This is a genomic window from Vibrio toranzoniae (assembly GCF_024347655.1).
In the GTDB taxonomy this organism is placed as follows: Bacteria; Pseudomonadota; Gammaproteobacteria; order Enterobacterales; family Vibrionaceae; genus Vibrio; species Vibrio toranzoniae.
The window spans coordinates 3,056,033-3,169,590 of the sequence record NZ_AP025514.1; the positions used below are offsets into that span (position 1 = coordinate 3,056,033).

At 45.9% G+C, this 113,558-nt stretch carries 94 protein-coding genes, 8 tRNA genes, 9 rRNA genes, 1 pseudogene and 1 riboswitch (1 of these 113 cut by a window edge); of the genes and pseudogenes, 38 read left to right on the forward strand and 74 right to left on the reverse strand.

Annotated elements, in window-relative coordinates:
• The 4 genes in view from hemC to OCU50_RS13940 are tightly spaced (at most 19 nt apart) and all read left to right on the forward strand, a layout consistent with a single transcriptional unit that may run on beyond the window.
• Positions 1 to 80, forward strand: partial view of a hydroxymethylbilane synthase gene (gene hemC, locus OCU50_RS13925; RefSeq protein WP_060468854.1) — the final stretch only. It extends 859 nt beyond the left edge of the window; only the last 80 of its 939 coding nucleotides appear in the window; the start codon falls outside the window, past its left edge; its stop codon occupies positions 78 to 80.
• A 2-nt stretch (positions 81 to 82) separates the two neighbouring features.
• Positions 83 to 811 carry a uroporphyrinogen-III synthase gene (locus tag OCU50_RS13930; protein WP_060468855.1) on the forward strand — a complete coding sequence of 243 codons (729 nt, stop codon included), beginning with the start codon at positions 83 to 85 and terminating at the stop codon, positions 809 to 811.
• Positions 812 to 830: 19 nt separating this feature from the next.
• A complete protein-coding gene (locus tag OCU50_RS13935) occupies positions 831 to 2,057 on the forward strand; it encodes a uroporphyrinogen-III C-methyltransferase (RefSeq protein WP_060468856.1) in 1,227 nt (408 codons plus the stop codon).
• Entirely contained in the window at positions 2,057 to 3,238 is a 1,182-nt protein-coding gene (locus OCU50_RS13940; RefSeq protein ID WP_060468857.1) for a heme biosynthesis protein HemY, read from the forward strand. Before OCU50_RS13935 ends, OCU50_RS13940 begins: the two co-directional genes overlap by 1 nt.
• An 813-nt stretch (positions 3,239 to 4,051) precedes the next feature.
• Here OCU50_RS13940 and OCU50_RS13945 read toward each other — a convergent pair.
• The 15 genes from OCU50_RS13945 to trxA form a co-directional block, all read right to left on the reverse strand.
• Positions 4,052 to 4,128: transfer RNA gene (locus OCU50_RS13945), tRNA-Asp, on the reverse strand.
• A gap of 67 nt (positions 4,129 to 4,195) precedes the next feature.
• Positions 4,196 to 4,311: ribosomal RNA gene (rrf, locus tag OCU50_RS13950) — 5S ribosomal RNA — on the reverse strand.
• A 126-nt stretch (positions 4,312 to 4,437) separates the two neighbouring features.
• Positions 4,438 to 7,330, reverse strand: a 23S ribosomal RNA gene (locus OCU50_RS13955).
• Positions 7,331 to 7,645: 315 nt separating this feature from the next.
• A tRNA-Ala gene (locus tag OCU50_RS13960) sits at positions 7,646 to 7,721 on the reverse strand.
• A gap of 14 nt (positions 7,722 to 7,735) precedes the next feature.
• Positions 7,736 to 7,812 (reverse strand) — tRNA-Ile (locus tag OCU50_RS13965).
• 67 nt (positions 7,813 to 7,879) lie between these two features.
• Positions 7,880 to 9,432: ribosomal RNA gene (locus OCU50_RS13970) — 16S ribosomal RNA — on the reverse strand.
• A 479-nt stretch (positions 9,433 to 9,911) separates the two neighbouring features.
• Positions 9,912 to 10,027, reverse strand: a 5S ribosomal RNA gene (gene rrf / locus OCU50_RS13975).
• Positions 10,028 to 10,154: 127 nt separating this feature from the next.
• Positions 10,155 to 13,047: ribosomal RNA gene (locus OCU50_RS13980) — 23S ribosomal RNA — on the reverse strand.
• A gap of 453 nt (positions 13,048 to 13,500) precedes the next feature.
• Positions 13,501 to 15,053, reverse strand: a 16S ribosomal RNA gene (locus tag OCU50_RS13985).
• Together the 16S, 23S and 5S rRNA genes with 3 tRNA genes alongside form the textbook arrangement of a ribosomal RNA operon.
• A gap of 578 nt (positions 15,054 to 15,631) precedes the next feature.
• On the reverse strand, positions 15,632 to 16,345 hold the full coding sequence (gene fre, locus OCU50_RS13990; protein WP_060468859.1) for an NAD(P)H-flavin reductase: 714 nt from the start codon (positions 16,343 to 16,345) through the stop codon (positions 15,632 to 15,634).
• A 20-nt stretch (positions 16,346 to 16,365) separates the two neighbouring features.
• Entirely contained in the window at positions 16,366 to 16,635 is a 270-nt protein-coding gene (locus tag OCU50_RS13995) for a 2Fe-2S iron-sulfur cluster-binding protein (RefSeq protein ID WP_060468860.1), read from the reverse strand.
• A complete protein-coding gene (gene ubiD, locus OCU50_RS14000) occupies positions 16,632 to 18,473 on the reverse strand; it encodes a 4-hydroxy-3-polyprenylbenzoate decarboxylase (protein ID WP_060468861.1) in 1,842 nt (613 codons plus the stop codon). Before ubiD ends, OCU50_RS13995 begins: the two co-directional genes overlap by 4 nt.
• 98 nt (positions 18,474 to 18,571) lie before the next feature.
• Entirely contained in the window at positions 18,572 to 19,567 is a 996-nt protein-coding gene (locus OCU50_RS14005) for a hypothetical protein (protein ID WP_060468862.1), read from the reverse strand.
• 110 nt (positions 19,568 to 19,677) lie between these two features.
• Positions 19,678 to 20,937 (reverse strand): transcription termination factor Rho, encoded by a 1,260-nt coding sequence (gene rho, locus OCU50_RS14010; protein ID WP_010440702.1) that lies wholly within the window; start codon positions 20,935 to 20,937, stop codon positions 19,678 to 19,680.
• Between the two features lie 202 nt (positions 20,938 to 21,139).
• Entirely contained in the window at positions 21,140 to 21,466 is a 327-nt protein-coding gene (gene trxA / locus OCU50_RS14015; RefSeq protein WP_010440700.1) for a thioredoxin TrxA, read from the reverse strand.
• Positions 21,467 to 21,577: 111 nt separating this feature from the next.
• On the opposite strand from trxA, the gene rhlB reads away from it, so the two are divergent.
• The gene (rhlB, locus tag OCU50_RS14020; protein ID WP_017055268.1) at positions 21,578 to 22,888 is read left to right on the forward strand and encodes an ATP-dependent RNA helicase RhlB; all 1,311 of its coding nucleotides are present in this window, start codon (positions 21,578 to 21,580) and stop codon (positions 22,886 to 22,888) included.
• A 6-nt stretch (positions 22,889 to 22,894) separates the two neighbouring features.
• A complete protein-coding gene (gene gppA / locus OCU50_RS14025; RefSeq protein ID WP_060468863.1) occupies positions 22,895 to 24,388 on the forward strand; it encodes a guanosine-5'-triphosphate,3'-diphosphate diphosphatase in 1,494 nt (497 codons plus the stop codon).
• A gap of 104 nt (positions 24,389 to 24,492) precedes the next feature.
• Here the strand turns inward: gppA and OCU50_RS14030 are convergent, their stop codons facing one another.
• The 3 genes from OCU50_RS14030 to recQ form a co-directional block, all read right to left on the reverse strand.
• Positions 24,493 to 25,164: a 7-cyano-7-deazaguanine/7-aminomethyl-7-deazaguanine transporter gene (locus tag OCU50_RS14030; RefSeq protein ID WP_046225126.1), complete on the reverse strand. Its 672-nt coding sequence runs from the start codon at positions 25,162 to 25,164 to the stop codon at positions 24,493 to 24,495.
• A 271-nt stretch (positions 25,165 to 25,435) separates the two neighbouring features.
• On the reverse strand, positions 25,436 to 25,747 hold the full coding sequence (locus tag OCU50_RS14035) for a DUF3630 family protein (RefSeq protein ID WP_060468864.1): 312 nt from the start codon (positions 25,745 to 25,747) through the stop codon (positions 25,436 to 25,438).
• A 64-nt stretch (positions 25,748 to 25,811) separates the two neighbouring features.
• A complete protein-coding gene (gene recQ, locus OCU50_RS14040) occupies positions 25,812 to 27,650 on the reverse strand; it encodes an ATP-dependent DNA helicase RecQ (protein WP_060468865.1) in 1,839 nt (612 codons plus the stop codon).
• Positions 27,651 to 27,829: 179 nt separating this feature from the next.
• On the opposite strand from recQ, the gene rarD reads away from it, so the two are divergent.
• From rarD to tpx, 5 genes are all read left to right on the forward strand, one after another.
• Positions 27,830 to 28,738: an EamA family transporter RarD gene (gene rarD, locus OCU50_RS14045; RefSeq protein WP_060468866.1), complete on the forward strand. Its 909-nt coding sequence runs from the start codon at positions 27,830 to 27,832 to the stop codon at positions 28,736 to 28,738.
• 86 nt (positions 28,739 to 28,824) lie between these two features.
• Positions 28,825 to 29,619, forward strand: a complete 795-nt coding sequence (locus OCU50_RS14050; RefSeq protein WP_060468867.1) for a helix-turn-helix transcriptional regulator — start codon at positions 28,825 to 28,827, stop codon at positions 29,617 to 29,619.
• Between the two features lie 89 nt (positions 29,620 to 29,708).
• Complete coding sequence (locus OCU50_RS14055) at positions 29,709 to 30,371, forward strand: LysE family translocator (RefSeq protein WP_060468868.1); 663 nt, start codon at positions 29,709 to 29,711, stop codon at positions 30,369 to 30,371.
• Between the two features lie 91 nt (positions 30,372 to 30,462).
• Entirely contained in the window at positions 30,463 to 32,220 is a 1,758-nt protein-coding gene (ggt, locus tag OCU50_RS14060; protein WP_060468869.1) for a gamma-glutamyltransferase, read from the forward strand.
• A gap of 804 nt (positions 32,221 to 33,024) precedes the next feature.
• Positions 33,025 to 33,522, forward strand: coding sequence for a thiol peroxidase (gene tpx, locus OCU50_RS14065; RefSeq protein WP_060468870.1), 498 nt, complete (start codon positions 33,025 to 33,027; stop codon positions 33,520 to 33,522).
• A 135-nt stretch (positions 33,523 to 33,657) separates the two neighbouring features.
• Here tpx and uvrD read toward each other — a convergent pair whose 3' ends face one another.
• Positions 33,658 to 35,832: a DNA helicase II gene (uvrD, locus tag OCU50_RS14070; protein ID WP_060468871.1), complete on the reverse strand. Its 2,175-nt coding sequence runs from the start codon at positions 35,830 to 35,832 to the stop codon at positions 33,658 to 33,660.
• Positions 35,833 to 36,095: 263 nt separating this feature from the next.
• Between uvrD and OCU50_RS14075 the strand changes: the two genes are divergently transcribed.
• From OCU50_RS14075 to OCU50_RS14090, 4 genes are all read left to right on the forward strand, one after another.
• Positions 36,096 to 36,356: a BufA1 family periplasmic bufferin-type metallophore gene (locus OCU50_RS14075; RefSeq protein WP_060468872.1), complete on the forward strand. Its 261-nt coding sequence runs from the start codon at positions 36,096 to 36,098 to the stop codon at positions 36,354 to 36,356.
• 64 nt (positions 36,357 to 36,420) lie between these two features.
• Positions 36,421 to 37,281, forward strand: coding sequence for an MNIO family bufferin maturase (gene bufB, locus OCU50_RS14080; protein ID WP_060468873.1), 861 nt, complete (start codon positions 36,421 to 36,423; stop codon positions 37,279 to 37,281).
• Positions 37,278 to 38,045, forward strand: coding sequence for an HvfC/BufC N-terminal domain-containing protein (locus OCU50_RS14085; RefSeq protein ID WP_060468874.1), 768 nt, complete (start codon positions 37,278 to 37,280; stop codon positions 38,043 to 38,045). The genes bufB and OCU50_RS14085 overlap by 4 nt, the downstream gene beginning before the upstream one ends.
• A 1-nt stretch (position 38,046) precedes the next feature.
• Complete coding sequence (locus OCU50_RS14090) at positions 38,047 to 38,505, forward strand: DoxX family protein (protein WP_060468875.1); 459 nt, start codon at positions 38,047 to 38,049, stop codon at positions 38,503 to 38,505.
• A gap of 87 nt (positions 38,506 to 38,592) precedes the next feature.
• Here the strand turns inward: OCU50_RS14090 and tsrA are convergent, their stop codons facing one another.
• On the reverse strand, positions 38,593 to 38,874 hold the full coding sequence (gene tsrA / locus OCU50_RS14095) for an H-NS-like global regulator TsrA (RefSeq protein ID WP_017055283.1): 282 nt from the start codon (positions 38,872 to 38,874) through the stop codon (positions 38,593 to 38,595).
• 102 nt (positions 38,875 to 38,976) lie between these two features.
• Positions 38,977 to 40,176 carry a multidrug effflux MFS transporter gene (locus OCU50_RS14100; RefSeq protein ID WP_060468885.1) on the reverse strand — a complete coding sequence of 400 codons (1,200 nt, stop codon included), beginning with the start codon at positions 40,174 to 40,176 and terminating at the stop codon, positions 38,977 to 38,979.
• Positions 40,177 to 40,277: 101 nt separating this feature from the next.
• Here OCU50_RS14100 and OCU50_RS14105 point away from each other — a divergent pair, with 101 nt between their 5' ends.
• Positions 40,278 to 41,219: a LysR family transcriptional regulator gene (locus OCU50_RS14105; protein WP_060468876.1), complete on the forward strand. Its 942-nt coding sequence runs from the start codon at positions 40,278 to 40,280 to the stop codon at positions 41,217 to 41,219.
• 118 nt (positions 41,220 to 41,337) lie between these two features.
• The gene (locus tag OCU50_RS14110; protein WP_060468877.1) at positions 41,338 to 43,128 is read left to right on the forward strand and encodes an aminopeptidase P family protein; all 1,791 of its coding nucleotides are present in this window, start codon (positions 41,338 to 41,340) and stop codon (positions 43,126 to 43,128) included.
• A gap of 155 nt (positions 43,129 to 43,283) precedes the next feature.
• On the opposite strand, the gene thiH is transcribed toward OCU50_RS14110, so the two are convergent.
• The 16 genes from thiH to OCU50_RS14190 form a co-directional block, all read right to left on the reverse strand.
• Complete coding sequence (gene thiH, locus OCU50_RS14115; protein ID WP_060468878.1) at positions 43,284 to 44,411, reverse strand: 2-iminoacetate synthase ThiH; 1,128 nt, start codon at positions 44,409 to 44,411, stop codon at positions 43,284 to 43,286.
• Positions 44,412 to 44,418: 7 nt separating this feature from the next.
• Positions 44,419 to 45,183 (reverse strand): thiazole synthase, encoded by a 765-nt coding sequence (locus tag OCU50_RS14120; protein ID WP_060468879.1) that lies wholly within the window; start codon positions 45,181 to 45,183, stop codon positions 44,419 to 44,421.
• A gap of 2 nt (positions 45,184 to 45,185) precedes the next feature.
• On the reverse strand, positions 45,186 to 45,395 hold the full coding sequence (gene thiS, locus OCU50_RS14125; RefSeq protein ID WP_019820040.1) for a sulfur carrier protein ThiS: 210 nt from the start codon (positions 45,393 to 45,395) through the stop codon (positions 45,186 to 45,188).
• On the reverse strand, positions 45,392 to 46,174 hold the full coding sequence (locus OCU50_RS14130; protein WP_060468880.1) for a HesA/MoeB/ThiF family protein: 783 nt from the start codon (positions 46,172 to 46,174) through the stop codon (positions 45,392 to 45,394). The genes thiS and OCU50_RS14130 overlap by 4 nt, the downstream gene beginning before the upstream one ends.
• Positions 46,164 to 47,456, reverse strand: coding sequence for a thiamine phosphate synthase (locus tag OCU50_RS14135; protein ID WP_060468881.1), 1,293 nt, complete (start codon positions 47,454 to 47,456; stop codon positions 46,164 to 46,166). The genes OCU50_RS14130 and OCU50_RS14135 overlap by 11 nt, the downstream gene beginning before the upstream one ends.
• Positions 47,456 to 49,405 carry a phosphomethylpyrimidine synthase ThiC gene (gene thiC / locus OCU50_RS14140; protein ID WP_060468882.1) on the reverse strand — a complete coding sequence of 650 codons (1,950 nt, stop codon included), beginning with the start codon at positions 49,403 to 49,405 and terminating at the stop codon, positions 47,456 to 47,458. Before thiC ends, OCU50_RS14135 begins: the two co-directional genes overlap by 1 nt.
• Positions 49,406 to 49,535: 130 nt before the next feature.
• Positions 49,536 to 49,634, reverse strand: a riboswitch (TPP riboswitch).
• Positions 49,635 to 49,696: 62 nt separating this feature from the next.
• On the reverse strand, positions 49,697 to 50,080 hold the full coding sequence (crcB, locus tag OCU50_RS14145; RefSeq protein ID WP_060468883.1) for a fluoride efflux transporter CrcB: 384 nt from the start codon (positions 50,078 to 50,080) through the stop codon (positions 49,697 to 49,699).
• Between the two features lie 99 nt (positions 50,081 to 50,179).
• Positions 50,180 to 51,562: a multicopper oxidase family protein gene (locus tag OCU50_RS14150; RefSeq protein WP_060468884.1), complete on the reverse strand. Its 1,383-nt coding sequence runs from the start codon at positions 51,560 to 51,562 to the stop codon at positions 50,180 to 50,182.
• A gap of 212 nt (positions 51,563 to 51,774) precedes the next feature.
• A tRNA-Trp gene (locus OCU50_RS14155) sits at positions 51,775 to 51,851 on the reverse strand.
• Positions 51,852 to 51,911: 60 nt separating this feature from the next.
• A tRNA-Asp gene (locus OCU50_RS14160) sits at positions 51,912 to 51,988 on the reverse strand.
• Positions 51,989 to 52,055: 67 nt separating this feature from the next.
• Positions 52,056 to 52,171, reverse strand: a 5S ribosomal RNA gene (rrf, locus tag OCU50_RS14165).
• A 140-nt stretch (positions 52,172 to 52,311) separates the two neighbouring features.
• Positions 52,312 to 55,205: ribosomal RNA gene (locus OCU50_RS14170) — 23S ribosomal RNA — on the reverse strand.
• 465 nt (positions 55,206 to 55,670) lie between these two features.
• A tRNA-Val gene (locus OCU50_RS14175) sits at positions 55,671 to 55,746 on the reverse strand.
• Positions 55,747 to 55,779: 33 nt separating this feature from the next.
• Positions 55,780 to 55,855 (reverse strand) — tRNA-Lys (locus OCU50_RS14180).
• A gap of 2 nt (positions 55,856 to 55,857) precedes the next feature.
• Positions 55,858 to 55,933: transfer RNA gene (locus tag OCU50_RS14185), tRNA-Glu, on the reverse strand.
• 123 nt (positions 55,934 to 56,056) lie between these two features.
• Positions 56,057 to 57,609, reverse strand: a 16S ribosomal RNA gene (locus OCU50_RS14190).
• Between the two features lie 616 nt (positions 57,610 to 58,225).
• On the opposite strand from OCU50_RS14190, the gene OCU50_RS14195 reads away from it, so the two are divergent.
• Entirely contained in the window at positions 58,226 to 58,771 is a 546-nt protein-coding gene (locus OCU50_RS14195) for a gamma carbonic anhydrase family protein (protein ID WP_060468886.1), read from the forward strand.
• Here OCU50_RS14195 and OCU50_RS14200 read toward each other — a convergent pair.
• The 4 genes from OCU50_RS14200 to tsaC form a co-directional block, all read right to left on the reverse strand.
• The gene (locus OCU50_RS14200; protein WP_060468887.1) at positions 58,768 to 59,037 is read right to left on the reverse strand and encodes a DUF1488 family protein; all 270 of its coding nucleotides are present in this window, start codon (positions 59,035 to 59,037) and stop codon (positions 58,768 to 58,770) included. The two genes, OCU50_RS14195 and OCU50_RS14200, sit on opposite strands and share 4 nt — an antisense overlap.
• Before the next feature lie 17 nt (positions 59,038 to 59,054).
• The gene (gene aroE / locus OCU50_RS14205) at positions 59,055 to 59,885 is read right to left on the reverse strand and encodes a shikimate dehydrogenase (protein ID WP_060468888.1); all 831 of its coding nucleotides are present in this window, start codon (positions 59,883 to 59,885) and stop codon (positions 59,055 to 59,057) included.
• 74 nt (positions 59,886 to 59,959) lie between these two features.
• The gene (hemF, locus tag OCU50_RS14210; protein ID WP_060468889.1) at positions 59,960 to 60,877 is read right to left on the reverse strand and encodes an oxygen-dependent coproporphyrinogen oxidase; all 918 of its coding nucleotides are present in this window, start codon (positions 60,875 to 60,877) and stop codon (positions 59,960 to 59,962) included.
• A 19-nt stretch (positions 60,878 to 60,896) separates the two neighbouring features.
• Positions 60,897 to 61,454, reverse strand: coding sequence for an L-threonylcarbamoyladenylate synthase type 1 TsaC (gene tsaC, locus OCU50_RS14215; protein ID WP_004735778.1), 558 nt, complete (start codon positions 61,452 to 61,454; stop codon positions 60,897 to 60,899).
• Positions 61,455 to 61,649: 195 nt separating this feature from the next.
• Between tsaC and purE the strand changes: the two genes are divergently transcribed.
• Positions 61,650 to 62,135, forward strand: a complete 486-nt coding sequence (purE, locus tag OCU50_RS14220) for a 5-(carboxyamino)imidazole ribonucleotide mutase (protein ID WP_017073863.1) — start codon at positions 61,650 to 61,652, stop codon at positions 62,133 to 62,135.
• A 5-nt stretch (positions 62,136 to 62,140) separates the two neighbouring features.
• Positions 62,141 to 63,271 (forward strand): 5-(carboxyamino)imidazole ribonucleotide synthase, encoded by a 1,131-nt coding sequence (locus OCU50_RS14225; protein WP_060468890.1) that lies wholly within the window; start codon positions 62,141 to 62,143, stop codon positions 63,269 to 63,271.
• Positions 63,272 to 63,359: 88 nt separating this feature from the next.
• On the opposite strand, the gene OCU50_RS14230 is transcribed toward OCU50_RS14225, so the two are convergent.
• From OCU50_RS14230 to OCU50_RS14245, 4 genes are read right to left on the reverse strand one after another with little or no spacing between them, the layout of a single operon-like run.
• Positions 63,360 to 63,929 (reverse strand): DNA topoisomerase family protein, encoded by a 570-nt coding sequence (locus OCU50_RS14230; protein WP_060468891.1) that lies wholly within the window; start codon positions 63,927 to 63,929, stop codon positions 63,360 to 63,362.
• A gap of 12 nt (positions 63,930 to 63,941) precedes the next feature.
• Positions 63,942 to 64,418: a DUF494 family protein gene (locus OCU50_RS14235; protein WP_060468892.1), complete on the reverse strand. Its 477-nt coding sequence runs from the start codon at positions 64,416 to 64,418 to the stop codon at positions 63,942 to 63,944.
• A gap of 2 nt (positions 64,419 to 64,420) precedes the next feature.
• Positions 64,421 to 65,533 (reverse strand): DNA-processing protein DprA, encoded by a 1,113-nt coding sequence (gene dprA / locus OCU50_RS14240; protein WP_060468893.1) that lies wholly within the window; start codon positions 65,531 to 65,533, stop codon positions 64,421 to 64,423.
• Positions 65,530 to 66,636, reverse strand: coding sequence for a LysM peptidoglycan-binding domain-containing protein (locus OCU50_RS14245; RefSeq protein WP_060468894.1), 1,107 nt, complete (start codon positions 66,634 to 66,636; stop codon positions 65,530 to 65,532). Before OCU50_RS14245 ends, dprA begins: the two co-directional genes overlap by 4 nt.
• Before the next feature lie 140 nt (positions 66,637 to 66,776).
• Here OCU50_RS14245 and def point away from each other — a divergent pair, with 140 nt between their 5' ends.
• The 6 genes from def to OCU50_RS14275 all read left to right on the forward strand — a co-directional run bounded on the left by def (position 66,777) and on the right by OCU50_RS14275 (position 73,336).
• The gene (gene def, locus OCU50_RS14250; RefSeq protein ID WP_004735769.1) at positions 66,777 to 67,289 is read left to right on the forward strand and encodes a peptide deformylase; all 513 of its coding nucleotides are present in this window, start codon (positions 66,777 to 66,779) and stop codon (positions 67,287 to 67,289) included.
• A gap of 38 nt (positions 67,290 to 67,327) precedes the next feature.
• Positions 67,328 to 68,293: a methionyl-tRNA formyltransferase gene (gene fmt, locus OCU50_RS14255; protein WP_060468895.1), complete on the forward strand. Its 966-nt coding sequence runs from the start codon at positions 67,328 to 67,330 to the stop codon at positions 68,291 to 68,293.
• A gap of 120 nt (positions 68,294 to 68,413) precedes the next feature.
• A complete protein-coding gene (gene rsmB, locus OCU50_RS14260) occupies positions 68,414 to 69,694 on the forward strand; it encodes a 16S rRNA (cytosine(967)-C(5))-methyltransferase RsmB (RefSeq protein WP_060468896.1) in 1,281 nt (426 codons plus the stop codon).
• 108 nt (positions 69,695 to 69,802) lie between these two features.
• On the forward strand, positions 69,803 to 71,179 hold the full coding sequence (gene trkA / locus OCU50_RS14265; RefSeq protein ID WP_017055428.1) for a Trk system potassium transporter TrkA: 1,377 nt from the start codon (positions 69,803 to 69,805) through the stop codon (positions 71,177 to 71,179).
• Between the two features lie 94 nt (positions 71,180 to 71,273).
• Positions 71,274 to 72,719: a TrkH family potassium uptake protein gene (locus OCU50_RS14270; RefSeq protein ID WP_060468897.1), complete on the forward strand. Its 1,446-nt coding sequence runs from the start codon at positions 71,274 to 71,276 to the stop codon at positions 72,717 to 72,719.
• 26 nt (positions 72,720 to 72,745) lie between these two features.
• Positions 72,746 to 73,336, forward strand: a complete 591-nt coding sequence (locus OCU50_RS14275; protein WP_060468898.1) for a DUF3157 family protein — start codon at positions 72,746 to 72,748, stop codon at positions 73,334 to 73,336.
• Here OCU50_RS14275 and trhA read toward each other — a convergent pair.
• Together trhA and OCU50_RS14285 are read right to left on the reverse strand one after the other, a co-directional pair.
• Complete coding sequence (gene trhA / locus OCU50_RS14280) at positions 73,333 to 73,986, reverse strand: PAQR family membrane homeostasis protein TrhA (protein ID WP_060468899.1); 654 nt, start codon at positions 73,984 to 73,986, stop codon at positions 73,333 to 73,335. The two genes, OCU50_RS14275 and trhA, sit on opposite strands and share 4 nt — an antisense overlap.
• A 132-nt stretch (positions 73,987 to 74,118) precedes the next feature.
• Complete coding sequence (locus tag OCU50_RS14285; RefSeq protein ID WP_060468900.1) at positions 74,119 to 74,910, reverse strand: sporulation protein; 792 nt, start codon at positions 74,908 to 74,910, stop codon at positions 74,119 to 74,121.
• A 283-nt stretch (positions 74,911 to 75,193) separates the two neighbouring features.
• Here OCU50_RS14285 and OCU50_RS14290 point away from each other — a divergent pair, with 283 nt between their 5' ends.
• Together OCU50_RS14290 and OCU50_RS14295 are read left to right on the forward strand one after the other, a co-directional pair.
• On the forward strand, positions 75,194 to 75,361 hold the full coding sequence (locus OCU50_RS14290; RefSeq protein ID WP_099049823.1) for a hypothetical protein: 168 nt from the start codon (positions 75,194 to 75,196) through the stop codon (positions 75,359 to 75,361).
• A 131-nt stretch (positions 75,362 to 75,492) separates the two neighbouring features.
• A complete protein-coding gene (locus OCU50_RS14295) occupies positions 75,493 to 75,756 on the forward strand; it encodes a YihD family protein (protein ID WP_009848104.1) in 264 nt (87 codons plus the stop codon).
• A 6-nt stretch (positions 75,757 to 75,762) separates the two neighbouring features.
• Here OCU50_RS14295 and OCU50_RS20765 read toward each other — a convergent pair.
• Positions 75,763 to 75,956: pseudogene (locus OCU50_RS20765) on the reverse strand (hypothetical protein).
• A gap of 128 nt (positions 75,957 to 76,084) precedes the next feature.
• On the opposite strand from OCU50_RS20765, the gene ccoG reads away from it, so the two are divergent.
• The 4 genes from ccoG (at position 76,085) to OCU50_RS14315 (ending at position 80,314) form a co-directional block, all read left to right on the forward strand.
• Positions 76,085 to 77,503, forward strand: coding sequence for a cytochrome c oxidase accessory protein CcoG (ccoG, locus tag OCU50_RS14300; protein WP_060468901.1), 1,419 nt, complete (start codon positions 76,085 to 76,087; stop codon positions 77,501 to 77,503).
• Positions 77,504 to 77,576: 73 nt separating this feature from the next.
• Positions 77,577 to 78,563, forward strand: a complete 987-nt coding sequence (locus OCU50_RS14305) for a serine/threonine protein kinase (protein ID WP_060468902.1) — start codon at positions 77,577 to 77,579, stop codon at positions 78,561 to 78,563.
• Positions 78,564 to 78,618: 55 nt separating this feature from the next.
• On the forward strand, positions 78,619 to 79,218 hold the full coding sequence (locus tag OCU50_RS14310) for a thiol:disulfide interchange protein DsbA/DsbL (RefSeq protein WP_060468903.1): 600 nt from the start codon (positions 78,619 to 78,621) through the stop codon (positions 79,216 to 79,218).
• Between the two features lie 139 nt (positions 79,219 to 79,357).
• Positions 79,358 to 80,314: a DUF2860 domain-containing protein gene (locus OCU50_RS14315; protein ID WP_060468904.1), complete on the forward strand. Its 957-nt coding sequence runs from the start codon at positions 79,358 to 79,360 to the stop codon at positions 80,312 to 80,314.
• A gap of 64 nt (positions 80,315 to 80,378) precedes the next feature.
• Here OCU50_RS14315 and OCU50_RS14320 read toward each other — a convergent pair whose 3' ends face one another.
• Positions 80,379 to 81,902, reverse strand: a complete 1,524-nt coding sequence (locus OCU50_RS14320; RefSeq protein WP_060468905.1) for a YifB family Mg chelatase-like AAA ATPase — start codon at positions 81,900 to 81,902, stop codon at positions 80,379 to 80,381.
• 471 nt (positions 81,903 to 82,373) lie between these two features.
• On the opposite strand from OCU50_RS14320, the gene ilvG reads away from it, so the two are divergent.
• The 5 genes from ilvG to ilvA are packed head-to-tail and all read left to right on the forward strand — an operon-like array spanning position 82,374 to position 88,709.
• Complete coding sequence (gene ilvG, locus OCU50_RS14325; RefSeq protein ID WP_060468906.1) at positions 82,374 to 84,020, forward strand: acetolactate synthase 2 catalytic subunit; 1,647 nt, start codon at positions 82,374 to 82,376, stop codon at positions 84,018 to 84,020.
• A 1-nt stretch (position 84,021) separates the two neighbouring features.
• Positions 84,022 to 84,306 (forward strand): acetolactate synthase 2 small subunit, encoded by a 285-nt coding sequence (ilvM, locus tag OCU50_RS14330; RefSeq protein WP_017055442.1) that lies wholly within the window; start codon positions 84,022 to 84,024, stop codon positions 84,304 to 84,306.
• Positions 84,307 to 84,318: 12 nt separating this feature from the next.
• Positions 84,319 to 85,287, forward strand: a complete 969-nt coding sequence (locus tag OCU50_RS14335; protein ID WP_060468907.1) for a branched-chain amino acid transaminase — start codon at positions 84,319 to 84,321, stop codon at positions 85,285 to 85,287.
• Between the two features lie 32 nt (positions 85,288 to 85,319).
• On the forward strand, positions 85,320 to 87,161 hold the full coding sequence (ilvD, locus tag OCU50_RS14340; RefSeq protein ID WP_060468908.1) for a dihydroxy-acid dehydratase: 1,842 nt from the start codon (positions 85,320 to 85,322) through the stop codon (positions 87,159 to 87,161).
• A gap of 3 nt (positions 87,162 to 87,164) precedes the next feature.
• The gene (ilvA, locus tag OCU50_RS14345; RefSeq protein WP_060468909.1) at positions 87,165 to 88,709 is read left to right on the forward strand and encodes a threonine ammonia-lyase, biosynthetic; all 1,545 of its coding nucleotides are present in this window, start codon (positions 87,165 to 87,167) and stop codon (positions 88,707 to 88,709) included.
• 99 nt (positions 88,710 to 88,808) lie between these two features.
• On the opposite strand, the gene punR is transcribed toward ilvA, so the two are convergent.
• The gene (punR, locus tag OCU50_RS14350; RefSeq protein ID WP_017055446.1) at positions 88,809 to 89,723 is read right to left on the reverse strand and encodes a DNA-binding transcriptional activator PunR; all 915 of its coding nucleotides are present in this window, start codon (positions 89,721 to 89,723) and stop codon (positions 88,809 to 88,811) included.
• Between the two features lie 163 nt (positions 89,724 to 89,886).
• Between punR and punC the strand changes: the two genes are divergently transcribed.
• Positions 89,887 to 91,098, forward strand: a complete 1,212-nt coding sequence (gene punC / locus OCU50_RS14355) for a purine nucleoside transporter PunC (RefSeq protein WP_046224850.1) — start codon at positions 89,887 to 89,889, stop codon at positions 91,096 to 91,098.
• 83 nt (positions 91,099 to 91,181) lie between these two features.
• On the opposite strand, the gene OCU50_RS14360 is transcribed toward punC, so the two are convergent.
• From OCU50_RS14360 to OCU50_RS14475, 24 genes are all read right to left on the reverse strand, one after another.
• The gene (locus OCU50_RS14360; RefSeq protein ID WP_060468910.1) at positions 91,182 to 92,816 is read right to left on the reverse strand and encodes a sensor domain-containing diguanylate cyclase; all 1,635 of its coding nucleotides are present in this window, start codon (positions 92,814 to 92,816) and stop codon (positions 91,182 to 91,184) included.
• Between the two features lie 222 nt (positions 92,817 to 93,038).
• Positions 93,039 to 94,400 (reverse strand): bifunctional UDP-N-acetylglucosamine diphosphorylase/glucosamine-1-phosphate N-acetyltransferase GlmU, encoded by a 1,362-nt coding sequence (gene glmU / locus OCU50_RS14365; protein WP_060468911.1) that lies wholly within the window; start codon positions 94,398 to 94,400, stop codon positions 93,039 to 93,041.
• Between the two features lie 183 nt (positions 94,401 to 94,583).
• A complete protein-coding gene (locus OCU50_RS14370) occupies positions 94,584 to 95,006 on the reverse strand; it encodes a F0F1 ATP synthase subunit epsilon (RefSeq protein ID WP_017055450.1) in 423 nt (140 codons plus the stop codon).
• 18 nt (positions 95,007 to 95,024) lie between these two features.
• The gene (gene atpD / locus OCU50_RS14375) at positions 95,025 to 96,428 is read right to left on the reverse strand and encodes a F0F1 ATP synthase subunit beta (RefSeq protein WP_060468912.1); all 1,404 of its coding nucleotides are present in this window, start codon (positions 96,426 to 96,428) and stop codon (positions 95,025 to 95,027) included.
• 51 nt (positions 96,429 to 96,479) lie between these two features.
• The gene (gene atpG, locus OCU50_RS14380) at positions 96,480 to 97,346 is read right to left on the reverse strand and encodes a F0F1 ATP synthase subunit gamma (protein WP_046224853.1); all 867 of its coding nucleotides are present in this window, start codon (positions 97,344 to 97,346) and stop codon (positions 96,480 to 96,482) included.
• Between the two features lie 48 nt (positions 97,347 to 97,394).
• On the reverse strand, positions 97,395 to 98,936 hold the full coding sequence (atpA, locus tag OCU50_RS14385) for a F0F1 ATP synthase subunit alpha (protein WP_046224854.1): 1,542 nt from the start codon (positions 98,934 to 98,936) through the stop codon (positions 97,395 to 97,397).
• A gap of 13 nt (positions 98,937 to 98,949) precedes the next feature.
• Positions 98,950 to 99,483: a F0F1 ATP synthase subunit delta gene (gene atpH / locus OCU50_RS14390; RefSeq protein ID WP_060468913.1), complete on the reverse strand. Its 534-nt coding sequence runs from the start codon at positions 99,481 to 99,483 to the stop codon at positions 98,950 to 98,952.
• 15 nt (positions 99,484 to 99,498) lie between these two features.
• Positions 99,499 to 99,969 (reverse strand): F0F1 ATP synthase subunit B, encoded by a 471-nt coding sequence (gene atpF / locus OCU50_RS14395; RefSeq protein ID WP_060468914.1) that lies wholly within the window; start codon positions 99,967 to 99,969, stop codon positions 99,499 to 99,501.
• Positions 99,970 to 100,027: 58 nt separating this feature from the next.
• On the reverse strand, positions 100,028 to 100,285 hold the full coding sequence (atpE, locus tag OCU50_RS14400; protein ID WP_004411110.1) for a F0F1 ATP synthase subunit C: 258 nt from the start codon (positions 100,283 to 100,285) through the stop codon (positions 100,028 to 100,030).
• A gap of 49 nt (positions 100,286 to 100,334) precedes the next feature.
• Positions 100,335 to 101,132, reverse strand: coding sequence for a F0F1 ATP synthase subunit A (atpB, locus tag OCU50_RS14405; protein ID WP_009848124.1), 798 nt, complete (start codon positions 101,130 to 101,132; stop codon positions 100,335 to 100,337).
• An 8-nt stretch (positions 101,133 to 101,140) separates the two neighbouring features.
• Positions 101,141 to 101,530 (reverse strand): F0F1 ATP synthase subunit I, encoded by a 390-nt coding sequence (locus OCU50_RS14410; protein WP_010433210.1) that lies wholly within the window; start codon positions 101,528 to 101,530, stop codon positions 101,141 to 101,143.
• Between the two features lie 192 nt (positions 101,531 to 101,722).
• On the reverse strand, positions 101,723 to 102,604 hold the full coding sequence (locus OCU50_RS14415) for a ParB/RepB/Spo0J family partition protein (RefSeq protein ID WP_060468915.1): 882 nt from the start codon (positions 102,602 to 102,604) through the stop codon (positions 101,723 to 101,725).
• Between the two features lie 23 nt (positions 102,605 to 102,627).
• Positions 102,628 to 103,401 carry a ParA family protein gene (locus OCU50_RS14420; protein ID WP_029626854.1) on the reverse strand — a complete coding sequence of 258 codons (774 nt, stop codon included), beginning with the start codon at positions 103,399 to 103,401 and terminating at the stop codon, positions 102,628 to 102,630.
• A gap of 14 nt (positions 103,402 to 103,415) precedes the next feature.
• A complete protein-coding gene (gene rsmG, locus OCU50_RS14425; protein ID WP_060468916.1) occupies positions 103,416 to 104,048 on the reverse strand; it encodes a 16S rRNA (guanine(527)-N(7))-methyltransferase RsmG in 633 nt (210 codons plus the stop codon).
• Positions 104,048 to 105,943 carry a tRNA uridine-5-carboxymethylaminomethyl(34) synthesis enzyme MnmG gene (gene mnmG, locus OCU50_RS14430; protein ID WP_060468917.1) on the reverse strand — a complete coding sequence of 632 codons (1,896 nt, stop codon included), beginning with the start codon at positions 105,941 to 105,943 and terminating at the stop codon, positions 104,048 to 104,050. The genes rsmG and mnmG overlap by 1 nt, the downstream gene beginning before the upstream one ends.
• Positions 105,944 to 106,425: 482 nt before the next feature.
• Entirely contained in the window at positions 106,426 to 106,860 is a 435-nt protein-coding gene (gene mioC / locus OCU50_RS14435) for an FMN-binding protein MioC (RefSeq protein ID WP_060468918.1), read from the reverse strand.
• Positions 106,861 to 106,911: 51 nt separating this feature from the next.
• On the reverse strand, positions 106,912 to 108,273 hold the full coding sequence (gene mnmE, locus OCU50_RS14440; protein ID WP_060468919.1) for a tRNA uridine-5-carboxymethylaminomethyl(34) synthesis GTPase MnmE: 1,362 nt from the start codon (positions 108,271 to 108,273) through the stop codon (positions 106,912 to 106,914).
• A gap of 130 nt (positions 108,274 to 108,403) precedes the next feature.
• The gene (gene yidC, locus OCU50_RS14445; protein WP_060468920.1) at positions 108,404 to 110,023 is read right to left on the reverse strand and encodes a membrane protein insertase YidC; all 1,620 of its coding nucleotides are present in this window, start codon (positions 110,021 to 110,023) and stop codon (positions 108,404 to 108,406) included.
• A gap of 2 nt (positions 110,024 to 110,025) precedes the next feature.
• A complete protein-coding gene (gene yidD, locus OCU50_RS14450; protein WP_077681038.1) occupies positions 110,026 to 110,283 on the reverse strand; it encodes a membrane protein insertion efficiency factor YidD in 258 nt (85 codons plus the stop codon).
• A complete protein-coding gene (gene rnpA, locus OCU50_RS14455) occupies positions 110,250 to 110,573 on the reverse strand; it encodes a ribonuclease P protein component (protein WP_017055478.1) in 324 nt (107 codons plus the stop codon). Before rnpA ends, yidD begins: the two co-directional genes overlap by 34 nt.
• A gap of 45 nt (positions 110,574 to 110,618) precedes the next feature.
• Positions 110,619 to 110,753, reverse strand: a complete 135-nt coding sequence (gene rpmH / locus OCU50_RS14460) for a 50S ribosomal protein L34 (RefSeq protein WP_004735800.1) — start codon at positions 110,751 to 110,753, stop codon at positions 110,619 to 110,621.
• A gap of 206 nt (positions 110,754 to 110,959) precedes the next feature.
• The gene (locus OCU50_RS14465) at positions 110,960 to 111,697 is read right to left on the reverse strand and encodes an amino acid ABC transporter ATP-binding protein (RefSeq protein ID WP_017055479.1); all 738 of its coding nucleotides are present in this window, start codon (positions 111,695 to 111,697) and stop codon (positions 110,960 to 110,962) included.
• Complete coding sequence (locus tag OCU50_RS14470) at positions 111,694 to 112,365, reverse strand: amino acid ABC transporter permease (RefSeq protein ID WP_017055480.1); 672 nt, start codon at positions 112,363 to 112,365, stop codon at positions 111,694 to 111,696. Before OCU50_RS14470 ends, OCU50_RS14465 begins: the two co-directional genes overlap by 4 nt.
• A 135-nt stretch (positions 112,366 to 112,500) precedes the next feature.
• Positions 112,501 to 113,250 (reverse strand): amino acid ABC transporter substrate-binding protein, encoded by a 750-nt coding sequence (locus OCU50_RS14475; protein ID WP_017055481.1) that lies wholly within the window; start codon positions 113,248 to 113,250, stop codon positions 112,501 to 112,503.
• Positions 113,251 to 113,558 lie beyond the last annotated feature (308 nt).

The following is a 113,558-nucleotide window of genomic DNA, read 5'->3' on the forward strand; positions in this document are numbered from 1 at the left end:
TTGGCATTACTCTAGCAAATCAACTGCTAGATGACGGTGCGAGAGAAATCTTAACCAAGCTCTACGCAGACCAAGAATAATCATGACCGTGTTGGTAACTCGCCCCGGCTCTGAGGGGCAATCGCTTTGCCAACAACTCGCGGATGAAGGGATTCAAGCAATCCATCATCCGCTTATTCGAATCGTTGATAGCACCCTAGCCGAGAACTTAGGTTCTCAGCTCAAAAACAGCGATATCGTAATAGCAGTCAGTCACCATGCAGTGACTGCTGCCCAGAGCATCCTTTCGAAAACCTCTTCTATTTGGCCAACTTCGCCGCTTTATCTTGGCGTCGGTCAAAAAACCGCGCATATTTTAAGCAAATCTTGCAAACAAAAAGTAAACTACCCTCAGGTGAGTGATAGTGAACACCTTCTTAAACTGGCTGAACTTAATAGCGTAAATAATAAATCCATTTTGATACTGCGTGGCAATGGTGGGCGGGAGCTTATTAGGGATTCTTTAATCAAAAGAGGTGCACAAGTCTCTTATTGTGAGACCTACCGTAGAGAATATATTCCTATTAACGACCACAATACCTATCAAACATGGGTAAACAAAAAAACATCTAAAGTTGTCATCACTAGTCAGGAACAATTGGAGTATCTCTGCTCAATAACCCCTGACGAGTATTTGGCTTGGCTTTCAACAAGACAACTATTTGTCCCAAGCCAGCGCATAGCAGCACGAGCACAACAGCTCGGCTTCTCGAACGTGACCAATACTCAAAGTGCTACGAACCAAATATTACTGGCTGCTCTCCGGCCTTAGCTAGAAACAGGAAATAAGCATGACAAGCAAAAAAAATAATGAGCATATTGAACCTGAAAAGAAACAAGATACTCAGCCAGTCGTTGTTGAAGACGAAAAAGCTGAATCTACAGAGACAAAACAGCCCGAACAAAAACTTGATGCCTCTGCGTCAAACACCACTCAAAATGAGCAGTCTCAAGCTGAACATAAAGACCAAATAGAGAAAGCGGAAAAGCAAGGTAAGCGCGGTGTCAAACTAGGCGCTATTGCGATCGCTATTTCTATTCTTTTCAGCGGTGGCATTGCCTTTCAAATGCAACAAAAGAGCGCCGATTATTCAGCTCAAATCGCAGCGCTTCAAGCGCAACTACAAAATACCCAATCTGCAGTAAATAAAGACCTACAAACCATCAAGCAAGAGACCATCCAAGAAGCATCGCAAGCAGTAGAGAAAACTCAGGTTGTACAAACCCAACAACAACAGAGTATTCAAAGCTTACAACTAGCGGTTGCAGATGTGAAAGGACGTCGCCCGAACGACTGGTTACTTGCCGAAGCCGATTACCTCGTAAAACTTGCCGGCCGTAAACTCTTCCTAGAACATGATGTTGTTAGTGCAACCAAACTAATGGAAAGCGCCGATCAACGTATCGCCGCACTGAATGACCCTAGCTTAGTGTCTCTGCGTCAATCCATGACCAATGACATTACTAAGCTTCGTACTATTCCTCTCATCGACCGTGACGGCTTAGTTCTGCATATCACAAGCCTACAGCAACAAGTTGATATTCTACCGCTTGCTAATGCGATTCTCCCTGAAGCGACATTTGTTGAGAAAAAGGCGGTGTCGCAAGATATTAATGATTGGCAGAATAACCTGATGACATCGATGAAAGACTTCTCAGAAAACTTCATCACTTTCCGTAGCCGTGATGGAGAAGCCGTTCCTCTACTATCACCAGAGCAGCACTTCTACCTACGTGAAAATATCAAAGGTAAACTAGAGACAGCCATTCGCGCAGTCTATAAAGAACAAGGCGATATCTACAGTGCTGCACTGCAAACAGCTAACGAGTGGTCGAAATCATACCTAAACCAAGATAACAACTCAGTAATCGAGTTCGAAAAGGCGATTAAACAGTTAAGTGAGCAGAATATTTCTGTGAAATACCCTGTAAAACTTGAGTCTCAAAATGAACTTTCTGATGTGATTCGCGAACGTCTACGCCGTGAGGTAACGGTAATGACCTCGGAGGAGAAATAATGATTCGTTTGATTTTTCTTTTCCTTGTACTCGGTGCGGGTCTGTTTGTCGGCACTCAGTTCTCAGGTCAACAAGGTTATGTGCTGATCTCAATTGCGAATAAGACGATTGAAATGAGTGTGACAACAATGGCTATCTTTGTGATTGCCCTTTTGGCTGCACTGTTTGCCTTAGAGTACCTATTTAAGAAGCTTATTTACGCAAGCTCAACCACTTGGAACTGGTTCAGCGTTCGTAAACTGAAACGCTCGCGTCGTTATACCAATGAAGGCATCATCAAACTTCTTGAAGGAGATTGGAAAGGCGCAGAGAAGAAGGTAACTCGTTGGGCTAACCACCACGACATGCCTCTGCTTTGTTACCTAGTGGCTTCTCAAGCCGCGCATGAACAAGGCAATACGGCTGAGCGAGATAAGTACATCGAGCTTGCTAGTCAACAAGACGACTCTCTACTGGCTGTTGAACTAACCAAAGCGAAACAGCAAATCAGTGAATCAAACTACGAAGCAGCATTCGATACTCTCTCAAACCTAAAAGGCTCGCACCCTAACAACACAGCAGTACTTGGCCTACTAAAAGCCACCTACATACAGCTTAAGTTATGGCAGCCACTGTTAGAATTAACGCCTAAGCTCGTTAAAAACAAACTTATGACTGCTGATGATCAACGAGATCTAGAACAAAAAGCACAATGCGGTTTGCTTCACGACGTCGCACAACAACAAGGTAGCGAAGGCTTAATAAGCCACTGGAATAAGCTTTCAAGAAAGCAAAAACAAAGCTCTCACCTTGTTTCCTGCTTTGTGAAGCAACTGATCGCTCGTAGAGCTGATTCTGAAGCCTTCACTGTGATAAAAGAGAACATTGCAAAGAATGGTTCAAATGAACTCTACATGTTGCTTCCTGAACTTAATCTAGCCGATCACCACCCAGTGGTTGTGATGCTAGAGCGCGCAATCAGTAAAGATAGCAACAATGCAGAAGCACACAGTGCATTGGCTCAGTTCTACCTAAGAGAGCAAAAATGGGCAGAAGCGCAAAGTCACTTCGAAAAAGCACTCGCACTTCGCTCTAATGTATCAGATTACGGATACCTGTCAGATGCACTAGAGAAGCAAAACTTAACCAAAGCAGCTCACGAGGTATCTCGTAAGGCACTCACTCTAGTTCAACCAGCTTAATCTAGTACACCTAAAATGAAGCCGATGCTAAGCATCGGCTTTTTTGTATCTGCACCTTGCCCTAGATAACTTCCAACTATACGACCTTTCATCAGCTTCAGTTTAAGCTTAAATATCCCACTAGGAACTAGACCAACCCCAACAACCTCTAGACACCACACGGAGGAACGAATCCAATCGATTAAGCAGCTTTAAGTGCGAATTTAGAGCTAGAAGAGTTGAGCTGTATAAGATGATTCAATTAGGGTCTCTCCAATGAAACTTAGAGAGACTTTAGCTCTAATTCTAGCGATAGTGTTTAAATAGAAAACAAACTATTTAGAAGCGATAAGAGCTGACAAATATTCGCTATACGAACATCTAGCCTGACTAGGGCTATACCGGAGAAAGATCAAATACCTAAGAAGATTTTAGATTAGGTGTGAACTCAGAATTCGACGATCCATTTCCAACTATAGAGTCAGTAATCCAAGTAACTCTTGCTTCATAAAAGTGAACATATATATTACTTAAATACCATCGCTAGAATTTGTCGCGATCAACTCATTAAATAAAGCTCACTTGTTATCAGCCCCTGCAGACATAAACATCACAATGAGTAATCGAGCTTTCTGATTTCAATAGGTTCAAGGGGAATGGAAGGCAAGCAACCTCATACAAATCATTGCCAGAACGATGAAAGCCTAGTCGTAAGACTAGGTTTTCTGATAAATAATTGAGGGTTTACCTCGGGACTCTTTCCGTCTAAGGACGAGACACTAAGGTTTAAACGCAAAAAAGCCCCGCTATTTCTAGCGGGGCTTTTCTAATAAGTGGCGGAGTGGACGGGACTCGAACCCGCGACCCCCGGCGTGACAGGCCGGTATTCTAACCAACTGAACTACCACTCCGCAGTGGTCAACTCACTAAGTGAGCGTCCATATCTCCAGGTCGGTCAACCTAAAGATTTAATTTAAAGCCTGGCGATGTCCTACTCTCACATGGGGAAGCCCCACACTACCATCGGCGCTATTGTGTTTCACTACTGAGTTCGGCATGGAATCAGGTGGGTCCACAATGCTATGGTCGCCAAGCAAATTCTGTTTAATTGACGCCTCAGCGACAATTAATAATTCGGAAAACTGATTTAAAAGTCTATCTCTTCAAACTCATTCAAGGTCTGGTCTTTCTTTGAGTCCACAAAACCCCTTGGGTGTTGTATGGTTAAGCCTCACGGGCAATTAGTACAGGTTAGCTCAATGCCTCGCAGCACTTACACACCCTGCCTATCAACGTCGTAGTCTACGACAACCCTTTAGGACACTTATAGTGCCAGGGAAAACTCATCTCAAGGCTCGCTTCGCGCTTAGATGCTTTCAGCGCTTATCGATTCCGAACGTAGCTACCGGGCAATGCCATTGGCATGACAACCCGAACACCAGAGGTTCGTCCACTCCGGTCCTCTCGTACTAGGAGCAGCCCCTTTCAATTTTCCAACGCCCACGGCAGATAGGGACCGAACTGTCTCACGACGTTCTAAACCCAGCTCGCGTACCACTTTAAATGGCGAACAGCCATACCCTTGGGACCGACTTCAGCCCCAGGATGTGATGAGCCGACATCGAGGTGCCAAACACCGCCGTCGATATGAACTCTTGGGCGGTATCAGCCTGTTATCCCCGGAGTACCTTTTATCCGTTGAGCGATGGCCCTTCCATTCAGAACCACCGGATCACTATGACCTGCTTTCGCACCTGCTCGAATTGTCATTCTCGCAGTCAAGCGGGCTTATGCCATTGCACTAACCACACGATGTCCAACCGTGTTTAGCCCACCTTCGTGCTCCTCCGTTACTCTTTGGGAGGAGACCGCCCCAGTCAAACTACCCACCAGGCACTGTCCGTAACCCCGATTCAGGGGCCAACGTTAGAACATCAAAACTACAAGGGTGGTATTTCAAGGACGACTCCATCACATCTAGCGACGCAATTTCATAGTCTCCCACCTATCCTACACATGTAGGTTCAATGTTCAGTGCCAAGCTGTAGTAAAGGTTCACGGGGTCTTTCCGTCTAGCCGCGGGTACACTGCATCTTCACAGCGATTTCAATTTCACTGAGTCTCGGGTGGAGACAGCGTGGCCATCATTACGCCATTCGTGCAGGTCGGAACTTACCCGACAAGGAATTTCGCTACCTTAGGACCGTTATAGTTACGGCCGCCGTTTACCGGGGCTTCGATCAAGAGCTTCGACCGAAGTCTAACCCCATCAATTAACCTTCCGGCACCGGGCAGGCGTCACACCGTATACGTCATCTTACGATTTTGCACAGTGCTGTGTTTTTAATAAACAGTTGCAGCCACCTGGTATCTGCGACTCTCGTCTGCTCCATCCGCAAGGGACTTCACTGATAAGAGCGTACCTTCTCCCGAAGTTACGGTACCATTTTGCCTAGTTCCTTCACCCGAGTTCTCTCAAGCGCCTTGGTATTCTCTACCCGACCACCTGTGTCGGTTTGGGGTACGATTCCTTACAATCTGAAGCTTAGAGGCTTTTCCTGGAAGCATGGCATCAATGACTTCACACCCGTAGGTGCTCGACATCGTATCTCAGCGTTAAGAAAGTCCGGATTTACCTAAACCTTCCGCCTACGTACTTGAACCTGGACAACCGTCGCCAGGCCCACCTAGCCTTCTCCGTCCCCCCATCGCAATTGTAAGAAGTACGGGAATATTAACCCGTTTCCCATCGACTACGCCTTTCGGCCTCGCCTTAGGAGTCGACTTACCCTGCCCCGATTAACGTTGGACAGGAACCCTTGGTCTTCCGGCGAGGGAGTTTTTCACTCCCTTTATCGTTACTCATGTCAGCATTCGCACTTCTGATACCTCCAGCAGCCCTTACAGACCACCTTCAACGGCTTACAGAACGCTCCCCTACCCCACGCACCCTAAGGTACGTAGCCGCAGCTTCGGTGTATAGCTTAGCCCCGTTACATCTTCCGCGCAGGCCGACTCGACCAGTGAGCTATTACGCTTTCTTTAAATGATGGCTGCTTCTAAGCCAACATCCTGGCTGTCTGAGCCTTCCCACATCGTTTCCCACTTAGCTATACTTTGGGACCTTAGCTGGCGGTCTGGGTTGTTTCCCTCTCCACGACGGACGTTAGCACCCGCCGTGTGTCTCCCGGATAGTACTTACTGGTATTCGGAGTTTGCAAAGGGTTGGTAAGTCGGGATGACCCCCTAGCCTTAACAGTGCTCTACCCCCAGTAGTATTCGTCCGAGGCGCTACCTAAATAGCTTTCGGGGAGAACCAGCTATCTCCAGGTTTGATTGGCCTTTCACCCCTAGCCACAAGTCATCCGCTAATTTTTCAACATTAGTCGGTTCGGTCCTCCAGTTGATGTTACTCAACCTTCAACCTGCCCATGGCTAGATCACCTGGTTTCGGGTCTAATCCTAGCAACTGTACGCCCAGTTAAGACTCGGTTTCCCTACGGCTCCCCTAAACGGTTAACCTTGCTACTAAAATTAAGTCGCTGACCCATTATACAAAAGGTACGCAGTCACACCACGAAGGTGCTCCTACTGCTTGTACGTACACGGTTTCAGGTTCTATTTCACTCCCCTCACAGGGGTTCTTTTCGCCTTTCCCTCACGGTACTGGTTCACTATCGGTCAGTCAGTAGTATTTAGCCTTGGAGGATGGTCCCCCCATATTCAGACAGGATATCACGTGTCCCGCCTTACTCGATTTCACTGATGATGATGTGTCGGTTACGGGGCTATCACCCTTTACTGCGCCACTTTCCAGAGGCTTCACCTGCATCATTAAAAGCTTAAGGGCTAATCCAATTTCGCTCGCCGCTACTTTCGGAATCTCGGTTGATTTCTCTTCCTCGGGGTACTTAGATGTTTCAGTTCCCCCGGTTTGCCTCCTGTTGCTATGTATTCACAACAAGATACGTGCTTATGCACGTGGGTTTCCCCATTCAGAAATCCCAGACTCAAAAGGTTATTACTACCTAATCTGGGCTTATCGCAAGTTATTACGTCTTTCATCGCCTCTGACTGCCAAGGCATCCACCGTGTACGCTTAGTCACTTAACCATACAACCCGAAGAAGTTTCGTGTTGATGTCAAATCACCAAGGTTTTTGGTTGTCATCAAAAAGGGTTAATTCTTGATGACTGTTTGCCGGACTCAATGTGATTCAAACAAGTTTGAATCGAATACAAGACACTTGAATGTGTTTGTTGTGTTTATGCTGTTCTTATTAAATAAGAGCAGATAAACATTGAGAACTTTTAAATTTGATTGAATTACTCGTAAGTAAATCAATCAGTCAGCTTTCCAAATTGTTAAAGAGCTTGATTCAAACTAATGAACCATTTTTAAATATTTTCAGATAAAAACACTTAAAGATGGTGGAGCTATGCGGGATCGAACCGCAGACCTCCTGCGTGCAAGGCAGGCGCTCTCCCAGCTGAGCTATAGCCCCATCTCGGTCGATATTGGTGGGTCTGAGTGGACTTGAACCACCGACCTCCCGCTTATCAGGCGAGCGCTCTAACCAGCTGAGCTACAGACCCAATATCGTCTCTTAACTTTTCTAAACCTAATCAATCTGTGTGGACACTCATCGTGACTATCTTCGTATAAGGAGGTGATCCAGCCCCAGGTTCCCCTAGGGCTACCTTGTTACGACTTCACCCCAGTCATGAACCACAAAGTGGTAAGCGTCCTCCCGAAGGTTAGACTACCTACTTCTTTTGCAGCCCACTCCCATGGTGTGACGGGCGGTGTGTACAAGGCCCGGGAACGTATTCACCGTGACATTCTGATTCACGATTACTAGCGATTCCGACTTCATGGAGTCGAGTTGCAGACTCCAATCCGGACTACGACGCACTTTTTGGGATTCGCTCACTATCGCTAGCTTGCTGCCCTCTGTATGCGCCATTGTAGCACGTGTGTAGCCCTACTCGTAAGGGCCATGATGACTTGACGTCGTCCCCACCTTCCTCCGGTTTATCACCGGCAGTCTCCCTGGAGTTCCCGACATTACTCGCTGGCAAACAAGGATAAGGGTTGCGCTCGTTGCGGGACTTAACCCAACATTTCACAACACGAGCTGACGACAGCCATGCAGCACCTGTCTCAGAGCTCCCGAAGGCACTCCTGCGTCTCCGCTGGATTCTCTGGATGTCAAGAGTAGGTAAGGTTCTTCGCGTTGCATCGAATTAAACCACATGCTCCACCGCTTGTGCGGGCCCCCGTCAATTCATTTGAGTTTTAATCTTGCGACCGTACTCCCCAGGCGGTCTACTTAACGCGTTAGCTCCGAAAGCCACGGCTCAAGGCCACAACCTCCAAGTAGACATCGTTTACGGCGTGGACTACCAGGGTATCTAATCCTGTTTGCTCCCCACGCTTTCGCATCTGAGTGTCAGTATCTGTCCAGGGGGCCGCCTTCGCCACTGGTATTCCTTCAGATCTCTACGCATTTCACCGCTACACCTGAAATTCTACCCCCCTCTACAGTACTCTAGTTCACCAGTTTCAAATGCAGTTCCGAGGTTGAGCCCCGGGCTTTCACATCTGACTTAATGAACCACCTGCATGCGCTTTACGCCCAGTAATTCCGATTAACGCTCGCACCCTCCGTATTACCGCGGCTGCTGGCACGGAGTTAGCCGGTGCTTCTTCTGTTGCTAACGTCAAGAGATAGCGCTATTAACGTTACCCCCTTCCTCACAACTGAAAGTACTTTACAACCCGAAGGCCTTCTTCATACACGCGGCATGGCTGCATCAGGCTTGCGCCCATTGTGCAATATTCCCCACTGCTGCCTCCCGTAGGAGTCTGGACCGTGTCTCAGTTCCAGTGTGGCTGATCATCCTCTCAGACCAGCTAGGGATCGTCGCCTTGGTGAGCCATTACCTCACCAACTAGCTAATCCCACCTAGGCATATCTTGACGCGAGAGGCCCGAAGGTCCCCCTCTTTGGCCCGTAGGCATCATGCGGTATTAGCCATCGTTTCCAATGGTTATCCCCCACATCAAGGCAATTTCCTAGGCATTACTCACCCGTCCGCCGCTCGACGCCCATTAACGCACCCGAAGGATTGTTAGTGTCGTTTCCGCTCGACTTGCATGTGTTAGGCCTGCCGCCAGCGTTCAATCTGAGCCATGATCAAACTCTTCAATTTAAGATTTTGTGACTCAACGAATACTGACTTCAAAACTAATATTTACCGAGGTAAACATGTAATTCTAAAGCTATTACCATTCCAACAGAATGATAATGAATTGACTGTGCTCTTTTTGGTTTTCACTTTAAAAAGTGAAATCAAACAGCTCAAGGCTGTACCAAATTGAATTGGTCACTCAGTTCATTGAAATCAATTTGTTACCGAAGTAACTGTTACTACTTAAAGTAATAACGTTTTGATATTCATCAACGAGTGCCCACACAGATTGATAGGTTTAAATTGTTAAAGAGCGTGTTCTCTAAAAAGAGAACGCTTTCAGTGCCTTAGCACGTAAGCAGGACGCGTATAATACGCTTTCCACTTTGAAAGTCAACATAAAACACTAAGAAAACTTAGAACTCTATGGTGACTTGTCTACTTAGTAGACAAAGTCGAACTTTTTGTCTTCACTTTTAAAACGTGAAAATAAATTTGGAGCCTGGCGATGTCCTACTCTCACATGGGGAAGCCCCACACTACCATCGGCGCTATTGTGTTTCACTACTGAGTTCGGCATGGAATCAGGTGGGTCCACAATGCTATGGTCGCCAAGCAAATTCTGTTTAATTGACGCCTCAGCGACAATTAATAATTCGGAAAACTGATTTAAAAGTCTATCTCTTCAAACTCATTCAAGCGTTTGGTATTGCTTTGAGTCCACAAAACCCCTTGGGTGTTGTATGGTTAAGCCTCACGGGCAATTAGTACAGGTTAGCTCAATGCCTCGCAGCACTTACACACCCTGCCTATCAACGTCGTAGTCTACGACAACCCTTTAGGACACTTATAGTGCCAGGGAAAACTCATCTCAAGGCTCGCTTCGCGCTTAGATGCTTTCAGCGCTTATCGATTCCGAACGTAGCTACCGGGCAATGCCATTGGCATGACAACCCGAACACCAGAGGTTCGTCCACTCCGGTCCTCTCGTACTAGGAGCAGCCCCTTTCAATTTTCCAACGCCCACGGCAGATAGGGACCGAACTGTCTCACGACGTTCTAAACCCAGCTCGCGTACCACTTTAAATGGCGAACAGCCATACCCTTGGGACCGACTTCAGCCCCAGGATGTGATGAGCCGACATCGAGGTGCCAAACACCGCCGTCGATATGAACTCTTGGGCGGTATCAGCCTGTTATCCCCGGAGTACCTTTTATCCGTTGAGCGATGGCCCTTCCATTCAGAACCACCGGATCACTATGACCTGCTTTCGCACCTGCTCGAATTGTCATTCTCGCAGTCAAGCGGGCTTATGCCATTGCACTAACCACACGATGTCCAACCGTGTTTAGCCCACCTTCGTGCTCCTCCGTTACTCTTTGGGAGGAGACCGCCCCAGTCAAACTACCCACCAGGCACTGTCCGTAACCCCGATTCAGGGGCCAACGTTAGAACATCAAAACTACAAGGGTGGTATTTCAAGGACGACTCCATCACATCTAGCGACGCAATTTCATAGTCTCCCACCTATCCTACACATGTAGGTTCAATGTTCAGTGCCAAGCTGTAGTAAAGGTTCACGGGGTCTTTCCGTCTAGCCGCGGGTACACTGCATCTTCACAGCGATTTCAATTTCACTGAGTCTCGGGTGGAGACAGCGTGGCCATCATTACGCCATTCGTGCAGGTCGGAACTTACCCGACAAGGAATTTCGCTACCTTAGGACCGTTATAGTTACGGCCGCCGTTTACCGGGGCTTCGATCAAGAGCTTCGACCGAAGTCTAACCCCATCAATTAACCTTCCGGCACCGGGCAGGCGTCACACCGTATACGTCATCTTACGATTTTGCACAGTGCTGTGTTTTTAATAAACAGTTGCAGCCACCTGGTATCTGCGACTCTCGTCTGCTCCATCCGCAAGGGACTTCACTGATAAGAGCGTACCTTCTCCCGAAGTTACGGTACCATTTTGCCTAGTTCCTTCACCCGAGTTCTCTCAAGCGCCTTGGTATTCTCTACCCGACCACCTGTGTCGGTTTGGGGTACGATTCCTTACAATCTGAAGCTTAGAGGCTTTTCCTGGAAGCATGGCATCAATGACTTCACACCCGTAGGTGCTCGACATCGTATCTCAGCGTTAAGAAAGTCCGGATTTACCTAAACTTTCCGCCTACATACTTGAACCTGGACAACCGTCGCCAGGCCCACCTAGCCTTCTCCGTCCCCCCATCGCAATTGTAAGAAGTACGGGAATATTAACCCGTTTCCCATCGACTACGCCTTTCGGCCTCGCCTTAGGAGTCGACTTACCCTGCCCCGATTAACGTTGGACAGGAACCCTTGGTCTTCCGGCGAGGGAGTTTTTCACTCCCTTTATCGTTACTCATGTCAGCATTCGCACTTCTGATACCTCCAGCAGCCCTTACAGACCACCTTCAACGGCTTACAGAACGCTCCCCTACCCCACGCACCCTAAGGTACGTAGCCGCAGCTTCGGTGTATAGCTTAGCCCCGTTACATCTTCCGCGCAGGCCGACTCGACCAGTGAGCTATTACGCTTTCTTTAAATGATGGCTGCTTCTAAGCCAACATCCTGGCTGTCTGAGCCTTCCCACATCGTTTCCCACTTAGCTATACTTTGGGACCTTAGCTGGCGGTCTGGGTTGTTTCCCTCTCCACGACGGACGTTAGCACCCGCCGTGTGTCTCCCGGATAGTACTTACTGGTATTCGGAGTTTGCAAAGGGTTGGTAAGTCGGGATGACCCCCTAGCCTTAACAGTGCTCTACCCCCAGTAGTATTCGTCCGAGGCGCTACCTAAATAGCTTTCGGGGAGAACCAGCTATCTCCAGGTTTGATTGGCCTTTCACCCCTAGCCACAAGTCATCCGCTAATTTTTCAACATTAGTCGGTTCGGTCCTCCAGTTGATGTTACTCAACCTTCAACCTGCCCATGGCTAGATCACCTGGTTTCGGGTCTAATCCTAGCAACTGTACGCCCAGTTAAGACTCGGTTTCCCTACGGCTCCCCTAAACGGTTAACCTTGCTACTAAAATTAAGTCGCTGACCCATTATACAAAAGGTACGCAGTCACACCACGAAGGTGCTCCTACTGCTTGTACGTACACGGTTTCAGGTTCTATTTCACTCCCCTCACAGGGGTTCTTTTCGCCTTTCCCTCACGGTACTGGTTCACTATCGGTCAGTCAGTAGTATTTAGCCTTGGAGGATGGTCCCCCCATATTCAGACAGGATATCACGTGTCCCGCCTTACTCGATTTCACTGATGATGATGTGTCGGTTACGGGGCTATCACCCTTTACTGCGCCACTTTCCAGAGGCTTCACCTGCATCATTAAAAGCTTAAGGGCTAATCCAATTTCGCTCGCCGCTACTTTCGGAATCTCGGTTGATTTCTCTTCCTCGGGGTACTTAGATGTTTCAGTTCCCCCGGTTTGCCTCCTGTTGCTATGTATTCACAACAAGATACGTGCTTATGCACGTGGGTTTCCCCATTCAGAAATCCCAGACTCAAAAGGTTATTACTACCTAATCTGGGCTTATCGCAAGTTATTACGTCTTTCATCGCCTCTGACTGCCAAGGCATCCACCGTGTACGCTTAGTCACTTAACCATACAACCCGAAGAAGTTTCGTGTTGATGTCAAATCACCAAGGTTTTTGGTTGTCATCAAAGAAGGGTTAATTCTTGATGACTGTTTGCCGGACTCAATTTATTTTTTGTTTCCACTTTTTAATAAAAAGTAGAATCAAAAAATGAACAATCATTTCTGATCATTCGAATACAAGACACTTGAATGTGTTTGTTGTGTTTATGCTGTTCTTATTCACTAAGAGCAGATAAACATTGAGAACTTTTAAATTTGATTAACTTAATCACAGCCTTGAGCTGTTTGATTTCACTTTTTAAAGTGAAAACCAATTAAGTAATCAGTCAGCTTTCCAAATTGTTAAAGAGCATAAAGCAAAAAGCTTTAATCAATAACTTACGTTATTAATTAAAGCTCTGGCTTTAACTAAATCTAAACCATCAATCTGTGTGGACACTCATCGTCAATATCTTCGTATAAGGAGGTGATCCAGCCCCAGGTTCCCCTAGGGCTACCTTGTTACGACTTCACCCCAGTCATGAACCACAAAGTGGTAAGCGTCCTCCCGAAGGTTAGACTACCTACTTCTTTTGCAGCCCACTCCCATGGTGTGACGGGCGGTGTGTACAAGGCCCGGGAACGTATTCACCGTGACATTCTGATTCACGATTACTAGCGATTCCGACTTCATGGAGTCGAGTTGCAGACTCCAATCCGGACTACGACGCACTTTTTGGGATTCGCTTACCATCGCTGGCTCGCTGCCCTCTGTATGCGCCATTGTAGCACGTGTGTAGCCCTACTCGTAAGGGCCATGATGACTTGACGTCGTCCCCACCTTCCTCCGGTTTATCACCGGCAGTCTCCCTGGAGTTCCCGACATTACTCGCTGGCAAACAAGGATAAGGGTTGCGCTCGTTGCGGGACTTAACCCAACATTTCACAACACGAGCTGACGACAGCCATGCAGCACCTGTCTCAGAGCTCCCGAAGGCACTCCTGCGTCTCCGCTGGATTCTCTGGATGTCAAGAGTAGGTAAGGTTCTTCGCGTTGCATCGAATTAAACCACATGCTCCACCGCTTGTGCGGGCCCCCGTCAATTCATTTGAGTTTTAATCTTGCGACCGTACTCCCCAGGCGGTCTACTTAACGCGTTAGCTCCGAAAGCCACGGCTCAAGGCCACAACCTCCAAGTAGACATCGTTTACGGCGTGGACTACCAGGGTATCTAATCCTGTTTGCTCCCCACGCTTTCGCATCTGAGTGTCAGTATCTGTCCAGGGGGCCGCCTTCGCCACTGGTATTCCTTCAGATCTCTACGCATTTCACCGCTACACCTGAAATTCTACCCCCCTCTACAGTACTCTAGTTCACCAGTTTCAAATGCAGTTCCGAGGTTGAGCCCCGGGCTTTCACATCTGACTTAATGAACCACCTGCATGCGCTTTACGCCCAGTAATTCCGATTAACGCTCGCACCCTCCGTATTACCGCGGCTGCTGGCACGGAGTTAGCCGGTGCTTCTTCTGTTGCTAACGTCAAGAGATAGCGCTATTAACGCTACCCCCTTCCTCACAACTGAAAGTACTTTACAACCCGAAGGCCTTCTTCATACACGCGGCATGGCTGCATCAGGCTTGCGCCCATTGTGCAATATTCCCCACTGCTGCCTCCCGTAGGAGTCTGGACCGTGTCTCAGTTCCAGTGTGGCTGATCATCCTCTCAGACCAGCTAGGGATCGTCGCCTTGGTGAGCCATTACCTCACCAACTAGCTAATCCCACCTAGGCATATCTTGACGCGAGAGGCCCGAAGGTCCCCCTCTTTGGCCCGTAGGCATCATGCGGTATTAGCCATCGTTTCCAATGGTTATCCCCCACATCAAGGCAATTTCCTAGGCATTACTCACCCGTCCGCCGCTCGACGCCCATTAACGCACCCGAAGGATTGTTAGTGTCGTTTCCGCTCGACTTGCATGTGTTAGGCCTGCCGCCAGCGTTCAATCTGAGCCATGATCAAACTCTTCAATTTAAGATTTTGTGACTCAACGAATACTGACTTCAAAACTAATATTTACCGAAGTAAACATGTAATTCTAAAGCTATTACCATTCCAACAGAATGGTAATGAATTGACTGTGCCAAATAACCCCTCTCTATAAAGAAAGTAATTATTCGTATTGGTCACTCAGTTCATTGAAATCAATTTTGATTCCGAAGAATCTGTTTTATCTAACGATAAAACGTTTTGATATTCATCAACAAGTGCCCACACAGATTGATAGGTTTAAATTGTTAAAGAGCTTTACTTCTTGAGCGTTCCTTTTAACTAAGGAGCCTCTCGAAGTGGACGGCCATTCTAGCGAATTAACATTCAGTGTCAAACACTTTTTGAAAATTAATTTTTTGTCGCTTTCCGTCTTACTGATTCTTGCTGAAGCCTTGTGGCGTCTGCCGTCTCATTGGGGTCGCATTATAGGGAACCCTCTCAGGTTAGCAACTACTTTTTCATAAAAAATGAATAAATAGAGGTTAACTGCCTAATAGTTCACCTAAACGTAAAAAAGAGAGCATTTCTGCTCTCTTTTTACTCAAAATCTAAGAGTATTATTAGATAAAGGCGTAAGCATCAGCGTACATATGGTCACGCTTTGCTTCTTTATTCTGAGTAAATAGGTCTCTTGCAGCACCTGCCATTTCAAAACGACCTGCAATATAGATATCGAAATCAGCCAGTGATTCGAAACTTTGCGTAATTGCTTCAAGTACATTACCAGTTTGGCCGTGCCATACTTCAGGTGCTTCTTCTACTACTGGTACAAAGTGCACATTGCTGTGCTTTTCTGCGATACCTACTAGCTCTTCTTTTGCATATAGCTGGCACTCGTCTTTTGCGCCCCAGTATAAGTGAATCTCTTTTTTGCTGTTTTGCGCGATACAGTGATCTAGGATTGAACGTACATAGCTAAAACCAGTGCCACCAGCAATCAATAATAGAGGGCGTTCGCTTTCTTCTTTAATCCACGCATCACCGTGTGGTGCATCAATAGCGATATCGCCATCTTCAGCTTGCGCTTTTTTCATCGCCTCAACTACTTCTAATGCGTAAGCATTATGCTCAGCGGCACCAATATGTAACTCAAGCTCACCTTCATGGCGGCATGGGCTGCTTGCAATAGAGAATGGACGTTTATCTTTCTCGCCCATTTCAACCATCAGGTACTGACCCGCTTTAAAAGCAACAGGTGTTTCTGGGTGAAGTAGGATTTGGTAAGTGTTACAAGCCAAAGGCTCGATAGACTTCACTTTACATTTAATAGTCATGTTCTTCCTCTTACTAACCCTTAATCGGCAAAGGTTAGAACTAAATTACTTTCTGCAAATGCTTGGCAAGCGAAAATCCACCCCTGTTCCTGCTCTTTCTCTGTGAGCATGGGTTCAAGGTGGTAACTCACTTGTCCTTCTAACTTTTTGCACATACACATCGCGCATGCGCCAACTTGGCAACGGTTTGGGAAATAGATATCGCTGTTGAGCGCAGCATCCAAGACCGTTTGCCCTTTTTCTACTGTGAAACTGATGTTTTCTGGATATAAGACTACTTGGTAGCTCATGAAATTCCTAGTTGTTCCCAGATGCTATCAATCTTTTTAACGACATCAGGATCTTTTGTGATAGGAACGCCCCACTCGCGAAGACATTCGCCTTCCCATTTATTGGTCGCATCTAGTCCCATTTTGGAGTATCCAGTTTCGTTCTGTAGGAACAATGTATCTCTGGCCGGATCCATTCTGGTGGTTACCGCCCAAATGATGTCATTCCAGTCACTCACGTTGACATCACCATCACACACGATAACAAACTTGTTCTCATCAAATTGAGACCAAACCGCTTCCATTATTTTCTTACCATTACCTGCAGCTTGCTTATCAATAGACACGACAACCATGCTGGCGTTGTCGTTCTGTAGATGAATATCAATAATTTCAGGGTGAGCCTTAGTTAACTCAGCCAGGCTACCTTCGATATGTTCACTACTTACAGGCGCAGATTCAACGTCTGGCGATAGTGCTAACTCCGCATCCCACTTCTTGGTGATGTCTAAACCCATCTTAGAGCCCAGTCCAACCACAGGTGATGCAAAATCTAACGAGTCGATAGGCGTGTTCTCTATCATCAAGCTATCACGAGACGGATCCATGTGTTCACACATCGCCGCCGTTACTTGAGACCAATCACGTGCGTTCACATCCTCATCGCACACCAATACAAATTTGGTGTACATGAACTGACGCAAGAAAGACCATACACCCATCATCACACGCTTAGCGTGACCTGGGTATTGCTTCTTCATTGTCACTACCGCCATTCGGTACGAACAACCCTCAGGCGGTAGGTAGAAGTCTTCTATCTCTGGGAACTGCTTTTGAAGAATAGGAACAAACACTTCATTTAGTGCAACACCCAGTACCGCAGGCTCATCAGGCGGACGGCCAGTGTACGTGCTGTGATAGATAGGGTTTTCGCGCATGGTTACATGAGTAATCGTAAATACGTGGTGCTTTTCTTTCTCGTTGTAGTAACCCGTATGGTCTCCGTATGGGCCTTCGTCCGCGAACTCATTCGGGTCAATGTAGCCTTCCATTACGATTTCCGCACTTGCTGGTACTTCTAAGTCATTACTGATTGATTTAACGACCTCGGTTTTACTACCACGTAGTAAGCCTGCAAACGCGTATTCCGACAAAGTATCTGGTACTGGTGTCACAGCGCCAAGAATGGTAGCAGGGTCTGCACCGAAGGCCACAGATACTGGGAAAGGTTTACCAGGATTGGTTTCCATCCAGTCGCGCAGATCAAGTGCTCCACCGCGGTGGGCTAACCAACGCATGATGATTTTATTCTTACCGATCTTTTGCTGACGATAGATGCCTAAGTTTTGGCGTTTCTTGTTTGGGCCACGAGTAACCGTTAAGCCCCATGTAAGCAATGGTGCGACATCGTCTGCCCAACAGCTCATCACGGGGATTCTATCTAGGTCGACGTCATCACCTTGCCACACCACTTGTTGGCAAGCCGCTTTACGAAGGCGTTTAGCTGGCATGTTTAATACTTGCTTAAACACTGGCAGTTTATCGATAGCGTCTTTAAAACCTTTTGGTGGCTCAGGCTCTTTTAGATAAGCAAGCAGCTTACCCACTTCACGTAGCTCTTTTACATCCTGACGCCCCATACCAATAGCAACACGATTAGGTGTACCAAATAGGTTGGTCAAAACAGGCATGTCATAGCCTACTGGGTTTTCAAACAATAGAGCCGGGCCACCAGCACGTAGAGTACGGTCGCTAATCTCGGTCATTTCATAGTCTGGGTCGACTGGGTGAGAGATGCGTTTCAACTGACCAATACTTTCAAGATGGTCGATAAAATCACGTAAATCTTTAAAACTCATAGGACTTCTACATGCTGATTATTCTGCGCTCAGTATATCAAAAAGGGTGACACTGAGATCCCCCTTTTTAATGTGGTTATTGAGAGCCAAAATCCACTTTACGGTAATGCTTGCTCGATCAAAGAGCTCTTCACCTGAGGGTTGTCATTGACGAGATCTTGTAACCATCGTGTATGACCTTGTTTTGCTAATTCACGGGCAACCAAAGAGGCTTCATCGGCAATCGCCATTCTAGAAACCAAGAACTGCTTCACCTCATCCGATAATGGATTCACTTTGGTGAGTAAGGTAATCGCTTCATCTTTCAAACGTGGATTCTTAGTCGCAGCCATAACCTGCTCAAGCGCGAATGCTTGCTTGGTTTCAGCAAGGCGAACCAATTCGGCTTGACTGTGATAATCAGCCTTCATACGCCATAAGATCTTGTAGACCTCAGGGTCTTCACTCACCTGCGCTAATCGAACCACCACCTCGGAAGACGGTAACCAACTTACAATCGACGACGTGGTCAGTTGTTTGGTTAGATAATCAACAGCCTCAGGCGACAAGCTGTCTAGCTCTCGGATTAACAACGCTTCTCGAGTTTGGACTTGGTGTTCAGGGCCAGATAACCACTCTTTCAGGTTGAGATCTTGTTTCTCCGCATCGAGAACAAACACCAATGTCTTTTGGTCTTGGCGCCACTGCTTAATGAGTCGGTTGGCAATCGAAGGGTAATTAAAAGCAGGTACCGTAAACTCATAACCATCACCACGCTCTAATACTTGATAAGTTGGCGTGATGGCAAGTTGCTGCTCAATGAAGATAGACATCTTGGGCGTGAGTACGATTTTTTGCTGTTCGAGCTTCTTCAAGAGTTGGTAACGAGCCACCTCTTGTTGGGGAAATGTCAGACGCTCAAGTGCAAAGCGCAGCGAATTCACTTCGTCACGCACGACAAACTCGAGCAATTCAGCAGTTTTCAGTTTTACTTGATCATTCTCAAGCCAAGACTCTACTGTAGTTGGAGACATCTCGGTGGCATAGCTGATGCCGACCGGTGAAAATAACAGTGAAGTAGACAGGAGTAATGATGACAACAGTCCATGTTGCATTTTAACTTCCTTGTAACACTTTTGGTCATTCTGCAAGCTGTCGCTACAAAATGCAAATAAAAAGCGCCACCCGAAGGCAGCGCTTTTTAATAACTATCAGCTAATAAATATTACTGACGACGCATTGCGTCAAAGAACTCATCGTTCGTTTTGGTCATTGCTAGCTTGTCGATAAGGAATTCCATTGCGTCGATTTCGCCCATTGGGTGAACAATTTTACGCAGGATCCACATCTTCTGTAGTTCATCGTTCTTCGTAAGAAGCTCTTCACGACGAGTACCAGAGCGGTTGAAATCAATCGCTGGGAATACACGCTTTTCAGCAATCTTACGGTTAAGGTGCAGTTCCATATTACCTGTACCTTTGAATTCTTCGTAGATAACTTCATCCATCTTAGAACCAGTATCAACCAATGCTGTAGCGATGATAGTTAAGCTACCGCCTTCTTCGACATTACGTGCCGCACCGAAGAAACGCTTTGGACGATGCAGAGCATTCGCATCAACACCACCAGTAAGTACTTTACCTGATGAAGGAATTACGGTGTTGTAAGCACGAGCTAGACGAGTGATTGAGTCCAGTAGGATAACCACGTCTTTTTTGTGTTCAACAAGACGCTTCGCCTTCTCGATTACCATTTCTGCAACTTGCACGTGGCGAGATGCTGGTTCATCAAACGTCGATGCGATGACTTCACCTTTAACTAGGCGCTGCATTTCTGTTACTTCTTCTGGGCGCTCATCGATAAGTAGAACCATGAGTTCACACTCAGGGTGGTTGCGAGCAATGCTTTGAGCAATGTTTTGCAGAAGCATTGTTTTACCCGCTTTAGGCGGAGCAACAATCAAACCACGCTGGCCTTTACCAATTGGCGAAGCAAGGTCAAGGATTCGGGCTGTGATATCTTCAGTCGCGCCATTACCCGCTTCCATCACCATACGTTCGTTGGCATGAAGAGGAGTCAGGTTTTCAAAAAGGATTTTGTTACGTGCGTTGTCTGGCTTGTCGTAGTTAACCGTGTTTACTTTAAGTAGTGCAAAGTAACGCTCGCCATCTTTAGGTGGACGGATTTTTCCGCCAATCGAGTCACCAGTGCGAAGGTTAAAACGACGAATCTGGCTTGGTGATACATAAATATCATCTGGCCCAGCAAGGTATGAGCTGTCGCCGCTACGCAGGAAACCAAAGCCGTCTTGAAGAATTTCTAGAACACCATCACCAAAGATGTCTTCACCACTTTTTGCGTGCGCTTTAAGGATGGAGAAGATAATGTCTTGTTTTCTTAAGCGAGCTTGATTTTCAAGACCTAGGCTTTCGCTAAGTTTAACAAGTTCAGACACAGGTCTGTTCTTCAGTTCAGTAAGATTCATAGTGGTGGAAGTTTGTTTAGTCAAAATAGGATCTGTTTTCTTAAGTTAAGAAGGATTTGGTCACGCAGGATCGACCAAGAAGAGAAATTCGTTCAATTAACGTGCGATAAATTAGCACTAAAACTAAGACTAGTCCATAGCTTAGAAAAAACAAAACCGCGCATTTGTTAACTGCGCGGTTTCTTTTCAAATGCTCACCTAATTATAGGTTAGCGTCTAGGAACTCTTTAAGTTGAGTTTTAGACAGTGCACCAACTTTAGTTGCTGCTACGCCACCATCTTTGAAAAGAAGTAGCGTTGGAATACCGCGAATACCAAATTTTGGTGGAGTACCTGCGTTTTGGTCGATATTTAATTTACCGATAGTGAGCTTGCCTTCGTACTCGTCTGCGATTTCATCAAGAATCGGCGCAATCATCTTACAAGGACCACACCATTCAGCCCAAAAATCAACAAGAACCGGGCCTGCAGCGTTGATCACATCGTTATCAAAACCGTCATCAGTTAGCTGCAAAATCTTATCACTCATCTTCCACTCCAATGTATTTTTTAGAACTGGTTGGATGATAACCAGTAAATAGATGCCCTATTGGAATGTATTTACTTTCGTATTGCAAGCTTAAGCTGATATTCTATAGCAATGAAAAAGACGCATATCACAGAGCAAAAGTTCGCCGACTTGGATTTACTTCCGCAAGTCATTGAAGGATTGGAAAAAAAAGGGTTCGATTACTGTACTCCTATCCAAGCCTTGGCGCTCCCGGTACTGCTCACCGGCCAAGACATTGCAGGCCAGGCCCAAACGGGCACTGGTAAAACGCTTGCGTTTCTTACTGCTACTTTTAACCACCTACTAAAAACACCTGAGCATGAAGGGCGTAAGCCTAACCAGCCACGTGCGATTATTATGGCTCCTACGCGTGAACTCGCGATTCAGATCTACAATGATGCTGACTCTCTAGTGGCAAGCACGGGTATCAAGGCTGCACTGGCTTACGGTGGCGAAAGCTACGACAAACAGCTAGGTAAAATCGAAGAAGGCGCAGATATCTTAATTGGTACTACAGGCCGTATCATCGACTTCTACAAGCAAAAGGTATTTAACCTTAACCACATTCAAGCCGTTGTTCTTGACGAAGCGGATCGCATGTTCGATTTGGGCTTTATTAAAGACATTCGCTTCTTGTTTCGCCGTATGCCTGAGCCAAAAGATCGCCTGAACATGCTGTTCTCTGCGACGCTGTCTTACCGCGTACAGGAACTTGCCTTCGAACACATGCACAACCCAGAGCATGTCGTTGTTGAGCCTGAGCGTAAGACTGGTCACCGTATTCAAGAAGAGCTTTTCTACCCTTCTAACGAACACAAAATGGCGCTTCTACAAACGTTAATCGAAGAAGAGTGGCCAGATCGCGCAATCATCTTCGCTAACACTAAACACAAATGTGAATCAGTTTGGGGCCACTTGGCTGCCGATGGTCACCGTGTTGGTTTGCTAACGGGTGATGTTCCTCAGAAGAAACGCGAAAAGATTCTTGAGCAATTTACTAAAGGCGATGTTGACCTGCTTGTCGCAACGGATGTTGCAGCACGTGGCCTACACATTCCTCAAGTGACTCACGTATTCAACTTCGATCTACCTGACGATTGTGAAGATTACGTTCACCGTATTGGCCGTACAGGTCGTGCTGGTGAAAGCGGTCACTCTATCAGCTTTGCTTGTGAAGATTACGCAATCAACTTACCGCCAATCGAAGAATACATTGAGCATGCTATCCCAATGTCTGACTACGATGCTTCTGCACTACTTGAAGATCTACCAGCACCATTGCGTTTACGTACACGTAACCCGCAACAACGCCGCTCAAACAATAATGGCCCACGCAACGGTAACCGTAAACCAAACCAGAACCGTCGCCCACGCCAACCGCGTAATAACAAGGAAGCTTAGTCGCTTATGAGTCAAACAGTGTCACCCCCGCTTTACGCTGCAATCGACCTCGGGTCGAACAGTTTTCATATGCTCGTTGTACGTCATATCGATGGCAGCGTTCAAACCATGGCTAAGATTAAGCGTAAAGTTCGCTTAGCTGCAGGCTTAGATGAAAATAATGCGCTTAGTTTAGAAGCGATGCAGCGAGGCTGGGGCTGTTTGAGTCTCTTTGCAGAGCGACTGCAAGACATTCCTCAAGAAAATATCCGCATTGTCGGTACCGCGACCTTACGTACTGCAACCAATGTGGATACCTTTCTAGAAAAAGCCAACCAGATACTTGGCTACGACATCAATGTTATCTCCGGTGAAGAAGAAGCTGCGACCATCTATAAGGGCGTCGCACATACTTCTGGAGGCAGCGGCCGCCGCTTGGTGGTTGATATTGGCGGTGCAAGTACCGAGATGATCATCGGTGAAGGTTTCTCATCTAAAGCCTTAACGAGCCTCAAAATGGGTTGTGTTACCTGGCTTGAGCGACACTTTAAAGATCGTCAACTCACTGCAACTAACTTCAATAATGCTATTGAAGCCGCTAAGTCTACGTTGAGGCCTATCCTAGATAGCTATACGGATATCGGATGGGATGTGTGCGTGGGCGCCAGTGGTACCGTTCAGGCACTACAAGAAATCATGTTAGCGCAAGGCATGGATGAAGTGATTACTCATGCCAAACTTAAGCGCCTACAGAAACAAGCCATGATTACTGAGCGTTTAGAAGAGCTAGAAATCGAAGGGTTAACTCTTGAGCGCGCTTTAGTGTTTCCAAGCGGCCTATCTATTCTAATTGCTATCTTTGAGTTGCTTGAGATTGAATCAATGACTCTCGCAGGCGGTGCGCTCCGTGAAGGCTTAGCCTACGAGATGGTTGATGAATTACGCCAAGAAGACATTCGAGCTCGCACAGTTACGAGTATTCAGTCTCGCTACCAAATGGATGTGACCTACGGTGAGCAAGTCGCCTCACTAGCACAATCTTTGTTTGAACAAGCAGGTGCTGAAACATGGGTTCCAGAACCTCAAGCAAGCGTCCTACTACAAACCGCGGCCAAACTGCATGAAATTGGTTTAACCATCGATTTCAAAAAGGGCGGCGAGCACAGTGCATACTTACTGCAAAACTTGGATTTACCGGGTTTTACACGAGCGCAAAAACACTACCTCGGTGAGCTAACACGCCGCTATCGTGAACAGTTGACTTCGTTACCAGAGCAACATGCAGTATCAGGCACTAGCAGCAAACGTATTTTACGCATCCTACGTTTAGCCATTTTACTAACCCATCGCCGTAATCCTGACCTTGTGGCTCAAGTAAAATTAACGGCAGAAGATGACAAGCTAACGCTTAATCTGTCCAAGCAATGGCTAGTAGACAACCCATTGACTGCGGCAGAGCTAGAGAGCGAGTCTAATAGGCAAACAGACATTGGCTGGCCACTGACGATTGAGAGCACCTGATATTCTTATCTGATGCCAAAAATTAAAAAAGCCCAAGTGAGTCGACTCACTTGGGCTTTTTCTTATCACTGTATTAATAACGCAATGCATCACCAGCTGAAAGCTTATGCACTAATACCCGTCGCTTTAAAATCAGGATTTACGGCGGTTAACTTCCTAACAATGTAGTTTAGAAGCACACCGTACATTGGAACAAACAGGCCCAAGCTAATGATAAGTTTGAATCCGTAGTCGACCAACGCAATTTCAGTCCAGTGCTCTGCCATAAATGGATCAGGGCTTTGGTAGAAAGCAATCGCAAAGAACGCGATGGTATCAATGGCATTGCCGAATAGCGTTGAACACGTTGGCGCAACCCACCATTGCTTCATTTGGCGTAAGCGGTTGAAAACATGCACATCTAAGATCTGGCCAAGCAGATAAGCCATAAAGCTCGCTACAGCGATACGTGCAACAAACAAGTTGAACTCACCGAGTTGGCTAAAGCCTTGGAATGAACCTTCAAAGAACACCACAGACAAGAAATAAGAAACGGCCAGTGCAGGTAGCATCACTAAGAAAATGATTTTACGTGCAAGCTGCGCGCCAAAAATGCGTACGGTCAGATCGGTCGCTAAGAAGATAAACGGGAAAGTGAAAGCGCCCCAAGTGGTGTGCATACCGAAGACGGTAAAAGGGAGCTGAACCAGATAGTTGCTTGATGCAATAATGACCAAATGGAACAAAACTAATAGTGCTAGGGCTTTGCGCTGTTGCGCAGGGGTAAAGTTACTCATGCTGTACCTTTTTAGTTTGGTTTGGGGGTGAGGGAACCCAAATCGAGTCATTTCTTCGGATAAACTAAGAAAGCTCTTACCAATAATGTGAATTAAAAATGTTTCTATAATTTGCTCTATTGAGCGGCGGGCGATTATACATTAATCAATATTGGCTGCAACGGTGAGAACAGACGCAAACGTTTATCCTCACTTTTATTGTTGAATAGCGTTAGAAACCAAGTTTTAAAATCCAGGTTTAAAAGCTACGTTTGAGAAGCGATGCTAAAAGTTAAAAGCCGCGCTTAAAAAGCGTCGCGAGATAATCAAACTCTTCTCGGCTTTCTTCCGCGTTTAACGACTCAAACCAAATTGATTCGCTGTAATGCTCAGACTTTAAAAACATTCGACAATCTTCAAAGTCAATCAACCAAGAGTGCATATCGGCGTCCCATTGTTTTTCAACAACAGACGCTGACAGCAATGCCACCAGCCTTTTACCTAATACTTCGTAAGAATCAAAATCAAAACTTGGAGACGTAATTAATAAGCGCCCTTCCTCAGCCAAATACTCTCTTAAGCCAAATTCTGTTTGTGTAGTCATGTCCCTATCAACCTTATTCTTTTTCTGTGCGCTAATCGTTTTATAGGTTAAACGCTTCTACAAATTAGCCGTGTGTCGTGATGTGTTCTTGAATCAAATCTAAGAATGGGTCTGCGTACTTATCGAGTTTACGTTGACCAACACCGTTTACTGCCAGCATCTCACCGTATGAGGTCGGCAGTACTTCGGCCATATCAATCAGGGTCGCATCACTGAATACCACATAAGGTGGTAAGCCATCTTCATCAGCAATTGACTTACGCAGCTTACGCAGTTTAGCAAACAACTTCTTATCGTAGTTCTTGCTACTTAGCTTATCGGACTTAGCACTGCGCACCGCGGTATCTAAACGAGGAACAGCAAGCTCTAAAGACATCTCACCGCGCAGTAACGGACGCGCCTCTTCCGTTAGCTGTAAAGTCGAGTTACGAGTGATGTTCTGGAACAGCAAACCTTTGTGAATTAACTGACGGAAGATACTGATCCAGTAGTCGTGGCTGTGATCGCGGCCAATACCGTAAGTAGACAGCTTATCGTGACCATTATCGCGGACACGGATGTTCTGCATGCCGCGCATCACTTCCACCACGTACCCCATACCAAACGACTGATTCACACGGTACACACAAGACAACGCCTTCTGCGCCTCTTGGGTCGCATCAAAGTGTTTTGGCGGATCGAGGCAGATATCGCAGTTACCGCATTGCTTTTCACGATATTCGCCAAAGTAGTTCAACAAAACCTGACGACGACAGGTTTGCGCTTCGGCAAAGGCACTCATCGCGTTCAGTTTGTGCATCTCTACTTGTTTTTGCGGGCCTTCTTCTTTTTCATCAAGCATACGACGTAACCAACCCATATCAGCAGGATCAAACAGCATCATTGCTTCAGCAGGCAAGCCATCACGACCAGCACGGCCAGTTTCTTGGTAATAAGATTCGATATTGCGAGGAATATCAAAGTGGACCACAAAACGTACGTTGGGTTTGTTGATCCCCATACCGAAGGCCACAGTCGCGACAACGATCTGGACATCATCACGTTGAAAGGCTTCTTGAACGTAAGCACGCTCATCAGTGTCCATGCCAGCGTGATAACCCGCAGCACGAAGGCCGTTATTGCACAGCTTTTCAGTCACCATCTCCACTTTCTTTCGGCTACCACAATAGATGATGCCGCAATTGCCTTTCTGTGTTTCTAGGTAGCGAACCACTTGAGACACGGGTTTATGCTTCTCAACTAAGTTATAACGGATGTTAGGACGATCGAAGCTGCCTAAATAAGTGTGTGGCTCCACTAGCTGCAAACGCGAGATAATGTCTTTGCGCGTTGCGTCATCAGCGGTTGCCGTCAGCGCCATATAAGGCACATGCGGGAAATATTGTTTAAGTTGACCTAATGATGCGTATTCCGGGCGGAAGTCATGTCCCCATTGAGAGATACAGTGCGCCTCGTCCACCGCAATCATCGAAAGTGATAAACCTTGTAGGCGCTCGATGAAGTCTCGCATCAACACCCGCTCTGGCGAAGCGTAAACCATCTTCAATTGGCCAGAGTTCATGCGGTTGAACACGCTCAATAGCTGGTCACGTGGCATTGAAGAGTTAATGCACTCTGCCGCGACACCATTGGCCTTCAATTGGTCAACTTGGTCTTTCATCAGCGAGATCAGCGGTGAGATAACCAGAGTGAGCCCTTCACGAACCAAAGCAGGAATCTGATAACACAGGGACTTACCGCCACCAGTAGGCATAATTACCAGGCTGTCTTGGCCTTCAACGGCCAGATCGATGACCTCTTGCTGACCATCGCGAAAGCTTTGATAGCCAAACACATCTTGTAAGATGTTTTGCGCATCATTCGCGGGAGTCGGTATTTGCTCAGCAATCAGAGTGGCGGTCATTATGGTTCCTAATCGAGGTATGAAATCAGCGAGCATCGTTAGCAAGCAAGGCGCACATTGTAGAGGGGAACGCTGGTGAATTAAACCGCAAATTGCTAGGTGAAAAATGTTAACGCTCCTATACTAGCCAACTCTCTTATAAATCTTATTAATAAGCACCCAGTGCTAGAGAAAGTGGTATGACATCAGAAGAACAACAACGCACTCGTCAAGGAGTGTTGCTTGCCATTGGCGCTTACACGATGTGGGGCATCGCCCCTATATATTTCAAATCTTTAAGTGACGTATCCCCGCTAGAGATCCTTAGCCACCGTGTAGTATGGTCTTTTTTCCTACTCGCTTTCCTATTACACATTAGCCGCAGTTGGCGTAAGGTGCGTGACACCTTGACCTCAAAACCAAAAATGCTCTATTTGGTAGTGACTTCTACCTTGGTGGGTGCAAACTGGTTAATCTTTATTTGGGCGATTAACTCCAATCACATGCTCGATGCCAGTTTGGGGTATTACATCAACCCACTGATTAACGTGTTACTCGGGATGATCTTCCTTGGTGAACGCTTACGTAAACTACAATGGTTTGCGGTTGTACTGGCTGCAATTGGCGTATTAGTCCAATTGATTGCGTTTGGATCTGTACCAATCGTAGCGATAGCGCTGGCATTCAGTTTTGGGTTTTATGGATTGCTACGTAAAAAAGTCAGCTTAGAAGCGCAAACCGGCTTGTTCATCGAAACCTTGGTCATGCTACCTCTCGCAGCGACTTACTTATTGTTTATTGTCGATAGTCCAACTTCAGACCTCTCAGCAAACCCTATACAGCTCAACCTGTTACTGGTTGCTGCAGGCGTGATTACGACAATTCCATTACTGTGCTTTACCGGCGCTGCAACACGGTTGAAACTGTCGACACTCGGCTTCTTCCAATACATTGGCCCAAGCTTGATGTTCTTGTTAGCGGTACTGATTTATGGAGAAGCGTTTACTAGTGACAAAGCGATCACCTTTGCCTTTATTTGGGGAGCTCTCGTCATTTTCAGCTTTGATGGACTGCGTAACAACAAGCAGAATAGACTCGTGAAACAGTAGTACTGATCGTTTTTTACAAGACAATGGCTCACTACAAAGATAAGCTTGGTTGAATTGATGATAATTTGACCAAGCTTTTTTGTACCATGGATAAAGTCCACTACTACTCGACACCTAGCCAAGATATCAGCCTGATCCAAGCTCAATACCAAGAGTTTGCCTTTCAGCGCCACTATCATTTGGATTTTCACATCGGCCTAATCACTCAGGGTCAGCAAAAGTTTGTCTACAAGGGCACCAGCTACCACGCAGGCGCTGGGCAAGTGGTGATGATGCCACCAGATGAGCTGCATGACGGTCATTCCGAGTTAGAATCTGGTTATCAAGTCAGTGTTTTTTCTGTCTCCCCACAGTGGCTAGGCGATCTTGCCGATCAGAGGGAACATGGTCACACTTTAAGCTTTTCTGAGTTGATCCTCTCCGATCAAGCGACATTTTTACAATTGTGTAACTTACATGCTCTGCTAATCAATCCAAACATCAGCCAACTCGCTCAAGACTGCCTCCCTTATGAAGGTTTCTCAACCATTGTCGATCGCTATGTGAAATTTGGATCCAAAAGCCAAGTTCAATTAGGCATCCAATCTATCCATACCTTGAAAGAATATTTAATGGCAAATCTTGACCAGCCCGTTCGCTTAGAACAACTGTCTGATCTGTGCGACTTAACCACCACTCAATTCCAGCGTCATTTTAAAAATAAGATGGGCATAACACCCTACGCATGGCTAAGTCGTTTACGAATGGAACAAGGCATGCGACTGATTAAGTCTGGTGTTAGCGGCACCGAGGTGGCTCATCAAGTTGGATTTTACGATCAAGCCCATTTCTCAAAGGCATTTAAGACGGCATTCGGCGTTTCTCCCTCGAAAATTAACTAAGTGTTGATAATTTACAATTGAGTGATTGGAAATCGCGGTAAGCTGATCTCAACAAAACCCAACAGAAAAACCGAGTTATTGGAACCGATATGAACGAAGTCACCATCTTAGTCACCCTCGCCTCTATCCACTTTATTGCTTTGATGAGCCCTGGTCCTGATCTGGCTTTAGTTGTGCAAAACGCGACACGTCATGGACGCCAAACCGGTTTGTACATTGCACTTGGACTATCTTGCGGGATCCTACTGCATTCATTATTTAGCCTGACGGGAATTAGCTACCTCGTCCACCAGCAACCGACTCTGTTTTCCCTGATCCAGTTGGCAGGTGGTAGTTACTTACTTTACTTAGGTTTTGGTGCCCTTAGATCCACTTGGAACATCGTTCAACAGAGTGACGACCAAGCGGTCGAGACAAAAACCAAAGATCTGGTTATCGCAAATAAAAGAGAAGCCTTCTCGAAGGGCTTTGCGACCAATATCCTTAACCCAAAGGCCTTAGTGTTCTTCATCAGCTTGATGTCGAGCTTAGTCCCTGCGGATATGTCGCAGTCTGGCAAAGGAATTGCGCTCGTGATCCTATTTGGCCTATCGCTATTTTGGTTCTCACTATTGGCGTGGATGCTTTCTACTAAAGTGCTGCAAAAGAAGCTCAGCGAAGCAACTGTGTACATCGACGGGTTATGTGGTGTGGTATTTAGCATCATTGGCCTGAGTATTCTTTGGCAGTCGCTGTCTGGTTTGATCGCTTAAATTCGAATCAATATTACAATTCGTTAACAACGCACTGGCTATCTTATCTTTCCACTGCCAATCTAGCTCTGCATATGAAAAGGAGAAGATCATGCAGTGGAAAACAAAACTAACAACCCTCGCCACTTCTACCCTACTTTTTGCCTCTCACGTCAGTTGGGCAAATCAAGCTGCCGATTCCGTCGCACCCGAACAAAGTAGTGGTTTAGAAACCAAACAGCTCGTTAAAGCCAAGGATTGGATGGTCACCGCAGCCAACCCATTAGCAACCCAAGCGGGTGCCGATGTACTTGTTCGTGGTGGTAATGCCATTGATGCCATGGTTGCCGTGCAGCTGATGCTTGGCTTAGTAGAGCCGCAGTCATCAGGTATTGGCGGTGGCGCGTTCCTTGTTTATTTTGATGGCAAGGACAAGCAACTCAAAACCTACGATGGTCGTGAAACCGCACCACTTGATGCCACACCACGCCTATTCCAAGACGAAAACGGCCAACCGCTTAAATTTTACGATGCTGTGGTTGGCGGTCGCTCCGTTGCGACGCCAGGCACGGTGCAATTACTGTGGGATACTCACCAGAAATACGGCAAGTTAGAGTGGGCATCACTGATCAAACCTATCGCACAACTGGCTGAAAAAGGTTTTACCATCAGCCCACGTTTAGCCACCTTGATCGAAAATGACCAAGAGCGACTAAGCCGCTTTGCCACTACCAAAGCCTACTTCTTTAATGCCGATGGCAGCCCGAAAACCGCAGGTACTCAACTTAAGAACCCAGAATACGCCGCCACGTTAAACGCTATCTCAAAGGATGGAGCTAAGGCTTTCTATCAAGGTGAGATTTCTGCTGACATTATCAACACAGTACAAACAGCAAAAGGTAACCCGGGCGTATTGGCACAGAAAGACTTCGATGCGTATTCCATCAAGCCACGTGAACCAGTTTGTTCCGCTTATGAGAGTTACGATGTCTGTGGGATGGGGCCACCAAGCTCTGGTGCATTAACCGTTGGGCAGATCTTAGCAATGACCGAGCAGTTTGATCTGAAATCATGGGGACCGAACGACGTGAAATCTTGGCAAGTGTTAGCGGACGCTTCTCGCCTAGCCTTTGCTGATAGAGGCATGTACATGGCAGACCAAGATTACGTGCCAATGCCAACCCAAGGGTTAGTGAATACTGACTATTTACAGGAACGAGCCCAGTTAATTACTGCAGGTAAGGCATTAGACAGTGCGTCATCAGGCACCCCGCCGTGGGATCACGCAATGCAGAGAAGCCAAGATGTTTCTATTGAATTACCGTCCACTAGCCACTTCAATATTGTCGATAGCGATGGCAATATCGTATCGATGACCACCACCATTGAGAATGCATTCGGCTCACGCTTGATGGTGAGAGGCTTCCTGCTGAACAACGAACTAACGGATTTCTCATTCAAGACCCATAACGATGGCAAACCTATCGCCAACCGACTTGAACCGGGTAAGCGTCCGCGCTCTTCGATGGCTCCAACCATCATCATGCAAGATGATAAGCCTTACATGGCGATTGGTTCTCCGGGTGGTAGCCGTATCATAGGTTATGTAGCACAAGCCATCATTGCCCATGCCCAATGGGACATGGATATACAGCAAGCGATCAACCAACCGCACTTCCTAAACCGTTTCGGCACCCTAGATTTGGAAAAAGGAACATCGGCGGAAAACTTCAAACCTGAGCTAGAAAAGATGGGATTTGAAGTCAATATTCGCGATCTTAACTCGGGTTTACACGCCATTCGCATCACAAAAGATGGTCTAGAAGGGGCAGCAGACCCTCGCCGTGAAGGTGCCGCGATCGGCCAATAACGGAAAACACTCCCTTTTTACTCACTGTCTTGTGCGAGATCTCTTACAAGACAGTGAGCATATATCGATATTTAATGGAGAAAATAGGCAGGCGTTAACCACAAGTATTTGAAAATAAACACAATGTATATTTATTATTCAAATAATTATCTAGAAATTAGCCGGAGCCCCATTGCCGATAAGTAAGGAATGGGTAATATTAAAGGTGTCGGAAGGATGCTGACACGGAACAGGAAATACCACGGACTTGGTTATCTTCAGGATGAAGATTCGATTACTCAGGATGAATAATCGGCATGGATAGCGAAATGGACATTGAATGGACGCAATAGTAACTAGGATGGTTACTACTAAGGAAGACAATGGACACCTCTGGACGAGGAAAGGACTGAACATCAGGATGATGTAAAGGACACCGCTCAAGGAACAAGTGACGCGCGCTAACGAGGAATGTTGGCAGATCAGGATAAGATCAAGGACACCGCTAGGAAGGCGATGAAAGGAATACGCTGAAGGATGACAGCACACTATCATGGATTTGATGCATGGAGCACACTTAGTAGCCGGATTGCTGCGAGTAATACTATAGACCCCGATGAGCGCAAGCTCTCGGGGTTTTTCTTTATCTATACCGCTATTTATTGCTTTTCAATTGACCAACCCAATCGACCGGCCAACCGAACATAAAATACGTTTAATTATAATTCTGACATTTAAAGCATTCACTTCTTAACCACTTCAGAGTAACGTAAGTCTTACTAGCATCAATTAGTTTCATAACCATAATTAAATTAAGGACAATCTATGTCACACGTTACCTTCAAAGGTGCAGCTGTTCCCCTAACAGGCACATTCCCACAAACAGGCGAAAAGGCACCAAGCTTTGCACTGACTGCAGGCGACCTTTCTGAACTGACACTTGCTTCTCTTGCAGGCAAGAAAGTGGTTCTAAACATCTTCCCAAGCATCGATACTGCAACTTGTGCAACGAGCGTACGCACGTTCAACGCAAAAGCGGCAGAACTTGAGAACACGGTTGTTGTTTGTATTTCTGCTGACCTACCATTTGCTGCAGGTCGCTTCTGCGAACTAGAAGGCATTGAAGGCGTTCAACACGCTTCAACTTTCCGTGCTCCTACATTCGCATCAGACTACGGCGTAGCGATTGCTGAAGGCCCACTAGCAAGCCTAACAACACGTGCCGTTGTCGTTGTTGATGAGAAAGGTGTGGTAACACACAGCGAGTTAGTTGCAGAGATCACTGAAGAACCAAACTACGAAGCGGCACTTGCAGCACTGTAAGTCTCACTTTAAGGCAGTAATATCTTCAGCTTTTATTAACCTAATTTAGGTCGGTACAAAGCAATAAAAAGAGCAGCTATTGGCTGCTCTTTCTATTTTTAATAATGAACGATTTTTAGATACCGAGGTAGCAGATTAAAGCTGCTCTAATCGAGCGTAAGCCGTCACCAACCACTTGATGCCTTCACCGTTAAACGCGACTTGAACTCGGCTTTGTGGACCACTTCCCTCGAAGTTGATGATGGTACCTTCACCAAACTTAGGGTGCTTGACGCGAGAACCTAAACTAAAACCGGTCTCATTGAAGTTCTCTTTCACGGCGGTTTGGCTAAAGCGACCACTGCTTGCAGGACGGCTCACTTGCGCTTTCATACGCACTTCATCCAGACATGTCTCTGGTAGCTCACGAATAAAGCGTGATGGTTTGTGGTACTTGTCCTGACCGTACAAACGACGCATCTCAGCGTAAGTGATGTAAAGCTTCTCCATCGCACGGGTCATGCCTACATAGCAGAGGCGACGTTCTTCTTCCAAACGCCCTGCTTCTTCCGCTGACATCTGGCTTGGGAACATGCCTTCTTCGACACCTACCATGAATACCATTGGGAACTCTAGGCCTTTAGCGCTGTGCAGAGTCATGAGCTGAACCGCATCATCAAACTCATCAGCCTGACCTTCACCCGCTTCCAAAGCCGCATGAGTTAAGAACGCCGTCAGCATACTCATCTCATCCGCTTCTTCTGGCTTTTCAAACTGGCGCGTTGCCGTTACCAATTCTTCCAAGTTCTCAATACGTGCCTTCGACTTCTCACCTTTCTCTTGTTCGTACATCGCAAACAGACCCGACGATTTAATCACGTGGTCGGTTTGTTCATGCAGGCTAAGTTCTAGCGTGTCATCTTCAAGCGCATTAATCAGCTCGATAAAGCGACTCAATGCACCCGCAGCACGACCGGGTAGCACTTGCTCTTCTATCAAAGCAACACTGGCTTCCCACATGGTTGCACCACGATCACGCGCCGCAAGACGAATCGTCTCTAACGTTTTATCACCTAAGCCACGCGTTGGCGTATTGACGACACGTTCGAATGCCGCATCATTGCTGCGGTTACTCATTAAACGCAGATAGCTCAAGGCATCTCGGATTTCCTGACGCTCGAAGAATCGCATGCCACCGTAGATTCGGTAAGGCAGACCACCTTGAATAAGCGCTTCTTCAAGAACACGAGATTGGGCGTTATTACGATAAAGCATCGCGGTATCTTCTAGCGCACCGCCTTTCTCCTGCCACTCTTTGATCTTGCTAACCGTAAAACGCGCTTCATCTAGCTCGTTATACGCCGAGTAAACTGAGATTGGCTCACCATCGTTACCATCGGTCCACAACTCTTTACCCATACGCTCAGTGTTGTTCGAGATAAGCTCGTTCGACGCCTGCAGAATGGTTTTGGTTGAACGGTAGTTTTGTTCGAGTCGAACCGTTGAAGCACCTGGGAATTCATCCAAGAACTTCTGAATATTTTCGATTTTTGCACCACGCCAGCCATAGATAGATTGGTCATCATCACCCACGATCATCACGCGACAATCTGGGCCTGCCATCATCCGCAACCAAGCATATTGGATGTTGTTGGTATCTTGGAATTCGTCGACAAGAATGTGCTTAAAGCGAGCTTGGTAGTGCTCTCGGATGTGTTTCTTATCGCGCAATAGTTCATGCGATCTCAACAAGATTTCAGCAAAGTCGACCAAGCCAGCACGATCGCATGCCTCTTGGTAAGCAGAGTAAATCTTTAACCACGTTTGAGTTATTGGATCATGGTAGGCATCAATGTGACTTGGGCGTAACCCTTCGTCTTTTTTGCCATTGATCCACCAAGAAGCTTGCTTGGCTGGCCACTGCTTTTCATCAAGGTTTTGCGCTTTGATTAAACGGCGTAGCAAACGAACCTGATCATCAGAATCAATGATTTGGAAATCTTCTGGCAGCTTTGCATCTAAGTAGTGAGCACGAAGGATGCGGTGACAAATACCGTGGAAAGTGCCGTTCCACATGCCTGACGAACTCCCCATCATCAACTCTTCAATACGGCCACGCATCTCTGCTGCCGCTTTGTTGGTGAAGGTGACTGACATGATAGAAAACGGTGAGGCTTGCTCTACGCTTTGCAGCCAAGCGATACGATGCACCAACACTCGCGTTTTACCACTACCAGCACCTGCCAGAATAAGTAGGTTTTCTAAAGGTGCTGCGACCGCCTCACGTTGTTTGTCGTTTAGGCCATCGAGTAAAAGCGAAGGATCTATCATTGGATATGCTCACTACTGGGTATTTATACATAAAAGTTGATTATAACCTAAACACTAAGCTGCGTTTAGGGGAATAAGAAGAAAAAATATCCAAAATTTAACAAAATAAAATCAACAACTTAAATGTAGACGTACAACTAACATCGATAAACTCTGCAATGTGGTGAAATTATTTCCAAGTTATGCCTATCTTCTTAGGTAAGCACGTTAACAATTCATTAACCTGCGATGCGTGAATAATATTAAATTTAGAGGGAATGACTATGAAAAGTTCTAATATTGCTGTTACAGCTGCCATCACAAGTGTACTCGCGTTCGGCGGTGCCGTTCTTACATCAGCACCTGCGGAAGCAGCAGCAAAAGAAAAATGCTACGGCGTGGCAAAAGCTGGCCAAAATGATTGTGCAACCAAAACAAGTTCGTGTGCAGGTACAGCAAAAGAAGACAACCAATCCGATGCATTCGTAGTCGTTCCTAAAGGACTGTGTGGCAAATTATCGGGTGGTAGTACTCAACCATCATAATTGAGCTGCTTAGTATGGTGGGCTGATATTCAGCTCACCTCCACTTTCCATTAGGAGAACCGTTGTGACTCAAACTCTTCACTCCAACGCAGGGGTTGGCCTTAGAACACCGCACTTGGACTTCTTTAGCCACAATCCAGCTTTAGTAAGTTGGTTAGAGGTTCACAGCGAAAACTACTTTTTAGCTCAATCACCACAACGCCAACAACTCAGAGAAATTCGTAATGCCCACAACATCAGTTGCCACGGTGTAGGACTGTCTCTTGGTTCTGTTGATCGTATCAACCCACATCATCTGTCTCAGTTAACAGCCCTGATTGATGATATCGAACCTTTCTTGGTTTCTGACCATCTCAGCTGGAGTCAGACTGGTGGTCATTACTTCAATGACTTGTTACCGCTGCCTTATACCGAAGAAGCGCTAGAGATCTTTTGTCGCAATGTCATCGAGGTACAAGACAGCCTGCAACGCCCGATGTTGATTGAGAACCCATCGAGTTACCTTGCCTTCAAACATTCAACCATCCCAGAATGGGAATTTTTGGCTGAGGTCCAGAAGCGCACCGAGTGTCGTCTACTGCTCGATTTCAACAATATTTTTGTTTCATCTTTTAATCATGGCTTCAGCTGCGCCGAGTATCTCAGTGGAATACCGGCAGACAAAGTGGAAGAGATTCACTTGGCAGGTTTCACTAAGAAGAAACTCGAACAAGGTGAGATCTGGATAGACACCCACAGTAAACCTGTTTGTGATGAAGTGTGGCAACTCTACACTGACTGGGTTGCACAACATGGTTTGCGCCATACCTTAATCGAATGGGATCTCGATATCCCAGAACCACAAGTTTTATTGGCTGAAGCAGCCAAAGTCAGTGACATCTTGTATCAACACAACAAGTTCAACCAAAGGAGTCGCGCATCATGAGCCACTCCCTATCAGATGTTCAATTAGAGTTTGCTAACGCCCTACGCTACCAAAACAATGGTGAGCACTGCGACATAGTGAGCGACCATTTTACGGATGAACAGCGAATCCAGATTTACCGTAATAACTTTGTGATCAGCTTGAGCGAAGTTCTGGCAGCAACCTACCCACTCACGGAAATGTTGGTTGGTGAAGAGTGCTTCCAACAGATGGCTCGTCAACATGTCCTAAGTTATCCATCGACCTCTGGTGATGTCAGTGGTTACGGTGAACACTTTGAACAGACTATCCAAGCCTTTCCTGCCGTTATTGAGGCTGCACCTTATCTCGGTGAAGTGGCTTTGTATGAATGGCAGAAAGACAGCTTGGTAAGGTTTACGTCCCAAGTACATGTCGACCAAAGGCCTCTTTCTTATTTAGCGGATGTATCAAAAGAACAACAAGGCGCTATAGTTTTCCATCTCAAAGACTCAATAACACTAATCAATTCTAGCTATACGATTATCGCGCTTGAGCAAGCTATCTACCAGCAACAACTCGACGGGTTAGACATCAACCAACCTGAATTTGGGGTGTTAATCCGAGCTGAGAATTCACAGGTTGAGAGCCATGGTTTAAGTAAAGAAAGCCACCAACTCCTCACTGAATTGCAATCAGGTCGAACACTCTCAGCTATCGATCCTTTACTACTACAACATCTGAATGCTGTCATGGCACTTAATGTCATCTCAGGTTTTTCAATTAATGCCGAATGGGAGACATAATATGGATAACAACACAGTCACGAACATGATGGCTCAATACGACAATTTGATTGAGAAATCACAGGCACTTTTTGTTCCAGTGCTTCTGCTATTTTGTCGCCTTTGGGTGGCGTGGGTGTTCTTTAATTCTGGGCTGACTAAGATAGCCACTTGGGATAGCACCCTTTACTTATTTGAGTTGGAGTACCAAGTACCGCTGCTGCCTTGGGAATTAGCCGCTTACATGGGTACTGCCGCTGAATTGATTCTACCGGTGTTCTTAGCGATCGGCTTATTAACACGACCGATGTCTGCAGTGCTATTCGTTTTTAATATCATTGCTGTCGTTTCATACCCGGTGTTGTGGGCGCAAGGCTTCTACGATCATCAGCTTTGGGGATTAATGATTCTTATCGTTATCGTGTGGGGCGCAGGGCCATTCTCGCTTGATAGAATGTTGAAATCTCAGTTCAGGGGCTAGAGTGCTTTTGCATAGCCCTTAGACTTATATGCATCGAGAACGCAAAAAGCCACTCAATAGAGTGGCTTCTTTTTTGACTGGGATAAATTATTTGCTTAGAAAAGCTTGTAGATCTTCGGCAGAAATACCTTGTTCTGCTAGCTCTTTTGCTAATAGCTGAACCTGCTCACCTTTACGAGACTCTATCACACGCTGAAATTGGTAAATGATATCTCGCAAAGTATCGATTGGAACTTGTTTTGCCGCACTGCGAATACGCTCTTCACTTTGGTTACCTAGCTCTTTAAGCAGTTTACCAAACATAACCTTTTCAGGTGCATCTTCCATTTGTTCTAAGATGCGCGCCATTTCGTAGGTTGTTAATGACATTACAGTATTTTCCGTTGGGTACTAACGTTTCAATGAGTGACAAATATACCATGTTTTAGGGTTTCGAAAACCGCCATTTGTATATTTTGTCACCCTTGTAAATTATGCCTTGGCAAACGTCGTATGCCACGACCTACCCGCTTTGCTCGCAAGCACTAACAAAGCTGGAACAATCAGGAACATTTGTAGCGCAATCATTACCTGTGATGTTAAATCAAGACGTTGCATGGTACCCACAAGAAGTCCTGAACCACTCATTTGGAATAAGCCAAGTAGCGCAGCTGCGGTACCCGCACGGTCACCAAAAGGTTCTAGAGCTTTACCTGCCGCTGCACCAAGAATCCAAGCAAAACCTACCGACGACAAGAAGATCGGTAACATGAACGCGATAGCCGTGGCTTGATTTGCAAGCACCAGCATAATCACACCCGCTAAGCCAAGCATTGAGATACCAATAATAAGCGCCCTGTAAGTACCAAAACGATCCATGAACTTAGGAGCGGTAAAGGCTGCCGCAATATTAATAACCGCGTTAACACCAAACCACAAGGTAAACTCATTCATCGTCAAACCTAGGTTTTCCATCAGCACAACCGGTGCAGAAGTAACATAAGCAAGAATGACTGCCATCGCCATCAAGCACAATGTCGCATGGAAGATGAATGATGGTGTTTTCAATACCGACCAGTAACGCTCTAGTTTGAACACCGCAACCTTTTCTGTGGTGGGGTTAGACTCTTTCATTTGGAAAAACAAAATGGTACCAACCACAACAGCGAAGCCAGCCATAAAGCTAAAGTTCGATCGCCAACCAAACTGTTGAGTCAACCAAGCACCAAGAATAGGAGCCAATGCAGGAATAAAGCAGATCGCACCATTAAGGTAACTGATCATTCGACCACTCCTATGAGGGCCAAATAGATCGCGAACCGTTGCAAAGGCTGCTACAGAAGTCGCACAAGCTCCTAAGCCTTGCAGCAGCCGAGCTATTAACATCATATCAATCGATTGAGCTGCCCACGCCAAGCAAGCACTCAATGCATAGATACTAATACCTCCCAATGCAACGGTTCGACGTCCTAACTTATCAGCTAAAGGGCCAGCAAACAGTTGGCCGACACCCATGGCAAATAAAAACCAAGTTATCGTATCTTGTGCTAGTGCATGTTCCACGTGAAACGCTGTCGAAATTTGTGGCAGAGCTGGTAAATAGATATCAATAGCCAAGGGGCTAAATAGAACCAACATTGCCAATAAAGCAACCTGCAGTTTACTAGGGGTTGGAAGCGCGTTAGAAGGCACAAGATTCTCCGGATGAGTTAATTTCGGTGCATAATAACCAACTAAAGATATGAACAAAAATGGCATATACTCATTAGCATTATTCCAAATAGGAAACTCACATGAATATAGAAAAACTGTCACGCCTCGACCTAAACTTATTAGTTTGTCTTCAGGTACTGATAGAAGAGCTGAGTGTCACTCGCACCGCACAACGTTTGTGCTTGAGCCAATCAGCGGTGAGTAAGTCATTAGCAAAACTTCGTGAGCAATTTAATGACCCCCTTTTCACACGCAGTGCTCATGGTCTACGACCAACACCAAAAGCGGTTTTCCTCAAACCTCGATTGGAAACGTTAATCAACCAGCTTGATGTACTTACCCAACCAGAGACTTTTACTCCCAATAACAGCGACCACAGTTTTCATATTGCGGCTGTAGAAAGTGTCTACCCGCTGATTCTTCCTCACTTTTTACCTGCGATATTTAGGCAGGCCCCAAAAGTTAACATCAACACTCACACTTGGTCAGAACAAACGTTTAAAAAACTACAGCTTGGTGAGTTGGATATTGGTCTAACGGGAAAAGATATAGACATCAACGATGCTAGGCTAACCATGCAGCCACCAGATGATATCTGTGAGCAAGAGATCTATCGTGATGCGCAAATGTGTGTACTAAGACGTAACCATCCAGCCTTAACTGGCAAATGGGACTTAGATACTTACCTTGCACAACGGCATGTGCAAGTCAGGTGCGATGGAAATGACCGCTGGTTGCTAGATTATAAACTGGCAGACATGGGGCACCAACGCGATATCGCTATCTCGGTACCAGACTTCAATAGCGCCGCAAGCTTGTGTACTTATACTGATTTTGTATTTACTGCACCAAGCCACTTTACTTATCTTGTTGCCAAACAACTTGACCTAGTGGTGGTCCCTTTACCAATGGAATTCCCTCCGATGGCTTACACTTTGTTTTGGCACCGTGACAGAGAAAACGACCCAGCACTAACTTGGCTGCGAGATATCATAAAAGAAAAAACCCTGCACCTTAGATAAAAATGGCGTTCAGCATTTGCAGCAAACGAACAAAAGCGCTAGCTTATTGACCTAGTCCCCTCATAGGTATATCTACTGTGGGCGCTAATAAGGACCCTAACAATAAGGATAAACACAGATGCACAATATCACTGCTGAACGCGTTGCTGCGGTTCGATCTTGGCTTGAATCAAACCACTTAGATGCCGTGATCATTCCACACGAAGACGAATATCTAGGAGAATACGTTCCAGCTCATAACGAGCGACTGCATTGGTTAACCGGCTTCACTGGTTCTGCAGGTGCAGCGGTTATCACTCGTGAGAACGCTGCTATATTTGTTGATGGTCGCTATACCGTTCAGGTTCGTAAGCAGGTACCAGCAGAGCTGTTTGAATATCGCCACCTTATTGAAGAACCCGCTTTAGATTGGATCATCAATTCTTTACCACAAGGCAGTAAGGTTGCATTCGATCCACGCATGCACACCTCAGCTTGGTTGAAAGGCACACAAGAAAAACTGGCAGACAAAGTTGAGCTAACAGCACTCTCTTCTAATCCAATAGATCAGCTTTGGTCTGATCGCCCAGAACCTGTCGTATCTGATGTTCGTCTAATGGCAACAGACGCCGTTGGTCAGTCAAGTACAAGCAAGCGCGCTGAGATTACACGCTTACTCAAGATAAAAGGTGCTGATGCGGCTATTCTTACTGAACTCGATTCAATCTGTTGGTTGCTTAACATTCGTGGTTTGGATGTCTCTCGACTACCTGTTGTGTTATCCAACGCGATCATTCATGCCGATGAAAGCGTCGATTTCTTCTTAGACCCAGCGCGTATCCCTGCAGGCTTTAAAGCACACGTCGGTAATGGTATTCGTGTCTCTCACCCATCAGAGCTTGAATCCTGCCTTGAATCTTTAGCAGACAAAAATGTATCGGTCGATTCAGGTACCAGTAACGCTTGGTACACACTTGTTCTGCAAAACGCTGGCGCACATATCATTGAAGCAGCAGACCCATGCTTAATGCCAAAAGCCGCGAAGAATGAAACTGAAATTGCCGGCATGAAGGCGTGTCACATTCGTGATGGTGTTGCGATGGCGAAGTTCTTGTCTTGGATTGATGCAGAAGTGGCGCAGGGCAACCTACACAACGAAGCAGTCTTGGCTGATAAAGTACAATCATTCCGTGAACAAGACCCAACACTGATGGACCTAAGCTTTGACACGATATCAGCAGCTGGCGGAAACGCAGCAATGTGTCACTACAACCATGAGAACCAACCTGAACCAGGTCAGCTAGAACTGAATACTTTGTACCTAGTCGATTCAGGCGGTCAGTACCTAGATGGCACCACTGATATCACTCGCACTATCGCGATTGGTCAACCAAGCGACGAAATGATCCAGCAATTCACTCTCGCACTGAAAGGTCACATCGGTATTGCACGTGCTCGTTTCCCACAGGGTACTCGTGGTTGCCAACTGGATATCCTAGCGCGTCAGCACTTATGGGCTGAAGGGTTCGATTACGATCACGGTACTGGTCACGGTGTTGGGCATTTTTTAAGTGTTCATGAAGGTCCGCAAAGTATCTCTAAAAAGCTGGTTGACGTACCTCTTGTTGAAGGCATGGTGTTATCAAACGAACCGGGTTATTACCGTGCTGATGAGTTCGGTATCCGTATAGAAAATCTAGAGCTGGTTGTTGAGCTTCCAACTCAAGGTGACTTCTCAGTACTGACTTTTGAATCACTAACGCGTTGCCCTATCGATAAACGCAACATCAACGTCGATTTGCTAACTCGACCTGAACTGGCGTGGCTCAACGACTACCATCAAAAAGTATGGCACGATCTTAGCCCATTAGTTGAAGGTGATACGTTGGAATGGTTGCGCCAATCAACGACTCCATTAGCTCACGCATAAGGTTTAGCTAGCTTATTAACTGAACCAAAACGCACTTACTAAGTTAAATAAAAAGTGACAATAGAAAACGGCTACCTAACAGGTAGCCGTTTTTGTTTGTCTGTATCAATACATCTAAACTAATGTTTCACGTGGAACATTAGTTTAGATGTTAATTAGCCTGAGTAAGCGCTATGCCAATCGCGCCACACTGGATCAAACCCGCGTTGACGAATCATAGCCTCAACATCAGCTGCATTTCTCTCATCACTTATCTCAAACTGCTCAAGTTCTTCTTCGCCCGAAGCATAACCGCCAGGTTGGGTTTTCGAAGCCGCCGACATACTTGTTATTCCCAATGGCAACACATTGTCGCGGAACGTTGCAGACTCACGAGTCGAAAGGGATAACTCAACCTCTGGGTTTAACAATCGATACGCGCAGATAAGTTGAACCAACTGTTTATCGCTCATAACAGACTTAGGTTGTAGACCACCATTGGCATCTCCCCCCTCACAAGGACGAAGGCGCGGGAACGAAATCGAGTAACGAGTTTGCCAGTAAGTACGTTCTAGGTAATCTAAGTGAGCAGCAACAAAGAAGCAGTCGGTTCGCCAATCTTCCAAACCAATCAAGGCTCCAATACCTATCTTATCGATACCCGCCTTTGCCAATCGATCGGGAGTTTCGAGGCGGTACTCAAAATCCATTTTATTGCCACGCAGATGATGCTCCGCGTAGGTTCTTGGTTGATAGGTCTCTTGGTAAACCATCACCGCATCTAAGCCGAGAGTTTTAAGTTCTGCGTAATCATGCTGGTCAAGCGGTTGAACTTCCATCGCAAGGTAGTTGAATTGTTTTTTGATATTCGGCAACACCTGTCGGAAGTAATTCATTCCAACCTTAGTTTCATGTTCACCGGTGACCAACAAAACACTATCAAACTTCATCTTTTTGATAGCTGCACTTTCAGCATCAATTTCATCCAAGGTTAATGTACGACGCTTGATACGGTTCTCCATCGAAAAACCACAATACGTACACGCATTCGCGCACAAGTTAGATAGATACAAAGGAATATAAAGCGACATCGTATTACCGAACCGCTTACGCGTTAGCGCCAGCGATTGTTGTGCCATCTGCTCTAAGTAAGGTTCCGCTGCCGGAGAGATCAAAGCCTTAAAATCTTCTAAGTCTCGTTTGGGTTTACTCAACGCGCGTTCAACATCCGCCGCCGTTTTACTGAAGATAGACATACCAATGTCATCCCAGTTGAGTTGTTTAAATCGATCAACAAACGTCATAATAATACTACTCATCTAGGAATGAAGTTAGCGGGCTTGAAGCAACCGCGTGAGATACTTTTCCAGCGAGACCAGCAAGGTAAGCCATTCGACCCGCTTCGACTGCCAGTTTAAAGGCAATCGCCATATCAACAGGTTGTTGTGAGGCTGCAATTGCCGTATTCACTAACACAGCATCTGCACCCATTTCCATTGCACGCGCCGCATGTGATGGCGCTCCGATGCCAGCATCCACAATCACAGGGACGTTCGCTTGGTCGATAATGATCTCTAGGAAGTCGGCTGACGCGATTCCCTTATTAGAACCGATGGGTGCACCGAGTGGCATCACAGCAGCACAGCCTACCTTTTCTAAGCGCTTACACAGAACAGGGTCGGCGTGGCAATAAGGCAACACAACGAAGCCATCTTTCACCAACTGCTCAGCAGCGTTAAGTGTCTCGATTGGGTCTGGCATCAAGTATTTTGGATCCGGGTGAATCTCAAGTTTTAGCCAGTTTGTGCCTAGCGCTTCACGAGCCAAATGCGCAGCAAAGATGGCATCTTTTGCATTCTTCGCGCCAGAGGTATTCGGAAGTAGATTAACGCCAGCATCAATAATGGGCTGTAAAATATCATCTTGCTCAGAACGAATATCGACTCTCTTTAGCGCCATGGTTGCCAGTTGAGAACCGGAAGCCTCGATAGCACTCGCCATCAAATGCTTGTTTGCGAACTTGCCGGTTCCAGTGAACAGACGTGATTGAAACGTTTTATCTGCGATGGTTAACATGGTTAGCCCCCTGCAATAGCTTGGAAAAGAGAGATGGAATCACCTTCGTTGACGATGGTTTGTTGCCATTGACTGCGTGGTACAACCGCGTTATTGATAGCAAACACACACCCCAAATCAGGTAGCGATAGTGCTTGGATGATGTCTGAAAGAGACGACGATTGCGCGACCTGCTCTGGTTGCTCGTTTATAGAAATAGTTATGTGGCTCATTGTGCTTCTTCTTCTAGGTGTTGGATCGCAGTTGTGTGGCAAACCGGACATTCGCTATCTTGCGTGATCATTAGGTTTTGCCAGTTCATGGTCTGGCCATCGAACAGCTTTAGCTGATGCGTTGCGACTTTAAACTCGCCACCACTAATACGCTGAATAGCAGCAAGCGCTTGGAGATTACCTATAGTGCCGACCACTGGACCAATGATGCCGCTATCACTACAACGCGTTGTTTGTGGATGGTGCTCAAACGGGAAAATGCAGTGGTAACACCCTTTCTGATTCTGATAATCAAAGACAATAAATTGACCTTTCCAGCCGATTGCAGAACCCGATATCAAAGGTGTATTCGCTTTAAAACAAGCTCGGTTAACCTGCTGGCGTGACGCGAAGTTGTCAGTACAATCCAACACGAGATCAGCTAACATTACTTCTAATTCAAGTTGGCTGTCACTCATTCGTTGATTGATGGTTCTTACTTGGCTTCGGTCATTGAGCTCATTCAGTTGTTGTTTGAGTGCTTCAACCTTAGGTGAACCTAATTGGCTTTCCTTGAACGCTACCTGTCTCTGCAGGTTGGACGAATCAACACAATCGTCATCGACCAACACGATTCTTCCGACACCAGAAGCTGCGAGATAGAGAGCAGCGGCATTACCTAAACCGCCGCAACCAATCACCAACACATGGCTGTTTAACAGGTTTCGTTGCCCTTGCTCACCCACCTCAGGTAATGCAATTTGTCGTTGGTAACGGATGAACTCAAAGTCACTCAGCATAGCTAGGCTCCCGCATAACCTCATTACTCGTCATTGAAGACCTAGGAGCCATCAGCTTATCGAAGAATTCGATCACTTCTTGTGGGGCTTCCGCTAATGTAATCGCACGTACAACCGCTAAGCTCGATACACCACAATCCCAAACCTGTGCAGCTGTCGATTGGTCAATACCGCCAATAGCAACCGTAGGATAACCAGTAAGTTCTTCTGTGTATGGGATGGTATCAATTAGCTGCTGGTACAGAGATAAACGTACCAAGCCTTGAGGCTTTGATGGCATCTGTTTCGTCGTAGTCGGAAATATATGGCCTAATGCAATGTAGCTTGGATTGATTTGGACGATGCGCAGCAACTCATAATAACCATGAGTAGATAAACCGATCTTAATGCCCGCTTGGCTCAGTTGGGAAAGGTTTGATTCTTCAATATCCTCTTGCCCAAGGTGCACACCAAAAGCACCATGCTTGAGTGCAAGCTGCCAGTAATCGTTAATAAAAACCTGCGCGTTATGTTCTCGACCAAGTTCGATCGATCGTGCGACTTGTTGCTCTAAATCGGCTTGTTGAGGGTTCTTAATACGCAGTTGGACGGTGTTAATCCCAAGCTTAAGCAACCTTTCTATCCACTCAACGTCATCAACAACCGGGTATAAGCCGAGGCTATTCTTTGTTAACTCAGGGAAAGAAAGTGATATACCTTGGTTGGCCCAACCAACACTGATATCCAATCGTTCATCTTCTAGAACAGGGATAGGAAAATTTTGATAGTGTGTAGGCCATGTTCCACGTGAAACATTCGATGCAGCACGAGCTAAAACCAACGCGTCTTCCAATGGAAATTCCAACGCCAATAAAGTAAGTAACCAAGCAAAGTGGCCACGACTATCTAATTCTTGAGGAGCTGTTGTTTCACTCTTGATAACACGATTAACATCTAAGTGTGACCAGATATCTAACACAGCTGAATCATCGGAGACTCCGATATAGACGGTGTTCGAAGCTTGAGTCAAAGCAGCACACACATCGGTCAACGCAACTGAATTACTGTAATCAACAACATGGTTCAGTTGCGCTAACTGACACTCCGCCAATGAATCAATATCATGAGCAAAGCCAATAGATAGTGCCTGTTGAGCATCAACGATAGAGAAGTATCGAGTTGGGCTTACACCCAACTCAACTGCATCAGTTGCTAAACCTTGTCGTTTAGCAACCAATAGACAGTTTTGAACCTCCCCCGTTAACTCGATGTATTGAGATGGGATGAGAATCTTCACTGTCATTATTCCTCTAATTGAGCTTCTTTTGCGCCTACAGCAGGGTGATAGAGTTCAGAGCCAGTATCACGGAACTCTTGTGATTTTTGACGCATACCCTCCAACGGGTTATCTAGCATCTTAATCTCGATAGCCTGATCAGCCGCTACTTGTTCTGTGTCTTTCGCATACTCTCGAACTTCTTGAGAAATCTTCATCGAGCAGAACTTAGGTCCACACATAGAGCAGAAGTGAGCGACCTTGCCCGACTCTTGTGGCAGAGTTTCATCGTGGAAAGAACGTGCTGTTTCTGGATCTAAAGCTAGATTAAATTGGTCTTCCCAACGGAACTCAAAACGAGCTTTAGATAATGCATTATCTCGGATTTGTGCGCCCGGATGCCCTTTTGCCAAATCTGCAGCATGTGCGGCCAGCTTGTAAGTAATTAAGCCGGTCTTCACATCTTCTTTATTTGGTAAACCTAAATGCTCTTTAGGGGTTACGTAACAAAGCATCGCACAACCGTACCAACCTATCATCGCCGCACCAATGCCAGAGGTAATGTGGTCATAACCCGGTGCGATATCTGTCGTCAGCGGGCCTAATGTATAGAAAGGCGCTTCATGGCAGTGCTCTAACTGCTCGTCCATGTTCTCTTTGATAAGATGCATAGGTACATGTCCAGGACCTTCAATGATCACCTGAACGTCGTATTCCCAAGCCACTTTAGTTAACTCACCTAGAGTACGTAACTCTGAGAATTGAGCCTCATCGTTGGCATCTGCAATAGAGCCAGGACGCAGACCATCACCTAATGAAAGAGCCACATCGTACTTCGCACAAATCTCACAGATCTCACGGAAGTGTGTGTATAGGAAGCTTTCTTGGTGATGTGCAAGACACCATTTCGCGATAATAGAGCCACCACGAGAGACAATGCCAGTCACACGTTTAGCCGTCATAGGCACGTAGCGAAGCAGTAAACCTGCGTGAATAGTGAAGTAATCAACGCCCTGCTCTGCTTGTTCAATCAAGGTATCGCGCATCACTTCCCAGTTGAGGTCTTCGGCTACGCCATTCACTTTTTCAAGCGCTTGATACATAGGAACCGTACCAATTGGTACTGGGCTGTTACGCAGGATCCATTCACGAGTCTCGTGGATATTACGGCCAGTAGAAAGGTCCATTACAGTATCGCCGCCCCAGCGAGTTGACCATACTAGCTTCTCAACTTCTTCTTCAATTGAAGAGCTTACTGATGAGTTACCGATATTGGCGTTCACTTTCACTAAGAAGTTTCGGCCAATAATCATCGGCTCAGATTCGGGGTGGTTAATGTTTGAAGGGATAATAGCGCGACCTTCAGCAACCTCTTTACGTACGAACTCAGGGGTAATTTCTTTCGGTAGGTTTGCGCCAAAGTTATGGCCAGGGTGTTGATGGTTCAGTTGTTCATCAGCAAACTTCTGACGCCCCATGTTCTCACGTATTGCAATGTACTCCATCTCAGGAGTGATAACTCCCTGACGAGCATAATGCAGTTGAGTTACACATTGGTCGCCAGTAGCGCGACGAATTCTAGGCAGGTTTCCGTAACGAAGGTCGTCTAGGGTTTCATCTTCTAAACGTTCTTTGGTGTAAACAGAGCTTACATCATCGAGCAGTTCAGTATCGCCACGCTCTTCAATCCATTGCTCTCGCAACTTAGGAAGGCCGCTATAAAGGTCTATTTCATGCGTAGGATCGGTATAAACACCTGAGGTATCGTAGACATGAATAGGCTCGTTAGGCTCGAATACGGGCTCTTTTTTGCTGCCACCAACCAAGCTATCAGCGAGTGATATTTCTCGTACAGGTACTTGAAGGTCCTCTCGAGATCCTTGAATGTAAGCCTTTTTCGAATTTGGGTAAGGTTGTACGGATAAAGAATCAATGAAATTCTTCGCTTCCAGTCTTGCTTGTTTACGACTCGACATAGCATTTTTCCTTGGCTTTTAGCCATTATTTATAGGGATAAAAAATGCTTGACGGATTAGATGCTACAAGAGGGATCACGGTAAGAAATACAGTAGTGATCTGGAGATAGATCTCTAGAAGGTTTCTAGTTAGATATCTACTCTTGTTCCCTTCGCAGGTATTAGCCTGATCAGGTTCAACGGATCCCGAGTTAACGGTCTCAGCCATATGGCACTCCGACAAGTATGATCGAGTATATAAAAACGGCTTAGATAAACCAAGCCGAGTTGTTAACAAATCGTAAGAAAACTTTAAGACTTTATCAAAAGTTGGAAGCCGATCCATGCTGCTGAGATACTGAGAACCACATTTAGCAGTACATTGATCCCCATCTTAAAAAATGCACCCTGCTGCATAAGAAGCACGTTATCCATCGAAAATGTAGAAAACGTCGTCAGTGCACCTAGGAAACCTAGACCGATAATCTGTCTCCATGGTTCCGTTGCGAGTATCTCATTTTCAAATGCCGCAATAAGTAATCCCATGATAAAGGAACCAATAACGTTAACAGTTAGCGTACCATAAGGAAAACCACGCCCTAACATCACCACACATAACTCTGAAATCAAATAACGTGAGCAAGCACCAAATGCCCCACCAATGGCAATAAAACCTAAAATAGATAACTGACCCATGAACCCTCCCAAACAGTATCCCTACATTCTAACTTTACCGCCGATAAAAGCGAGGGTAGAAACTAAGAATATATGCGCAAATATTAAACGTTACAGGTGTCACTTAACTTCAATATATCCCATTAAACCCGTTTTCATGTGTTCTATAACATGACAGTGATACATCCAGCGACCAGGGTTGTCGGCAACAAATGCCGCTTTCGCTCGGCCATTTTTCCCAAGTAGCACAGTATCAGTATGGAAAGGTTCTTCTATTTTTTTTCCATCAAGTTCCAATACAGTGAATGTATGACCATGAATATGAATTGGGTGATGATATTGAGTGACGTTCTTAAGATCGAATATGTAGGTTTTGCCTAGGTCTAAAGTCGCCAACGGCTCAGGGATATTGCCTTTGCTCATCCCCTCCCATGCTCGTTTATTAGTAAGCCAAAACTTAGGCATGGACTTCCCATCTTTAGAAACTGGTGAAACCGCCCCTTCCCACTCGAACACAAAGTCGATCTCTTCAGCATTAGCTAAATCTAAATTGGGTACAGGATTAAGGGGTAAAGAAGGTAGAGAGCGACTCTCAACAAGGGAGGAACCTACAACTTCGAACTCACATAAAGAGAAAGGAAAACGCCCCTTCATTTGAAGGACGTTCACTCGCTCACCAGCTTTAGGTGCTATCAGACCGAGATCAACACGCATACCTGGGCCAATTTTGTGTTGAGTCAGCTTATAAGGTGTCTTTACAGGGTTGCCATCGATGGCAATGACCCATGCTTCAGCCCCTTCAATAGCAATCGGATAGGTAATCGTGTTATCAACATTAGCGATACGTAGCCTAGTCGTTGCATACTGCTTCAGTTGATAGGTGGGTTCATGTACTCCATTAACACTACTCCACTCACCAGGAGTGCCCATACGAGCACTGAGACGTGGGATCATTAAGTCTTTCCATTGACCTTGCTTGTCGATATGCCAATGTTTAAGCATCAATACGTGTTCTTCGTCAAACTGCACTGGAGTGCTTTCTTCTACAACAATAAGGCCAACCAAACCCATACCAAGCTGCTTGACGCTGTTCATGTGTGGGTGATACCAAAATGTGCCGGCATCTGGCGGTATAAACTCATAAATGAAGGTTTCACCCGGCATTATCGGTGGTTGGCTCAAGAAAGGAACCCCGTCCATTTCGATTGGAATTCGCAGACCATGCCAGTGAATGGTCGTTGGCTCTGAAAGCTTATTAGTAAAACGAATTGTGACCTTCTCACCCTGTCGACATCGAATCATCGGAGCAGGAATATGACCATTAAAGGCTAAAACATTGGTATCAAACCCCGCGACTAACTCAGCCGTTGAAGATTCAGCAGTTAAGTCATAAACATACTTTCCTTGTTCATCAACAGACCGCTTCATTGAACAAGCAGGTAGGACTATTAGTGCAGATATAGCGAGGGATGATTGAATAAACTTACGACGGGAAATATCCATATTTGTTGCCTTTTAGTAATAACGACTAAAATGTAACAAAATATTGAGAACAATTCTCATAAAGAAATTTAGTTTGTGCTATTTATTGTTTATAAAAGAAGCAAAGTAAGTGAGTGCTTACATTTTTAAGACTAGGTTTTATTAAAATAGGAATTATCGACTAAAAAATAGAAAGCAAAAAGGCTCTAGCATTTCTGCTAGAGCCTTAAATATGGCAGGGGTGGAGAGATTCGAACTCCCAACACGCGGATTTGGAATCCGCTGCTCTGCCAATTGGAGCTACACCCCTAAAACTTTATCTTACTTCAAATTCGAAAAAACCTCGCACTAGGCGAGGTGTTAGAATAAGTGGCGGAGTGGACGGGACTCGAACCCGCGACCCCCGGCGTGACAGGCCGGTATTCTAACCAACTGAACTACCACTCCGCAGTGGTCAACTCACTAAGTGAGCGTCCATATCTCCAAGTCGGTCAACCTAAAGATTTAATTTAAAGCCTGGCGATGTCCTACTCTCACATGGGGAAGCCCCACACTACCATCGGCGCTATTGTGTTTCACTACTGAGTTCGGCATGGGATCAGGTGGGTCCACAATGCTATGGTCGCCAAGCAAATTCTGTTTAATTGACGCCTCAGCGACAATTAATAATTCGGAAAGCTGCGTCTCTATTCAATAGAGCAATAAAAGTCTCTTCAAACGCATTCAAGGTCTGGTCTTTCTTTGAGTCCACAAAACCCCTTGGGTGTTGTATGGTTAAGCCTCACGGGCAATTAGTACAGGTTAGCTCAATGCCTCGCAGCACTTACACACCCTGCCTATCAACGTCGTAGTCTACGACAACCCTTTAGGACACTTATAGTGCCAGGGAAAACTCATCTCAAGGCTCGCTTCGCGCTTAGATGCTTTCAGCGCTTATCGATTCCGAACGTAGCTACCGGGCAATGCCATTGGCATGACAACCCGAACACCAGAGGTTCGTCCACTCCGGTCCTCTCGTACTAGGAGCAGCCCCTTTCAATTTTCCAACGCCCACGGCAGATAGGGACCGAACTGTCTCACGACGTTCTAAACCCAGCTCGCGTACCACTTTAAATGGCGAACAGCCATACCCTTGGGACCGACTTCAGCCCCAGGATGTGATGAGCCGACATCGAGGTGCCAAACACCGCCGTCGATATGAACTCTTGGGCGGTATCAGCCTGTTATCCCCGGAGTACCTTTTATCCGTTGAGCGATGGCCCTTCCATTCAGAACCACCGGATCACTATGACCTGCTTTCGCACCTGCTCGAATTGTCATTCTCGCAGTCAAGCGGGCTTATGCCATTGCACTAACCACACGATGTCCAACCGTGTTTAGCCCACCTTCGTGCTCCTCCGTTACTCTTTGGGAGGAGACCGCCCCAGTCAAACTACCCACCAGGCACTGTCCGTAACCCCGATTCAGGGGCCAACGTTAGAACATCAAAACTACAAGGGTGGTATTTCAAGGACGACTCCATCACATCTAGCGACGCAATTTCATAGTCTCCCACCTATCCTACACATGTAGGTTCAATGTTCAGTGCCAAGCTGTAGTAAAGGTTCACGGGGTCTTTCCGTCTAGCCGCGGGTACACTGCATCTTCACAGCGATTTCAATTTCACTGAGTCTCGGGTGGAGACAGCGTGGCCATCATTACGCCATTCGTGCAGGTCGGAACTTACCCGACAAGGAATTTCGCTACCTTAGGACCGTTATAGTTACGGCCGCCGTTTACCGGGGCTTCGATCAAGAGCTTCGACCGAAGTCTAACCCCATCAATTAACCTTCCGGCACCGGGCAGGCGTCACACCGTATACGTCATCTTACGATTTTGCACAGTGCTGTGTTTTTAATAAACAGTTGCAGCCACCTGGTATCTGCGACTCTCGTCTGCTCCATCCGCAAGGGACTTCACTGATAAGAGCGTACCTTCTCCCGAAGTTACGGTACCATTTTGCCTAGTTCCTTCACCCGAGTTCTCTCAAGCGCCTTGGTATTCTCTACCCGACCACCTGTGTCGGTTTGGGGTACGATTCCTTACAATCTGAAGCTTAGAGGCTTTTCCTGGAAGCATGGCATCAATGACTTCACACCCGTAGGTGCTCGACATCGTATCTCAGCGTTAGTAGCGGTCCGGATTTACCTAAACCACCCGCCTACATACTTGAACCTGGACAACCGTCGCCAGGCCCACCTAGCCTTCTCCGTCCCCCCATCGCAATTGTAAGAAGTACGGGAATATTAACCCGTTTCCCATCGACTACGCCTTTCGGCCTCGCCTTAGGAGTCGACTTACCCTGCCCCGATTAACGTTGGACAGGAACCCTTGGTCTTCCGGCGAGGGAGTTTTTCACTCCCTTTATCGTTACTCATGTCAGCATTCGCACTTCTGATACCTCCAGCAGCCCTTACAGACCACCTTCAACGGCTTACAGAACGCTCCCCTACCCCACGCACCCTAAGGTACGTAGCCGCAGCTTCGGTGTATAGCTTAGCCCCGTTACATCTTCCGCGCAGGCCGACTCGACCAGTGAGCTATTACGCTTTCTTTAAATGATGGCTGCTTCTAAGCCAACATCCTGGCTGTCTGAGCCTTCCCACATCGTTTCCCACTTAGCTATACTTTGGGACCTTAGCTGGCGGTCTGGGTTGTTTCCCTCTCCACGACGGACGTTAGCACCCGCCGTGTGTCTCCCGGATAGTACTTACTGGTATTCGGAGTTTGCAAAGGGTTGGTAAGTCGGGATGACCCCCTAGCCTTAACAGTGCTCTACCCCCAGTAGTATTCGTCCGAGGCGCTACCTAAATAGCTTTCGGGGAGAACCAGCTATCTCCAGGTTTGATTGGCCTTTCACCCCTAGCCACAAGTCATCCGCTAATTTTTCAACATTAGTCGGTTCGGTCCTCCAGTTGATGTTACTCAACCTTCAACCTGCCCATGGCTAGATCACCTGGTTTCGGGTCTAATCCTAGCAACTGTACGCCCAGTTAAGACTCGGTTTCCCTACGGCTCCCCTAAACGGTTAACCTTGCTACTAAAATTAAGTCGCTGACCCATTATACAAAAGGTACGCAGTCACACCACGAAGGTGCTCCTACTGCTTGTACGTACACGGTTTCAGGTTCTATTTCACTCCCCTCACAGGGGTTCTTTTCGCCTTTCCCTCACGGTACTGGTTCACTATCGGTCAGTCAGTAGTATTTAGCCTTGGAGGATGGTCCCCCCATATTCAGACAGGATATCACGTGTCCCGCCTTACTCGATTTCACTGATGATGATGTGTCGGTTACGGGGCTATCACCCTTTACTGCGCCACTTTCCAGAGGCTTCACCTGCATCATTAAAAGCTTAAGGGCTAATCCAATTTCGCTCGCCGCTACTTTCGGAATCTCGGTTGATTTCTCTTCCTCGGGGTACTTAGATGTTTCAGTTCCCCCGGTTTGCCTCCTGTTGCTATGTATTCACAACAAGATACGTGCTTATGCACGTGGGTTTCCCCATTCAGAAATCCCAGACTCAAACGGTTATTACTACCTAATCTGGGCTTATCGCAAGTTATTACGTCTTTCGTCGCCTCTGACTGCCAAGGCATCCACCGTGTACGCTTAGTCACTTAACCATACAACCCGAAGAAGTTTCGTGTTGATGTCAAATCACCAAGGTTTTTGGTTGTCGTCAAGAAGGGTTAATTCTTGATGACTGTTTGCCGGACTCAATTTACTTTTTGTTTCCACTTTTTAATAAAAAGTAGAATCAAAAAATGAACAATCATTTCTGATCATTCGAATACAAGACACTTGAATGTGTTTGTTGTGTTTATGCTGTTCTTATTAAATAAGAGCAGATAAACATTGAGAACTTTTAAATTTGATTAACTTAATCACAGCCTAGAGCTGTTTGATTTCACTTTTTAAAGTGAAAACCAATTAAGTAATCAGTCAGCTTTCCAAATTGTTAAAGAGCATGAGACTTCCAGAACCTTGTTCTAAAATTCACATTTTCTAAAGACTCTCAGGGACAAAAATACTAACCAACAACAAAAGAAGTGGTTTAAATATTTAAGTAACCAAGAATATTTAGAGAATGGTGGGCGATACCGGGCTCGAACCAGTGACCCCCTGCTTGTAAGGCAGGTGCTCTCCCAACTGAGCTAATCGCCCACTAAAAGTTTTAATTCCTTCGCGGAGAAAGAATGGTGGGTCGTGCAGGATTCGAACCTGCGACCAATTGATTAAAAGTCAACTGCTCTACCAACTGAGCTAACGACCCAATGGTATCCCGTAGGGGAGTCGAACCCCTGTTACCGCCGTGAAAGGGCGGTGTCCTAGGCCTCTAGACGAACGGGACACTGCTAATTTATCTCCACTTTAAAAAGTAGAAACAAACCTTGAAGAACTTGGGAGTTCTTCGTCTCTTTGCTTTTCTAAACCTAATCAATCTGTGTGGACACTCATCGTCAATATCTTCGTATAAGGAGGTGATCCAGCCCCAGGTTCCCCTAGGGCTACCTTGTTACGACTTCACCCCAGTCATGAACCACAAAGTGGTAAGCGTCCTCCCGAAGGTTAGACTACCTACTTCTTTTGCAGCCCACTCCCATGGTGTGACGGGCGGTGTGTACAAGGCCCGGGAACGTATTCACCGTGACATTCTGATTCACGATTACTAGCGATTCCGACTTCATGGAGTCGAGTTGCAGACTCCAATCCGGACTACGACGCACTTTTTGGGATTCGCTTACCATCGCTGGCTCGCTGCCCTCTGTATGCGCCATTGTAGCACGTGTGTAGCCCTACTCGTAAGGGCCATGATGACTTGACGTCGTCCCCACCTTCCTCCGGTTTATCACCGGCAGTCTCCCTGGAGTTCCCGACATTACTCGCTGGCAAACAAGGATAAGGGTTGCGCTCGTTGCGGGACTTAACCCAACATTTCACAACACGAGCTGACGACAGCCATGCAGCACCTGTCTCAGAGCTCCCGAAGGCACTCCTGCGTCTCCGCTGGATTCTCTGGATGTCAAGAGTAGGTAAGGTTCTTCGCGTTGCATCGAATTAAACCACATGCTCCACCGCTTGTGCGGGCCCCCGTCAATTCATTTGAGTTTTAATCTTGCGACCGTACTCCCCAGGCGGTCTACTTAACGCGTTAGCTCCGAAAGCCACGGCTCAAGGCCACAACCTCCAAGTAGACATCGTTTACGGCGTGGACTACCAGGGTATCTAATCCTGTTTGCTCCCCACGCTTTCGCATCTGAGTGTCAGTATCTGTCCAGGGGGCCGCCTTCGCCACTGGTATTCCTTCAGATCTCTACGCATTTCACCGCTACACCTGAAATTCTACCCCCCTCTACAGTACTCTAGTTCACCAGTTTCAAATGCAGTTCCGAGGTTGAGCCCCGGGCTTTCACATCTGACTTAATGAACCACCTGCATGCGCTTTACGCCCAGTAATTCCGATTAACGCTCGCACCCTCCGTATTACCGCGGCTGCTGGCACGGAGTTAGCCGGTGCTTCTTCTGTTGCTAACGTCAAGAGATAACGCTATTAACGTTACCCCCTTCCTCACAACTGAAAGTACTTTACAACCCGAAGGCCTTCTTCATACACGCGGCATGGCTGCATCAGGCTTGCGCCCATTGTGCAATATTCCCCACTGCTGCCTCCCGTAGGAGTCTGGACCGTGTCTCAGTTCCAGTGTGGCTGATCATCCTCTCAGACCAGCTAGGGATCGTCGCCTTGGTGAGCCATTACCTCACCAACTAGCTAATCCCACCTAGGCATATCTTGACGCGAGAGGCCCGAAGGTCCCCCTCTTTGGCCCGTAGGCATCATGCGGTATTAGCCATCGTTTCCAATGGTTATCCCCCACATCAAGGCAATTTCCTAGGCATTACTCACCCGTCCGCCGCTCGACGCCCATTAACGCACCCGAAGGATTGTTAGTGTCGTTTCCGCTCGACTTGCATGTGTTAGGCCTGCCGCCAGCGTTCAATCTGAGCCATGATCAAACTCTTCAATTTAAAGTTTTGATTACCTAAATTAATAGGTGTGACTCAACGAATACTGACTTTAAAACTATTATTCATGTAAACATGAACATGTAATTTTAAAGCTATTATCATTCCAACAGAATGATAATGAATTGACTGTGCCAAAATTAAGTAAACTTAATTTTGTATTGGTCACTCAGTTCATTGAAATCAATTTGTTACCGAAGTAACTGCTATTACGCTCTTTCGAAAAAGAACCAATAACGTTTTGATATTCATCAACGAGTGCCCACACAGATTGATAGGTTTAAATTGTTAAAGAGCTTTTCCTTTTTGAGCTTCGCTCAAACCGGACGGCCATTCTAGCGATTTAAGTTTTAGTGTCAACCACTATTTTCAAAACTTTTTTCAAGCGTTTAGCTTGGCTAATTTGACCTGCTGATTTGTTTTCGCTTTTGAAACCTAAGCTCCGAAGCCATCCCGTGTCAGCGAGGTGGCATTATAGAGATTTCGATCACACTGGCAAGTCCTTTTTGAAGTTTTTCTTACTTTTTTGATTGTTCGAGCGTTTTTTGTTCAAAGCACCCCGTTTTCACTAGTATTCCCCTTAATTAAGGGCTTAAGGTGCCTATATAAAGGAGGATTTATGAGTTCAATACGCAGTTATAAAGGAATATCCCCTCAGATTGGACAAGGTGTCTATATAGATACAAGTTCGGTACTGGTTGGTGATATCAAAATCGGTGATGACTCTAGTGTATGGCCCTTGGTTGCAGCTCGAGGAGATGTAAACCACATACATATAGGTGATAGAACCAATATCCAAGACGGCAGTGTTTTGCATGTTACCCATAAGAATGCCGAGAACCCTGAGGGTTACCCTCTACTAATAGGTAATGATGTCACTATCGGTCATAAAGTCATGCTGCATGGCTGCACTATTAAAGATCGTGTGCTCGTCGGTATGGGAGCTATTGTGCTGGATGGTGTGGTTATCGAACAAGAAGTCATGATTGGTGCGGGAAGTTTGGTTCCACCTAACAAGGTACTTGAGAGTGGTTATCTCTATGTAGGAAGCCCAGTAAAACAAGCACGTCCATTAAATGATAAAGAACGTGCTTTCTTGCAGAAGTCGGCTGACAACTATGTTCAGAATAAAAACGACTATCTAGACGCTGTGCTTCCTGTTTAAAGCGCTTTAATCTGAATTCGATTAGAGGAGTCATACTCCTCTTCTTCTATTAGTTCTTCCGCTAGCTCTTCAATATCAAAACGTAACTCTGAAAAGATAACTAAAGCTTGATCGCCTTCTTCTATCTCTTTGCCTGCCAATCGGGATAATTCTTCAATAGACATGACACATTCAAGCAATGCACCTGACTGCTGTGCTGGGAAAGTGATAGATTGACTCTCTTCATCCCAATCTTGGATATCCGGAAATAGGATCGATTGATTCATTTTTTATAAATACCTTGTTACATCTCTAGATTTCTACGCAATTCTCTTAAGATCTGCTTAGTTCCCGGACGAAGACCACGCCATAGCATAAAGCTCTCTGCAGCCTGACCCACCAGCATGCCTAAACCATCATAAGCAGCGTGAACACCATTATCTAACGCCCATTGATTAAATACTGTCGTTCCAGATCCGTAAACCATGTCATAAACGGCGCTATTAGAATTGAAAATAGCATCAGAAACTGCAGGAAGCTGGCCACTTAGGCCTGATGACGTAGAATTAATAATGACATCAAAGCCTTCATTCACATCACTTAGTCCCATTCCTTTGATATTACCATATGAAGAAAACATTTCAGCTAGCAACTCAGCCTTTGAACTGGTTCGGTTAGCGACCACCAATTGTCGCGGCTTTTGATCAAGAAGAGGTTGAATCACTCCTCTTGCAGCGCCACCAGCACCTAGCAGGAGAACTCGAGCACCCTCTAATACCACTTGATTTTGCAGTAGATCTTGAACCAAACCCTCACCATCGGTGTTATCACCGATGACCTCTCCGTCATCTAATTTCTTCAATGTATTAACGGCGCCAGCTAATTGAGCCCTTTCCGTCAATCGGTCAGCAAACTGATAAGCGTCTTCTTTAAATGGTGCAGTGATATTACACCCTCGACCACCTTCGCTGAAAAAGGCTTTGGCAGCAGTGATGAATTCACCATGTTCAGGCTGTAGTGCTGTATAAGTAAGTTGTTGGCTGGTTTGGCGAGCAAATAATGTGTGAATGAATGGCGATTTACTTTGCCCAATAGGGTTACCGAAAACGGCATAACGATCTACTTGCTGTGTCATATCCTTACCTAACAGAAATAAAAAGGGTCATCTATATCAATGACCCTATCACTATCACCATAAGGAAGGAAGAATTACCAAACTCGAGGTTTTAGGTAGTCGCTATAAAGCAGGGCTTCTGGTGAACCCGCTTGTGGTTCGTAGCGATATTCCCAACGAGCCAACGGCGGCATAGACATCAATATCGATTCTGTACGCCCACCACTTTGTAAGCCAAATAAGGTGCCACGGTCATAGACTAGGTTGAATTCAACGTAGCGACCACGACGGTACAGCTGGAAGTCACGCTCACGTTCACCATAAGGTGTCTCTTTGCGACGCTCAACAATAGGCAAGTATGCCGCAGCAAAACCTTCACCGACCGCCTGCATGTAAGCAAAGCTCTTATCGAAACCCCACTCATTTAAGTCATCAAAGAACAGACCACCAACACCGCGCGTTTCATCACGGTGAGGCAAGTAGAAGTATTTATCACACCACTCTTTGTGCTCTTGATACACGTTATCACCAAATGGTGCGCACAGATCTTTAGCGGTTTGATGCCAAGACTGGCAATCTTCATCTACTGGATAGAATGGCGTTAAATCAAAACCACCACCAAACCACCAGATAGGGTCTTCCCCTTCCTTTTCAGCAATAAAGAAGCGTACGTTGGCGTGTGATGTTGGGATATAAGGGTTTTTAGGGTGGATAACTAACGATACACCCATCGCTTCAAATTTACGTCCGGCTAATTCAGGGCGGTGAGCGGTTGCTGAAGCCGGCATTGCCTTACCTGCAACATGAGAAAAGTTAACACCACCTTGCTCAAAGACCGCACCGTTGGTCATCACACGAGTACGACCACCACCACCGAGGCGTTCGCCAGGTTCGCGCTCCCATGCGTCTTCTTCAAACAACGCGCTACCATCAGCTTGCTCAAGCTGTTGGCAAATCGAATCTTGTAGGCTCAATAAAAACTGCTTTACTGCTTCTTTATCAATTGCTGACATCTTTCTTCCTCTGCAGGGTTTAACCCTGTCTTAATATTTTCGACGTTTTTGCATCTCTAATTTCGCTTGGTTTCTCACGACCACCCGTTTGACCTTCTAAAATAGCCACCAAATGTTGACCCAGTTGCTGTTGAACTTCTTCAGTCGTCATACAAGGCGGTTCACCTGTCAGGTTAGCACTGGTCGAGGTTAACGGCTTACCGAATTCATTACACATTCTTTGAACTAAAGGGTGATCCGTCACTCGCACCGCGATGGATTCAAATTGGCCACTGACCCAGTCAGTTACTTTACTGCTGGTTGGCATTATCCAAGTCACCGGTCCCGGCCATGTTGCTTTTACGGTCGCTAACTGCGCTTCCGTCAACTGGCTTTCGTCAATATAGGGCAGCAACTGCTCGTAACTCGCAGCAATTAGGATCAACCCTTTCTCCATCGGCCGCTGTTTTAAATCGAGCAATTTCTTAATGGCTTGTGGATTATCGGGATCACAACCGACCCCAAAAACGCCTTCAGTCGGGTAAGCAATGACTTCACCTTGTTGTAATGCCTGCAAAGTATGTTGAAAGTTATCCACGGGTTGCCTCATTAATTCTGTTGTCTAACTCGCTAAGTGTACAAATTATCATTCACTGTGACTAAAGCTATTTATTTATAAAATGTATCAATTAACAACTCAGACCGACGCAAACGTTTTCCTTGGGTGATTTTACCCGTATAATGCGCGCAAAATATCTAATCACTAATTAAATCGTACCTGAAGGAGTTTGAGATGACTGTCGGTATTATCATGGGTTCTAAATCTGATTGGCCAACAATGAAGCTAGCTGCAGAAATGTTGGATCAGTTTGGCGTGGCGTACGAAACAAAAGTGGTTTCTGCTCACCGCACACCTCAGCTGCTAGCAGACTACGCAACCAGTGCAAAAGAGCGCGGTATTAAAGTGATTATTGCTGGTGCTGGCGGCGCAGCTCACCTTCCGGGCATGGCGGCTGCTTTCACAAGCGTACCTGTTCTTGGTGTTCCTGTTCAGTCTAAAGCGTTGAAAGGCATGGATTCTCTACTTTCTATCGTACAGATGCCAAAAGGCATCGCGGTAGGTACTCTTGCTATCGGTGAAGCGGGTGCAGCGAACGCTGGTATCTTAGCAGCGCAAATCATTGGTACACACAATGAAGACGTGATGGCGAAAGTAGAAGCATTCCGCTCTGAGCAAACAGAAACGGTTCTGGCTAATCCAAACCCTGCAGAGGACTAATTCCCATGCATGTTCTTGTGTTAGGCGCGGGCCAACTTGCTCGCATGATGTCCCTAGCGGGGGCACCGCTGAATATTGAAATTTCTGCTTTTGATGTTGGCAGCAAAAATATTGTTCACCCATTAACGCAAGCGATTCTAGGCAACGGCTTAGACACCGCGATTGAGCGTGCGGACGTCATTACTGCAGAATTCGAACATATCCCTCACGATGTACTTGAGGTGTGTGAGCGTAGCGGTAAGTTTTTACCGACAACAAAAGCAATCAAAGCTGGCGGTGACCGTCGCCTTGAAAAAGCGCTGTTAGACGACGCAAGCGTGAAGAATGCCAAATACTACGAGATCAACTCTCGCGAAGACTTTGACGCTGCGATCGCTCACGTTGGCCTACCAATGGTATTGAAGAGCACACTTGGTGGCTACGATGGCAAAGGCCAGTGGCGCTTAAAGACATTAGATAATGTTGAAGCGACTTGGACAGAAATGGCTGAGTGCATTGCAGCGACCGACAACCAAGCGATTGTGGCTGAAGAGTTCGTTCCGTTTGACCGTGAAGTATCACTGGTTGGTGCTCGTGGCGCCAATGGCGAGATCCAAGTGTATCCACTGGCTGAAAATGTTCACACCGATGGCGTGTTAAGCTTATCAACCGCAATTGACGACATTGAACTGCAAGAGCAAGCGAAAACCATGTTCACCGCAATTGCAGAACGCTTAAATTACGTTGGTGTACTAGCACTTGAGTTCTTTGATGTTCAAGGTTCACTGCTGGTTAACGAGATTGCACCACGTGTGCATAACTCGGGGCACTGGACGCAACAAGGCGCGGAGACTTGTCAGTTTGAGAACCACCTGCGTGCCGTGTGTGGTATGCCACTAGGCAGCACCAAACTAATTCGTCCAACCGCAATGATCAACATTCTTGGCGAAGATACTCTACCTGAAGCAATTCTTGCTCAAGGTGGTTGTCATGTTCATTGGTATGGCAAAGAGAAGCGTGCTGGTCGTAAGATGGGCCACATTAACGTGAGTGCTGACTACAACGCAGAGCTGCAAAGAACATTATGTTCATTGGCAAACATTCTCGATAAGCAAGCCTACCCTGCTGTTCATGAATTCGCAGAGCAACTGAAGTAAGTCCTACATTGTGGATTTGATATAGAAACGGCGCTCAATGAGCGCCGTTTTTTTATTTCTGATGATTCACTTACTGTGATTAGTATTACTAATGAGATTGAATGTGATGACACTTGCGATCAGCACATTGCTTTTTAGTGCCACTGGCCGTTTTCTTCTCCAGCAACAGCGGAAACTGGCACTTTTCACAACGACCGATAATAGGTGGCTGATTAACGGCGAACTTACACTTAGGGTAGTTATCGCACGCATAGAAGGTTTTGCCATAGCGAGATTTACGCTCAACCAGGTGGCCTCGACCACACTCAGGACAAGCAACAAGTGGCTGCTCTTCAGATCGCTCTTTCGGTTGGTCCAAAGATTCGATGTGATTACACTCTGGATAGCTGCTACAACCAATAAACATCCCAAAGCGGCCTTGTCTTAGTACCAATTCGTTTTGGCATTTAGGACACGGCACCCCAAGTTCTTTCACCACATGACCATCGTTTTGATGCAAAGGCTTGATGTAATCACAGCTCGGATACTGCTTACAGCCTAAAAATGGGCCATGCTTACCATGGCGAAGCTGAAGCTCTCCACCACACTGTGGGCATGGTTCATACTCTAATGCATGTTCATGTGCTGAAAAAAGCTGATTATCAATCTTACTACTCATGACAAGCCTGCATTAATGCAAGATACCTTGATCTTTGGTGTACAACAGCTCTTCCATTTGCGTGTAAGCACTTTCATTACCCGGCACATTGAATAGCACCATTAAGATAATCCACTTCAGATCATCCAATTCAAATTCGTTGGTCTCAAGCCCCATTACACGATCAATCACCATTTCACGAATCTCTGTCGTGAGTACGTTGATCTGTTCAAGAAACAATAAGAAACCTCGACACTCCATATTAATACGCGAAATCTCTCGACTGGTATAAACACGCATCGAGGTATTGGAGCACGTAGTAATCGCCGCTTGATTATCAGTATCTTGCAATGCCGCAAGATCTTCTAACCAATGGAGGGCCTTATAAATATCATCTTGGCGAAACCCTGCCCGAAGAAGTTCATCTTCAAGTTCATCTTGATCCACCTGCAATTCTGAATCGCTATGGATGTAGGTTTCAAACAAGTACATCAGTATGTCCATCATCATAGCTAGCCTCTCCCCTTTCGAATATAGCCACCGGAAACTGCAACAACATGCCCTGAGAGCTCAAGATCTAAAAGCTGCATCATGACCTCATGCACAGGTATATGGGTTCTCTGTGCCAAAATATCAACGGGTGTCGCTTCTAACCCTACGTTAGCTAACAGCTGTGGAAATGGCAATTGTTCATTTTCACCCTCATTCGGCGTAGGTTCGAACAAACTGGGCTGCTGATCAATGGACCAGTCTAACAGACTCTTTATTTCAATCAGAACATCTTGAGCACTCTGTACCAAACATGCTCCAGCTTTGATGAGACTGTTACCTCCGCGGCTGGTTGGGCTATGAATTGAGCCAGGAAGCGCAAACACCTCTCGGCCTTGCTCCATGGCATAACGAGCCGTAATCAAAGAACCGCTTTTCTCAGCCGCCTCAACAACTAACGTCCCTAAAGACATCCCACTAATAATACGGTTACGCCGAGGGAAATGTTCAGGTCGTGGTTTTGCGTTTGGGCGAAACTCTGAGATCAGTGCGCCACTCTCACAAATTCTATCTGCTAGGTTTCGGTGTCGTGCTGGATAAATGGAGTCCAGGCCAGAACCCAACACTGCAAAGGTTTCCCCACCTTTGTCCAAAGCACCATCATGAGCATAGCCGTCAATACCGAGCGCTAGGCCACTGGTGACAATCAAACCGTTTTGGACGAACTCTTTGGCAAAGGACTTCGCGGTTTGCAACCCTTCGAGGCTGGCATTACGACTGCCGACCATCGCAATTTGAGGCTCAATCAGTTTTTCAACATGACCTTTAACGAAAAGCACGCTTGGCGCAGAGGCGATCTCATTCAGCAGTTTGGGATAATTCGAGCAGTTAGGAGTAATGATGCGATGGTTAGTTTGTTTTGCTTGCCATACTAAGCAAGCCTCCACTTCTCTTGGGGCTTGCTCTCTTAAATAGGAGATTTGCTTAGCTGACAAGCCAATCGCTTGCAGCTGCTGACTTGAGTAGTCAACAATATTAGAAGGAGAGTCAATACTCAGCAGACGAGAAAGGCGCTTGCCACCCAATTGAGGAATAAAACTCAGAGTTAGCCAAGCGCTCAGTTGTTGCTCATTCACTCGGCAATATTAACCTCTTGAGAATAACCCTCTTCAGCCACAGCAAGATCCAAAGGGGATACCGCTAGAATCTCATTGCTAACTGGTTTCGTGCTCTGAGTGATCAAGGCTAGACTAAAATACTCATAAGGGCGAATGACCATCAAACTACCGAGCGAGGTACTTGGCAACTGCACTTTGTTACTTGCAACAGACTCCTTATAGCTGTATTCACCTTGCTTACCAAACACCATCGCTCCGCTTTCGCTGAGGGTAAACATAGTTCCCTGACGAAGGTTATCCTTTGAGCCTTTATTAATAACGACGACCTGATTCTTAGCGCTGTATTGATTCCCCTCTAACGAGCCTAAAATATTGGCAAACTGACCCGCAGAACTAGGCGCAGGATAAAACGTAGTTGAAAGCTTCATTTGATCAACACCAAGCTCAGGCAGAACAAGATCATTAAGCAACACCTCTTGTAGCTGCGTCTCTATCTGCAAGCTACTATATTCAGCATCCACCTCTTTCAAACGCGCCGTAGCAACCAAACGCAAAGAGGTCATACTCGTTTGAGGTTGTTGCCGTTGGTACGTTTCGACAGAACGGTAGATAGCCCATTTTTGATGTTGCTGGTTCCCCGAGATGAACAACCTATCTTCACCAGACAGGAATCGCTTGCCATCACTGGTCCCTAGAACTCGTTGAGCCGATTCGATATCTTGCCGATCGACCAAGCGATCAGACTGTAAATACGGCAGTACCAGTCCCTCATTGACGGTAGGTACCGCTTTCTTTTCTGAAACTCGAATCTTAGGGCTAAGCTTAATGACAGGTTTTAGGCTTAAAACAGGCTCGCCATTAATCCAAACCAAAGACAATTTATCTCCGGGATAAATGAGGTGTGGGTTTTCTATCTCTGGGTTTACCTGCCATAGCCTTGGCCACAACCATGGGCTATCGAGATACATCGCAGAGATATCCCATAAGGTATCGCCTTTAACTACGACATACGCTTCGGGTGCACCTTGTTTGATGGTTAAAGGTTGCTCACTATTTTCAGCCGTAGCGGCGAACGAAAACGAAGCACAAATAAGAGAAAAAGTGGGTAAAAAATGACGCATGACCTAGGTTCCTCGGTCTGAATATATGACATCTGACTAGAGAATTACCTTCAGGATGCTGTCATTTGGCCTCTAAAATGTCTAGAATTGAGCCAACAAGGTTTAAGCTGTTTCGGCACAGTTCAATATTTCGAGTGTATATGTCTGTATTACAAGTATTAACATTACCAGATGATCGTCTACGTACCGTGGCGAAACCGGTAAAAGAAGTAACCCCAGAGATTCAAAAGTTCGTTGATGACATGATTGAAACCATGTACGACGAAGAAGGCATCGGCCTTGCGGCAACGCAAGTAGATTTCCACCAGCGCATCGTTGTTATCGATATTTCAGAAACACGTGACGAGCCTATGGTTCTGATCAACCCTGAAATTACCGACAAACGTGGCGAAGATGGCATCGAAGAAGGCTGTCTATCAGTACCCGGCGCACGAGCTCTAGTACCTCGCGCAGCAGAAGTAACGGTTAAAGCATTAGACCGTGAAGGCAATGAATTCACATTCGACGCTGACGACCTTCTGGCTATTTGTGTTCAACACGAGCTTGACCACCTAGAAGGCAAGTTGTTTGTTGATTACCTATCACCACTAAAACGTAAACGAATTCAAGATAAGCTAGCGAAAATTAAGCGTTTCAACGAGAAACAAGGTTAATAACCGCTGCTATTACTAAATTAAGAAGGAAGTCTACCTTGAGTCAATCTTTAAGAATTGTCTTCGCAGGTACTCCGGATTTCGCCGCCCGTCATTTGGCGGCGTTGTTGTCTTCGGAGCATGAAGTTATTGCTGTTTACACACAGCCCGATCGTCCAGCAGGCCGCGGTAAAAAACTGACGGCGAGCCCAGTAAAAAACATCGCACTTGAAAACAATATTCCGGTCTACCAACCAGAAAATTTCAAGTCAGATGAAGCGAAGCAAGAGCTAGCAGATTTGAATGCTGACATCATGGTTGTTGTCGCTTACGGCTTGCTTCTTCCACAAGCTGTATTAGATACGCCTCGCTTGGGTTGTATCAATGTGCATGGTTCAATCCTGCCACGCTGGCGTGGTGCTGCTCCGATTCAACGCTCTATCTGGGCGGGTGATAAAGAGACTGGCGTAACGATCATGCAGATGGATATCGGCCTAGACACGGGGGATATGCTAAGCATCGCAACGCTGCCAATCGAAGCGACAGATACTAGCGCGTCAATGTACGAAAAGTTAGCTGGCCTTGGCCCTGATGCGCTTGTTGAGTGTTTGTCTGACATCGCGTCTGGTAAAGCCGTTGCTGAGAAGCAAAACGATAAGCTTGCTAACTACGCGAAGAAACTAAGTAAAGAAGAAGCTAAAATTGATTGGAATGACAGTGCAGAACACATCGAACGTTGTGTGCGCGCTTTCAACCCGTGGCCAATGAGTCACTTTGCGATTGTTGATAGCAGCTCTAATGATGAAAAAAGCATTAAAGTTTGGCAGACACGTGTTGATCAAGAATCAACATCTGCGCAACCTGGCTCAATCATCAAAGCAGATAAGACTGGTATCTACGTTGCGACTGGCGACAAAGTATTGGTATTGGAACAACTACAAGTTCCAGGCAAAAAAGCCATGTCAGTTCAAGACATCTTGAACTCACGTGCAAGCTGGTTTGAAGTTGGTACTCAACTTTCTTAACCGCTTTAAAGCTACTCAATATGCACATTAAAAATGTGTAGCTTGTAAAAACACAGCTTAGAAAACCTTTACGAGGGCAGAGATGCCCTTATGTATTCAAATAAATATTCGGTATCCCTCATGAATGTTCGCGCTGCTGCTGCAAATGTCCTATTCCAAGTTGTCGATAAAGGCCACTCTCTTTCACACGCTCTCCCTGCGGCTCAAAAAACGATCCGTCCGCGAGACCATGCTCTACTGCAAGAGATTTGCTACGGCGCACTTCGTTACCTGCCTCGCTTAGAGTCAATCGCTAACGAACTGATGGAAAACTCGCTCAAAGGTAAAAAGCGCGTCTTCCATCACCTGATCTTAGTCGGCATTTATCAGTTAGGCTTTATGCGCATTCCTTCGCATGCCGCCGTTGCTGAAACCGTGGAAGCAACCAAAACACTACGCGGCCCAAGCCTAAGTGGTTTGATCAATGCAGTACTACGTAGCTACCTACGCGATCAAGAAGAGCTAGACGAGAAAGCCATTAGCCACAATGCGGGCAAATACAGTCATCCAAGCTGGATCCTAAAAATGCTTCAAGAAAGCTACCCAGAACAGTGGGAGCAATTAATTGAAGCAAACAACAGCAAGGCGCCAATGTGGCTGCGCGTAAACCGCCAACACCACACTCGTGACGAGTATGCAGAACTGCTTAAAAACGAAAACATTGAATACACATTGCACCCTGAAGCAGCCGATGCCATAAAATTAGCTGCACCTTGTGATGTTACTTTGCTTCCTGGCTTCGACAGAGGCTGGGTATCAGTACAAGACGCTGCAGCTCAGCTTTCCGTTGATTTCCTAACACCAAAAGATGGTGAGCTAATCCTTGATTGCTGTGCAGCACCTGGTGGTAAAACGGCACACATTCTTGAACATACTCAAGACACTGAAGTGGTTGCGATTGACAGTGATATTAAACGCCTAGATCGCGTTTACGATAACCTTGAACGCCTACAACTGCGTGCCGACGTCATCTGTGGTGATGCTCGCTACCCTGAAGAATGGTGGACGGGCAGTCAGTTTGACCGCATCCTACTTGATGCTCCATGTTCAGCGACGGGGGTAATTCGCCGTCACCCTGACATCAAGTGGCTACGTCGTGCCTCTGATATTGATGCGCTAGCGGAACTGCAAAGTGAGATTTTGGATGCAATGTGGCGCCAGCTCAAAGAAGGCGGCACCATGGTTTATGCGACATGTTCTATCACGCCGCAAGAAAACGTGCTGCAAGTGAAAGCATTCTTAGAGCGTACCGAGAACGCAACGCTGGTTGGCTCTGACATCGAAAACCCGGGTCGTCAAATACTGCCTGGAGAAGAAGATATGGATGGCTTCTACTACGCAGTTCTAGTAAAACAGGCATAACACTAACAGCGGCTAAGAATTGGATTCTTAGCCGCTGTTTCTTTCTAGTGCATTATCGAAGCAAAATGAGATCACTAGAATTACAAAGGCAAAAATAAGAGAAAGGCTATGAAGATCATTATCCTAGGTGCTGGACAAGTTGGCGGTACCCTTGCTGAAAACCTAGTTGGCGAAAACAACGACATCACCATTGTCGATCGTAACGCTAACCGACTACGTGAACTTCAGGATAAATACGACCTTCGGGTTGTAAACGGTTATGCCAGCCACCCAAGAACATTACGTGAAGCGGGTGCGCAAGATGCCGACATGTTGGTTGCGGTGACCAACATGGATGAAACCAACATGGCAGCATGTCAGGTTGCCTTCTCTCTTTTCAACACGCCAAATCGTATTGCCCGTATCCGCTCTCCACAATATTTAGAAGAAAAAGAAGCACTCTTCAAATCAGGAGCCATTCCGGTCGATCACTTAATTGCCCCTGAAGAACTGGTCACCAGCTACATTGAGCGTTTAATTCAATACCCAGGTGCACTGCAAGTGGTGAGCTTTGCAGAGCAGAAGGTGAGCCTAGTGGCGGTAAAAGCTTACTACGGTGGCCCACTGGTCGGTAATGCACTTTCTGCTTTACGTGAGCACATGCCGCACATCGATACTCGTGTTGCCGCTATTTTCCGTCAAGGTCGCCCTATTCGCCCACAAGGCACCACCATCATCGAAGCCGATGATGAAGTTTTCTTCGTCGCGGCAAGTAATCATATTCGCTCAGTAATGAGTGAACTACAGCGCCTAGAAAAGCCTTACCGCCGCATCATGATTGTCGGTGGTGGTAACATTGGCGCAAGTTTGGCAAAACGCCTTGAGCAAAGCTACAGCATCAAACTGATAGAACGCAGTCCCACACGAGCGGAGAAGCTATCTGAAGAATTAGAAAACACCATTGTATTCTGTGGTGATGCAGCAGACCAAGAACTACTGACAGAAGAAAACATCGATCAAGTGGATGTGTTCATAGCCCTAACCAATGAAGACGAAACCAACATCATGTCCGCGATGTTGGCCAAGCGCATGGGCGCCAAGAAAGTAATGGTACTGATTCAGCGTGGTGCTTACGTCGACCTTGTTCAGGGTGGTGTGATTGATATTGCTATCTCTCCACAACAAGCGACCATTTCTGCACTGCTTACTCACGTTCGTCGTGCTGATATTGTAAACGTATCCTCTCTACGTCGCGGCGCTGCTGAAGCTATCGAAGCCATTGCTCACGGTGACGAAACCACATCTAAAGTGGTTGGCCGAGCGATTGGCGATATCAAACTACCACCAGGTACCACCATTGGTGCGATTGTTCGCGGAGAAGAGGTACTTATCGCGCACGATAGAACCGTCATCGAACAAGATGACCACGTAGTAATGTTCCTAGTCGACAAGAAGTACGTGCCTGATGTTGAGTCTCTTTTCCAACCAAGTCCTTTCTTCTTGTAACCTTGTTGTGGACTCATTCTCATGAGAACCGCGCTCTGGCATAAAGCGGTGATCTATTAAAGTTATGGTCTATTAAACTATGGTCTATTAAGCTATGGTCAACTTTCGTCCAATATTATTAGTGATAGGGTTAGTATTATCAAAGCTCGCCCTTTTCATGTACATCCCCACATTGGTTGCCTTTTTTACTGGCACCGGTGGTTTTCTCGAGTTTGGTCAATCAGTAGTGATCACGCACATCGTAGCGTTCATCTGCTTGAGTTTAGGCCGTTCCGCTAAGTTCCGACTTGGGGTGCGGGACATGTTTTTGATCACCTCACTGGTCTGGACCATTGCCAGCGCCTTCGCTGCACTGCCTTTTGTATTCATTAACCACATCAGCTTCACCGACGCCTACTTTGAGACCATGTCGGGTATCACCACGACAGGCTCAACCGTATTAAGCGGCTTAGACAGCATGGCACCAAGCATTCTATTGTGGCGTTCAATACTGCAATGGTTAGGTGGCATCGGCTTCATCGTTATGGCGGTAGCGGTTCTACCAATGCTCAATGTCGGTGGTATGCGTCTGTTCCAAACCGAATCATCTGATTGGTCAGATAAAAGTAGCCCACGAGCAAAAACGGTCGCCAAGAATATCGTGGTGGTTTATCTGGTGTTAACAGGCTTGTGCTTAGTGAGCTACTTGTTTGCTGGCATGAGCGTCTTTGATGCCATCAATCACGCTTTCACAACGCTCTCGACGGGGGGGTACTCAACCTCAGACGGCTCAATGAATCACTTCTCGAACAGCGCACATTGGGTCGGAACTGCGTTCATGTTCCTTGGCGGCCTGCCGTTCTTACTGTTTGTCAGTGCACTTCGCGGCCGAAAGCTCTCACTACTCTACAAAGACGCGCAAGTCAGAGGTTTCACTTACCTATTCTTAGTCACCAGTGCGGTGATCTCCACATGGTTGGTGATGAGAGATGGATATAGCGTGGTGGATGCTCTGCGTGTCTCAATGTTCAACATCGTGTCAGTCGTCACCACAACTGGATTTGGCTTAGAAGACTTCACCGCATGGGGCGCACTACCAACCACTTTATTTGCCTTCCTGATGATGGCGGGTGCTTGTTCAGGCTCAACCTCAGGTGGTATTAAAATCTTCCGCTTCCAGATCGCGATGACTATGCTTCACAAACAAATGATGAAGCTGATTCATCCGTCAGGGGTATTTGTTCAACGCTACAACCAACGCCCAGTCAGTGACGACATCGTTCGTTCTTTAGTGGCATTTGGTTTAATGTTTTTTATTACAATTATCTTAATCGCTGGTGGTTTGAGTGCGATGGGATTAGACCCAATCACCAGTATCTCAGGCGCTATTACTGCGGTTGCTAACGTTGGCCCGGGCATGGGTAGCGTAATTGGCCCGACAGGTAATTTTGCTCCACTGCCAGACGCCGCTAAGTGGCTATTAAGTTTTGGTATGTTAATGGGTAGACTTGAGATACTCACGCTGATCGTTCTATTCTTCCCTGCCTTCTGGCGACGCTAATTGCATGAATATTTAAGGAAACAGAGATGAAATCATACGTACTTCTCGCTGGCACATTGCTCGCAAATTCAGTATTCGTAAGTGCTGCCTTTGCTGATCAAATGGTCACACTGCCTGATGGCAAACAAGTGTTACTCAAAGATGATTTTACTTGGCAATATGTGGCACCGAAGCAAACGGAATCAGCAGCGACAACATCAGAGATCGCCATGCCCGTTGCAGCAGCACCTATCGTAGCCGTCCCGGTAGCGACGAATACGCGTGGCACAACGATTGTGGTTAATAGTAAAAAGCCAAGCTTACAGCTATCTCAATCAGGAGTGGATGTTGTACTGGGTGCAAGTCGCTATGAAGATGGTGAGCTTATCATTCCAACAGCCATCACCAACCAAGGCACTCAAGCTATCATTTTGGTATCACTTAACATCAGCGTATTTACTGTAAAAGGTGAGTTATTGGCAGAAGAAGAAGTTGCAGTGTGGAAATCAATCAAACGAATGGCCGACACATATTTGCGACCAAAGACAGGTGAAGAAGGCAAGCTAATCAAGCTCGACTTAGAGCAACACCCCGAATATCAGATCAAAGCTGAAATTACTGAAGTACTGGCTCGCTAAACCGGAGTCACGTACAAATAGATAGCGAAGAAATGGCAAGCGCAACCCGCCAATACAAACAAGTGCCAAATGGCATGGTTGTAAGGGATGCGTTTGGCCACATAGAAAATCACGCCCAGCGAATAAATCACACCACCGAGCGCTAATAGCACCAAACCACCCATCTCGATATTCATCGCCAGTTGATAGACCACAACCAATGACAACCAACCCATCGCCAAGTAAGTCATCAATGAAAAACGCTTAAATCGGTAGACGAAGGCAATCTTCATAATGATGCCCACCAGCGCGATACCCCAAATAACAGCCATCAACCCCATTGCTAAAGGTGTTCTCAAGCTCACCAATAAAAATGGCGTGTAACTACCCGCGATCAGCAAGTAGATCGCACAGTGATCGAGAGTTTTCAGCAGGCGCTTAGTCTTTTCTGTGGTGATCGAGTGATAAAGCGTGGAAGCGAGAAAGAGAAGGAGAATACTGCTGCCATATACCGCCATGCTCGCAATAGTCAGCATATCGGCTTGATGATCAAGTGCACGAATCAGTAACAGGATTAAACCAACCACACCGAGCACAACCCCCAAGCCATGGGTTATTGCATTGGCACGTTCTTCGATGTCACAGTATTCGCTCACCGATGATGCAGACATGACTATCCTACTAGAGTAAATGATCGATTTGCCTAGTATTGCACATTAAGCTTACACGTGTAAGCTTAATTTTTTATGACATCGATGACGCCTAAACTGTGTGATGACGCTAAAATCTCTAAAGCGAAAGAGCTAAGAAGTGTTTTCTAAATACTCAATCACCATCTTACCAGCGTCCTCTGGAGAGGTATCCAATGGCACACTCAATTGACGCTGTAGCTGACCAACCCCTAATAAACTCGCCAACATCCCTTTTGCACCATCTCGATTGCGGTCTATCTCAAACCACAAACTAAGTTCTGTCTCATCACGATGGGCAACAACCTCTAATTCACGCCAACGGCCATGGTAAGGGCCAGTCGTCGGAACAAACTCGAATTCTTGTACAAACGGCAGTTCAAAACCCTCCACCGCTTCACATTCAACTTGGCGAATACGTAGTCCTTGGGCTTCAAGTTCATTAAAAATACCATCAAGTAGCGCATCAGGGCGAACCGTTAGAGTATCCTTATCCGATGGGTCAATCGCCATCGCAATGTCTAACCCGGTTTCAAGCCACACCTTGGAATCACCAATAGTGACGGGTGTATTAAGCGGGACATAAAACTCACACTCAAAATTACGGGTCTCGCCCGGTTGAATAACAAAGGCATACGGCAGGCTCCATTTGGCCAACGAGTATGTCTGGTGCATTCGGCGTGTTTGACCGCCCTCTTGCTTTTGCGAGTTCATGGCAACTTCTGTGACGTAACGGCAGCACAGGTTGAGATCAATGTTGTCTATCTCTTGTGGCTGAGCGCCACCATACACATACACAATAATGCTCGCCTTTTGCCCTGGATAAAGCACTTCTTGCTGCAATACAGAATCGACCTTGGCAGACCCAATACCAAAACTTGCGAACGTTTTCTTTAAGAACGACATATGCACCTCCTTTAAAACATCATCTTAAGCCTGAAAGAGGTTCAAACTCAAATATACTGTTCACACTATTTTAGCTCTAATATTGTCTATTTATCACACAGGCGTCGATCGATAACTTAGATAGTGATAGTCTAGGCTCTGATATGCATGCATATCATTATCCTGATTTATTATTCGGATTGGCGAAAGCCAGACGAGTGACGCTTCAAGCAATTGAGGCGGATCTCATGGTAAATCAGGCCATTAGATTGGCAATGGATATGCCTGACCGTTAGGTAACTTAATGCGCCCAACAGCTGTCAGGTTCTCGCAGACCAACCGCAGTGCGATGCGTCGTCGTAGTGGCTTTGCTGCTGCTCCAACGGCAAAAAAAATGGCTCCAGCAATGACTCTAGTTGAGAAGACTGCTTTATTAGCACCGACTACAACAAAAGTGATTAAAGCCGCTTAACTAAAAAGCGCAGTTTTTACTGCGCTTTTTCTTGCCTCTTTCCCTTCTCGAAATGAGTTTACACATTGGTATTCCCGATTCAATTTGATACTTTACCCACAAATCATTATAAATTTTGTGGGGAATAAAGTATGAAGTGTCATCGCATTGAAGAGCTGCTTGAGCTAATGGAACCTGAGTGGCAAAAAGATCAGGAGCTTAACTTGCTAGAGTTCATAATTAAGCTATCAAAAGAAGCAGGCTACCAAGGCAAGCTTGAAGAACTGACGGATGATGTTCTTATCTACCACCTAAAAATGCGTAACAGCGAAAAAGATGAAATGATACCGGGTCTGAAAAAAGACCAAGAAGATGATTTCAAAACTGCCATCCTAAAAGCACGTGGCCTCCTTTAATTATCTCTATTGCTTTAGTGTTATAACTACCTTACAGATAAAACACTCAATGAAAAAAGCGATCACTTGGCCGCTTTTTTATTTCTGTTCGCTATTTTTTCGTCACAACTGTTACGACTTTTGTTGTTAAAGGTTGATAGCGTTAAAGAAATGAGAACAAGATTGCCGCTATAATCGCCCCCATAAGAATCTTCTAAAATAATAAGAGTGAGTGTGATAACAACAAATGCACCAAACTCAATTTCTACAGGTTCTCTAAACCATACTTTAAAGTAATGTCGTCAATACCCGATTTAACCGGGTATACATGCCACAAAAAGGATATTCCATGAGTCAGGATAAAATCGATATCAAAGATGTGACTCCTAAAACCTTTAATCCAAAAACACATAAAGGTAATGGAGATCGATTTAACCCAAGTAACCGAATCTATGTGCGAGAAAGCAAAGGTAAATTCCAACAGTTGCGTCGTTACGGCGGTTGGTTCTTACTTTTACTTTTTACGCTTATCCCATGGATTTCATTTGGTGAACGACAAGCGATCTTGCTCGATATCGGCAGCCAACAGTTCAACTTCTTTGGCACTACGTTATACCCACAAGATCTCACCCTGCTCGCGATCCTCTTCATGATTGCTGCATTTGGTCTGTTCTTTATCACCACCTTTTTAGGCCGGGTTTGGTGTGGCTACCTTTGCCCTCAAACCGTGTGGACCTTTATGTACATCTGGTTTGAAGAGAAACTCGAAGGGGCTGCCAATAAGCGAAGAAAACAAGATTCTGGCAAACTGACTATCAATTTAATTGTTAGAAAAACGGCTAAACACATAGCATGGTGGGCCATTGCCATTGCGACTGGTTTAACCTTTGTTGGCTACTTCATCCCTGTCAAAGAATTAGTGGCAGGCTTCTTTACCTTCAACTCGTCATTTTGGCCAGTATTTTGGGTACTGTTCTTTGCCGGGTGTACCTACGCCAACGCAGGTTGGATGCGCTCAATTGTGTGTCTGCACATGTGTCCTTATGCACGTTTCCAATCAGCCATGTTTGATAAAGATACTTTCATCGTAGGTTACGACACCGAGCGTGGCGAAAGCCGCGGTCCTCGTTCTCGTAAAGCCGATCCAAAAGAGCTTGGCCTTGGTGACTGTATTGACTGTAACCTGTGTGTTCAAGTGTGCCCGACAGGGATTGATATCCGTGACGGTCTGCAATACGAGTGTATTAACTGTGGCGCGTGTATTGATGCCTGTGACCACACTATGGAACGTATGGGCTATGAAAAAGGCCTGATCAGCTACACCACAGAACACAGGTTGGAAGGACACTCAACTAAAGTCATGCGCCCTAAGCTGCTAGGCTACGGAGCCATATTGATACTTATGCTGGGTTTGTTCTTTGCACAGATAGCGAGTGTTGACCCTGCCGGCTTAAGCGTTCTGCGAGATAGAAACCAGCTATTTAAAATCAATAGCCAAGGGCTTGTCGAAAATACTTACAACTTGAAAGTAATCAACAAAACTCAGCAAGAGCAAGAGTACAAGCTCGATGTTAGCGGGCTACCAGACTCTATCTGGTACGGTAAACAAACCATTACCGTAGAGCCAGGTGAAGTTTTAAACCTTCCTATCAGCTTAGGCGTCGATCCAGAAAAACTGAGCTCACCAGTTTCGACAATTCAGTTTATACTCTCGGATAATGAAGAGTTTACGATGGAAGTCGAAAGCCGCTTTATCAAGAAGCTCTGATACCAGCCATCTAGTGCTTGGTATAACCCCCCAATAAATGGAAAAAGGCTCAGTAATGAGCCTTTTTTATTCTATGACGATGCAAGCCTTTAACTTTGATAACCTGACTCCTGACTTCATGTGGTACGCACTGGAGAGCATCGGAGTTCGCGCTGAATCCGGGCTTCTCGCTCTCAACAGTTATGAAAACCGGGTATATCAATTCATCGATGAAGACCGTAAACGCTACGTGGTTAAATTTTATCGCCCGCAGCGCTGGAACACAGCACAGATCCAAGAAGAGCACGATTTCGCGTTAGAGCTGATCGAACAAGAGTTACCGGTTGCTCCACCTATGCGGATCAACGGCGCAACCTTACATGAATATCAAGGCTATCTATTTGCACTATTTGAAAGTGTCGGCGGCAGACAATATGAAGTCGACAATCTAGATCAATTGGAAGGCGTAGGACGTTTTCTTGGTCGTATTCATAAAGCGAGTGCCGGAAGAACATTCCAGCATCGTCCGACCATCAGCTTAGATGAGTATCTTTATCAGCCACGTAAGATTCTAGAGAACTCTCAGTTTATCCCAACGCACCTGGAGAACGCGTTCTTCAATGACGTCGATCTTCTAATTAAAGAGTTGGAGAGTCAATGGCCGAGCAATATTGAGAATATCCGTCTCCATGGTGACTGCCACCCAGGCAATATTCTGTGGCGTGACGGGCCAATGTTCGTCGATCTTGATGACGCACGAAACGGCCCTGCGATACAAGATCTGTGGATGCTGCTTAATGGTGATCGCCAAGATAAGCTGATGCAGCTGGATATTTTGTTAGAAAGTTATCAAGAGTTTTGCGATTTTAATACCTCACAACTGAAACTAATCGAACCCCTGCGCGGTCTACGTATGGTGCATTACATGGCATGGTTGGCGAAACGATGGCACGATCCGGCGTTTCCTTTGGCCTTCCCGTGGTTTAATGACCCGAAATATTGGGAGCAACAAGTACTTGCTTGTAAAGAGCAAATTGCTACCCTGCAAGAGCCACCACTTTCGTTAATGCCTCAGTGGTAACCGCAATCGCAACATACAACTAGATAAAAATTCAAACATAATGGAGATTGGATAAATGAAAAAGCTATTCGCATTTTTCTCATTGATCATGTTGAGCCTTTCCGCTCACGCGGCGAAATTTAACGAAGGTGAACACTACAAAGTTCTCGACCTAGAAGCATCAAAAAAACCATTGGTGACAGAGTTCTTCTCTTTTTACTGCCCACACTGTAATAGCTTTGAGCCTATCATCCAGCAGCTAAAACAACAGCTACCTGCTGACGCTAAGCTACAGAAGAACCATGTTTCATTCATGGGTGGCAACATGGGTATACCAATGAGCAAAGCTTACGCGACGATGATTGCACTGAAAGTGGAAGACAAGATGGTCCCCGTGATGTTTAACCGCATTCACAACATGAACAAGCCACCACGCGATGAAGAAGAACTGCGTCAAATCTTTTTAGATGAAGGTATCGACGCGAAGAAGTTTGATGCGGCTTACAATGGCTTTGCAGTAGATTCAATGGTTCGTCGTTTCGACAAAGCATTCAAAGACAGCGGCCTTTCTGGCGTACCCGCAGTCGTGGTTAACAACCGTTACCTAATAGACGCTCAAGGTATCAGCTCTCTCGATGAGTACTTCGAACTGGTTAACTTCCTACTGAAAAAGTAAGGAATGGATGAAAGGAAGCTTCGGCTTCCTTTTTTTTGCTTGTTCAAAAATCATCATTGATAAATAATTAACCTGGAAATTTAAAGCTTTACTGCTATTAATAACCCGTCCTAAGAACCGGTGGGCAAGGAGCCCGTAAATGAAAATAAAAATCACACTTATCGCATTAAGCGTTGCAGCCTCTCCCGCTTTTGCCAAGCTTGCAGACGAACAAGGTTTCAGTGGTGAAATATCGTTCAATACCGGGGTAACCTCTTCCACCTCAAACTTTAATACCGACTCGGATAGCACCATCTCGTCAAATACACAGAAAGCACCTTCTGACCGTTCGTTTCTCATAGCACCTCTAGGAAATGTCGCTTACACCTTTGGTGAAAAGTTAAATCATCAGGTTTACACAGGTACGGCACGTGATGACGTGGCAACAGGTACCGTGGTGCTTGAAGTGGGTTATAAATACCAACTTGAATCTGGCATGGTGATCGATGCTTCTATTCTGCCAACTATTATGTCTGATGAGACTTGGGCTAACCCATACAAAGTTGGAGAAGCTCGTAGCAAAACAGACGAAACCGGTAATGCGTTCCGCCTAAAGCTGGATAGTATTGCTGGCTCGGCGTTCTCCGTCGATATGGCTTTCGCGACCAGAGATGTGGATAACGACCTAGTTGAATACGAAGAACTAAAGCGTGATGCAGACACCTTCTACCTAAAAGGTCAGTATCGCCAACCGATTAACCGCACCATGATGTTGGTTCCGTCTTTGATTTATCAATCAACAGACGCAGAAGGCGATGCAGCCTCATTCGAGCAATTCGGGGGAGAAGTCAGTTTATTTGGTGGCACGGGCCGTCACCAGTACGCGCTAACAGCGGGTTACAGCCAACGCTCTTACAATGCAAGCAACCCGATCTACGACAAGAAGCGTAGCGACGACAACATCAATCTATTCGCCGCGTATGAATATGAACAGTTCATGGACTGGGAAAACTGGTCGTTTGTTGCTCTTGCCGGTTACGGTACTAGCGAATCAAACATTACCTTCTACGATGAATCACAATACATCGCTTCAGTTGGCTTGAACTACAAGTTCTAACTCCAGCCAGCACCAATAAATTATCAAACCCAAGCCTGCACACAAGCAGGCTTTCTATTTACTACTACACAGATTGAGCCGTGAGTTGCTTCAACAATCGGTCCATCGCTCGATAGCCCAGCGCTTCCGATAAATGCTTCTTTTCAATCTGCTCGTTACCGTCAAGGTCGGCAATGGTGCGTGCAACCTTAATGATTCGGTGATAAGCACGAATCGATAAACCCAACCGATGCAGCGCGGTTTCGAGAAACTCCGCATCTTCACGTCGAAGTGGGCAATATTTTTCAATTTCTCGGCTTCCTAGCAAAGCATTCGATTTATGATTCCTAGATAGCATCAACTGACGAGCTTGTTTAACTCGGAGTTTAACTACCTGGGTCGTTTCTCCACGATCCCCTCCTTCAGCGAGCATTCCTTTAGGTAACAAAGGGATCTCTAATGACATATCAAATCGATCAAGTAATGGTCCCGACAAGCGATTGAGATAACGCAGTATGATTTGTGGATTAACTCGTGCTTGATTACCTTCATAATAGCCAGTTGGACTAGGGTTGAGCGCACCTATCAACTGAAAGCGAGCAGGAAAGCGAGTCTTACCTGCCACACGTGAAATAATGATTTCACCCGACTCTAACGGCTCTCGCAGTGAATCGAGTGCCTTGCGCTCAAACTCCGGCATCTCATCCAGAAACAACAATCCATTATGCGCCAAAGAAATCTCTCCAGGACGAGGGACAGAGCCCCCACCCACTAAGGCCGCCATCGAACTCGAATGGTGAGGCGAACGAAATGGCCTTTGTTTCCAGTTGTATTGATTAATCTCTTGTTGCGTTAACGAGGCTACTGAAGCCGTTTCCATCGCCTCTTCATTACTCATCTCAGGTAACAAGTCGCGTAATCGTGAAGCGAGCATGGTTTTCCCCGTCCCAGGAGGACCAAGGAAAAGCAAGTTATGGTTTCCAGCTGCTGCTATCTCTAAGGCGCGCTTGCCTTGTTGTTGGCCAATAATATCTTGTAAATCACGATTATCAGACACGTCGACGTGATGATGCTCCGTTCGATACAAACCAAGCTGAGCCTGACCACACATGTCCGCGCAAACTTCCAACAAGGTTTGTGCTGACTTATGCGCCCCTTTGCCAACCAAGGCCGCCTGATCACCGTTGTGGTGTGGAACCACCAAACATCGCTCAACACTGTCGGCCGCCAATGTGGCTGGCAACACTCCTTTGACTGAACGTAACTCTCCAGACAACGCCAACTCACCGATAAATTCATGTTGCGCTATTTTTGACGTAGGCAGCTGATCGGACGCCACTAAGATACCGAGCGCGATTGGCAAGTCAAAGCGCCCTCCCTCCTTAGGTAAATCCGCAGGAGCCAGGTTGACCGTGATTCTTTTTGATGGGAATTCAAAACGAGAATTGATGATGGCGCTTCTGACTCGGTCTTTGGATTCCTTGACCGTCGTTTCAGGTAGACCCACCAACGTAAAACCGGGCATTCCATTGCTGATATGGACCTCAACGGTCACCTCTGGCGCTTCTACACCCACACTAGCTCGGCTATGAATTATCGCGAGTCCCATAACTTTCCTTTGTCTTTGATTTAAAAGTATTCGCTCTGGATATTCGTTGTACACCAAAGCTATCAAGTTGTTATATAGCTTGGTGGAATGGTGTTTTAATGTGAAAAAAGAATGACATTTTCCTTGTCATACAACAGATTTGTGTGATAACACTAGAGATGTAGACATTTACTGAAGACAATAAACAAGAAAACTCGAATTTTATGATTTTTAACGCTCGCATTTACGCACTGATTAACCTGATTATCGTAGTCATTATTGAGACTGCGCGGGGGCGAGTGGGAAAAAAGTAACCACGAATTAGAAAAAACCCCCGCACTGAAAAGTTCGGGGGTTTTTTCTAATTTAACGGTTCAATTTTTATTATTTTATTATTTTCGGCTTTGCCGATTTACAGGAAGAATGGGAGCACAAGATGTGCAGAGACAATGGAAACAGTTACCAAAATAAAGGTAATACGGAGGAACTACGATGAAAGGCGCAGAACTAGTCGTATCCGCACTCAAGCAGCAAGGCATTGAGACCGTATTTGGTTACCCAGGTGGTGCCATCATGCCAATCTACGATGCACTCTATGACGGCGGCGTTGAACATATCCTATGCCGCCATGAACAAGGCGCTGCAATGGCCGCTATCGGTATGGCTCGAGCAACACAAGACGTCGCGGTTTGCATGGCAACCTCAGGCCCAGGCGCAACTAACTTAGTCACAGGCCTTGCAGACGCCTTTATGGATTCCATCCCACTCGTTGCTATCACAGGCCAAGTTGCTAGCTCCCATATCGGCACCGATGCATTCCAAGAAATGGATGTGATTGGTATGTCTTTGTCATGTACTAAACACAGCTACCTCGTTACCGACATTGAAGATCTTGCGCCAACATTAACTGAAGCATTCATCGTTGCAAAAGCAGGACGTCCCGGTCCGGTTATTGTCGATATCGCTAAAGATGTTCAATTGGCAGAAGCACCTGTTAACACTCTCCCTGAATTTACTCCACCAGCCATTCCTGTTGCGACAACCGATGCCATTGAGCAGGCACAGTACTTTTTGTCTCAAGCTACCCGTCCTGTTTTATACGTCGGTGGTGGTGTTCAACTGGCTAAAGCGACGGACTCTGTTCGTGAGTTTTTACGCCTTAATCCAATGCCAGCCGTAAGCACACTGAAAGGCTTGGGTACCATCGAACGTGACGACCCGCACTACTTGGGCATGCTGGGTATGCACGGCACCAAGGCCGCTAACCTAGTGGTTCAAGAGAGCGACCTGCTGATTGTGGTTGGCGCTCGTTTCGATGATCGGGTAACCGGAAAACTTGATACCTTTGCACCGCACGCGAAGGTTATTCATATCGATATCGATGCGGCCGAGTTCAGTAAACTGCGTCTGGCCGATGCACCAATTCGTGGTGACATCAACAAGATCCTGCCTCAGCTGGAACTAAGCCAAGACATCTCATCTTGGGTCCACCACTCTGAAGGGCTACGCAGCTCATTCAAGTGGCGCTACGACCACCCAGGCGATTTGATCTTTGCTCCGCTACTGTTGAAGCAACTGTCAGACATGATGCCAGCAAGCTCTATTGTTTCGACCGATGTGGGTCAACATCAAATGTGGGCAGCTCAACACATTCAGCCTCGCGATCCACAAAACTTCATCACCTCTGCCGGTTTGGGCACCATGGGCTTTGGCTTACCAGCCGCAATGGGTGCTTCGGTTGGGCGTCCTGATGACCAATCCATTCTTATCTCTGGTGATGGCTCGTTCATGATGAACGTGCAAGAGCTTGGCACGCTGAAACGCCGCCAAATCCCAGTGAAGATGGTGCTTCTAAACAACTCTCGCTTGGGCATGGTTCGCCAATGGCAATCACTGTTCTTTGATGGCCGCCACAGTGAAACCATTCTAGATGACAACCCAGACTTCGTGATGCTCGCAAAAGCGTTCGATATCCCGGGCAAAACCATCACTCGTAAAGAAGAAGTAGAGCCAGCATTGAAAGAGATGCTAGAGAGCAAAACCGCTTACCTGCTTCATGTTCTTATCGATGAAGAAGAGAACGTATGGCCACTAGTACCGCCAGGTGCTTCGAACAGTGAGATGTTGGAGAACACATAACATGAAAAGATACCTATTAGACATCAAAGCCGATGATAAGCCTGTACTACTAGAGCGTGTTCTTCGTGTTATCCGTCACCGTGGCTTTATAGTTAAGCAAGTGGCAGGCACTCAAAACCACGAAAGCAAAGTGGCGAGTGTTGAGATCATTGTCGACAGTGACCGTCCGATCTCTTTCTTGGTCAATCAAATCGAAAAGCTGTGGGATGTGCGTACCGTTGACGTTATCTCAATCAGCCGTAATGAATTGCCAAACAACAACTTACAACAAAAGATAAACGCATAAGGAACCGCAAACATGACAGCTAAAACGGCAGACTATATTTGGTTTAACGGTGAGATGGTTCCTTGGGCAGAGGCGAACGTTCACGTCCTGACTCACGCAATGCACTACGGTACTTCTGTGTTTGAAGGCGTTCGTTGCTACAACACGCCAAAGGGGCCGGTTATCTTCCGTCACCCTGAACATGCTAAGCGCCTGAAAGATTCAGCGAAGATCTACCGCTTTCCTATTCCTTACACTGAGGAAGAAATTATGGAAGCGACTCGCGAAACGCTACGTCAAAATAAACTAGAGTCAGCGTACATCCGCCCTCTCGGCTTTGTCGGTAACGTTGGTTTGGGTGTATGCCCACCAGAAAATACTGAGATGGAACTGATCATCGCTGCTTTCCCTTGGGGTTCTTATCTAGGCGAAGAAGCGCTAGAGAATGGTGTAGACGCCATGATCTCAAGCTGGAACCGTGCAGCACCAAACACCATCCCAACCGCTGCTAAAGCCGGTGGTAACTACCTATCTTCACTGCTAGTTGGTGGTGAAGCGCGTCGTCATGGTTACGATGAAGGTATTGCACTGAGTGTTGATGGTTACCTTTCTGAAGGCGCAGGTGAAAACATCTTTGTCGTGCGCAATGGCGTGCTATCGACACCACCAGCGACCAGTGCAATTCTGCCGGGTATCACTCGTGATTCGATCATGACACTAGCAAAAGACATGGGTTATGAAATCCGTGAAGAGAACATTGCTCGTGAAGCACTATACCTTGCCGATGAAGTCTTCATGACAGGCACAGCAGCGGAAATCGTTCCGGTTCGTAGCGTAGACAAAATTACAGTAGGTGAAGGCAAACGCGGTCCTATCACTGAAAAAGTTCAAGCGGCTTATTTTGGTTTATTCAATGGCACCACTGAAGATAAGTGGGGTTGGTTAGATTACGTTTATCCAGCAGACCACGCTTCAACAAACCAAACACAAACCACTAAGTAAGCAACAGCCAAGTATTTATAAGGATTTAAGCAATGCCAATCTATCGTTCAGCAACAACTACCCACGGACGCAACATGGCTGGTGCGCGCGCTTTATGGCGTGCAACTGGCGTTAAAGATGATGACTTCGGTAAGCCAATCATCGCAGTTGTAAACTCTTTCACTCAATTCGTACCAGGCCACGTTCACCTTAAAGACATGGGTCAACTGGTTGCGGGTGAAATCGAGAAAGCGGGTGGTATCGCTAAAGAATTCAATACCATCGCCGTTGATGATGGTATCGCAATGGGTCACGGCGGCATGCTGTATTCACTGCCATCACGTGAGCTTATCGCAGACTCAGTAGAGTACATGGTGAATGCGCACTGTGCCGATGCGATGGTGTGTATCTCTAACTGTGACAAAATCACCCCGGGAATGATGATGGCTGCTATGCGCCTAAACATCCCTGTGATCTTTGTATCTGGCGGCCCAATGGAAGCAGGTAAAACCAAGCTTTCAGATCAAATCATCAAGCTAGACCTTGTTGACGCTATGATTCAAGGTGCCGATCCAACGATTTCAGATGAGCAAAGTGAACAAGTAGAACGTTCTGCATGTCCAACCTGCGGTTCTTGTTCAGGCATGTTCACGGCCAACTCAATGAACTGTCTAACCGAAGCGCTTGGTCTGTCTCAGCCAGGTAACGGTTCTATGCTAGCAACGCACGCCGATCGTGAAGCGCTATTCATCAATGCCGGTAAGCGCATCGTTGAGCTCACTAAGCGTTATTACGAGCAAGATGACGAGTCAGCCCTGCCGCGCAACATTGCTAACCGTGCTGCATTCGAAAATGCGATGGCACTGGATATCGCGATGGGCGGTTCTAGTAACACCGTTCTTCACCTATTGGCTTCAGCTCAAGAAGGTGAGATTGATTTTGATATGGGTGATATCGATGAGATGTCACGCCGCGTTCCACATCTATGTAAGGTTGCGCCTTCAACGCCGAAATACCACATGGAAGACGTTCACCGCGCTGGTGGTGTAATGGCTATCCTAGGTGAACTGGACCGTGCAGGCCTACTGAACAACCAGACTCGCACCGTGCTTGGTCTGAGCATGCAAGAGCAACTGGCTCAATACGACATCATGCAGACAGAAGACGAAGCAGTACTTAAGTTCTTCCGTGCTGGCCCAGCAGGTATCCGTACCACCAAAGCCTTCTCACAAGATTGTCGCTGGGATCGCCTTGATGACGACCGCAAAGAAGGTTGTATTCGTACCAAAGAGAACGCGTTCAGCCAAGAAGGCGGCCTAGCAGTACTTTCTGGCAACATCGCCGTTGATGGCTGTATCGTTAAGACGGCAGGCGTTGATGAAGAAAACCTGAAATTCCAAGGCCCTGCGATCGTATTTGAAAGCCAAGATAGTGCGGTTGATGGCATCTTAGGTGGCAAAGTGAAAGCGGGCGAAGTGGTTGTTATTCGTTACGAAGGTCCTAAAGGTGGTCCGGGCATGCAAGAGATGCTTTACCCAACCACTTACCTAAAATCGATGGGTCTAGGCAAGTCTTGTGCTCTGCTAACAGATGGTCGTTTCTCTGGTGGTACTTCGGGTCTGTCTATCGGTCACGCTTCTCCAGAAGCAGCCAGTGGCGGTGTAATTGGTCTAGTAAATACTGGCGATATCATCACTATCGACATCCCTAGCCGCTCAATCACTCTTGATGTGCCTGAAGCAGAGCTAGAAGCGCGTCGTGTTAAGCAAGACGCACTAGGCTGGAAACCAGAAAACCGTCAGCGTGAAGTGTCTTTCGCACTGAAAGCTTACGCAAGCATGGCAACCAGTGCCGACAAAGGCGCCGTGCGTGATAAGTCTAAACTAGAGGACTAATCAATGAGTGATGACACGGTCAGCCCCCAACAACAAACTGGCGCAGATTATCTGCGTCAGATCTTGAGAGCCCCCGTTTACGAAGCGGCTATAGTGACGCCTCTGCAAGATATGCCACGCCTGAGCGCTCGTATCGGTAATCAGGTTCAGCTAAAGCGAGAAGACCGTCAACCGGTCCACTCGTTCAAGCTACGTGGTGCCTACAACATGGTATCAAGCCTTTCAGAGCAACAAAAAGCTGCTGGAGTAATTGCGGCATCAGCGGGTAACCACGCTCAAGGCATGGCACTATCCGGTTCTAAGCTTGGTATTCAAACCACGATTGTAATGCCAAAAACCACGCCAGACATCAAGGTCGATGCAGTGCGCGGATTCGGCGGTAATGTGGTTTTGCACGGCAGTAATTTTGATGAAGCTAAAGCAGAAGCGGAACGTCTATCGGCGGAGCATGGCTATACCTTTGTGCCTCCATTCGATCACCCATTAGTGATCGCTGGACAAGGCACCATGGGTATGGAGATGCTTCAGCAAAATGGTCACATGGATTACATCTTTGTGCCTGTCGGTGGTGGTGGCTTAGCGGCTGGTGTTGCTGTGCTGGTAAAACAGCTGATGCCAGAGATCAAGGTCATCGCGGTGGAGCCTGAAGACTCGTCTTGTTTGAAAGCAGCACTGGATGCCGGTGAACCTGTAGTACTGGATCAAGTCAGCATGTTTGCCGATGGCGTTGCGGTTAAACGCATTGGTGAAGAGACATTCCGCCTATGTCAGCAGTACATCGATGGTCACATTGCGGTGTCTAGCGATGAGATCTGCTCGGCGGTGAAAGACATCTTTGAAGACACTCGCGCAATTGCTGAACCTTCGGGAGCGCTGGCTCTGGCTGGTTTGAAGAAATTTGCAGAACAAAACCAACTACAAGGTAAGCAACTGGCAACGGTGCTGTCTGGTGCTAATACCAACTTTCACGGTCTGCGTTATGTGTCTGAACGTTGTGAGTTGGGTGAGAAACGCGAAGGTTTGCTTGCGGTCACTATCCCTGAGCGACAAGGGGCCTTCCTAGAGTTCTGCAATATTATTGGCGGCCGAGCGGTGACAGAGTTTAACTACCGCCACAACGACGAAAGCCTAGCGAATATCTTCGTTGGTGTACGTCTGCAAGGTGGTCAAGAAGAGCTCGAGCACATCATCAATGACCTGCGCGACGGCGGCTACCCGGTGGTCGACCTTTCTGATGATGAGATGGCAAAGCTGCACATTCGCTACATGATTGGCGGCAAACCATCAAAACCATTGAAAGAGCGCCTATACAGTTTTGAGTTTCCGGAATACCCAGGAGCCTTGATAAAATTCCTTGATACCTTAGGTACCCACTGGAATATCAGCCTATTCAACTATCGTAACCACGGTGCCGATTACGGTCGTGTATTGTGTGGCTTTGAACTTGGTGATAATGATTTAGCTCAGTTCTCGACACACCTCCGAGAGCTTGGTTATCAGTGTAAAGATGAAACCGATAACCCTTCCTACAAGTTCTTCTTGTCTTAAGAGTTAACTACCGATTCAAAAAGAGCGAGTATTTACTCGCTCTTTTTATTGGTGCCGGTTCAGGTCAGTCACCTCAAAAGATCGTCTTCAAGTAGATCATTAGATCGCCTTGCGATGATCCAACCAATCTTGATGAAGTTGCTCGCTCGATCCTAGGTATTTTACCATCCATTCGATCAATTTATGGTTGTCGTCTTTTCGCCACACCAAACAGCAATGGCTCTGCGGGCTTGGTTCTGGCAAGATCTTCTCCACCAACAAACCCTGCTCAATAATAGGCGCAGCGATATGTCTTGGCATATAACCCACTCCAACACCGTTCTTAAGGCACTCAATCGCACTGTACCAATTAGGTAATAGAAGACGTCTCTGACTCGCATAGTGACCGGTGTGTCGCTTAGGCAGCACACTAGAGGTATCATCCAAACATATTGCGGGATACTGGCTAACAAATTCTTCATTGAGGTTTTGCTCTCGCACACACGGATGACTTGGCGACATCACAAACGCCCAATCTAAGCGCCCCATGTCTTTGACCTCAAAGTCACCACCTACAGGTATCGCGGAAGTGGCACCAATCACGATATCCGCCCTGCCCTGCGCTATCGCTTCCCAAGAGCCGTTGAACACCTCCATGTTGATCTGAAGTTCGGCAAACTCAAACGTTTGATAGAACGCTTCAATCATCGGCTTCATTTTGTCGAGCTTAACCACATTATCAAGCGTTAGGCGCAGGGTCTTCTTCCAACCACGAGCAGCTCGTCGAGTTTGAGCACTGATCTCTTCCATCTGCCTCAGCAACGCACGAGCCTCTTCAATGAACAGTTCACCAGCAGGCGTCAGTTCAACCTTTCTCGGTAAGCGTCTGAAAAGTAAAACATCCAATTCTTGTTCGACCTGTCTAACCCCATAACTGATCGCTGATGGCACTTTGTGCAGTTGCTGTGCCGCAGCAGTAAAACTGCCTAAGCGGGCAACCGTATCGAGCATTTCTAAAGAGGATTTAGAGAACATAAGCCTTCAAATTTTTTGATTGATAACTACATATTTTAGCGTTTTATTTTATCAGTTTTGAAAAATAGAATGTAATGATTAATAAACAGGGGCTTTCAGTCCTTTATATCAAACAATTTTTTTGATGATAAAAACACCACTACTTTTAGTTTAATGGCATTTTATGAATATTTCTAAATTTCAATTGGTCTACCTTGCAGTTCTCTCAATGCTTGGTTTTATTGCGACCGATATGTACCTTCCTGCATTTAAGGCGATGGAGATCGATTTCGCAACAGGCCCAGAACAGATCGCATTGTCGTTAACCGTGTTTCTTGGCGGTATGGCAATGGGTCAGCTCCTGTGGGGACTCGCGAGTGACAAGTACGGTCATCGCAATACGTTAGCCGTTGGCTTAATGCTATTCACTATTGCCTCATTCGGCTTAGCGTTCAGTACTGAGGTCTGGCACCTACTGACACTGCGCTTCATTCAAGCGATCGGGGTGTGCGCTCCCGCAGTAATTTGGCAAGCGATGGTTATCAAGCGATACTCTCAGAGCAGTAGCCAACAAATTTTTGCGACCATCATGCCTTTAGTGGCGCTATCTCCAGCATTAGCACCTCAATTAGGTGTATTACTCGCGAACAACTTTGGCTGGCACAGTATCTTCATCACATTAACCTTGATGGGTGCATTGTTAGCAGTAACGACAATGGCTCAACCAAAAGAAGCACCTGAGGTAAAACAAACATCGATCAAAACAGACATCAAGATGTTGCTTAAATCAAAGCCTTACATGGGTAATGTGCTGATGTTTGCTTCGGCTTCGGCGGCGTTCTTCGCTTATCTAACTGGTATGCCAGAGATCATGGCTCAACTAGGTTATGAAGCAAAAGACATCGGTCTTAGCTTTATTCCACAGACAATCGCATTCATGGCGGGTGGTTATTTTGGCAAACAAGCTGTGAAGAAATACGGCGATGGTTTGGTACTAAGAAACCTTATTGGATTGTTCAGTGTTGCTGCGATGCTAATCTTTATCGCATCACAGTGGGAACTGACATCAATCTGGCCTCTATTAGCACCTTTCTGTTTGATTGCTGTAGCGAATGGTGCACTTTACCCAATCGTAGTAAACCGTGCGCTATCAAGTGCTAAGCAAAGCCCGGCAACAGCGGCGGGTCTACAAAACAGCTTGCAAATTACTATTAGTGGCCTCTCAAGCGCACTAGTTGCAGCAATGGCTAGCCAAGCGTTAAGCGCCACAGGTATCGCAGTTGTGATCTGTTTGGGAGCACTGTGGATTGGCTATATTGTTTCGAACAAAGAGCTATCAGAACACTTTGCAACTCCGGATAACTCTCGCGTCGTCACAGAAGAGAAGCAAGACTAGCTTCTAGCTTCTAGCTTCTAGCTTAATAAAAACCAAAAAGAGCGAGATGACTCGCTCTTTTTATACCTACGCTTAATATCAACTTACTGTTTTGGTAACGACGTCGAAACCTCTTCACCATCGACGACTTCGAGTGCTGGCGCTTTATGACGGCTGTATTCATCATAGTTAACCACTCGGCTACGTCCCATGTCTTTCGCCATGTAGAGCGCTTTATCTGCCATCTTAACCAGAGACTCGGTATCAGATGCAGGCTTAGGATACATAGCGACACCAATTGAAACACCTAACTGACCTAGTGAAAGCCCTTTATGTTCAAGGTGCATAGAACGCACGGCATCACACAGTGTCTGACCAAATTCCGTCGCTTGCTGCATTGAATAGTGCGGAAGTAATATCGCTAACTCCTCACCCCCCAACCTGCAGGCTATCTCATCTTCACTCACACTCTGTTTGAGTAGCGCGCTGATCTCTTTCAAGACGAAATCACCCGCATCATGACCAAAATTATCATTGAAACGTTTGAAGTGATCTAAATCGAGCATCAATAGCGACAAGGGTTGCTCGCTGGTGGCTGAATTCATTGAGTGCTCTTCTAACTTTTGATCAAAGAAACGACGATTGAATAAACCGGTTAATGGGTCGCTTAAGGCTTGTGAGCGCAACTTCTCTTGCAAGCTCAGGTTAGCCAACGCTAAACCGAGATGTTCTGAAACACTAAAAGCTAATTGTTCGGTAATCGGGTCAATTTTGATGTCGCCCTGACCGAAGTAAAGGTGCATTATGCCAATAGTATTACCGTGTGCAGTCAACGGGATACAGAGGGTTTGGTTGTTGTCCATGTCATGCATATGACCACAGCTCAATGAGTGGAAATCATTATTAGACAAGTGAGCCCGTCCTTTACGTAACGACCAACACTCTTCAGGGGCAAAGCTTGCGCTTCCAGGCCATATATCTCCCCAATCAAGTTGCGTAATCAGTTGATTTCGAGATGCCCTCATCAAAGAAACACTGCCGTTCACGTTACCTAAAATTCTCGGCAAAATATCAGAAACAATCTGTTGGGCTTCCACCATGTTATTACACGCTGCAAGCATATTCGCTAGACGGTGCATCAGTTCGATTTCATGGGTTCTTTGGCGAATGCGCTCGTCTTGTTTCTTTTGCTCTTCTTCTACTTTATGGACGATTTGACGGTTGCTCACATAAGACGTACCAATCAAAAAACTCAAGCTCAGCAATACCATGCCAATTAGAATTCCCATTAATTGGAAATTCATCTGTTTAAGTTGGTGCATTGGCAAAGAAATGATCACAACGAAATCTTGTCCGTTAACGCTCTCTTTCATTGAATAATAAATTCGGTCTACTGAGGTTACGGTACTAAAGCGCACATCACTGCCCGTGCCTTGTTGAAGTGCTTGTTTGAATTCAGGACGGTTACCATGATTTTCAACTCTAGCCAATGCATGGTCAGACAGATCCGTATCACCAATCACGACACCATCAAGGTTAATAACCTGAATTCTTAATCGTGTATTGGCTTGAGTCAGGTTGCCAATGTAATCATCGACATCCATATCAGACGTAAATAGCTCGCTGTCTTCGCGAATTTCATAAATAACGTCTGACATTAGAGAAACCAAATGGTCACGCTCATTCTCAACCACCAGCTTTTCCAAGGTTATATAAAAACCATACAGGCCTATCAACATTGAAAAAGATAAAATAATTATCGGCAACGTTTGCCATTTCTTTTCAACCAGCCTCACAAAAAACCAACCTTAAACACACCGAGTAATATTCGAAGATTAACAACCAGTTTAAAAAACACAATCATCAAATAGATTGTTTCATTAACTATGAGTACCTGGTACAAAAAAGCCAGTAGCTAAGCTACTGGCTCTCATTACTTCATTAATCACAAAACTGAGCGACTATTTTTTCTTAACCGGACGCTGCCAGTTAGCTATCTTACGTTCTTTAGCGCGGCTGATAACAAGTTCATTTTCAGAAACATCACGTGTTACCGTCGAGCCCGCACCGACAGTCGCACCGTTTCCAATAACCACAGGTGCGATCAACTGGCTATCAGAACCAACAAACACGTCGTCGCCAATGATGGTCTTAAACTTATTCGCACCATCGTAGTTACAGGTAATAGCGCCTGCACCAACATTGACACGCTGACCGATTTCCGCATCACCAAGATAAGTTAAATGGTTTGCTTTTGAGCCTTCACCTAGACGAGTATTCTTCACTTCGACAAAGTTACCCACATGCGAGTTATTACGCATGTCAGCACCAGGGCGCAGACGAGTAAAAGGACCAACCGTACAGTCTTCACCAACAGTAGCACCTTCAATAACACTGTATGGACGTACGACGGTGTTGTCATCAATTTCACAGTCTTTCAATACACAACCAGTACCGATAACCACATTATCACCAATACTTACGCAGCCTTCGATGATAACGTTAGTATCTATCTCAACATCCATACCGCACTGCAGTTCACCACGTAGGTCAAAGCGGCTTGGATCGCGTAACATAACACCTTGTTTCAATAGTTTATCAGCCTGCTCAGCTTGATAAGCTCGCTCTAGACGAGCCAATTGAGAACGGTCATTAACGCCTTCAACTTCAATTGGACTTATCGGATGCACGGCTTCAACCGCACGACCTTCATCGTGAGCTGCTGCGATGACGTCAGTCAGGTAGTATTCACCTTGGGCGTTGTCGTTGCTTAAGCCAGACAACCAACGCTTCAGATCACCACCAGTAGCAACCATCACCCCAGTATTAATCTCTTTGATAAGCTTTTGTTCATCAGTTGCATCTTTTTGCTCGACGATAGCGACTACAGGACCATTTCGACGAATGATACGACCGTAACCCGTTGGGTTATCAAGAACGACAGTAAGCAGTGCTATACCACCATTTGGCTGAGCGTCTAATAGGTTCTCAATGGTTTCAGGCGAGATAAGTGGCACATCTCCGTACAGCACTAGTACCTTTTCATCATCAGCAAAGTGCGCAGATGCTTGATCCACCGCGTGACCTGTACCCAACTGATCCGCTTGCAGAGCCCAATTCACAGACTCTTCAGCTAGAGTCGCCTGCATCTGCTCACCACCATGACCGTAGACCAAATGGATGTTTTGAGCACCTAAACCATTACAGGTATCGATAACATGTTTCACCATTGGCTTGCCCGCAAGTGTATGCAGAACCTTTGGTGTATTTGAATACATGCGAGTACCTTTGCCCGCTGCGAGAATTACTGCGCTAAACTTCATTGTAAACCTATCCAACATTTTTTTTATTAAGCCGATATTGTAACCGTTTTTGGTTTAATAATTAAATCGCAATAGCAATTTAACCAGTACTTATACGTAAACGGAGCATTTTTGAGATATCCAAAATACAAAAAGGCGACCCTTAGGTCGCCTTTATCTCAGAATCGATAATCTTATAAAAGATTAACGACGCCTCTTTGTCAGTTCGATAACTCGTAACTGAGCAATGGCTTTAGCCAGTTCACCGGCCGCTTGTGCGAAGTCTATGTCGCCATGCTGATTTTGGATATTCTCCACAGCCTTGCGTTTAGCTTCTTCCGCCTTTGCTGCGTCTAGCTCTTCACCACGGATAGCTGTATCAGCCAGTACAGTCGCTGTACCAGGCTGAACTTCTACCATACCACCAGAAACATAAATAATTTCTTCGTGGCCGTGCTGCTTAACAATACGCACCATACCAGGCTTGATAGCGGTCAGCAGTGGAGTATGACCATGGAAAATACCAAGTTCACCCTCACTACCGGTCACCTGAAACGTCTCAACAAGACCAGAGAAAATTTGCTTCTCGGCACTTACAACGTCTAGGTGAAAGGTTATTGCTGCCATATCGCCTCCTAGTTAGCCTTATAGCTTCTTAGCATTCTCGATAGCTTCGTCAATTGCACCACAGTACATGAACGCTTGCTCTGGAATGTCATCGTATTCACCAGATAGAAGACCTTGGAAGCCACGTAGAGTCTCTTTAAGAGGTACGTAAACACCTGGGTCACCTGTAAATACTTCCGCTACGTGGTAAGGCTGAGTTAGGAACTTCTCAATCTTACGAGCACGAGATACAACTTGCTTATCTTCTTCAGATAGCTCATCCATACCTAGGATAGCAATGATATCTTTCAGCTCTTTGTAGCGCTGAAGAGTAGACTGAACGCCACGAGCGATGTCGTAGTGTTCTTGTCCAACTACCAATGGATCCAGTTGACGTGAAGTAGAATCTAGCGGGTCGATCGCTGGGTATAGACCCATAGATGCGATGTTACGGTTAAGTACAACCGTTGCATCCAAGTGAGCGAACGTTGTTGCTGGAGACGGGTCAGTCAAGTCATCCGCAGGTACATATACCGCCTGTACAGACGTGATAGAACCAGCTTTAGTTGACGTGATACGCTCTTGTAGAACACCCATTTCTTCAGCTAGTGTAGGTTGGTAACCTACCGCAGAAGGCATACGACCTAGAAGTGCTGATACTTCAGTACCTGCTAGTGTGTAACGGTAGATGTTATCAACGAACAGTAGAACGTCACGACCTTCGTCACGGAAGCGCTCAGCCATTGTTAGACCTGTCAGTGCAACACGTAGACGGTTACCTGGTGGCTCGTTCATCTGACCGTAAACCATCGCTACTTTTGATTCTTCAGGGTTTTCGATGTTTACAACACCGGCTTCCTGCATCTCAAAGTAGAAATCGTTACCTTCACGAGTACGCTCACCTACACCTGCAAATACAGATAGGCCTGAGTGTTGAAGTGCGATGTTGTTGATAAGTTCCATCATGTTAACGGTCTTACCTACACCAGCACCACCGAATAGACCGATTTTACCACCCTTAGCGAATGGACAAATCAAGTCGATTACTTTAACACCAGTTTCTAGAAGAGCTGTCTCGTTAGACTGCTCTTCGTAGCTTGGAGCTTCACGGTGAATGGCGTAATGCTCTTCAGCACCAATTTCACCACACTCATCAATCGCGTCACCTAGGACATTCATGATACGACCCAATGTCTTAGTACCTACTGGTACTGAGATTGGAGCGCCAGTATTTTCAACTGTCAAACCACGACGTAAACCATCAGAGCTACCCATTACGATTGCGCGAACTACGCCACCGCCAAGTTGTTGCTGAACTTCAAGAACTAGACGCTCTTTCACTTCATTAACATTCAGAGCATCGTATACACGAGGTACTTCGCCCTGTGGGAACTCTACGTCGACTACCGCACCGATGATCTGTACGATCTTACCTGTAGCCATCGTTAATCCTCTAACTATTTAGTTTTACCTAAGCTTAAACCGAATAAGCGATTAAACTGCTGATGCGCCTGAAACGATCTCAGAAAGTTCTTGTGTGATTGCCGCTTGACGCGCTTTGTTATACACAAGTTCTAAGTCATCAATAATGTCACCAGCGTTATCTGTTGCTGATTTCATTGCAATCATTCGAGCTGCTTGCTCACAAGCAAGATTCTCTACCACACCTTGATACACTTGAGATTCGACATAGCGAACTAATAATGCATCTAGTAGTGGTTTTGGCTCAGGCTCATAAATATAGTCCCAAGCATGATCGCGTTTCATTTCTTCGCTATTTGATTTAGGCAAAGGAAGTAATTGATCGATCGTTGGTTCTTGTACCATAGTGTTTTCAAACTTATTGAACACTACGAACAGGCGATCTAACTCGCCTTCATCATATTTCTTCAGCATAACGCTTACAGAGCCAATCAAATCTTCAAGGCTTGGGCGATCACCCAGACCAGAAACTTGAGCTGCTACTTTAGCGCCGCTGTTATTGAAAAATGCTGTCGCTTTTGAACCTACAATTGCAAGCTCAACGTCAGCACCTTTCTCAGACCAATTTTTCATGTCGTTCATGGCTTTCTTGAACAAGTTAATGTTCAAACCACCACAAAGACCACGGTCTGTAGAAACGATGATGTAACCAACACGTTTGGCTTCACGTTCCTCAAGATAAGGATGCTTATACTCGAGGCTACCATTAGCCAAATGACCGATCACTTTACGCATTGTTTCTGCATATGGACGAGTAGCTTCCATTGCGTCTTGAGAACGACGCATTTTTGAAGCTGCTACCATTTCCATTGCTTTCGTAATCTTCTGTGTGCTTTTAACACTACCGATTTTATTACGTATCTCTTTTGCGCCGGCCATCGTTACTCTCCGTTAATGGTATGAGGTGGCCCTAAGACCACCCACCAATTACCAGGTCTGGGTTGCCTTGAAATCGTCAACAAGCTTCTTCAGCTCAGCTTCGATTTCTTTGTTGAAAGCACCCGTTGTGTCGATCTGAGTTGCTAGATCGGCATATTGACCACGAGCAAACGACAGTAAAGCAGCTTCAAAGTCTAGAACTTTAGAAAGTTCTACATCTTCAAGGTATCCACGCTCTGCAGCGAAGATGACTAAAGCTTGGTCGAATACAGACATAGGAGCGTATTGCATCTGCTTCATCAATTCTGTCACTTTTTGACCATGGTCTAGCTGCTTTTTAGTCGCTTCATCAAGATCCGATGAGAACTGTGCAAATGCAGCAAGTTCACGGTATTGAGCTAGAGCTGTACGGATACCGCCAGATAGCTTCTTGATGATTTTAGTCTGCGCCGAACCACCTACACGTGAAACTGAGATACCTGGGTCAACAGCTGGACGTACGCCCGCGTTGAATAGCTCAGTTTGTAGGAAGATCTGACCGTCGGTAATCGAGATTACGTTCGTTGGTACGAATGCAGATACGTCACCAGCTTGCGTTTCGATGATAGGAAGAGCAGTTAAAGAACCAGTCTTGCCTTTCACTTCGCCGTTAGTGAACTTTTCTACGTATGCTTCGCTTACACGAGCAGCACGCTCTAGTAGACGAGAGTGAAGGTAGAAAACATCACCTGGGAACGCTTCACGACCTGGTGGACGCTTAAGTAGTAGTGAAATTTGACGGTAAGCTACCGCTTGCTTAGATAGATCATCATAAACAATCAGTGCATCTTCGCCGCGATCACGGAAGTATTCACCCATCGCACAACCAGCATACGGTGCAAGGTATTGCAGCGCTGCAGATTCAGAAGCCGATGCAACAACAACAACAGTGTTAGCCAGTGCGCCGTGCTCTTCTAGTTTGCGAACTACGTTAGCAATAGTCGACGCTTTTTGGCCGATAGCTACGTAGATAGAGAAAATACCAGAGTTTTTCTGGTTGATAATCGCATCGATCGCCATGGCTGTTTTACCAGTCTGACGGTCACCGATTACGAGTTCACGTTGACCACGACCGATAGGGATCATTGAGTCAACTGACTTGTAACCAGTTTGAACAGGTTGATCTACCGATTTGCGGTCGATTACACCTGGTGCGATAATTTCTACAGGCGAAGTTAATTTCGCTTCGATAGGACCTTTACCATCAATTGGCTCACCTAGCGTGTTTACAACACGACCAAGCATTTCAGGACCTACTGGTACTTCAAGAATACGACCAGTACCTGTAACTTTCATGCCTTCCTGTAGGTCAGCATACGGGCCCATTACAACAGCACCAACCGAATCACGGTTCAAGTTTAGTGCTAGCGCGTAACGGCCACCCGGTAGTTCGATCATTTCACCTTGCATCACGTCCGCTAGGCCGTGAATGCTAAGGATGCCATCGCTTACAGAAACGATAGTACCTTCATTGCGAGCTTCACTAACAACGTCGAAAGATTCAATACGTTGTTTAATTAGATCGCTAATTTCAGTGGAATTAAGTTGCATGCTCCAATCCCCATTAAGACTGCAATGCATCGCTCAGGCGGTCAAGACGACTGCGCGCTGAGTTATCGATGACTAGGTCTCCGGCTCGAATAATAACTCCACTAAGTAGAGTCTCATCTATACTGCAATTCAGCTGAACTTTGCGCGCTAGGCGCTGTTCCAATTTGCTGCTGATATCTGCGCGTTGTTCTTGAGAAAGCTCAACCGCTGAAGTTACTTCAACGTCGATCTCTTTTTCATGCTCTTGTTTGAGCAATAAGAACTGTGTACACACATCAGGAAAGGCCATTAAACGACCATTTTCAGCCATCACTTTAATTAAGTTTTGACCGAATTCATCAAATTGTTCGCCACAAATTACAATGAATATTTCCGCTAATTTTTCAGCAGTCATAGAACTGCTTAATAAATTATGAACATCATCATTTTGTGCCACTTCGGCAGCAAAAGTAAGCATTTGACCCCATTGGTCTAGCTCACCTTTATCTACCGCAAAGTCAAACGCTGCTTTAGCATAGGGGCGTGCGATTGTAGTCAAATCAGACATATACAGCCCCTTGCTTTAAAGTTTTGCAGTAATGTTGTTAAGAAGATCATTGTGTACATCTTTATCGATTGTACGTTCAAGGATTTTCTCAGCACCAGCTATAGCCAGAGTTGCGACTTGTTTGCGCAGGTCATCACGGGCACGTGTGCGTTCAGCTTCAAGTTCTGCTTCAGCGTGCGCTAAGATTTTCTGGCGTTCTGCCTGAGCCTCTTCTCGAGCTTCATCAATAATTTGAGCTTTACGTTTATTTGCCTGTTCAATAACCTCAGTTGCAGTGCGCTTCGCTTCCTTCATTTGCTCAGAAGCGTTGGCTTGTGCCAGGTTCAAGTCTTTAGCAGCGCGCTCAGCGGCTACAAGACCGTCAGCAATTTTCTTCTGACGTTCTTCAATTGCTTGCATGATTGGCGGCCATACATATTTCATGCAGAACCAAACAAACAGTGTAAAAGCAATTGCTTGACCCAGCAGAGTTGCGTTCATATTCACAACAGCTACCCCTCGTTAAGAATCAACTACAAAAATTTAATTAACTATTAAAAGCTAATTAGCCTGCTAGTTGACCAACAAATGGGTTAGCAAACGTGAATAGTAGTGCGATTACGATACCGATCATTGGAACAGCATCCAGTAGACCAGCGATGATGAACATCTTAACTTGTAGCATTGGAGCCATTTCAGGTTGACGCGCAGCGCCTTCTAGGAATTTACCACCAAGAATAGCAAAACCAATTGCAGTACCTACGGCACAAAGACCAACAATAATAGCAACAGCGATTGCTGAAAAACTTAGTACAGTTTCCATTTACGTTCTCCGATTAACATTAATAGTTAGAATAAAGCTTAAAAATTTTTTAGTGATCACTATCTTCATGAGCCATTGATAAGTAAACGATTGTCAACATCATGAAAACAAACGCTTGAATCAATATAACTAAGATATGGAAGATAGCCCAAGGTAGTGCACCTACCCATTGTAAGTACCACGGTAGCATTGCCGCGATAAGAATAAACACCACCTCACCCGCAAACATATTACCAAATAAACGCATACCTAGAGATAGTGGCTTCGCTAATAACGAAATTACCTCAAGTACCAAGTTAAATGGGATCATGATTGGGTGATTAAATGGATGCAGTGCCAATTCTTTAGCAAATCCGCCTAGGCCTTTCACTTTGATGCTGTAGTAGATCATCAGAGCAAAAACACCCAAAGCCATTGCCATGGTTATATTTACATCAGCTGTAGGAACCACTTTCAAGTAAGGGATACCTAGCCAATGCTCTGCAGGATATGGTAAGAAATCGATAGGCACTAAGTCCATCAAGTTCATAATGATAATCCAGCAGAATATAGTCAGTGCTAGTGGGGCAATCAGAGGGTTGCGACCATGGAAAGTTTCTTTAACGTTGTCGCCAACGAATTCCACTACCATTTCAACAAAACACTGAAGCTTACCAGGTACACCTACTGTTGCTTTCTTAGCGACTGAGCGAAAAACCCAAAGGAATAACATCCCTGTCAACACCGAAAAAAACAGACTGTCTATATGTACGTTCCAGAAACTTGTTTCCTCTACAAGACCAAACTTAGCTAAAGAGAGGTTTTGTAAATGGTGTTCAATGTATCCGGATGCTGTTGGCGCAGCCATAACTCATCCTATTTTTTATTGTTAATGAAAAGCACTGGCGCAAAGATATTAATACCTAGAACCAGTAAATAGGTCAGTTTGAGGGGAATTAATTCCACCTGCATATACATGTAGACAATAGAGAATAGTAGAACTGTGATTAAGATTTTTAGAGCTTCGCCTGCATAGAACGACGCCGCAACTAACTTAGTTGCGCGAGCTCCACAAAATAGGAAAGCACACACACAAAAAACCACATTAGCAATGACAAAAATACCGCCACCGACCAATGCAGCAAAACCCCAATCAGGATTAACAGCTAAACCTAACCCTATTGCCACTAATATAACCGCGCTAAGCTCGATCAATAACATTTGCTTTGCAAGCACTCGTCCTGGTCTTGCTAACGCCGCTACCATGTATTCGTTCCTCTTTTAAGCCCACTAAATCACTCGCTTAAAAGCGTGCTGAGAAATTGGCAAAAATTATACGTTCAGCCAAATCGATTGCAATAACAATGCAGCAATCATTTACATTTTTGTATACAAACCGACAACTTTTGTACGAAATTACTTATTTATTACATAATTGACCTAAATCAATTATCTCATTTAGTACTCTAGTTTAGCAATAAGTTGCTCTAATTTGTGAGGCTCATCAAGAGTAATCGTCACTTTTGACTTACCACTAACAGAACGAGTAACTGAAACGTTTGCTTGCAATTTTTCCGTAAGTCTTCGTGAAAGTTCGATAGCTTCTGTGTCTTCAGGCTTCGATTCTGTCTCAACTTCTGGTTTTAAGCATTTTTTAACAAGCTGCTCAATTTGACGCACGGTCATTTTCTTGCTTACCGCAGTATTTGCCGCTTCAACCTGGATATCACCTTCAAGGGCAAGCAGTGCTCGAGCATGCCCCATTTCCAGTTGTTTATTAGAAACTAAACCTTTTACTTCACTTTCGAGCTGATTTAGACGTAATAAGTTACTAACCGTTGCTCTTGATTTACCGATCACATCAGCGACTTGTTGGTGCGTCAGTTCAAATTCGTTCTGTAGACGCTCTAGCGCTTGTGATTCTTCGATAACATTCAGGTCTTCACGCTGAATATTCTCGATCAATGCCATCGCAATCGCGGCTTTGTCTTCCACTCTCTTTATCAAACACGGCACTTGTTTCAAACCAGCTTGACGAGCCGCTCTCCAACGACGCTCACCAGCGATAATCTCAAACTGGTCGTGCGCTAAAGGGCGTACTACGATTGGCTGAATAATGCCTTGAGACTGGATAGATGCAGCCAGCTCTTCGAGAGCTTCTGGCGCAATATCTTTACGTGGTTGATATACACCAGGTTTTAAGCAACCAACAGCCAATTCTGTCAATTCCCCATCAGCCGACAAAGCCTGACTATGAGAAGCAACGTGCTGTTTTTCACGAGCCAATGAACTAGTTGCAAGCAATGCATCTAGCCCCTTTCCTAAACCACGCTTAGACATTGAGTGAATTCCTTTGGTTAAACCTATACTGGGACTTCTTCACGACGCAACATTTCACCAGCAAGAGCTAGGTATGCCTTCGCGCCTGCAGAATATTTGTCGTAGTACATTGCTGGCTTGCCATGACTCGGCGCTTCTGCCAAACGTACATTTCTAGGGATTACAGTTCGATAAACTTTATTACCGAAATGTTTTTTAAGCTGATCAGATACTTCGTTAGATAAGCGATTACGAGGATCATACATAGTACGCAGAAGACCTTCTATCTTCAGGTTCTCGTTTACGACCGCTGCAAGCTTACTGATGGTATCCATCAACGCCGTCAAACCTTCTAGAGCAAAATATTCACATTGCATCGGAACCAATACGGAATCAGCTGCCGCCATTGCATTGATTGTAAGAAGGTTTAGAGAAGGTGGGCAATCAATAAAGATGAAATCATAGTTATCACGAACTGATGCCAGTGCGCTCTTAAGGCGAACTTCACGGGCAAACACTTCCATTAACTTAATTTCTGCCGCTGTCACATCACCGTTGGCAGCGATGAGATCGTAATTGCCCGATGTACTTCGACAAACTACCTCATCAAATGAGGTGTCTTCAACTAACAAATCGTAAGCAGTTGCTTCAACTTGATATTTATCGACACCACTCGCCATAGTGGCATTACCTTGAGGATCGAGGTCAACAACCAAGACCTTGCGTTTTGTTGCCGCCATTGATGCTGCTAAGTTAATGCAAGTTGTTGTTTTTCCTACGCCGCCCTTCTGGTTGGCAATTGCTACAATTCTACCCACTATGGCCTCGCTGATTATTCCTGACGCGATAAAGTAACTAGATGACGCTCTCCATCAAGCTCTGGCACTTGCAAAGCTTTAATGTCTGTCACTGAACACCATTCAGGTAACAGGTCGATTTCGTCTTTAGGATGTTGTCCCTTAAGAGCCAAAAATACACCGGATTGCTCTTTAGGTAAATGGTGACACCACTCTACCATGTCTGTCATTGACGCAAATGCGCGACTGAGCACGACATCAAACTTTTCTTCAGGTTGAAATTCTTCAACACGACTTTGAATCGGCATTACGTTATCGATACCCAATTCATGAACGACCTGCTTAATAAAACGAATACGCTTACCTAAGCTATCCAGCAAGTAAAACTCACCGTCTGGGTTCATGATTGAGAGAGGAACCCCAGGTAATCCAGGCCCCGTACCAACATCAATAAAACGTTTGCCTTGTAAGTGGGTACTAACAATGATGCTATCTAAGATATGTTTCACCATCATTTCTAACGGGTCACGCACCGATGTTAAGTTATAAGCTTTGTTCCATTTGTTGAGTAATTCAACATAACCAACCAACTGGCCACGTTGTTTTTCAGAGACTTCAAGTTCAGTCTGACCAATCAGGTGATCCAGTTTTTCGCGTAATGCGCTCATTATACCTCCTCACCTTTTTTTAACAGGCCATGCTTTTTCAGATAAACCAACAAAATTGAGATTGCCGCAGGCGTAATTCCTGAAATACGAGAAGCAAGACCTATCGAGTCTGGCTTAGTGGTTGTGAGCTTGAGAACCACCTCGTTAGAAAGTCCTTTAATTTGGCTGTAGTCGATATCAGCAGGCAATTTGGTATTTTCATGACGAAGTGATTTTGCAATTTCGTCTTGTTGACGTTGAATGTAGCCTTCGTACTTCACTTGGATCTCAACTTGCTCAGATGCTTGTTGATCTTCCAATGCTGGAGCAAAACGATCCAATTCAGTTAACTGTGAATAAGTCATCTCAGGGCGACGGAGAAGATCTTCACCGCTTGCTTCGCGAGACATTGGTGTTTTTAGGATCTGATTAAGCGCACCGATATCTTCAGATTTTGGATTCATCCATGTTTCTTTTAAACGTTGACGCTCTTTCTCAATATTTTCTACTTTCTCGTTGAATCGAGCCCAACGAGCATCGTCCACTAAGCCAAGCTCGCGAGACTTCTCAGTCAATCGAATATCAGCGTTATCTTCACGAAGCAACAGACGGTATTCCGCACGAGACGTAAACATACGGTAAGGTTCTTTAGTGCCCATGGTTGATAGGTCATCAATAAGAACGCCCATGTAAGCTTGGTCTCGACGTGGGCTCCAGGCTTCTTTGCCTTGCGTAAACAAACTCGCGTTGAGGCCTGCCATCAAGCCTTGCGCAGCTGCTTCTTCATAACCGGTCGTACCGTTAATCTGACCCGCAAAAAACAACCCCTTAATAAACTTAGTTTCGTAACTCAGCTTTAGGTCACGAGGATCAAAGAAGTCATACTCAATCGCATAACCAGGACGAACAATATGGGCATTTTCAAATCCCTTCATTGAATGAACGATTTTAACTTGAACGTCAAACGGCAGACTGGTTGAGATACCATTCGGGTATAGCTCGTGTGTCGTAAGACCTTCAGGCTCAATGAAAATTTGATGGCTGTTCTTGTCAGCAAAACGCATCACTTTATCTTCAATCGAAGGACAGTAGCGAGGGCCAATACCTTCAATCACCCCAGCATACATTGGGCTTCGGTCTAGGTTAGCACGAATAACATCATGCGTATTTTCATTAGTATGTGTGATGTAGCATGGAATTTGGCGTGGCTGTTGAGTTCGATTTCCCATGAACGAGAAAACAGGGGTCGGGTTATCACCATGTTGAACCTCAAGCTCAGAAAAATCGACACTGCGTGCATCGATACGAGGAGGGGTACCTGTTTTTAGGCGATCAACTCTAAATGGAAGATCACGAAGTCGGTCAGCCAGTGCGATCGATGGTGGATCCCCCGCACGACCACCCGAAGAACTTTCCATCCCAATATGGATCTTTCCGCCCAAGAATGTACCCACCGTCAGTACCACTGCGTTAGCACGGAATTTAAGGCCCATCTGTGTCACCACACCCACCACTTGATCCTGTTCCACGATCAAGTCATCAACCGATTGTTGGAACAACGTCAGATTCGGTGTGTTTTCTAGCACATTACGAACAAAGGATTTGTAAAGTATGCGGTCAGCTTGTGCACGAGTTGCACGAACGGCTGGACCTTTTGATGCGTTTAATGTTCTGAACTGAATACCTGCATGATCAATAGCTTGCGCCATTAATCCACCCATAGCATCGACCTCTTTTACCAAGTGGCCTTTACCGATCCCGCCGATAGCTGGGTTACAAGACATTTGTCCTAGTGTATCGATATTATGAGTGAGTAATAACGTACTTTGACCAGTACGTGCAGATGCGAGTGCGGCTTCCGTTCCAGCATGGCCACCACCAACAACGATGACGTCAAATTTTTCGTGATAAAGCATGAACCGACCTCAGGTATTCAAACGTTTTCTAAACAGATAAAAAGGAGCGATATACTACCTGTTTTCCTTGCTTGAGAAAACGTTTTTGGAATTTTTCAAAAAAGCTGTTTTTAATTAATATAGATAAGATCTTTAAAGAGATCTTTTATTAGATCTATTATTAGGATCGAGGGTATCTGTGGATAAGTCAAAAATGATCAACAAGATCATGGATCTTTTTTGGATCAAATGATGTGATCTAACTTTGATCAGGCTGAGGATTAGCTGGGATCAAAATGGCTACTTATTCACAGGGGGAAATAATCCTAAAACTTGTTATTTGGATAACTATAGGTTAATCACCGTATATGTATAATCTTATCCACAGATAAAATAGAAAATAAACCGTCAATTTTCCATTTTTTTTAAAAAAAGTTATTCACAATCACGATATTCGGAGGTAAAAAAAGCGGCATAAGCCGCTTTTTGGAAGAAAGAAGAGGTTAAAACTGGTCAATATGATCGTTAAACCAGGCTTCAGCTGCATCTTCAGGGACTGGGGTTTCCAATACATCGATGCTAAAACAGGCTGAAATAGACTGCGCTCCGAGGTTTTCCAGTTGGCTGTGGACTGATTTTCCCGCTAAACAAAAGGTATCGTAGCTTGAATCTCCTAGTGCCACGACAGCAAAGCGAACCTGGCTTAAGTCTGGAGAATGCTGGGTTAATGCGTCAATAAACGGCTTAATATTGTCTGGGAATTCACCGGCACCGTGAGTTGAAGTCACCAATAACCAAAAGCCTTGTTGTGCAATATCATCGTACTCTGGCTGATTATGCAGGGTTATTTCATGTCCTTGTTCTTCAAGAAGATCATTAAGGTGATCGCCAACGTATTCAGCACCGCCCAAGGTGCTGCCTGTAATAATATGGATCATTAAGCTGTCCTTACTAAAGAAAAAAGGCCAGCATAAGCCGGCTTTTAAAGGTTATTTACCAATACAGAATGAAGAGAATATACGACCTAAAAGATCATCTGAGCTGAACTCACCAGTAATCTCATTAAGGTGCTGCTGAGTGATACGTAGCTCTTCCGCCAAGATCTCTCCTGCCATGTAACCTTCAAGCTGTTGTTTGCCGATATCTAGGTGATCTGATGCTCTTTCTAAGGCGTCCAAATGACGGCGACGTGCCATGAAGCCACCTTCATGGCCACCAGCGAAGCCCATGCATTCTTTTAGATGGCTACGTAGTGCATCGATACCTTCGCCTGTTTTGGCTGATAAGCGAATCAAGGTCGGATCGTTAACGTGACAAATTCCTAGCTCTTCACTGGTTTGGTCCGCTTTATTACGAATCACCGTCATGCCTATGTTATTTGGTAAACGATCAACGAAATCTGGCCAAATATCTTTTGGATCGGTGGCACCTGTAGTCGTTCCATCCACCATAAATAAAACACGGTCTGCCTGAGAAATCTCTTCCCAAGCGCGTTCTATACCGATTCTTTCTACTTCATCGGAGGCATCACGTAGGCCTGCGGTATCGATAATATGCAGTGGCATGCCATCGATATGGATATGTTCACGAAGCACATCTCGTGTGGTACCGGCAATATCGGTCACAATCGCAGACTCTTTGCCTGATAGTGCGTTCAATAGACTGGATTTTCCAGCATTTGGACGGCCTGCTATCACCACCTTCATACCTTCACGCATGATTGCGCCTTGGTTGGCTTCTTGGCGTACGGATTCGAGGTTGTCGATGATGGCTTGTAAGTCAGCACTTACTTTGCCGTCAGCAAGGAAATCGATTTCTTCTTCAGGGAAGTCGATAGCCGCTTCAACATAGATTCGTAGATGAATCAGTGAATCGACTAGCGTGTTAATGCGCTTAGAGAATTCACCTTGTAGTGATTGAAGCGCCGATTTTGCTGCTTCTTCTGAACTTGCATCAATTAAGTCAGCAATCGCTTCGGCTTGAGTTAAGTCCATCTTGTCGTTCAAGAAGGCACGCTCAGAGAACTCACCTGGACGCGCGGCACGCACGCCTGAGATGGTTAGGATGCGTTTGATTAGCATGTCCATAACCACTGGGCCGCCGTGGCCTTGCAGCTCTAACACGTCTTCGCCAGTGAACGAATGTGGGTTAGGGAAGTAAAGCGCGATACCTTGGTCGAGCTCGATGCCATCGGCAGATTTGAAAGGCAAGTACTCAGCGTAGCGAGGCTTAAGTGTTTTTCCTGTTACTTCTAGGGCAACCTGAGTCGCCAATGGGCCGGAAACGCGGATAATACCGACGCCACCACGGCCGGGCGCGGTCGCTTGAGCAACAATCGTATCTGTAGTCATAGGTGTGCCTGCTAGCATGTGAAGGCCAAAAAGGGGCGTTCACGATTAATCAATTAGCTGAATTGTAATCAGCTAAAAACAAAAAGGCGACCTTTTGGTCGCCTTTCTTTATCTCTTTCTATTATCGCACTTACTTAGAATGTAAGCCTTTCTTTTCCAGCGCGCGGTAGATAAGCGTTTGCTGAATCAGAGTTACGATGTTCGATACTAGCCAGTAAAGAACCAGACCTGAAGGGAAGAACAGGAAGAAGAATGTGAACATAACCGGCATAAAGGTCATGATCTTCTGCTGCATTGGATCCGTTACCGTTGTCGGGCTCATCTTCTGGATTAGGAACATTGAAGCACCCATCAGAAGTGGCAAGATGTAGTATGGGTCTTGTGCTGAAAGGTCAGTAATCCAACCGAAAAACGGTGAGTGACGCAGTTCTACAGACTCCATTAATGCCCAGTATAGCGAAATAAAGATCGGCATTTGTAAGATGATAGGTAAACAGCCACCTAGTGGGTTTACTTTCTCTTTCTTATACAACTCCATCATTTCTTGGCTCATGCGTTGACGGTCGTCGCCAATACGCTCACGCATTGCAGTCAGCTTAGGCTGAAGCATGCGCATTTTCGCCATAGATGTGTACTGGGCTTTCGTTAGTGGGTACATAGCACCACGAACGATAAATGTTAGACAGATGATTGCCAGACCCCAGTTCACAACGATGCCTTGAATGAACGAAAGCAGAGTATGAAGTGGTTTAGCAATAAACCATAACCAGCCGTAGTCAACTACGAGGTCTAGGCTTGGTGCAACAGCAGCCATTTGGTCTTGAAGTTTAGGACCAACCCAAAGTGTTGCTTTGAAGCTCGCTTCGTCGCCAGTCGCGATGGTTTTGTTCGGCATGCGCACACCGATGTCACCAAGGTTACCGATTACACGGGTGTAAAGGTTGCTGCCTGCTTCGTCGCGTGGGATCCACGCACTTGCAAAGTAGTGCTGAATCATCGCTGCCCAACCTTGACCATTTGCTAGGTTAAGAGACAGGTTGCGATCTTGCATGTCGTCGAAGCTGTATTTTTTGTAACGCGTATCTTCCGTAGAGTAAGCACCACCACGGTACGTTGGCATGGTTAGGCTACCGCCGTCATCCATAACGTTTTGACGTAGGTGAGCGTACATGCCGAATGTCGCGTTGTTACCAGAGTTGTTGATTACATCGTATTCAACGTCAATCGCGTAGCTGCCGCGCTTAAGTACGAATGTTTTTGTGTAATCAAGGCCGTTCGCTTGGTAAGTCATTGGGATGCGTAGTTCATCTTGACCTTCAGCTAGAGTAAAGCTGTCTGCTGAAACCGTGTAGCTAGGGCGGTTCGTGCTGCTTAAATCGATACCTTGAGGACCCACTAGACCGCTTTGAGCGATAAATTGGTGACCAGGTTCGTTTTTAAGAAGAACAAAAGTGTCTTCAGAATCGAACTCAGCAGAGTAATCATTAAGGTTCGCTTTAACGACATCACCACCAACCGTATCAATTGACAGCGTCAGTACATCAGTTGTTACTGTGATAGCTTTTGCAGCAGCAACTTGACCTGGAGCTGGGTCTAGATCATCTGCATAAGATGGTGCTGGTAGTGTGCTGCCAGATTGTGCCTGCTCAACCGCTTGTGGAGCTGGGGTCTTCGCTACGTTCCATTGTTGGAAAAGTAGGAAAGAAACCAAAGCCAATGCGATTAACAGGATATTACGTTGAGAATCCATCGTTATTTATCTCTGTCTTGTTTTGGGACTGGTGGAACGGGGTCAAAGCCCCCTTCATTCAAAGGATGGCATTTTAATAGACGTTTGCCTGATAACCAACACCCTTTTACAAAACCGTGAGCTTTCAACGCTTCTATCGCATATAAAGAGCAGGTTGGAGTAAATCGGCAGCGTGGGCCGATGAGTGGACTAATAAACCATCTATAAAAATAGATGGGTATTAGCGCTATCCACGCGAAGGGCGAGACAGGCGAAGCCATAATTTGTCGAGTAGCTTGAACATTTCTTCATTGCTTAAATCTTGCGCGCTCTTTTTAGCGATTACAACAAAATCTTTGTTAGGGAGTTTGTGTTGAGTGTTACGAAAGCTTTCACGAGTAAGACGCTTGAATCGGTTACGACCCACGGCGGTTTTAATCTGCTTTTTCGGAACGGCTAATCCAAGACGAGGATTTGAAAGAGAGTTATTTCGAGCAATGATGGTGAAATGAGGGGAGCCAGCTCGATGAGCTTGCTTGAAGACATTTTGATAATGTTCGGGAGTTAACAAGCGTAACTCCCGACCGAAGGCTAGCTTATTCAAAATAATCAAAGATTACTTAGAAAGACGCTTACGGCCTTTTGCACGACGTGCATTGATTGTTGCGCGACCGTTCTTAGTAGCCATGCGAGCACGGAAACCGTGTGTACGCTTACGCTTTAGAACTGTAGGTTGAAAAGTGCGTTTCATTGTAATTACCTTACTGATCAGTAGTTTTAGGTTTTTGTTAAACCCGGCGTGGGTATTTTTTCTCTTCTTTATATAAGAAAGGAAAACCGACGCCTCTCAACAAAGAGGCGGAATTGTAATCACTGTCACAAAAAGTGTCAATGATTGGGTTAACTAAAATTCCGGTCGGGGGATTATACGTAGAATAACTAAAATCACAAGGATCCTTAGTCGATCCCAACCTTGTTTAAGAATTTCTTTAATTTAGGATCCTGTGGATTACCAAAAATATCCTGTGGAGATCCCTGTTCGACAATGTGGCCATCAGCCATGAAGATCACTCTATCTGCGACCTCTCTCGCGAACTGCATTTCATGGGTAACCACCAGCATGGTTTGATGCTGATTTGCTAATTTTTTCATTAGATTAAGTACTTCGCCAACCCACTCAGGATCAAGCGCTGATGTAGGTTCATCAAACAACAAAAGCTCTGGCTGAAGTGCCATCGCTCGGCCAATACCAACCCGTTGTTGTTGGCCGCCAGAGAGCGCTGCTGGGTAACTGTCCGATCTGTCACCTAAACCAATGTCATCGAGTATTTGTTGCGCTTTTTCATGGGCTTGTTTACTTTTCCAACCTCGAACAGTAATCAAACCTTCAGCAATGTTCTGCCTCGCGGTTTGGTGAGCAAATAGCGCATAATTTTGGAACACAAACCCCGTCTTACGACGCAGTGCAAGCACCTCTGATTTGGTATGTTTCTGAACATCCACCTTGATATCATCGATCGAAATCGTACCTTGATCGGCTTGCTCTAGAAAGTTCACACAACGCAGTAAGGTAGATTTACCAGTACCACTTGAACCTATGATGACAATGATCTCGCCTTGCTTGATTTCTAGGTCGATCCCTTTCAATACTTCAGTGTCACCAAATTGTTTGTGGATATTTTGTAATTTGATCATCGTACGTACGCCTTATTCAGTTTCACTTCGGCCCAAATTTGAATACGAGTAAGGATAACCACCACGCCCCAATAAATCAGCGCTACCGCTAAGAAAGCTTCGAAGAAGCGAAAACTTGAAGAGGCTTCCATCTGAGCTTTAGCCATGATTTCAGCGACACCTAAAGTGAAAGCAAGCGAAGTCGACTTAATCATGTCAATGAAGTAGTTCATCAATGACGGCAATGCGACGCGGGTTGCTTGAGGTAAGATGATTCGGCGCATCGCTTGACTGGTTGTCATGCCCACAGATAGGCTGGCTTCCATTTGACTACGGTCAATACCGATAATTGCGGCACGAATACTTTCTGCCATGTAGGCGGCAAAGTGCAGAGTTAAGCCTATGACGGCTGCGCTGAAGGCATCTAGACCAACCATCCACGGGAACACTTGTGGTAAGCCGTAATAAAGAAGAAATAACTGTACTAGCAGTGGGGTGCCGCGAAAGAAGCTGATGTACAGTTGGCTCAACTGATCGAGTACTGGGATTTTGAATACACGAATGTTTGCCAGTATCAAAGAGAGAATCAGAGCAAAGAACAAACCCCAAGTTGCCATCTCCATGGTCGTGCCAAGATACTTCAGCAGTATTGGTAGCAGCTCCAGCATGTAATTAAAGTCAAATCCCATAATCTATCTCATATTTTTATTGGAAGTGTTGTTCTATTTAGAAATACCGTTATATCAGGCTTTTAATCAGTAATACAAAAACAAAAAGCCCACCGCTGTATAAAGCAGTGGGCCTTAAATGGAACGAGTGAGTCATTACTTTTGAGTAATATCCGCCCCAAACCATTTCTGAGAGATACCTTCTAGCGTGCCATCGGCGCGCATTGTTGCTAATGCTTGGTTGACTTCAGCTTGCAGTTTTTTACCCTTGTCGTTGTCAACGAAAGGCCAAGCGTTTTCAATTGTTTCGAATGGCTGACCTGCTAGCTGCAATGGTAGACCTGTCTTCTTAATAAGCTCTAGTGCTGAAAGGCGATCCATTACGAATGCATCCGCACGACCCAGTGCAACATCATGTTCAATACCTGTATCGTAGGTTTTTACATTGATCTTACCGTCTTTGTCGTAGCTGCGAAGCAGTTGTTCGAAGTTTGAACCCAGGTTTACCGCAACCGTCTTGCCATGTAAGTCTTCGATGCCTTTGATGCTGTCATTACCTTTACGAACGGTAATTTGTGCGCCGTCTACTACGTATGGGTCTGCGAATAGGTATTTCGCTTTACGTGCATCCGTCATAGTAATTTGGTTTGAAATGGTATCAATTCGACCCGTTTCAAGAAGACCGAACAGACCAGAAAAGTTTGCAGTCACGTATTCGATCTTGTAGTCGTTACGTTTACCAATCTCATCCCATAAATCCACTTCAAAACCTTGTAGCTGGTCTTGTTTAACGAAAGTAAACGGGAAGTAGCGACCAGACATGCCGACTTTAACTTCAGTCGCAGCTTGAACAGTAGCAGCAGAGAGTGCGATAGCCGCAATTGCAGCCTTAACCCAGTTATTCATTTGGTAACTCCTTATATTTATGGGATTGGATGTTACTGTGAAATGGCTCAATAGAATAAATAACCAGATGTTATTAACCATAACTATATCGTATTCTAATTTGGGGATAACTCGCAAGGATCCGGGCATAAGTGGATCATTGTGTGAGTAAATTAGGGGCAAGATGTGTGGATCTAACTATTTTTACCCAATTTACTGTGAATAACTTGGATCTTATTCACTGAATTTGTGATCAATTACTGGCGATCTTACTTATCAACAGGTAAAATCAACGGTCATTTCACATAACTTAAATAGAGTGGGGCACC

Bases quoted from the DNA above. Each gene is read 5' to 3' on its own strand.
- OCU50_RS14200 (WP_060468887.1), bottom strand. From the start codon at position 59,037: ATGAATCAATCGATCCTATTTCCGGATATCCAAGATTGGGATGAAGAG.
- ilvD (WP_060468908.1), top strand. From the start codon at position 85,320: ATGCCAATCTATCGTTCAGCAACAACTACCCACGGACGCAACATGGCT.
- rhlB (WP_017055268.1), top strand. From the start codon at position 21,578: ATGAAAAAGACGCATATCACAGAGCAAAAGTTCGCCGACTTGGATTTA.
- atpB (WP_009848124.1), bottom strand. From the start codon at position 101,132: ATGGCTGCGCCAACAGCATCCGGATACATTGAACACCATTTACAAAAC.
- yidC (WP_060468920.1), bottom strand. From the start codon at position 110,023: ATGGATTCTCAACGTAATATCCTGTTAATCGCATTGGCTTTGGTTTCT.
- mnmG (WP_060468917.1), bottom strand. From the start codon at position 105,943: ATGCTTTATCACGAAAAATTTGACGTCATCGTTGTTGGTGGTGGCCAT.
- glmU (WP_060468911.1), bottom strand. From the start codon at position 94,400: ATGAAGTTTAGCGCAGTAATTCTCGCAGCGGGCAAAGGTACTCGCATG.
- rsmB (WP_060468896.1), top strand. From the start codon at position 68,414: ATGAATGTTCGCGCTGCTGCTGCAAATGTCCTATTCCAAGTTGTCGAT.
- OCU50_RS14230 (WP_060468891.1), bottom strand. From the start codon at position 63,929: ATGAGTAGTAAGATTGATAATCAGCTTTTTTCAGCACATGAACATGCA.
- OCU50_RS14245 (WP_060468894.1), bottom strand. From the start codon at position 66,636: ATGCGTCATTTTTTACCCACTTTTTCTCTTATTTGTGCTTCGTTTTCG.
- trkA (WP_017055428.1), top strand. From the start codon at position 69,803: ATGAAGATCATTATCCTAGGTGCTGGACAAGTTGGCGGTACCCTTGCT.
- atpD (WP_060468912.1), bottom strand. From the start codon at position 96,428: ATGGCTACAGGTAAGATCGTACAGATCATCGGTGCGGTAGTCGACGTA.
- purE (WP_017073863.1), top strand. From the start codon at position 61,650: ATGACTGTCGGTATTATCATGGGTTCTAAATCTGATTGGCCAACAATG.
- OCU50_RS14315 (WP_060468904.1), top strand. From the start codon at position 79,358: ATGAAAATAAAAATCACACTTATCGCATTAAGCGTTGCAGCCTCTCCC.
- punC (WP_046224850.1), top strand. From the start codon at position 89,887: ATGAATATTTCTAAATTTCAATTGGTCTACCTTGCAGTTCTCTCAATG.
- ilvM (WP_017055442.1), top strand. From the start codon at position 84,022: ATGAAAAGATACCTATTAGACATCAAAGCCGATGATAAGCCTGTACTA.
- OCU50_RS13930 (WP_060468855.1), top strand. From the start codon at position 83: ATGACCGTGTTGGTAACTCGCCCCGGCTCTGAGGGGCAATCGCTTTGC.
- rarD (WP_060468866.1), top strand. From the start codon at position 27,830: ATGACATCAGAAGAACAACAACGCACTCGTCAAGGAGTGTTGCTTGCC.
- OCU50_RS14120 (WP_060468879.1), bottom strand. From the start codon at position 45,183: ATGTTAACCATCGCAGATAAAACGTTTCAATCACGTCTGTTCACTGGA.
- mioC (WP_060468918.1), bottom strand. From the start codon at position 106,860: ATGATCCATATTATTACAGGCAGCACCTTGGGCGGTGCTGAATACGTT.
- OCU50_RS14470 (WP_017055480.1), bottom strand. From the start codon at position 112,365: ATGGGATTTGACTTTAATTACATGCTGGAGCTGCTACCAATACTGCTG.
- OCU50_RS14110 (WP_060468877.1), top strand. From the start codon at position 41,338: ATGCACAATATCACTGCTGAACGCGTTGCTGCGGTTCGATCTTGGCTT.
- rpmH (WP_004735800.1), bottom strand. From the start codon at position 110,753: ATGAAACGCACTTTTCAACCTACAGTTCTAAAGCGTAAGCGTACACAC.
- OCU50_RS14270 (WP_060468897.1), top strand. From the start codon at position 71,274: ATGGTCAACTTTCGTCCAATATTATTAGTGATAGGGTTAGTATTATCA.
- OCU50_RS14085 (WP_060468874.1), top strand. From the start codon at position 37,278: ATGAGCCACTCCCTATCAGATGTTCAATTAGAGTTTGCTAACGCCCTA.
- gppA (WP_060468863.1), top strand. From the start codon at position 22,895: ATGAGTCAAACAGTGTCACCCCCGCTTTACGCTGCAATCGACCTCGGG.
- OCU50_RS14335 (WP_060468907.1), top strand. From the start codon at position 84,319: ATGACAGCTAAAACGGCAGACTATATTTGGTTTAACGGTGAGATGGTT.
- thiS (WP_019820040.1), bottom strand. From the start codon at position 45,395: ATGAGCCACATAACTATTTCTATAAACGAGCAACCAGAGCAGGTCGCG.
- OCU50_RS14290 (WP_099049823.1), top strand. From the start codon at position 75,194: ATGCGCCCAACAGCTGTCAGGTTCTCGCAGACCAACCGCAGTGCGATG.
- OCU50_RS14050 (WP_060468867.1), top strand. From the start codon at position 28,825: ATGGATAAAGTCCACTACTACTCGACACCTAGCCAAGATATCAGCCTG.
- def (WP_004735769.1), top strand. From the start codon at position 66,777: ATGTCTGTATTACAAGTATTAACATTACCAGATGATCGTCTACGTACC.
- punR (WP_017055446.1), bottom strand. From the start codon at position 89,723: ATGTTCTCTAAATCCTCTTTAGAAATGCTCGATACGGTTGCCCGCTTA.
- OCU50_RS14415 (WP_060468915.1), bottom strand. From the start codon at position 102,604: ATGTCTAAGCGTGGTTTAGGAAAGGGGCTAGATGCATTGCTTGCAACT.
- OCU50_RS14090 (WP_060468875.1), top strand. From the start codon at position 38,047: ATGGATAACAACACAGTCACGAACATGATGGCTCAATACGACAATTTG.
- rho (WP_010440702.1), bottom strand. From the start codon at position 20,937: ATGAATCTTACTGAACTGAAGAACAGACCTGTGTCTGAACTTGTTAAA.
- ilvG (WP_060468906.1), top strand. From the start codon at position 82,374: ATGAAAGGCGCAGAACTAGTCGTATCCGCACTCAAGCAGCAAGGCATT.
- OCU50_RS14465 (WP_017055479.1), bottom strand. From the start codon at position 111,697: ATGATCAAATTACAAAATATCCACAAACAATTTGGTGACACTGAAGTA.
- OCU50_RS14320 (WP_060468905.1), bottom strand. From the start codon at position 81,902: ATGGGACTCGCGATAATTCATAGCCGAGCTAGTGTGGGTGTAGAAGCG.
- thiC (WP_060468882.1), bottom strand. From the start codon at position 49,405: ATGTCGAGTCGTAAACAAGCAAGACTGGAAGCGAAGAATTTCATTGAT.
- trxA (WP_010440700.1), bottom strand. From the start codon at position 21,466: ATGAGTGATAAGATTTTGCAGCTAACTGATGACGGTTTTGATAACGAT.
- OCU50_RS14135 (WP_060468881.1), bottom strand. From the start codon at position 47,456: ATGACAGTGAAGATTCTCATCCCATCTCAATACATCGAGTTAACGGGG.
- OCU50_RS13935 (WP_060468856.1), top strand. From the start codon at position 831: ATGACAAGCAAAAAAAATAATGAGCATATTGAACCTGAAAAGAAACAA.
- OCU50_RS14035 (WP_060468864.1), bottom strand. From the start codon at position 25,747: ATGACTACACAAACAGAATTTGGCTTAAGAGAGTATTTGGCTGAGGAA.
- OCU50_RS14225 (WP_060468890.1), top strand. From the start codon at position 62,141: ATGCATGTTCTTGTGTTAGGCGCGGGCCAACTTGCTCGCATGATGTCC.
- uvrD (WP_060468871.1), bottom strand. From the start codon at position 35,832: ATGATAGATCCTTCGCTTTTACTCGATGGCCTAAACGACAAACAACGT.
- OCU50_RS14285 (WP_060468900.1), bottom strand. From the start codon at position 74,910: ATGTCGTTCTTAAAGAAAACGTTCGCAAGTTTTGGTATTGGGTCTGCC.
- fre (WP_060468859.1), bottom strand. From the start codon at position 16,345: ATGACTATTAAATGTAAAGTGAAGTCTATCGAGCCTTTGGCTTGTAAC.
- OCU50_RS13995 (WP_060468860.1), bottom strand. From the start codon at position 16,635: ATGAGCTACCAAGTAGTCTTATATCCAGAAAACATCAGTTTCACAGTA.
- yidD (WP_077681038.1), bottom strand. From the start codon at position 110,283: ATGGCTTCGCCTGTCTCGCCCTTCGCGTGGATAGCGCTAATACCCATC.
- OCU50_RS14305 (WP_060468902.1), top strand. From the start codon at position 77,577: ATGACGATGCAAGCCTTTAACTTTGATAACCTGACTCCTGACTTCATG.
- OCU50_RS14410 (WP_010433210.1), bottom strand. From the start codon at position 101,530: ATGGTAGCGGCGTTAGCAAGACCAGGACGAGTGCTTGCAAAGCAAATG.
- OCU50_RS14150 (WP_060468884.1), bottom strand. From the start codon at position 51,562: ATGGATATTTCCCGTCGTAAGTTTATTCAATCATCCCTCGCTATATCT.
- trhA (WP_060468899.1), bottom strand. From the start codon at position 73,986: ATGTCTGCATCATCGGTGAGCGAATACTGTGACATCGAAGAACGTGCC.
- OCU50_RS13940 (WP_060468857.1), top strand. From the start codon at position 2,057: ATGATTCGTTTGATTTTTCTTTTCCTTGTACTCGGTGCGGGTCTGTTT.
- ilvA (WP_060468909.1), top strand. From the start codon at position 87,165: ATGAGTGATGACACGGTCAGCCCCCAACAACAAACTGGCGCAGATTAT.
- OCU50_RS14105 (WP_060468876.1), top strand. From the start codon at position 40,278: ATGAATATAGAAAAACTGTCACGCCTCGACCTAAACTTATTAGTTTGT.
- OCU50_RS14360 (WP_060468910.1), bottom strand. From the start codon at position 92,816: ATGTTGATAGGCCTGTATGGTTTTTATATAACCTTGGAAAAGCTGGTG.
- OCU50_RS14055 (WP_060468868.1), top strand. From the start codon at position 29,709: ATGAACGAAGTCACCATCTTAGTCACCCTCGCCTCTATCCACTTTATT.
- crcB (WP_060468883.1), bottom strand. From the start codon at position 50,080: ATGGGTCAGTTATCTATTTTAGGTTTTATTGCCATTGGTGGGGCATTT.
- ggt (WP_060468869.1), top strand. From the start codon at position 30,463: ATGCAGTGGAAAACAAAACTAACAACCCTCGCCACTTCTACCCTACTT.
- OCU50_RS14310 (WP_060468903.1), top strand. From the start codon at position 78,619: ATGAAAAAGCTATTCGCATTTTTCTCATTGATCATGTTGAGCCTTTCC.
- atpA (WP_046224854.1), bottom strand. From the start codon at position 98,936: ATGCAACTTAATTCCACTGAAATTAGCGATCTAATTAAACAACGTATT.
- OCU50_RS14275 (WP_060468898.1), top strand. From the start codon at position 72,746: ATGAAATCATACGTACTTCTCGCTGGCACATTGCTCGCAAATTCAGTA.
- OCU50_RS14130 (WP_060468880.1), bottom strand. From the start codon at position 46,174: ATGCTGAGTGACTTTGAGTTCATCCGTTACCAACGACAAATTGCATTA.
- OCU50_RS14030 (WP_046225126.1), bottom strand. From the start codon at position 25,164: ATGAGTAACTTTACCCCTGCGCAACAGCGCAAAGCCCTAGCACTATTA.
- mnmE (WP_060468919.1), bottom strand. From the start codon at position 108,273: ATGACTACAGATACGATTGTTGCTCAAGCGACCGCGCCCGGCCGTGGT.
- OCU50_RS14235 (WP_060468892.1), bottom strand. From the start codon at position 64,418: ATGATGATGGACATACTGATGTACTTGTTTGAAACCTACATCCATAGC.
- OCU50_RS14475 (WP_017055481.1), bottom strand. From the start codon at position 113,250: ATGAATAACTGGGTTAAGGCTGCAATTGCGGCTATCGCACTCTCTGCT.
- thiH (WP_060468878.1), bottom strand. From the start codon at position 44,411: ATGACGTTTGTTGATCGATTTAAACAACTCAACTGGGATGACATTGGT.
- atpG (WP_046224853.1), bottom strand. From the start codon at position 97,346: ATGGCCGGCGCAAAAGAGATACGTAATAAAATCGGTAGTGTTAAAAGC.
- hemF (WP_060468889.1), bottom strand. From the start codon at position 60,877: ATGTCAGCAATTGATAAAGAAGCAGTAAAGCAGTTTTTATTGAGCCTA.
- OCU50_RS14195 (WP_060468886.1), top strand. From the start codon at position 58,226: ATGAGTTCAATACGCAGTTATAAAGGAATATCCCCTCAGATTGGACAA.
- atpH (WP_060468913.1), bottom strand. From the start codon at position 99,483: ATGTCTGATTTGACTACAATCGCACGCCCCTATGCTAAAGCAGCGTTT.
- rsmG (WP_060468916.1), bottom strand. From the start codon at position 104,048: ATGAGCGCATTACGCGAAAAACTGGATCACCTGATTGGTCAGACTGAA.
- recQ (WP_060468865.1), bottom strand. From the start codon at position 27,650: ATGACCGCCACTCTGATTGCTGAGCAAATACCGACTCCCGCGAATGAT.
- OCU50_RS14370 (WP_017055450.1), bottom strand. From the start codon at position 95,006: ATGGCAGCAATAACCTTTCACCTAGACGTTGTAAGTGCCGAGAAGCAA.
- ubiD (WP_060468861.1), bottom strand. From the start codon at position 18,473: ATGAGTTTTAAAGATTTACGTGATTTTATCGACCATCTTGAAAGTATT.
- tsrA (WP_017055283.1), bottom strand. From the start codon at position 38,874: ATGTCATTAACAACCTACGAAATGGCGCGCATCTTAGAACAAATGGAA.
- ccoG (WP_060468901.1), top strand. From the start codon at position 76,085: ATGAGTCAGGATAAAATCGATATCAAAGATGTGACTCCTAAAACCTTT.
- atpE (WP_004411110.1), bottom strand. From the start codon at position 100,285: ATGGAAACTGTACTAAGTTTTTCAGCAATCGCTGTTGCTATTATTGTT.
- tpx (WP_060468870.1), top strand. From the start codon at position 33,025: ATGTCACACGTTACCTTCAAAGGTGCAGCTGTTCCCCTAACAGGCACA.
- OCU50_RS14075 (WP_060468872.1), top strand. From the start codon at position 36,096: ATGAAAAGTTCTAATATTGCTGTTACAGCTGCCATCACAAGTGTACTC.
- OCU50_RS14005 (WP_060468862.1), bottom strand. From the start codon at position 19,567: ATGCAACATGGACTGTTGTCATCATTACTCCTGTCTACTTCACTGTTA.
- aroE (WP_060468888.1), bottom strand. From the start codon at position 59,885: ATGACACAGCAAGTAGATCGTTATGCCGTTTTCGGTAACCCTATTGGG.
- OCU50_RS14295 (WP_009848104.1), top strand. From the start codon at position 75,493: ATGAAGTGTCATCGCATTGAAGAGCTGCTTGAGCTAATGGAACCTGAG.